General features: G+C 34.0%; 96 protein-coding genes, 10 tRNA genes, 5 pseudogenes and 1 riboswitch (2 of these 112 cut by a window edge). Of the genes and pseudogenes, 12 read left to right on the top strand and 99 right to left on the bottom strand.

Annotated features, from left to right (window positions below; genetic code table 11):
* Window positions 1–628 carry the 5' portion of a hypothetical protein gene (locus EB239_RS06115; RefSeq protein ID WP_164995796.1) on the bottom strand. Its footprint begins 140 nt before the window's first position, so only the first 628 of its 768 coding nucleotides appear in the window; its start codon is at window positions 626–628; the stop codon falls past the left edge of the window.
* Window positions 629–916: 288 nt separating this feature from the next.
* Here EB239_RS06115 and EB239_RS06110 point away from each other — a divergent pair.
* Window positions 917–2160 (top strand): annotated as a pseudogene (locus EB239_RS06110) (IS110 family transposase).
* Window positions 2161–2297: 137 nt separating this feature from the next.
* Here the strand turns inward: EB239_RS06110 and EB239_RS06105 are convergent.
* From EB239_RS06105 to dgt, 4 genes are all read right to left on the bottom strand, one after another.
* Window positions 2298–3395 carry an RNA-directed DNA polymerase gene (locus EB239_RS06105; protein WP_003871519.1) on the bottom strand — a complete coding sequence of 366 codons (1098 nt, stop codon included), beginning with the start codon at window positions 3393–3395 and terminating at the stop codon, window positions 2298–2300.
* Window positions 3396–3558: 163 nt separating this feature from the next.
* Window positions 3559–3864, bottom strand: a complete 306-nt coding sequence (locus EB239_RS06100) for a hypothetical protein (protein WP_003871520.1) — start codon at window positions 3862–3864, stop codon at window positions 3559–3561.
* Window positions 3864–4064: a hypothetical protein gene (locus tag EB239_RS14935; protein ID WP_003871521.1), complete on the bottom strand. Its 201-nt coding sequence runs from the start codon at window positions 4062–4064 to the stop codon at window positions 3864–3866. Before EB239_RS14935 ends, EB239_RS06100 begins: the two co-directional genes overlap by 1 nt.
* Window positions 4065–4165: 101 nt before the next feature.
* Window positions 4166–4825: a dGTP triphosphohydrolase gene (gene dgt / locus EB239_RS06095; RefSeq protein WP_451919113.1), complete on the bottom strand. Its 660-nt coding sequence runs from the start codon at window positions 4823–4825 to the stop codon at window positions 4166–4168.
* A 232-nt stretch (window positions 4826–5057) separates the two neighbouring features.
* Between dgt and EB239_RS06090 the strand changes: the two genes are divergently transcribed.
* Window positions 5058–6335, top strand: coding sequence for a transposase (locus EB239_RS06090; protein WP_129545109.1), 1278 nt, complete (start codon window positions 5058–5060; stop codon window positions 6333–6335).
* A gap of 532 nt (window positions 6336–6867) precedes the next feature.
* On the opposite strand, the gene EB239_RS06085 is transcribed toward EB239_RS06090, so the two are convergent.
* From EB239_RS06085 to EB239_RS05980, 23 genes are all read right to left on the bottom strand, one after another.
* Complete coding sequence (locus EB239_RS06085; protein ID WP_003871374.1) at window positions 6868–8025, bottom strand: S1C family serine protease; 1158 nt, start codon at window positions 8023–8025, stop codon at window positions 6868–6870.
* Window positions 8026–8041: 16 nt separating this feature from the next.
* Complete coding sequence (locus EB239_RS06080; RefSeq protein WP_003871373.1) at window positions 8042–9088, bottom strand: FxLYD domain-containing protein; 1047 nt, start codon at window positions 9086–9088, stop codon at window positions 8042–8044.
* Window positions 9089–9098: 10 nt separating this feature from the next.
* On the bottom strand, window positions 9099–10172 hold the full coding sequence (locus EB239_RS06075; protein WP_003871372.1) for a mannose-1-phosphate guanylyltransferase/mannose-6-phosphate isomerase: 1074 nt from the start codon (window positions 10170–10172) through the stop codon (window positions 9099–9101).
* Window positions 10173–10405: 233 nt separating this feature from the next.
* Window positions 10406–11776, bottom strand: a complete 1371-nt coding sequence (locus EB239_RS06070) for a sugar transferase (RefSeq protein WP_003871371.1) — start codon at window positions 11774–11776, stop codon at window positions 10406–10408.
* A 21-nt stretch (window positions 11777–11797) separates the two neighbouring features.
* Window positions 11798–12349, bottom strand: a complete 552-nt coding sequence (gene rfbC, locus EB239_RS06065; protein ID WP_003871370.1) for a dTDP-4-dehydrorhamnose 3,5-epimerase — start codon at window positions 12347–12349, stop codon at window positions 11798–11800.
* Between the two features lies 1 nt (window position 12350).
* Window positions 12351–13247: a dTDP-4-dehydrorhamnose reductase gene (rfbD, locus tag EB239_RS06060; RefSeq protein WP_003871369.1), complete on the bottom strand. Its 897-nt coding sequence runs from the start codon at window positions 13245–13247 to the stop codon at window positions 12351–12353.
* A 19-nt stretch (window positions 13248–13266) separates the two neighbouring features.
* Entirely contained in the window at window positions 13267–14184 is a 918-nt protein-coding gene (rfbA, locus tag EB239_RS06055) for a glucose-1-phosphate thymidylyltransferase RfbA (RefSeq protein WP_003871368.1), read from the bottom strand.
* Window positions 14185–14196: 12 nt separating this feature from the next.
* Complete coding sequence (gene rfbB / locus EB239_RS06050) at window positions 14197–15246, bottom strand: dTDP-glucose 4,6-dehydratase (RefSeq protein ID WP_003871367.1); 1050 nt, start codon at window positions 15244–15246, stop codon at window positions 14197–14199.
* Between the two features lie 938 nt (window positions 15247–16184).
* Entirely contained in the window at window positions 16185–16436 is a 252-nt protein-coding gene (locus EB239_RS06045) for a glycosyltransferase family protein (RefSeq protein ID WP_003871365.1), read from the bottom strand.
* Window positions 16399–16515: a hypothetical protein gene (locus EB239_RS15220; RefSeq protein WP_404815211.1), complete on the bottom strand. Its 117-nt coding sequence runs from the start codon at window positions 16513–16515 to the stop codon at window positions 16399–16401. Before EB239_RS15220 ends, EB239_RS06045 begins: the two co-directional genes overlap by 38 nt.
* 282 nt (window positions 16516–16797) lie before the next feature.
* On the bottom strand, window positions 16798–17841 hold the full coding sequence (locus EB239_RS06035) for an IS30 family transposase (RefSeq protein ID WP_003869295.1): 1044 nt from the start codon (window positions 17839–17841) through the stop codon (window positions 16798–16800).
* A gap of 707 nt (window positions 17842–18548) precedes the next feature.
* The gene (locus EB239_RS06030; protein WP_003871352.1) at window positions 18549–19607 is read right to left on the bottom strand and encodes a glycosyltransferase; all 1059 of its coding nucleotides are present in this window, start codon (window positions 19605–19607) and stop codon (window positions 18549–18551) included.
* Window positions 19608–19804: 197 nt separating this feature from the next.
* Complete coding sequence (locus EB239_RS06025) at window positions 19805–20722, bottom strand: glycosyltransferase family 2 protein (RefSeq protein WP_003871351.1); 918 nt, start codon at window positions 20720–20722, stop codon at window positions 19805–19807.
* Window positions 20719–21855, bottom strand: a complete 1137-nt coding sequence (locus EB239_RS06020; RefSeq protein WP_003871350.1) for a glycosyltransferase family 4 protein — start codon at window positions 21853–21855, stop codon at window positions 20719–20721. The genes EB239_RS06025 and EB239_RS06020 overlap by 4 nt, the downstream gene beginning before the upstream one ends.
* Window positions 21824–23251, bottom strand: coding sequence for an O-antigen ligase family protein (locus EB239_RS06015; RefSeq protein ID WP_318261449.1), 1428 nt, complete (start codon window positions 23249–23251; stop codon window positions 21824–21826). The genes EB239_RS06020 and EB239_RS06015 overlap by 32 nt, the downstream gene beginning before the upstream one ends.
* 96 nt (window positions 23252–23347) lie before the next feature.
* The gene (locus EB239_RS06010; protein WP_003871348.1) at window positions 23348–24415 is read right to left on the bottom strand and encodes an Rpn family recombination-promoting nuclease/putative transposase; all 1068 of its coding nucleotides are present in this window, start codon (window positions 24413–24415) and stop codon (window positions 23348–23350) included.
* Window positions 24416–24744: 329 nt separating this feature from the next.
* Window positions 24745–26439: an ATP-binding protein gene (locus EB239_RS06005; RefSeq protein ID WP_003871347.1), complete on the bottom strand. Its 1695-nt coding sequence runs from the start codon at window positions 26437–26439 to the stop codon at window positions 24745–24747.
* A gap of 25 nt (window positions 26440–26464) precedes the next feature.
* Window positions 26465–28165 (bottom strand): ATP-binding protein, encoded by a 1701-nt coding sequence (locus EB239_RS06000; protein ID WP_129545108.1) that lies wholly within the window; start codon window positions 28163–28165, stop codon window positions 26465–26467.
* Between the two features lie 25 nt (window positions 28166–28190).
* Window positions 28191–29885: an ATP-binding protein gene (locus tag EB239_RS05995; protein ID WP_003871346.1), complete on the bottom strand. Its 1695-nt coding sequence runs from the start codon at window positions 29883–29885 to the stop codon at window positions 28191–28193.
* A 521-nt stretch (window positions 29886–30406) separates the two neighbouring features.
* On the bottom strand, window positions 30407–31690 hold the full coding sequence (locus EB239_RS05990) for an IS110 family RNA-guided transposase (protein WP_003869362.1): 1284 nt from the start codon (window positions 31688–31690) through the stop codon (window positions 30407–30409).
* Between the two features lie 417 nt (window positions 31691–32107).
* The gene (locus EB239_RS14610; RefSeq protein ID WP_003870603.1) at window positions 32108–32263 is read right to left on the bottom strand and encodes a hypothetical protein; all 156 of its coding nucleotides are present in this window, start codon (window positions 32261–32263) and stop codon (window positions 32108–32110) included.
* 78 nt (window positions 32264–32341) lie between these two features.
* Window positions 32342–32872: a GNAT family N-acetyltransferase gene (locus tag EB239_RS05985; RefSeq protein ID WP_003870602.1), complete on the bottom strand. Its 531-nt coding sequence runs from the start codon at window positions 32870–32872 to the stop codon at window positions 32342–32344.
* Between the two features lie 159 nt (window positions 32873–33031).
* Window positions 33032–35518, bottom strand: coding sequence for an O-antigen ligase family protein (locus EB239_RS05980; protein ID WP_003870601.1), 2487 nt, complete (start codon window positions 35516–35518; stop codon window positions 33032–33034).
* A 197-nt stretch (window positions 35519–35715) separates the two neighbouring features.
* Here EB239_RS05980 and EB239_RS05975 point away from each other — a divergent pair, with 197 nt between their 5' ends.
* The 5 genes from EB239_RS05975 to EB239_RS05955 all read left to right on the top strand — a co-directional run bounded on the left by EB239_RS05975 (window position 35716) and on the right by EB239_RS05955 (window position 40965).
* Window positions 35716–36726: an ABC transporter substrate-binding protein gene (locus tag EB239_RS05975; RefSeq protein ID WP_003870600.1), complete on the top strand. Its 1011-nt coding sequence runs from the start codon at window positions 35716–35718 to the stop codon at window positions 36724–36726.
* Between the two features lie 89 nt (window positions 36727–36815).
* Window positions 36816–37562 (top strand): ABC transporter ATP-binding protein, encoded by a 747-nt coding sequence (locus tag EB239_RS05970; RefSeq protein WP_003870599.1) that lies wholly within the window; start codon window positions 36816–36818, stop codon window positions 37560–37562.
* On the top strand, window positions 37555–38367 hold the full coding sequence (locus EB239_RS05965) for an ABC transporter permease (RefSeq protein WP_003870598.1): 813 nt from the start codon (window positions 37555–37557) through the stop codon (window positions 38365–38367). The genes EB239_RS05970 and EB239_RS05965 overlap by 8 nt, the downstream gene beginning before the upstream one ends.
* Before the next feature lie 71 nt (window positions 38368–38438).
* A complete protein-coding gene (locus EB239_RS05960; RefSeq protein ID WP_003870597.1) occupies window positions 38439–40070 on the top strand; it encodes an NAD+ synthase in 1632 nt (543 codons plus the stop codon).
* A gap of 31 nt (window positions 40071–40101) precedes the next feature.
* Window positions 40102–40965: a DMT family transporter gene (locus EB239_RS05955; protein WP_003870596.1), complete on the top strand. Its 864-nt coding sequence runs from the start codon at window positions 40102–40104 to the stop codon at window positions 40963–40965.
* Between the two features lie 49 nt (window positions 40966–41014).
* On the opposite strand, the gene EB239_RS05950 is transcribed toward EB239_RS05955, so the two are convergent.
* The 23 genes and pseudogenes from EB239_RS05950 to EB239_RS15210 form a co-directional block, all read right to left on the bottom strand.
* Entirely contained in the window at window positions 41015–41428 is a 414-nt protein-coding gene (locus EB239_RS05950) for a F0F1 ATP synthase subunit epsilon (protein ID WP_003870595.1), read from the bottom strand.
* A 10-nt stretch (window positions 41429–41438) separates the two neighbouring features.
* A complete protein-coding gene (gene atpD, locus EB239_RS05945) occupies window positions 41439–42824 on the bottom strand; it encodes a F0F1 ATP synthase subunit beta (RefSeq protein ID WP_003870594.1) in 1386 nt (461 codons plus the stop codon).
* A 14-nt stretch (window positions 42825–42838) separates the two neighbouring features.
* Window positions 42839–43720, bottom strand: coding sequence for an ATP synthase F1 subunit gamma (atpG, locus tag EB239_RS05940; protein WP_003870593.1), 882 nt, complete (start codon window positions 43718–43720; stop codon window positions 42839–42841).
* The gene (atpA, locus tag EB239_RS05935; protein ID WP_003870592.1) at window positions 43720–45240 is read right to left on the bottom strand and encodes a F0F1 ATP synthase subunit alpha; all 1521 of its coding nucleotides are present in this window, start codon (window positions 45238–45240) and stop codon (window positions 43720–43722) included. Before atpA ends, atpG begins: the two co-directional genes overlap by 1 nt.
* Before the next feature lie 25 nt (window positions 45241–45265).
* Window positions 45266–45799, bottom strand: a complete 534-nt coding sequence (gene atpH / locus EB239_RS05930; RefSeq protein ID WP_003870591.1) for an ATP synthase F1 subunit delta — start codon at window positions 45797–45799, stop codon at window positions 45266–45268.
* Window positions 45787–46296, bottom strand: coding sequence for a F0F1 ATP synthase subunit B (atpF, locus tag EB239_RS05925; protein ID WP_003870590.1), 510 nt, complete (start codon window positions 46294–46296; stop codon window positions 45787–45789). Before atpF ends, atpH begins: the two co-directional genes overlap by 13 nt.
* A 19-nt stretch (window positions 46297–46315) precedes the next feature.
* Window positions 46316–46537, bottom strand: a complete 222-nt coding sequence (gene atpE, locus EB239_RS05920) for an ATP synthase F0 subunit C (protein WP_003870589.1) — start codon at window positions 46535–46537, stop codon at window positions 46316–46318.
* A 69-nt stretch (window positions 46538–46606) separates the two neighbouring features.
* Window positions 46607–47260: a F0F1 ATP synthase subunit A gene (locus EB239_RS05915; RefSeq protein ID WP_003870588.1), complete on the bottom strand. Its 654-nt coding sequence runs from the start codon at window positions 47258–47260 to the stop codon at window positions 46607–46609.
* A 115-nt stretch (window positions 47261–47375) separates the two neighbouring features.
* A complete protein-coding gene (locus EB239_RS05910) occupies window positions 47376–47738 on the bottom strand; it encodes a DUF2294 domain-containing protein (RefSeq protein WP_003870587.1) in 363 nt (120 codons plus the stop codon).
* A 171-nt stretch (window positions 47739–47909) separates the two neighbouring features.
* Entirely contained in the window at window positions 47910–48494 is a 585-nt protein-coding gene (gene yihA / locus EB239_RS05905) for a ribosome biogenesis GTP-binding protein YihA/YsxC (protein WP_003870586.1), read from the bottom strand.
* The gene (gene lon, locus EB239_RS05900) at window positions 48484–50820 is read right to left on the bottom strand and encodes an endopeptidase La (RefSeq protein WP_003870585.1); all 2337 of its coding nucleotides are present in this window, start codon (window positions 50818–50820) and stop codon (window positions 48484–48486) included. Before lon ends, yihA begins: the two co-directional genes overlap by 11 nt.
* Before the next feature lie 99 nt (window positions 50821–50919).
* A complete protein-coding gene (clpX, locus tag EB239_RS05895) occupies window positions 50920–52194 on the bottom strand; it encodes an ATP-dependent Clp protease ATP-binding subunit ClpX (protein ID WP_003870584.1) in 1275 nt (424 codons plus the stop codon).
* Between the two features lie 21 nt (window positions 52195–52215).
* A complete protein-coding gene (gene clpP / locus EB239_RS05890) occupies window positions 52216–52803 on the bottom strand; it encodes an ATP-dependent Clp endopeptidase proteolytic subunit ClpP (protein WP_003870583.1) in 588 nt (195 codons plus the stop codon).
* A gap of 5 nt (window positions 52804–52808) precedes the next feature.
* Window positions 52809–54107: a trigger factor gene (gene tig / locus EB239_RS05885; protein WP_003870582.1), complete on the bottom strand. Its 1299-nt coding sequence runs from the start codon at window positions 54105–54107 to the stop codon at window positions 52809–52811.
* Between the two features lie 172 nt (window positions 54108–54279).
* Window positions 54280–54364 (bottom strand) — tRNA-Leu (locus EB239_RS05880).
* Window positions 54365–54448: 84 nt separating this feature from the next.
* Complete coding sequence (locus EB239_RS15215; protein WP_129545107.1) at window positions 54449–54577, bottom strand: diguanylate cyclase domain-containing protein; 129 nt, start codon at window positions 54575–54577, stop codon at window positions 54449–54451.
* A 3-nt stretch (window positions 54578–54580) separates the two neighbouring features.
* Entirely contained in the window at window positions 54581–55759 is a 1179-nt protein-coding gene (gene cytX, locus EB239_RS05870) for a putative hydroxymethylpyrimidine transporter CytX (RefSeq protein ID WP_003870581.1), read from the bottom strand.
* A gap of 28 nt (window positions 55760–55787) precedes the next feature.
* Window positions 55788–56273: an energy coupling factor transporter S component ThiW gene (gene thiW / locus EB239_RS05865; protein WP_003870580.1), complete on the bottom strand. Its 486-nt coding sequence runs from the start codon at window positions 56271–56273 to the stop codon at window positions 55788–55790.
* Window positions 56266–57060 carry a hydroxyethylthiazole kinase gene (gene thiM, locus EB239_RS05860; RefSeq protein WP_003870579.1) on the bottom strand — a complete coding sequence of 265 codons (795 nt, stop codon included), beginning with the start codon at window positions 57058–57060 and terminating at the stop codon, window positions 56266–56268. The genes thiW and thiM overlap by 8 nt, the downstream gene beginning before the upstream one ends.
* A complete protein-coding gene (gene thiE / locus EB239_RS05855) occupies window positions 57057–57698 on the bottom strand; it encodes a thiamine phosphate synthase (RefSeq protein WP_003870578.1) in 642 nt (213 codons plus the stop codon). The genes thiM and thiE overlap by 4 nt, the downstream gene beginning before the upstream one ends.
* Before the next feature lie 3 nt (window positions 57699–57701).
* Window positions 57702–58496 carry a bifunctional hydroxymethylpyrimidine kinase/phosphomethylpyrimidine kinase gene (gene thiD / locus EB239_RS05850; RefSeq protein ID WP_003870577.1) on the bottom strand — a complete coding sequence of 265 codons (795 nt, stop codon included), beginning with the start codon at window positions 58494–58496 and terminating at the stop codon, window positions 57702–57704.
* A gap of 57 nt (window positions 58497–58553) precedes the next feature.
* Window positions 58554–58656, bottom strand: a riboswitch (TPP riboswitch).
* 384 nt (window positions 58657–59040) lie between these two features.
* Entirely contained in the window at window positions 59041–60240 is a 1200-nt protein-coding gene (locus EB239_RS05845) for an iron-containing alcohol dehydrogenase (protein WP_003868162.1), read from the bottom strand.
* A gap of 399 nt (window positions 60241–60639) precedes the next feature.
* Window positions 60640–60696: pseudogene (locus tag EB239_RS15210) on the bottom strand (hypothetical protein); the annotation flags it as partial.
* Window positions 60697–61142: 446 nt separating this feature from the next.
* On the opposite strand from EB239_RS15210, the gene hydE reads away from it, so the two are divergent.
* Window positions 61143–62180, top strand: coding sequence for a [FeFe] hydrogenase H-cluster radical SAM maturase HydE (gene hydE, locus EB239_RS05840; RefSeq protein ID WP_003870576.1), 1038 nt, complete (start codon window positions 61143–61145; stop codon window positions 62178–62180).
* A 22-nt stretch (window positions 62181–62202) separates the two neighbouring features.
* On the opposite strand, the gene EB239_RS05835 is transcribed toward hydE, so the two are convergent.
* The 11 genes from EB239_RS05835 to EB239_RS05785 form a co-directional block, all read right to left on the bottom strand.
* Window positions 62203–62931: a GltB/FmdC/FwdC-like GXGXG domain-containing protein gene (locus EB239_RS05835; RefSeq protein WP_003870575.1), complete on the bottom strand. Its 729-nt coding sequence runs from the start codon at window positions 62929–62931 to the stop codon at window positions 62203–62205.
* Entirely contained in the window at window positions 62928–64196 is a 1269-nt protein-coding gene (locus EB239_RS05830; protein WP_003870574.1) for an NAD(P)/FAD-dependent oxidoreductase, read from the bottom strand. Before EB239_RS05830 ends, EB239_RS05835 begins: the two co-directional genes overlap by 4 nt.
* A complete protein-coding gene (locus tag EB239_RS05825; protein ID WP_003870573.1) occupies window positions 64193–64642 on the bottom strand; it encodes a 4Fe-4S dicluster domain-containing protein in 450 nt (149 codons plus the stop codon). Before EB239_RS05825 ends, EB239_RS05830 begins: the two co-directional genes overlap by 4 nt.
* A gap of 11 nt (window positions 64643–64653) precedes the next feature.
* Window positions 64654–66159 carry a glutamate synthase-related protein gene (locus tag EB239_RS05820; protein WP_003870572.1) on the bottom strand — a complete coding sequence of 502 codons (1506 nt, stop codon included), beginning with the start codon at window positions 66157–66159 and terminating at the stop codon, window positions 64654–64656.
* Window positions 66156–67280: a class II glutamine amidotransferase gene (locus EB239_RS05815; RefSeq protein ID WP_003870571.1), complete on the bottom strand. Its 1125-nt coding sequence runs from the start codon at window positions 67278–67280 to the stop codon at window positions 66156–66158. The genes EB239_RS05820 and EB239_RS05815 overlap by 4 nt, the downstream gene beginning before the upstream one ends.
* A 365-nt stretch (window positions 67281–67645) precedes the next feature.
* Complete coding sequence (locus tag EB239_RS05810) at window positions 67646–68356, bottom strand: type 1 glutamine amidotransferase (protein ID WP_003870570.1); 711 nt, start codon at window positions 68354–68356, stop codon at window positions 67646–67648.
* Window positions 68357–68413: 57 nt separating this feature from the next.
* On the bottom strand, window positions 68414–68752 hold the full coding sequence (locus EB239_RS05805) for a P-II family nitrogen regulator (protein WP_003870569.1): 339 nt from the start codon (window positions 68750–68752) through the stop codon (window positions 68414–68416).
* A 98-nt stretch (window positions 68753–68850) separates the two neighbouring features.
* Window positions 68851–70191, bottom strand: coding sequence for an ammonium transporter (locus EB239_RS05800; RefSeq protein ID WP_003870568.1), 1341 nt, complete (start codon window positions 70189–70191; stop codon window positions 68851–68853).
* A gap of 149 nt (window positions 70192–70340) precedes the next feature.
* Window positions 70341–72440, bottom strand: a complete 2100-nt coding sequence (locus EB239_RS05795; protein ID WP_003870567.1) for a glutamine synthetase III family protein — start codon at window positions 72438–72440, stop codon at window positions 70341–70343.
* Between the two features lie 415 nt (window positions 72441–72855).
* Complete coding sequence (locus tag EB239_RS05790) at window positions 72856–75165, bottom strand: bifunctional diguanylate cyclase/phosphodiesterase (RefSeq protein ID WP_003870566.1); 2310 nt, start codon at window positions 75163–75165, stop codon at window positions 72856–72858.
* 35 nt (window positions 75166–75200) lie between these two features.
* Complete coding sequence (locus tag EB239_RS05785) at window positions 75201–76754, bottom strand: flagellar assembly protein A (protein WP_129545106.1); 1554 nt, start codon at window positions 76752–76754, stop codon at window positions 75201–75203.
* 396 nt (window positions 76755–77150) lie between these two features.
* On the opposite strand from EB239_RS05785, the gene EB239_RS05780 reads away from it, so the two are divergent.
* Window positions 77151–78332 carry an ISL3 family transposase gene (locus EB239_RS05780; RefSeq protein WP_003870476.1) on the top strand — a complete coding sequence of 394 codons (1182 nt, stop codon included), beginning with the start codon at window positions 77151–77153 and terminating at the stop codon, window positions 78330–78332.
* A 555-nt stretch (window positions 78333–78887) separates the two neighbouring features.
* Here EB239_RS05780 and EB239_RS05775 read toward each other — a convergent pair.
* From EB239_RS05775 to rph, 12 genes are all read right to left on the bottom strand, one after another.
* Window positions 78888–78963, bottom strand: a tRNA-Lys gene (locus tag EB239_RS05775).
* Window positions 78964–79001: 38 nt separating this feature from the next.
* A tRNA-Arg gene (locus EB239_RS05770) sits at window positions 79002–79078 on the bottom strand.
* A gap of 14 nt (window positions 79079–79092) precedes the next feature.
* Window positions 79093–79168 (bottom strand) — tRNA-Gly (locus tag EB239_RS05765).
* Window positions 79169–79175: 7 nt separating this feature from the next.
* A tRNA-Leu gene (locus tag EB239_RS05760) sits at window positions 79176–79262 on the bottom strand.
* Window positions 79263–79295: 33 nt separating this feature from the next.
* Window positions 79296–79371: transfer RNA gene (locus tag EB239_RS05755), tRNA-Lys, on the bottom strand.
* 7 nt (window positions 79372–79378) lie between these two features.
* Window positions 79379–79453: transfer RNA gene (locus EB239_RS05750), tRNA-Gln, on the bottom strand.
* A 3-nt stretch (window positions 79454–79456) separates the two neighbouring features.
* Window positions 79457–79533, bottom strand: a tRNA-His gene (locus tag EB239_RS05745).
* A gap of 11 nt (window positions 79534–79544) precedes the next feature.
* Window positions 79545–79621 (bottom strand) — tRNA-Arg (locus EB239_RS05740).
* A 4-nt stretch (window positions 79622–79625) separates the two neighbouring features.
* A tRNA-Gly gene (locus EB239_RS05735) sits at window positions 79626–79699 on the bottom strand.
* A 177-nt stretch (window positions 79700–79876) separates the two neighbouring features.
* Window positions 79877–80377, bottom strand: a complete 501-nt coding sequence (locus EB239_RS05730; RefSeq protein ID WP_003870473.1) for a metallophosphoesterase — start codon at window positions 80375–80377, stop codon at window positions 79877–79879.
* Entirely contained in the window at window positions 80378–80974 is a 597-nt protein-coding gene (locus EB239_RS05725) for an XTP/dITP diphosphatase (protein ID WP_003870474.1), read from the bottom strand.
* Window positions 80934–81719 carry a ribonuclease PH gene (gene rph / locus EB239_RS05720; protein WP_003870475.1) on the bottom strand — a complete coding sequence of 262 codons (786 nt, stop codon included), beginning with the start codon at window positions 81717–81719 and terminating at the stop codon, window positions 80934–80936. The genes EB239_RS05725 and rph overlap by 41 nt, the downstream gene beginning before the upstream one ends.
* Before the next feature lie 289 nt (window positions 81720–82008).
* On the opposite strand from rph, the gene EB239_RS05715 reads away from it, so the two are divergent.
* The gene (locus tag EB239_RS05715) at window positions 82009–83190 is read left to right on the top strand and encodes an ISL3 family transposase (RefSeq protein WP_003870476.1); all 1182 of its coding nucleotides are present in this window, start codon (window positions 82009–82011) and stop codon (window positions 83188–83190) included.
* Between the two features lie 468 nt (window positions 83191–83658).
* On the opposite strand, the gene EB239_RS05710 is transcribed toward EB239_RS05715, so the two are convergent.
* Window positions 83659–85428, bottom strand: a complete 1770-nt coding sequence (locus tag EB239_RS05710) for an N-acetylmuramoyl-L-alanine amidase (RefSeq protein WP_003870478.1) — start codon at window positions 85426–85428, stop codon at window positions 83659–83661.
* Window positions 85429–85607: 179 nt separating this feature from the next.
* Here EB239_RS05710 and EB239_RS14605 point away from each other — a divergent pair, with 179 nt between their 5' ends.
* The gene (locus EB239_RS14605; protein ID WP_003870479.1) at window positions 85608–85784 is read left to right on the top strand and encodes a hypothetical protein; all 177 of its coding nucleotides are present in this window, start codon (window positions 85608–85610) and stop codon (window positions 85782–85784) included.
* Window positions 85785–85854: 70 nt separating this feature from the next.
* Here EB239_RS14605 and EB239_RS05705 read toward each other — a convergent pair.
* A pseudogene (locus EB239_RS05705) lies at window positions 85855–86622 on the bottom strand (group II intron maturase-specific domain-containing protein); the annotation flags it as partial.
* 267 nt (window positions 86623–86889) lie between these two features.
* Here EB239_RS05705 and EB239_RS05700 point away from each other — a divergent pair.
* Window positions 86890–88133: pseudogene (locus EB239_RS05700) on the top strand (IS110 family transposase).
* Between the two features lie 140 nt (window positions 88134–88273).
* On the opposite strand, the pseudogene EB239_RS05695 reads toward EB239_RS05700, so the two are convergent.
* From EB239_RS05695 to purF, 23 genes and pseudogenes are all read right to left on the bottom strand, one after another.
* Window positions 88274–88930: pseudogene (locus tag EB239_RS05695) on the bottom strand (reverse transcriptase domain-containing protein); the annotation flags it as partial.
* A gap of 741 nt (window positions 88931–89671) precedes the next feature.
* The gene (gene gatB / locus EB239_RS05685) at window positions 89672–91099 is read right to left on the bottom strand and encodes an Asp-tRNA(Asn)/Glu-tRNA(Gln) amidotransferase subunit GatB (RefSeq protein WP_003870484.1); all 1428 of its coding nucleotides are present in this window, start codon (window positions 91097–91099) and stop codon (window positions 89672–89674) included.
* A complete protein-coding gene (gene gatA / locus EB239_RS05680; protein ID WP_003870485.1) occupies window positions 91099–92565 on the bottom strand; it encodes an Asp-tRNA(Asn)/Glu-tRNA(Gln) amidotransferase subunit GatA in 1467 nt (488 codons plus the stop codon). The genes gatB and gatA overlap by 1 nt, the downstream gene beginning before the upstream one ends.
* 12 nt (window positions 92566–92577) lie before the next feature.
* Window positions 92578–92865 carry an Asp-tRNA(Asn)/Glu-tRNA(Gln) amidotransferase subunit GatC gene (gene gatC, locus EB239_RS05675; protein ID WP_003868770.1) on the bottom strand — a complete coding sequence of 96 codons (288 nt, stop codon included), beginning with the start codon at window positions 92863–92865 and terminating at the stop codon, window positions 92578–92580.
* Window positions 92866–92939: 74 nt separating this feature from the next.
* The gene (ligA, locus tag EB239_RS05670) at window positions 92940–94928 is read right to left on the bottom strand and encodes an NAD-dependent DNA ligase LigA (RefSeq protein WP_003870486.1); all 1989 of its coding nucleotides are present in this window, start codon (window positions 94926–94928) and stop codon (window positions 92940–92942) included.
* A 17-nt stretch (window positions 94929–94945) separates the two neighbouring features.
* Window positions 94946–97081, bottom strand: coding sequence for a DNA helicase PcrA (pcrA, locus tag EB239_RS05665; RefSeq protein ID WP_003870487.1), 2136 nt, complete (start codon window positions 97079–97081; stop codon window positions 94946–94948).
* Window positions 97082–97118: 37 nt separating this feature from the next.
* Window positions 97119–97421: a YerC/YecD family TrpR-related protein gene (locus EB239_RS05660; RefSeq protein ID WP_003870488.1), complete on the bottom strand. Its 303-nt coding sequence runs from the start codon at window positions 97419–97421 to the stop codon at window positions 97119–97121.
* Window positions 97422–97725: 304 nt separating this feature from the next.
* Window positions 97726–98043: a PTS lactose/cellobiose transporter subunit IIA gene (locus tag EB239_RS05655; RefSeq protein ID WP_003870489.1), complete on the bottom strand. Its 318-nt coding sequence runs from the start codon at window positions 98041–98043 to the stop codon at window positions 97726–97728.
* 21 nt (window positions 98044–98064) lie between these two features.
* Complete coding sequence (locus EB239_RS05650) at window positions 98065–99381, bottom strand: PTS sugar transporter subunit IIC (RefSeq protein WP_003870490.1); 1317 nt, start codon at window positions 99379–99381, stop codon at window positions 98065–98067.
* 12 nt (window positions 99382–99393) lie between these two features.
* Window positions 99394–99720, bottom strand: a complete 327-nt coding sequence (locus tag EB239_RS05645) for a PTS sugar transporter subunit IIB (protein WP_003870491.1) — start codon at window positions 99718–99720, stop codon at window positions 99394–99396.
* A 22-nt stretch (window positions 99721–99742) separates the two neighbouring features.
* The gene (locus EB239_RS05640) at window positions 99743–99988 is read right to left on the bottom strand and encodes a hypothetical protein (RefSeq protein WP_003870492.1); all 246 of its coding nucleotides are present in this window, start codon (window positions 99986–99988) and stop codon (window positions 99743–99745) included.
* Window positions 99989–100001: 13 nt separating this feature from the next.
* Entirely contained in the window at window positions 100002–102083 is a 2082-nt protein-coding gene (locus tag EB239_RS05635; protein ID WP_042835517.1) for a BglG family transcription antiterminator, read from the bottom strand.
* Between the two features lie 528 nt (window positions 102084–102611).
* A complete protein-coding gene (gene hydG, locus EB239_RS05630) occupies window positions 102612–104012 on the bottom strand; it encodes a [FeFe] hydrogenase H-cluster radical SAM maturase HydG (protein WP_003870494.1) in 1401 nt (466 codons plus the stop codon).
* 72 nt (window positions 104013–104084) lie between these two features.
* Window positions 104085–105641, bottom strand: coding sequence for a stage V sporulation protein B (spoVB, locus tag EB239_RS05625; protein ID WP_003870495.1), 1557 nt, complete (start codon window positions 105639–105641; stop codon window positions 104085–104087).
* 474 nt (window positions 105642–106115) lie between these two features.
* The gene (locus EB239_RS05620) at window positions 106116–107471 is read right to left on the bottom strand and encodes an IS1380-like element ISTps2 family transposase (RefSeq protein WP_003870496.1); all 1356 of its coding nucleotides are present in this window, start codon (window positions 107469–107471) and stop codon (window positions 106116–106118) included.
* Between the two features lie 324 nt (window positions 107472–107795).
* Window positions 107796–108968, bottom strand: coding sequence for a M20 metallopeptidase family protein (locus EB239_RS05615; protein ID WP_003870497.1), 1173 nt, complete (start codon window positions 108966–108968; stop codon window positions 107796–107798).
* Window positions 108969–108987: 19 nt separating this feature from the next.
* Window positions 108988–109782 (bottom strand): glutamate racemase, encoded by a 795-nt coding sequence (gene murI / locus EB239_RS05610; protein WP_003870498.1) that lies wholly within the window; start codon window positions 109780–109782, stop codon window positions 108988–108990.
* Between the two features lie 68 nt (window positions 109783–109850).
* Window positions 109851–110450, bottom strand: a complete 600-nt coding sequence (locus EB239_RS05605) for a class I SAM-dependent methyltransferase (protein ID WP_003870499.1) — start codon at window positions 110448–110450, stop codon at window positions 109851–109853.
* Between the two features lie 83 nt (window positions 110451–110533).
* Window positions 110534–111793, bottom strand: a complete 1260-nt coding sequence (gene purD / locus EB239_RS05600) for a phosphoribosylamine--glycine ligase (RefSeq protein ID WP_003870500.1) — start codon at window positions 111791–111793, stop codon at window positions 110534–110536.
* Between the two features lie 12 nt (window positions 111794–111805).
* Window positions 111806–113332 (bottom strand): bifunctional phosphoribosylaminoimidazolecarboxamide formyltransferase/IMP cyclohydrolase, encoded by a 1527-nt coding sequence (purH, locus tag EB239_RS05595; protein ID WP_003870501.1) that lies wholly within the window; start codon window positions 113330–113332, stop codon window positions 111806–111808.
* Between the two features lie 35 nt (window positions 113333–113367).
* Window positions 113368–113982 (bottom strand): phosphoribosylglycinamide formyltransferase, encoded by a 615-nt coding sequence (gene purN / locus EB239_RS05590; protein WP_003870502.1) that lies wholly within the window; start codon window positions 113980–113982, stop codon window positions 113368–113370.
* Window positions 113979–114989 (bottom strand): phosphoribosylformylglycinamidine cyclo-ligase, encoded by a 1011-nt coding sequence (gene purM, locus EB239_RS05585; RefSeq protein WP_003870503.1) that lies wholly within the window; start codon window positions 114987–114989, stop codon window positions 113979–113981. The genes purN and purM overlap by 4 nt, the downstream gene beginning before the upstream one ends.
* 17 nt (window positions 114990–115006) lie before the next feature.
* Window positions 115007–115343, bottom strand: the end of a protein-coding gene (gene purF / locus EB239_RS05580; RefSeq protein WP_003870504.1) for an amidophosphoribosyltransferase. It continues 1061 nt past the right edge of the window; 337 of the gene's 1398 nt are visible here — the last part of the coding sequence; the start codon falls outside the window, past its right edge; it ends in the stop codon at window positions 115007–115009.

Raw genomic sequence — 115343 nt, 5'->3', positions numbered from 1 at the left:
TATTCAGATTATCTAAATCTTCTTTACTCATTATTTCTGTGTTAAATAAGTATCTCGCATTTTCTATCCCACGTTTAGTTTTAAAAAAGTCTGAGGCGTAATTTATATTTTTATTACTATCTTTTTTGATAATCGCACTGACAAATTTATTTAGTGCAATATCTTTTTTAATTTCCAGTCTTTTGAATCCAAAAAATTGATAATATAGTTTTAATCCCTCTAAAGCGATAATTGGAATATCACTTTTCATCATCTGAACTATTAATTCTCTTTTTACGTCATCATCATTCTCAGATAATACTTTATAACTTAATATTTTCTTTTGTAGATAAATATTTTTTAGGTAAAAATTTCTTTTTTCTTCTGTTGTAGTTAAACCAAGCTTTTTGTGATAATCTAACCAATCTATTACAAAATAATTAACATACCAACTGCGATTTTTTGGCAAGTTATCATATATATTAATGTCAAATTTAATATATTTAATAAAATACTTAAGTAAAGTAGAAATTATATAATCATCGGAAATACTGGTGTCCAATAAATTTCTAATAAAGCTTTTAACTTCATCGTCATGACTAAAATATTTAGCTAAATAGAAACATATACCATCAAAATCAACCAACATTTTATCGTAATTGTTTATTAACCCTCCATGCTTAACAAAGCACAACCATAGATGAAAATAAATTTTCAAGTTGCAAGAAACTAGTTTTTTGGTAAACTAAAATTAACAGGGTCAAAGGTTGATTTAATGCTGATGGATTAATACCTCGTGAATTAACCTAACTTGATTACCTTTGAGCACAACCAATTGTCGCCCCATATTAAGGCAATATGGGAACAGCACGGGTGTTAAGTTTCTTATTTTTCTCAGGTAATCAACCCTGTAATAAATTTAACAGGAGTGAAGAAAATGCAGGATTTACTAGAAGTTTGCTGTGGACTAGATGTTCACAAAGAAACAATAGTGGCTTGTTTGCTTAAAGGTTCTGTCAATGATGAAAAGCCGGAAAAAACGATAAGAACATTTTCCACTTTATTAAAAGACCTTGAAGAATTAAAAACATGGCTTGAAACAGAAAACTGTCATCATGTTGCCATGGAGAGTACAGGGATATACTGGCAACCCGTATATAACGTACTCGAAAGTGCTTTTGATGGTAACATATCAATCATAGTAGCTAATGCAAAACATATGAAGAATGTACCCGGTAAAAAAACTGATATGAAAGATGCAGAATGGATTGCTACTTTATTAAGAGCTGGTCTTTTAAGTGGAAGCTTTATTCCTCCGCAAGAAATTCGAGAATTACGCAACCTTACGAGATATCGCAAAAGCATAATTGAAGAGATATCTTCTCAAAAAAATCGTATAGAGAAGCATTTACAAAGCTGTGGATTTAAGCTTTCAAATTTTTTGACAGATATATTTGGCGTATCAGGTAGAGCGATAATAGACCATATAGCAGAGCATGGAAGTATAACAGCTAAAGAAGTTGAAAATTATGTAAGAGGGAGAGCACGCAGTAAAATAGAAGACATAAAGCTATCAATTAATGGTAGAATGAATAAGCATCAAAGAGAATTTTTAAAGCTTTTACTCAATCATTTAGATGAAACGTATAAACATCTTTATGAGATAGAAGAGAGTATTAATGCTGAGATTGAAAAATACAAGAGACAGATTGAACAGCTAGATGGAATACCTGGCATAGATGTAACGGCAGCTGCTGCAATAATTGCTGAAATAGGTACAGATATGGATAAATTCAAGACTGCAGAGCACATTTGCTCATGGGCAGGATTAAGTCCCGGTAATAATGAAAGTGCGGGAAAAAAAAGTCCACTCGAGTAACAAAAGGAAACACTTATATAAAGAGGATACTGTGTGAAGTAGCATGGAGTATAACCCGCATAAGGGATTCATATCTTGCCACATGGTATTGGAAAGTAAAGCAGCGCCGTGGTACAAAAAAAGCGGTAGTAGCACTTGCCAGGAAAATATTAGTTATCATTTATACTATGCTTAAAAATAACACTGACTATGATGAAAGAATTTTCGATGAAGTGCGAAAGAAACAGGAAATAATTCGCGTTAAACGGATTATTAACGAAGCTCGCAAGTTGGGTTTAGAAGTAACAGTGTCCCAAATTTAAGTAGTATAATTAGATAACTTTACAAAAATTCCCAGCTGATGCTTTTAAAGCATTGGTTTAATATTTATTACCTTTTTTCTGGCTGGATGTTTAAGCCTATGCAGTTGTCAATGTTCAAAATTCTCCTTTTAGATAGTCTATTTTCGTGTTAACATATCTTTTATTTGCTCGTCTTTATCAATTTTATAGAGGCTAAATTTTATTATAGTCTTATCAAACTCCTGTTTATCAATTGTGTCCTTTAATAATTTTACCAATTTCTTGTTATGTTTCGATTTTAACCTACCATTCTCACGAAAATAATTATTTATAAGTGACAATTCGTCAAATTGACTTTTTATGTAATTGTTTATCTCACTTTTCTCAATGTTTTTTATATTTAATTTATCATATTGTGGTATTAATCCCAAATCACTTACTAATAATTCTATATACCTCAAATATTCCTCTACTGTTTTTCGGTCTTTTGCAAATATTCTAATATCATCTACATATCTAACATATTTCACATTACTTTCTGAATCTAATTTATCTTTTAAATGAGCATCTAGATTAATTAAATAAATTTCCCCTAATAAACCAGAGCCTAAAGGCCCCTGAGGAATACCATGATGTATCTTTAAATCAGTTCTATCACTATCATTGGACCATTCTCTAAGTTGTCTATTTAAAATATTCAACATCTCAATCCAATCATTATTATTATCTTCTTTCTTTTTTAATATCTCCATCAATAGAAAATGGTCAATTGTATCATAGTAGGAAGCAATATCAAATTCTCCAACATAACTATGTCCATCATTTAAATATTGTTTAATCTTTTTTCTAAAAGCACTCCAAGATTTGCTCCATTGTCTATAAAAAAACTTACTACTATCTAAATCTTTAACTAATAAATTACCAAAAGTGGTATTATTATAAAAAATAGAAATATCATCATAGAATTTTTTAGCAATTATGTTTATAATAGCCTGATAAACTAATAAATCAATAAAATTTATAACAGTAATTTTCCTTAAAAGTCCAGACTTTTTGGGTAAATATATTTTACTAGCTTTATAAGGTTCATAAATATTCTGCTTAATTAGTTCTATTAGAGTTTCTATATTAGTATTTAAATCTAAACCAAAATTTTTTAAATCATCAAAATATAGCTCTTTGTAATAATCCTTTTTTGTAGTATATAACCTATAAAAAGCTAATTCTAAATTTTTCTTTGTCAAAAATTCACACATAATATCCCTCTAAGTAATTGTTTAACTAAGATTATTACCTGTATTAACATTTAGTATTATATATTTGAATATAGTCATTTTTAGATATATTGTCTAATTTTTTTAAATGCCGTAGATACTCCTTTATTTTTTATTATTACACTTTTTTAGTTAATAATCAATTTTATATATTAGTTATTGAAGTAACATCAGGTAAATAAAGTCTTCTATACTCATCTATGGCATAAATATCCGTCATACCAGCTATATGCTCTGCAATCGTTCTAATAAATACGATATCATTTTGCAAATAACTAATAGTTTCTTTGTCAAAAGTACTCCTCGTTATCTTACGGTCTCCACTCAAATAATTATACTTTTCAAAAACATAATCTGGCAACCTATCTGGATTTAGATAATATGCTTCAAATAATTTTTCTATATACATTTTGCCCTTTTTATCCATTCTGTTTATTTCAAAAGAATACATTAAACAGTTAATATCTTTTTAATGATCTCGTATTGTTTTTTCATTTCTTCAGAAAAATCCACTATCCAATAAAATAGTTTGTCATTCTCAGGATTGAAACTCATTTTTTCTAAATTTACTGCTGTTGCATTTATTACATCTTGAATTAACCTATTTATCATATCCCTTATTAGACCACTTCTTATTTGTTGTGCATTCATATCAACTTTTGTTTGAGTATTTTCTCTAGCTTGGTTAAATATTTTTATTTCGTTTAAATCCTTATCATCTATTGAAATTATACCGGCTCTAAATGCATCTTCTAAATATGAGTAATTTGAGCTATTTCATCTGCAATAGCAACAACTTGTCCTTCAAGAAAAGTTGGTACATCCAAATCAGTATTTAGTTCATCTAAATCTAATTTAGGATCATATATCCTAGATCCATTAAAATATAGATTTGTGTGTTTTAAAATGCCTTCTCGCGTATAGTTTGTTAAATTCAAACCTCTAAAATCATTATAAGATTTTTCAAAAGAATCTACCACTTTTAAACTATTATAATTATGTTTAAATCCACCGCACTTCTGCGTAATCATTTTATCTCCACTCAAAATTTCATTTAATATTCGCTCTCCAATATGTCCAAATGGAGTATGACCTAAATCATGTCCCAATGCTATTGCTTCTACTAAATCTTCATTTAACGAAAAAACTCTTGCAATACTTCTGGCAATTTGCGATACTTCTAGAGTATGGCTCAATCTTGTTCTGTAATGATCTCCTTTAGCTGATAGAAAAACTTGTGTCTTACTTCTTAATCTTCTAAATGCTCTTGAATGTATTATTCTATCTCGATCATGTTGAAAGCACGTCCTGTTATCATTTTCGTTTATAATATTTTCACTATACCTTCTTCTAATATTTTTGTTTAAATTTTTCACAGCATAAGAAGCTAAAGTATCATCGATTTTTTTCATTAAATCTATGCCCTTTTTATACCATTTGTTAGACATATATATCTTTCACCTCTTTAATATCTTAAAATAGACTTGTGCAAAATTCAAAAGCCTTCATTTAAGCCATTCCACAGACATGCTTTTTTTCTATCACTCTTGAATTTTTTATCTTTTATGTAGGATTTCCCCTCCCATTTGTCGAATTATTATATATACCGCATGAAAATATTTTTTAAGGAGGGGGAAATCCTACATGTACCAGCTTCAATTACTTTTAAATATACCTGAACTCTTTACCTCTCAGTCTAAAATTGATTTCTATTCTTCTATGTTTGAAAATCTTGACCTGTCTTTAATACCTGAATTCCCTTCCTCTAGTCCTGGCCGTAAGGGTTATTCTCATCATGCACTTTTTAGAGCTTTTATTGTCATGAAAGCTGAAAGATTCGGCACAATTTCTGATCTTTTAGATTATCTCCGCAATAATCTTATCATTGCTCATCTTTGTGGCTTCGACATTTCTAAACCTCTTCCTTCTTATTGGACTTTTCGCCGTTTTATTAATGACTTCTCTCATGATTATTTGACCTCTATTTTTCAAAATCAGGTCAATATCCTCAAAAATATGGGTATTATCTCCGGTGAGTTTATTTCCATGGACTCTACCCCTATTAAAGCTAACACTAAGTTAAATAACCCTAAGTCTTTTTCTAAAAATAAATTCTCTAAAGATAATCAGCCTAAGTCTGATAAGGATTGTAAATTAGGCGTTTATTCTGCTTCTAATGATTCTTCTAATAAACGTTATAAGTTTTATTGGGGCTATAAAAATCATATTATTGTTGATGCTATCTCTGGATTGCCTATCGCTGAAACTACTACTCCTGCTGATGTCCCCGATTTTGAAGTTGCTTTGTCTTTACTTGAAAAGACTAATAAGTGGTTTAACCTTAAGTATGTTAATTTTATTGCCGATAAGGGGTATGATGTTAAGAGAGTTTATAATTTTGTTAGAGATACTCTCCATGGTCATTGTTTTATTCCTCTTAACAAGCGTAATTCTAAAAATCCTCCACTGACTGATGATGGTTATATGGTTTGTGAAGCAGGTATTAAAATGCTCAAAGACGGCAAGCAGTATTTTGATGGTTTTATTAAGCAAAAATTTGTTTGCAAGTTCTGTAATTCTAAAGATGACTCTGCCTGCCCTATAAAGCATCCTAAATATTTTAATGGCAAAAAGCATAGAGGCTGTACTAAGTATGCTATTATATCTTCTGATTATAGGTCTTCTATTAATAGAGACTCCCTATATTTTAAGGCTGTCTATAGACTAAGAGTAGAATCAGAAAGATATAATTCTCGATTTAAAGCTCTAGATTTTGAAAAGGCTTATGTTAGAAATATTAATTCTGTCAGCAACCTTAATACTTTTGGCCATATTACTTTGCTTACTGTCGCTATTGTAGCTATTAAACTGGGTAAATTTGATGAGTTTAAGTCTCTTAGTGCTCTGATGCAATCGGCTTAACTTTTGCTGAATTTAGTTCATGCCACTTTTTAACATTTGACTTCTACAGGATATTTATGCCCTTTTTTAGCTCCTCTTTTTGTCTTTTCTTTTCCCTTATCCCTTACTTTATGTTTGATTGTCAGTCTTGATTACTATATATTGTATGTTATACATATTCTGGCTTTTGGTCGTAACTATTTTAATTAATTTTGCACATCCCTATCTTAAAATCAAAACCTTTAAAAAGTGAAAATATATTTTTATCCATCTATATTCTACCATTTTATTTTTCAAAAAACAACACAAATATTGAAAATATTTCGACATATATCGACAAAAATAAAAACAGGAATAATCCTGTTTGCTAAAATTGCCTTTAAAGCCTTACAAATACTCACCCTTTTTCTCTTTCGATTCCTTCAATACTTCTTTTCCTTCCATACTTTACTCTTCAAATAAATTAAAAGTACCCTTTATATTTGAAATACTAGAATTAGCTTATAACTACATACTATCTAAATTAAACTGCCATCACTTCTTGTACAAGTTCTTAAATCTTCTTAAACTCTCCTTTTAAAATTTTTAACTGATCATTTTCATAACCCACTTCATATGTACACAAATATTGACTTACTCGTTCAGTACCTTCTGTTGTAATTTCTAAAGCCTCTATGGTTACAATAACTTCTACACGGTTATTATATTTCTCATTAGCCATAATATCTAGAATACTGACATATTTTGTTCTAAGGTAACCATCCCGAAAATTCTGATAAGAAATTCTACTTTGCCAGTCACTACCTAAAAGTGCATAAGCACTAACATAATCATGAGAATTGATACATTCATAAAAATACTCAATTAAAACTATCGCTTCGTCTTTAATACTTTGCCCCTCATTAAATTGATCTTGAACACTAACAGCATACTCATTTGGTTGAGATTTTGATGGATTCTTCGACCAATTTTCAACAAGAGGTAATACTTGACCTATGGGTATCGAAAATCCTACACTCCCTTCACTGGCACCAGCTGAATTTATACCTAAAACTTCTCCTGTATTTTGATCTATTAAGGGGCCTCCGCTACTTCCATGAGCAATAGGAGCAGATATTTGATACACATCTTTGTACTCATAAGGAGGAATCGTGAAAGTCCTTCCCACACCACTTATTATCCCTGTTGTAACTGTATTCTGTAATCCCAATGGACTTCCTAAAGCAATTACAGGGTCACCAACTTCCGCTTTCCTAGAAGAAATTTTAACGGGAGTCTTTCCTGCTAGTCCAGGCACACGTATTAATGCCACATCCACGTCTCTCCCTCTACCTATTACTGTACCGATATATTCATGACCATCATAGGTTTTTACTTTCACTTCACCAGCATCTCCAACCACGTGAGCATTTGTTATAACGTCACCATTAGTGTTATACAAAAAACCAGAGCCTGAAACCACATCCCCTCCATTATCTACTTCAATATACATAACTTTTTCCTGATTCTCAGCTATTATAGCTTTTATATTATTCCCTTTACTGTTTTCTACCTGCGGATTTTCGTCAATAAGAGAACCTAATCTGGAGCTTCCTGTAATTACTTGTTGATGAAACTGTTTATTAATAAAAAAGAAAGCAATAAGTCCAATGTCCACTACTATAATTGTGAGAGCTAGGTAAAAAATCAGAGAATTCTTAGAGCGAGTCATATCTACTACCCCTTTTTCAGTTGAGATACCATGTTACTCGAGTTACTGTAACATGCGCTGCATTGAAAATTCCATAATGCATATTAGAAAAACTACCTCTTTGCAAAGGCATCAGATAACTCGGATATACATAAGCACTTCCATAACCAACAACATTGCCATCAGCGTCATATATATTGTAATAAACCTCCACCGCATATATAGGTCTTTTGGCCACATTTTCAATTTCTCCTTCTATGATTAAATCTCCATATTCGTTGGTATAACCTTTGATACTCAATACCCGAACAGCATTAGTTCTATTTATAGCTTCTTCTTGTGCCGCAGCAATCAAAGCTTCCTCCATCCTCTGAGCTTCTGCTTTTTCAAAAGCAGTTTTTTGTTCTATTATAGTTTTTTTAAATGAAATAAGCTTATCATTAGAGCTATCATATTGCAAAGCTTTTTCTATCACTTCTAAAGCCTTATTGTACTGCTTATCTTTTAACATTTCATTAGCAGTGGAATAAGCTATATTAACTATTTTTTCACGTATTAATTTATCAACCTTCTTTGCTTCTGGATTGTCTATATAGGCTAATCTAGATAATGCATCAGCTAATTCATCAATCGTATTTTTATCAGCAACAAGGTAATAAATTTGCTTTACTTCTATCTCTCCTTTATATTTATTAACAAGCTTTCGAAGCATATCAAAATATTCGCCATTTCGATTTTCAAGTTCTTTCTCAACGGTAGAAACAGTTTCCAATGCTTTATCAAATTCTTTATCATCTGCATCCTTTTTAGCTGTTTCTAGCTTTTGATACAATGTCTTCCCAAAATTTATTAAAGTCAAGTCTTGTTGCAATACCTTATGGTTAGGACGCAAAGCTAAACCTGATTTGACAAGATTTAAAGCAGCATCAAAATTCCCTTCTAAAGCCATTTCTTCCGCTTTTATTCTCATTTCCTCTACCCTTTTATCGATCCCTATTTCATAAAAAACATAAACTACTAATGCAAAAACAATTATTACAGCAAAACTAAAAGGGATAAGCCAATACTTATTTTGGTTTTCCATAAATCCCCTCCTACAAATACTCACTCTTTTTCTCTTTCAACTCCTTCAATATCTCTTTCACATTCTGTGCCTTATCTTTTGAACAAATTAAAAGTGCATCTTCTGTATCTACAATTATTACATCTTCTATACCCAATGTCGCAATGAGCCTTTCATTACCGGTTATTATGCATTTCTTTGTATCTACACTTACTACATTGCCTTTTATGACATTGCCATTATCATCTTTTTCATAGAGCCTTTCAATAGATGTCCAGCTTCCCACATCATCCCAGCCAAAATCTCCTGGCACGACATAGACATTTTTAGCTTTTTCCATTACGCCGTAATCTATTGATATGCTTTCAAGTTTTGAGTATTCATCGTATAACGCTTTTTCTACATCATCTGCATCAAAATTTTTCCTTATATTCTCCAATGCTTTATGTAATTCAGGCATGTATTTTTGTATAGCGTTTAATATTGATGATGTCTTCCATATAAACATACCGCTATTCCAAAGATAATCTCCACTTTCCACATATTTTACTGCTGTATCATAATCAGGTTTTTCTACAAATCTTTCCACTTTATGCACAGGATTTTTATTTATTATTTCTCTCGTTACTTTCCTGAATTTTATATAACCATATCCTGTTTCAGGACGCGTAGGTTTTATACCTATTGTCACAAGATTATCCCCTGCTTTTGCTTTTTCTATTGCTGTTTTTAATATCTCAATATATGTTTCTTCGTCTTTTATAACATGGTCAGATGGTACAACAACCATTATAGACTCTTTATCAAGCCTTTCTGTGTGCAGTGCTGCAAGGCCTATACAAGCTGCAGTATTTTTAGCCATAGGTTCTATCAAAATATTTTCTGTTGGTAAATCAGGAATTTGATCACTAATTATTCCCGCATAATCGATATTAGTAACAACAAAAATATTTTCTACAGGCATGATTCTCTTTAGTCTCTCCACAGTTTGTTGAATCATTGTTTTATCTCCATAAAGATTCAAAAACTGCTTTGGCATTTTCATCCTGCTTTTAGGCCAAAACCTTTCACCTTTGCCACCCGCCATAATAACACCTGTTATCATTTGCATCATCCTTCTTAGTTAATTTGTTCAACTAAGCTTACTCAATATACAAGCAAAAGTTTTTAATTAATACTTTCCATCAACCACGAATAAAATTTAATGAAAAAGCAAAATATAAATAAAAAATAAGGAATGTGAGTATATGTTTAACGAAAAATTTTATAAAGGTCTTTTAAATGGTCTATTATACAGTACCATATTGTGGATTCTTATTTTTATTCTCATTAAATTTGTTAATACGCACCATCTCTTTTAAGTACCGCGGGAATAGTCTTAAAGAGAATATTTATATCAAGCCATAAGTTCCAATTGGATATATACTGCATGTCCATTTCTAATCTGCCTTCAAAATCTACCTCATTCCGCCCACTTATTTGCCATAAGCCTGTAATTCCTGGTGGGACTCTCCATAAGAACCTTGCATAATGCTTGGTATCATTCAATTCTCTTACAAGATAAGGTCTGGGACCTACCAAGCTCATATCACCTTTTAGCACATTAAATAATTGCGGCAACTCGTCTAGACTTGTTTTTCTTAAAAATTTACCTATTTTTGTTACTCTTGGATCGTTTTTAAGTTTATGATGTACCAAATATTCCTCTCTAATTTCAGGATTCTCATCTAACCACTTTAATAAAATCTCTTCGGCATTTATGACCATTGTCCTAAACTTGTACGCTTTAAACAACTTTCCATTTAATCCTATTCTATCTTGAACAAAAAATACCGGCCCAGGAGAAGTTAGTTTTATTAAAAGCGATATTACAACAAACAATGGTGATAGAATGATTAAAGCAATAAGTGACAGTGTGAAATCCAAAAGTCTTTTCATATGCCCTTCAAATCCACTTATAAATACATCTTTCAACTTCAAAATTGGCATATCATTAATAATCTCTATTTCCATAGGATAATTCGGAAGATTTATACTGTTGTTGATAGAATATATACTTATGTACTTATCCAGACTAATATTTATAACTTCTTCTACATTTTCTACCTTAGAAACTATAAATATCATCTCAACGTTATATTTATCAACAATTTCACTAAAATCTTTTATACTCCCTAATCTATTCAAATCGTTACCATTTATATCATTAGACAAATATCCCACTATATTTATTCCATATTCACGTGTTTTAAGTTTATCCATTAGCTCTTTTGGTATCTTTGTATAATCGCCTATTACTAATGCATTGCTCAAATCCAATCCTTTTTTGTATCTCCTTTTTTGCAAATACGCTAAGAGTACCTTAAATGTAATCTGCAAAGTTAATCCTATAATAAATATGTATATAAGCGTTAATCTTGAAAAATCCGTCATCTTGGTAAAATAAGATATCAGTAAATATATAAATACAGAATAAACAAGACCATCTATTACTATACCTATTTGATTAAATAAAGGCTTATGTTTTTTATCATATAATCCTTTAAAATACAAAATCAGAAAATCAAGAGTAAGCAAAATAACAAAAGTAGTAATATACCAAAACTGTGACAACATTTTTAAGTTGTCAAATCTAATATATAGAGCAAGTGCAAAAGCTAAAATGAATGCGCTAATATCAAGCGCAATACTCCATCTTCTATACCACATTATTCCACCCCTTCAATAATATTAAAACGCTAAATCTCTTAACCTTGGCCATTTTTTATCTTTTTCTGATAAAATTATTTCTTCAATGCCATCTAAAGGCCATTGTATATTTATATCAGGGTCATTCCATATTATCCCGCCCTCATCGTCAGGATAATAAAAATCGGTACATTTATAGAAAAACTCTGCTTCATCAGACAAAACTAAAAAACCATGGGCAAACCCCTCTGGAATATAAAACTGCCTTTTGTTTTTGTCAGACAAAATAACCCCTACCCATTTACCATAAGTTTTGGAGTCTTTTCTTAAATCAACCGCTACATCAAAAACCTCTCCCTTTAAAACTCTCACCAGTTTACCTTGCGGATGTTTCTTCTGAAAATGCAATCCCCTTAAAACACCTTTTTTGGATTTTGATTGATTATCCTGGACAAACACCGCATCAATTCCTGCGGCTTTAAAATCTCTGTAATTGTACGATTCCATAAAATACCCTCTATTATCTTCAAAAATTCCCGTCTCTATTATGTACAATCCTTCTATTTCTGTCTCTATGAACTTAAACTTTCCCATATCAGCCCTCCTGTCCTGTATTTTTTAAATCCTCAATAAAAGCTTTTAATGCATCTTCCCAGTTTCTCATTTCATCCCCAATAGTACATCTTAACATCATATTATCCAGAGAGGAATAAAAAGGTCTTTTGGCAGGCCTATCTATTTTATCAGAAGTAATAGGAACTACAGTGCAATTTATTCCCGCATATTCTACAATTTTGCAGGCAAAATCATACCAACTGCATTCGCCTTTTCCTGTACAATGATATATTCCATATTCTTCCGTAAGTACCAGTTTCAAAATGTGATGGGCTAAATCTTCCGCATTTGTTGGATTCCCTTTCTGATCATTCACAACTTCTAAATATCCCTTCTCCTTTGCTGCTTTCAGAATAGTGTACACAAAATTTTTTCCGTATTTCCCATAGAGCCATGCTGTTCTTACTATAAAGTACCTATCACAAAACTCTCTTACATACTGTTCCCCAAGAAGTTTCGTTTTTCCATATACATTTATCGGTTGTGGAATATCATATTCCCTAAAAGGAATATCTCCCGTTCCATTAAAAACATAATCTGTAGATACATGTAATAATCTCGCTCCAATCTTTTGAGCTGCTATTGCCAGATTCCTTGGTCCTATAGCATTTACTTTGAAGGCAGTATCAATATCACTCTCACATTTATCTACATTAGTATAAGCTGCACAATTTATTATAACATCTGGTCTATACTCATCTACGAATCTTAAAACACTCTTTAAATCAGTAATATCCAGTTCATCATGAGATGTATACTTTATTACAGCCTCTTTATATATGGGGTCTATTTCTCCAATCTCACTTCTGCCTTTTTCTATAATTGAGCGAAGTTGCAAAGCTAATTGCCCTCTAGCCCCTGTAATAAGTAGCCTCATTCTGCCAAATCAACTCCTTTTAATAAAAGATCTCACTTGTAGCCGCTACTTCTTTGATTGCATCATTTTCCTCTTCATTTATTAACTTTAAAAGATATTTCCCATATTCAACTTTTTTTAAAGGTTCAGCAAGTTTTAATAGCTGTTCCTTATCTATAAAGCCTTTTCTATAGGCAATTTCTTCAATGCAGGCAATATACAGTCCCTGTCTCGTTTGAATCGCTTCAACAAAATTAGCAGCATTTAAAAGCCCACTCGGCGTACCAGTATCAAACCATGCCATCCCTCTGCCCAATAATTCAACTTTGAGTTTTCCTCTTTTTAGATATTCATTATTAACTGAGGTAATCTCAAGTTCTCCTCTTGCAGAGGGTTTAATACTTTTGGCTATTTCAATCACTTCATTATCATAAAAATAAAGCCCAGGTACAGCATAATTGGACTTGGGATGTTTTGGTTTTTCTTCAATTGATATAACATTAAAGTTTTCATCAAATTCTACAACACCATAATCACTCGGGTTGCTCACATAATAGCCAAATATAGTAGCTCCTTCTTTTCTGCTCGCTGCTCTTTCAAGTCTTTCAGTAAATCCATAGCCGTAAAAAATGTTATCACCCAATATAAGAGCAACGTTGTCTTTGCCAATAAAATCTTCTCCAATGATAAAGGCCTCAGCAATCCCACGAGGTGCCTCCTGTACAGCATATTCAAAGCGTAATCCTAACTGGCTTCCATCTTCCAGAAGCTCTTTAAAGGTGTTTATGTCCCTTGGAGTGGATATAATCAGTATTTCTCTAATTCCTGCAAGCATAAGAACAGACAAAGGATAATATATCATTGGCTTATCATAGATAGGCAAAATTTGCTTTGATATGGCTTTTGTTATAGGATAAAGCCTCGTACCTGACCCACCTGCTAGAATTATACCTTTCATTTGCATTTCCTCCTATCTATTGGAATACATTCTTTCGTAATATTTTTGATACTCTCCAGATGTAACATTTTTAAGCCATTCTCTGTTTTGAAGATACCATTCTATCGTTTTTTTAATGCCGTCCTCAAATTTAGTTTCAGGATACCATCCCAACTCTTCCTTAATTTTTGTCGCATCAATAGCATATCTTCTATCATGTCCCTTTCTATCTGCTACATATGTAATCAAGCTTTCATCTACAGTTGGATCTACATTGTCGTGAATATATGATACAATTAACTTCACTATCTCTATATTTGTCTTTTCATTATTGCCACCAATATTATATACTTCTCCTACTCTTCCTTTATGAAGAACTAGATCTATTGCTTTACAGTGATCCTCTACATAAAGCCAGTCTCTTATATTAAGCCCATCTCCATAAACAGGAAGAGGTTTTTTATTTAAACAATTATTTATCATTAATGGTATCAGTTTTTCCGGAAATTGATATGGTCCATAGTTATTTGAACATCTCGTTATATTTATAGGCATTTTATATGTATCATAGTAGGCTTTGACTATTAAATCAGCCGCTGCTTTACTCGATGAATATGGACTATGAGGGTCAAGTGGTGTATTTTCTGTAAAATAGCCTGTCTCACCTAAAGAACCATAAACTTCATCTGTCGATACCTGTAAAAACTTTTTCCCCTCTTTAAAACTATCTCCCTCTTCCCATGCCTTTTTGGCTGCATTAAGCAAAGTCACTGTTCCAAGTACATTAGTTTTTACAAATATTTCAGGGTCCATAATGCTTCTGTCTACATGAGATTCTGCTGCAAAATTGACTACATAATCAATATCCTGTGAAAATATCTCTTCTACAAGCTCTTTATCACATATATCTCCCTTGATAAAAGTATAGTTAGGATTATCTTCTACATCTTTCAAATTCTCCAGATTTCCTGCATATGTAAGTTTATCAAGGTTTATAATTTTGTAATCTTTGTACTTTGAAAGCATATACTTGATAAAATTACTTCCTATAAATCCTGCCCCACCTGTAACTAATATTTTCACATTTATTCATCCTTTCACATTTGTTTTTTCCAAAAATTAAATACTAATTTCTGATTACTTGGACTCAAAAAATTAAAGCTTCGCAACTCCTATTATCTCGCAAAATTTCTTTATAAAAACTTACTTGGCGGTACATATCCTAATGACTATATAGACTCTGACAAGAAACTCATCAAGCTTTTCAAAAAACAAACCATAATTAATATAAACTGATATAATTCTAAGCTCTATTCTCCAATAATCTAGAATAGTTTTAATATACCATATTTTTATAGCAATAGAAGAAATTTTTGGTTATACTGAAATAACAAACTTTCCCTTACCTTAATGGTAAAATTTTCATGTGATACTATTGATATAGACATCTTAATAAGAAATTTTATTATGTTATGCGTTTTAGTCCAATTTGCTTGAAAGACTACCAAATTTCAATATTATTACTTTTAAACTCTATTTTTATTTTTATTCATTTTCAAATAAACGATATAACAATTAGGATTAGAAAGTCTATAAGTCTTAATTGTTTGAATTTTATGGAATTCTAATAAAAAATTTGCATCTCCTAGTTATAAGTATACATTTTAATCACGATTTTTTAATTTCAGTTCCTTATTATACTCCCATAACTTCATAATAGTAATATACTCATAAATTGCGGACAAAATATAGCCATATACAACCCAATTTTCCCATCCAAAAAACCTAATTTCAGAAAGTACCTATTAATGAATACGACAATTGGTCTTAAGGGTAATTTCATTCTAATAAAAGATTTATCTTTGTAAAGTTTTATGTTAAAAAATCCCTTATGTTTATAGGTATTATTTTTTTCTAATAACATTTTGGCTTCTAATGTTGTATATTTATTAATTTTTTCAATATACCTTTCCACATTCATAAAAGTATTGTGTATTATATCATTTTTCAATTTTCCCACTTTATCGCTGGTTTATAATTAGTTTTTCATGTACTAAGTTACCCTCATCAAAATACCCAAGTCCATTTTTAAAAAGTCTTGGATATGGTATATCGGGATAAAATCCTCCATATTTTACCCATTTCCCAAACATTATATTTCTCCTAGGAATAAAAAAAGCATCATACTTCTCAGAAAAATTATAGATCATAAATTTAATTTCATTCGCCAGTTTCTCAGTTATTATATGATCTAATCCATTTATATCTTGCATTTTTTATGCCTACATTCCACTGTTTTGCATAACCTAGCCATTTGTTTTCTATTACTCGAGCACCTAATTCTTTCGCAATCTTAACCGTATTATCATTACTACCACCATCAACTACTATAATTTCATCAGCAACAAGTTTATGAGAGTTTATGAAACTAATTATATTTTATAAATTGCAATATTAAATGCAACACCTAATGAAAATCATGTAGATATAGGATTTGGAACAAATCATATATAACCTTAAGCCCATCTTAGTTAACAAATTGAGCGAAGGTCGTGATTTGTCAAGGGTTAAAGTCAGGCGAAGCCTGCCCCTTGACAAATCACGAACGAGCTCTAAACTTTATAAGGGATGGGCTTAACAGATTTTTGCCAGCTCTTCATAAAAGTATTCCTTAGGCGTTTTGTAATTTAACAATTTTCGTGGAAGGTTATTAAGCCAGTTTTCTACTCTCTTTATCGTATCTATAGATAAATCTTTAATACTTTTACCTTTAGGGATGAAACGTCGTATAAGACCGTTATGTCGTTCATTTGTAGCTCTTTCCCAAGATGAATATGGATGTGTATAATATACTTCTACGCCATATTCTAAAAGAGCACTTTCTAAATCACTAAACTCTGTACCATTATCAGATGTTATTGTTTTAAATACTTTGTTTAAATTGTCACCAAACATATCTTTTAATTTTGATAATGCATCTTTAACAGATTTATTGTCTTTTGCATCTAATAAGAATATTATTTCATGGCGAGTCTTACGCTCTATTAATGTTAAAAGGACCTTGTCATTAGATTTCTTGCCAATTAACGTATCTATTTCCCAATGCCCAAAAACTTCACGGCTTTCAACTTCTTTAGGCCTAAAATCAATACTTTTACCCATAATACGTTTATTTTTACGATTTTGTTTCTTCCTTGGTTTTAAACGTAGTTTTAAAGGTAAATCAATGTTTTTAACTTTTAATAATCCTCTATCTATATAGTTGTACAGTGTTTTAGTACAAACAATGGTTTTATTATTCCAGCTTGGGTCTTTTTTACAATAGCCTACAACTGCATCTGGTGACCATTTTTCATTTAATATTTTATTTTCAGCATATTTCAAGAAATCTTCTGCTTTAGCTACTTTAAATTTAGCTCCGCAATTTGAACGATTTTTTTCGTAGATAGCTTGACCGGTTTCAGGAAAATAGCTTGTATAAGAAGATAAATCACTTCTAAGTTGTGTAGTAGTTCCACGTTTAATTTCACGGCTTATAGTGCTTGGAGATCGATTAAGTTTTTTAGCAATATACCGAATACTTCTTCCTTCTTTGAGTAATGCATAGATCTCTCCTCGTTCATAGCTACTTAAGTGTTTAAAAGAACGATTTTTTGTGGTATCATTATTATGAACCATAGTGAAAATCCTCCTTGTATGATGTTTAGTTGACACCTATATCATACACGATTTTCACTATGGTTTCTATTTTTTTATCTGTTGCATTTAATTATACAACTAACCAACTAATTATATTTTTTTCTTCGTTCATTGCTATAGTCACAACACTTATACCGCTTTTGTATTCATTCATAATTCGGGCCTCCCATATTTAGTTAGTTATGTCAGATAAACCCCTCATTTTATTAGATATCAAACCTTAATCACTCCTGTAAGACGCATTAAACCTCTTGAAATAGATGTCGATGAATGTCCTGTGTGGTGCTCCTACCGACTATTTGCACAGCTTTGGTAAAGATACTGAAGACTATCAGAAATTACAGTATAAGATCTACAATCATCAATGGGTGCAAAGATTATCTTGGAAACAATGTTACATATAAGGATTATTTGATGTGACTACAACTTTTTTGAAAACTATCAGAAACTGCTCTGACTGATAATGCCTTTCTCCAAGTAATAGATGGCCCATTTCTTTACATAACATAAAACCTATAAAGCTTTCTTTTTATTTAGTTTTTATAACCAAACTTTTTAAAAGGACAGTTAAATTCTTATACACGTAGCACGAGTATTTTCAGCAATCTCAGTAGTAAAAGAACCTCATGTTTCGGTAAAACAGTAAAGTGTATAAACATTATTCTAATTTTGTTATCTCTATTCTACTATCCCGTAATTAAATAATTATATATCGATATTAATTTATCGACAGATTTTTTCCATGTATAATTTGATAAGATAAATCGCTGTAACTCATTAGGATTATAATTATAGTCATTTATTGCATTTATAATAGCTGTCTCAATGCTCTTTATGCTACTTGATTTACAATAATATGCATAATCACCAAAATATTCTCTTACTGGAGCGCAATCACCTACTACTATTTTTTTACCAAATATGCCAGCTTCCAAATTACTTAATCCGGGAGTCTCAATTTTACTTGGTAAAACATGTAACTCACAATTATAATACGCCGACTTTAAAATAGTAGAATCATGTTCAATAAATTTTATCCATAAAATTTTATCTGTGTTTTTTTCAATTAAAGTCATAATCTCTCGTTTATAATGGATATTTGAAGTTCTAATATCTCCAATCAAAACTAATTTTCTTTTTATTTTGTTATATATATTTAAATAAGCTCTAATTAAATTTAAAGAATTCTTTCTTTCATCAAGATAACCTACACACAATAAATAACCTCTATCAATATTATATTTTTTTATAAAAACATCTTCATCCTCTTTTTTGATATTACAAAAATTCTCATCCACTGCATTATAAACAACATGAATCTTTTTTGAATCAGCATTGAATAATTTTAAAAGTTGTTTCTTTTCTGATATACTATTGGTGATTATTGCATCTGCATGTAATAAAATCTTTCGTTTATATGAGAAATAATTAGGTATAAAACATAGCTTTGATAATTTCTTTGCAAAATAATATTTTAATAGATTTGGTACAAAATATGTAGGTAAAATAACTAACTTTAAATTTGGATATTTATTTTTCAATAATGGAATTAATTCAGCATACCAGTTTGAAAAACCATTAAAATGCAAAATGTCAATATCGTTTAAAAGATTTTGATTATAAAAATCTAAAAAGTCAACTTCAATCTTATTATATTCAAGATATTCTTTAAATTTTTTTAATTGAATTTCTAACCCCCCATAAGCTATTGAAAATGGCTTAGGACTTATAAATCTTACTTTCATTTGAAACTCCTTTCCTTTAATGCTTTAAATAATCTTTAAAATTCAATCATTTCTTTTCTTATAACTTTTAATAATCTATGTCTATTTGGACTTAAAAGATTAAAACTTTTTAGCTAAAAAACAAAGCGAATACACTCATTTATGTACTTTTCTCCATTGTAATTTACAATAATAATTCAGCTTTGAAATTATCTATATCAATCACTTCCTTTTGTCCAATAATTTGGATTCATACTTAATTTCTTTTTTAAAAACAATGGAATACTTTTATGTTTCAGCCCTAATCTATAACCTATAAATCTGCTTCCGTTTTCTGCAATGGCATACGGTATCCAAAAAAAATGTTTCTTTTCAATTAAATATTTTAGCTCATTTATTAAAAATCTGACACCTTCACTTTCAGCAGTTGCATATTTTAATATAAAATCATTTTCTATTAATGAAACGCCTATATCAAAATTCCGTTGAAATTGTTTTTTTAAGCCATAATTATGAGAATGCAATACTTCAGCAGTTGAAACATAAGCTATCTTGTATCCTCTTAAAATCAATTTTGAAGCTAGTATCATATCTTCATTTAATATCGTATTGTGGGGAAACTTTCCAACCTCATAAAATTCTTTTTTCTTAATTGCAGAACATACATTTGTGAAAAAAAATGTTTTAATACCCGTTGTTTTTATATCATCTTTTGATTTAATTTTATCCTCTGGTGGATAATTAAACAGTCTTGAAAACTTTTCTGTTGGAATTGCCTCATCTCTAGGGACCTGCCTACCATATGAAGCCGCAATCATAGGATCTTCCAGTGGTTTAATTAGGTTTTCTAAAAAATGTTCATTTGTTGGTAACGCGTCTTGTGTTAGAAATACTAATATATCTCCAACTGTATGTTCAACAGCTAAATTTCTTGTACCACCATGATTAAAGTCTTTTCTTTTAATTTCTATAACATTTGCTCCTGCTTTTCTAGCAATTTCGCGTGTATTATCATCAGATTCAGAATCTATTACTATAACTTCCAGCGGTTTTATTGTTTGATTCCATAATTTTTCTAATAATAGATTGATAACATTTTCGCAATTTAGCACAGGAATAATAACCGATATTTTCATTTCTTCTCACCTATTTCTTTTATCACTTTATAAATTTCTTTTGCTGTTTTTCTCCATGAAAAATTTTGAGCTTGTTTTAATCCTTTTTCGATCATTTCCTTCCGTAAATTTTCATTCGACAGCACTAAATCAATAGCTCTAGCTATTTCTTCTACATCAAAAGGTTTAACCATAATACCAGCATCGCCTACAACCTCTGGTAATGACGAAGTACTTGATGTTATTACTGGACATCCACAAGCCATAGCCTCTAAAGGTGGTAACCCAAAACCTTCGTACAAAGATGGATAAACCAAACATTTTGCAGCAGAGTACATATATGGTAAATCTTCTTGAGGAACATAATTAATAAACAAAACTCTGTCTGCCAAATTTAATTCTTTTGTCAATTTTTTTAAATAATTTCTATACTCGTCTTTGCCACCAGCAATGATTAATTTGATATTTTTATCTAATGTTAAAGTAATAGCTTTAATTAAATTATCGTAATTCTTATGAGGATAAGATGCACCAACAGCTAATATATAATCTTCTATCTTATATTTTCCATAAATATAACTTCTTGCATTATTTCTTGGAAAAAACAAATTCTTATCATATCCATTATATATCCTTGCAATTTTTTCCTCTTGCACGTTGAAATATTTTATTATATCACTTTTAGTACAGTCCGAAATAGTTATTATTTTTTTTGCTCTTCCAATTATTTGAGGTAATATAAATTTAAAATAATTTGTCTGCAATATTCTCTGTAAAGAATCCTTATAATTAAAATGAATTGGCAATAAATCATGAATAGTTATTACTTGGTTTTTATAAATCAACGGTCCATGATGAGTAGTAGAGTAAAGCAAATCAACTTTTTCTTCTTTTAGATCTTTTAACAACGAAGTATTTGTCCATATAAACCTATTAATTGCAGCTTGCTTGCCATATTTAGGCTGTGTCATTTCGGGTATTTTTTTTATTTTTATATTACCTTGCTCTGCAAAGTATTGTGGCACAGAAGTATAGATAACTAGCTCATCATTTTTATCAATAATTTGGCATAAATGATTTATCACGTTTAAAGTATATATTCCCAAGCCTGATGGCCTGTCATCAAGAATCGAAGCGTTTATGGCTATTCTCATTTGAAACCTCCACAACTTTTGGTATAGTAAAAATAAATCCTAATATAATCCAAAAATAAAGAAAAATTAAATCGGGTATTGATATTGTAAATGCAAATATTGCATTTAATAAAGAAAACAATAAGCCAATCATTATAAATTTTTCATCATTCCTAGCAACTTTAATATACTTCATCAAAATCTTTATCGCAATAATAATTATCATTGAAAATGAAATAAACCCCAGTATACCGGTATTCGATAATATTGTTGTTATCAAATCATATGTTCTATTTGAACCATATCCCACCCCAAAAACAGGATAATTAATGAATAAATTTAAACCATTTAAAAAACCTTGTAACCTTTCTTGCCCAGAAAGAGTATTAAACTTGTCAACTGTTAGTGAGGCAAGTGCATTAATTACATTAGCTAATCCAAATACAAATATATATATATTTAATGAAATAATACTCAGCCCTGTAATAATACCAACTGTTCTAATTATGTAATAAAGACTTTGTTGATATTTTCTTCCTCCTCTTATACTATGCAGAAAATTATATATAGTATAGATTGAAATAAAAAATAGTAAACCAATATAACCGGTAGAACTCGTAGTTAAAATAATTTCTGCAATAGTTAAATACAATAAAACAGTAACCATTTTTTTGCTAATTATGTTATTTTTACTTATTCTTACACTTAAAATTATTGGAATCATCATAAGCAAAAAAAACGCATACATAGAAGGTTCAGTTGCTATAGAACTAATTCTTTTTATATTTCCAACCATTTGGTTAAAGCCTTGGCTATATCCAATATTATTATTGAATAGCCAATACGGAAAATGTAACTTTAAGAGATAACACATTAATTGATATATACCATATACCAGCGCAAAAAAACAAGAATATAGTAATATTTTTATTAATTTCTTCACTTCGGATAAATTCCTCAACCCTAATACTATTAATATTGTTACAGTTAAATTTGTTAATAAATATAGCAATTGTGTAATATTCGTCCTGCTAAAGGAAAGTAATACGTCATATCCTTTTGGATTATGGACAGTTATATTTTTATCACTTAAAAACAACGGCATGAGAATACTGGACGCTGATACAACAAAGAAATTAATTAACAACATAATTATCATTTTTTGTTCCTTTACTATCGTAAATTTTTTCCCTCTAAGAATATTAATTATTTCATGTATAATCCACAATATTGCAAAAAAATAACCCGGTTGCACACCAAAATTTAAATTTTTAAAATTAATAACTGATGCCGCTTGAAAAGGCGAAAAAAATACCAACAATCCTAACAAATATGATGGATATGAAAAAAATACAAAAAAACCCATCGGTATTAAAATATATCCTAATGGTGTTATAATCACTTTACCTTCTACCACCTTACAATTATACTAAATTATGATTTCGTACAATTAGTTTCTCTTTCTCGCTTTTTCTCCCTTAGGTAAGAGAAAATAATTCAAACTCATCTCAATTTATATATATTTCTTCAACTCTTCTAATTTCTCTATCTTTAAAATGTCTTTTGCTAACTGAAGTAAAGTTTTATCATCCAATTTTGCAATACCTTCCAAATATTCTGCTGGAATATCTGTGAATTTTTCCTTGAGTTGCTCAAACACTACCATGCGTATTCCTTCTATTTTGCCTTCCATTCTCCCTTCCATTTTTCCTATTTTTAAGCCTTCCAACTTCCCTTTTTTAAGTCCTTCTTTTAATCCTTCTCTTCTCGTTTTCCTAAACTCTTCTCTTAAGCTTCGTTCTAAATTTGAAATCATCTCTTCCACCCCCTCACTTTGTACTAAAATTTCTTTTATCTCTTTTTCTTTATCCTCTGGTAAAAATCTCGATACAACTGAGAAAAGCCAATTTCTAAGTATTATGAATTCTTCTTCCGATATGTCCTTTAAAACATCTGCTAATTTCCCCAATTTTTCTGTCAGCTCTTCCTTGTCTATTTTTCTATCCAATAGAAATATACTGCTTATCAAATTTGACAGCTGTAAAAGTTCTTCTTCATTATATCTGTTTACGTCAATTAGAATATACTTGAAATCTATTATATTTTCGCCAAACAATTGGTATGAGTCTATCGTTTCCTTAAAGCTTAAAAAAGCAGTCCATTTATTGATTCCATTATACAATACAATTGGAATAATAGCCGGTAATTTAAAATCTTTTCTTTTTTGTTCTTTCAACGGTATATCTCTAAGGATTTCTCTCCAAACTTCAATTATATATAGAAGCAATCTGTAAGGCATTTGAAAATCGACTTTTGATTGCAATTCCATCAATATATAAAAGAAAACATCTTTATCTTTCAATTTCGCTCGATAAATCAGATCAGCTTCTTTATTTTTAAAATCCTGCAATATAAAAGATTTGTTTATGCGCATTACACTGGATTCATCTATTTCATTTACCCAATCCTTTTTGACAAAACTTCTTAAAAGCTGTATGAATACTTTTTTATGAGAAAGTAGGTATTTATAGCCTTTATCATGTTGATTGTTTAAAGTTTTTTTATTTTCACCATTCCCCATTATACTTCACCTATTATTATATCATTTTAAAGATTAAAAAAGCCAATGCTTCGCCTTGCGGGCGCAAGTGCTTAAAAAGCACCGCCTCCGCTTCTGTATCTATATTACCACCAATAGAACTTATGGGCGCCGAAACAGCCTCATAAGTCCTATCGGATCATGTCAAAATTTAGCGTGAACAATAATATATATTCGACGTAAATTTACATTTTCCTTCTTTTCCAAAGGAATTTTTTATAATTTTATAGAATGATATTCCATGAAAAGATTATAATAAACCTTTGAAGTCTGATATTATTCCTTCCTGATGCTGGATAACTTTCTTCTCATTACTCTTCAAATATTTTGTAATCTCCTTTTCCTATAAATACCACTAATGCTTTCTTTAAATTTTGTTTATCTTTAAATTGCATACTTTCACGGTATCTCTTTAATTGTTCTTTCCCTTTTTCTATTATCTCCCCAATATATTTTTCGTCACTTTTCTTTACATACTTTAGCTCTATCAACCATTCGTATTTTACATCTGGCATTCTTATGTCTTTTTCTAAATAAATATCTATATAACCTCCCTCTGTTTCTTTCTCACTTATAGGCTTGTATATGTTACTCATTGTCAAGTATGAAAAGAGTATTATTTTTATATATTTTTCATCAAATTTTATTGTATCTCTATTGGATAATACTTTTAGAACTTTTTCACTTATAAATTTTATAAAGTTCTTTATTTTTCCTTCAAATGCCATTTCCCATATGGCTTTTGCTATTTCCAGCATTTCATATTTTATGTTGTTTTCTTCCTTTAATTTTCTACCGAAGTACTCCCAATACATTGTTTTTATTACGTAATTAGGTATGCCAAGTTCTAAGATATTGTACCTGTAATCTTTTATTGTTAATAAGCCCATATAAAATAGAAGAGAAATAAAGTATTCTTCGTCGTACATTCTGTCAAATGAAAATTTTGTTACTATCTCCGCTACTATCCTTTCCTCTTTTATGATCCTCTCTAACAATGCCTTGTTCTCTTCATTCATTGTAAGCCTGTTTAACCTACCATAGTCTGTCTTTACATTGTCATCTATTAGATACTCTGGATATCCTCCTGTGTTTTTGTATTGTGCTAAAAAGTATAGTACCATGTCTGGATTGTATACCCTTGTCTTGGCATTTTTGTTGAATTTATAGCCATCGTATAATTCCCTTAAGTTATTTATTAAATTCTCTTTTTCCTCTATCCCTACTTCTTCTAGTATCTTCACCACTTCTTCTTCTGTAAATCCCAGCATCTCATTTAAGCTTAAATCCATTGTGACATTTAATGCTATGTTAAATCCACTCGTTAAGTCATCCAGCATTATCGGGGATATCCCTGTTATGAATATCCTGTCTATTACACTCTCTGTCCCTATCTTCAATGTCTCATAAAAGTCTCTTACAAAACCTGATGCCCTCACTATCTCTCTGTAAAATTCACTCTCACCCATCGCTATTATGTCATTGGCAAAATGGTCATATTCGTCTATTATTAGGTATATCTTTTTACCTACTTTTTTTACTTCATTTATTATCGTGATTATAACCGCATTTATATCAGTTATTTGGTCAATTTTCTTCCTTATTTCTTCCGTATTTTCTAATATACCCTCGTATCTGCCTAATAAAGCATTTATTGAATTTTTCACACTTAACAAAAAGGACTCTTTTAGTTGGTCTTTGTTTTCTGTGTTTAGGCCTGAAAAATTCAGTTTGAGTATCATATAACTGTTCTTTAGCTTTGTTGGATTCTTCCCTATATATAAGTCGCCAAATAGTTTCTCAAAGTCTTTCTCATTGTTTATGTCATAGTAGTTCTCTAATGTGGAAAGAAAGAGACTTTTCCCAAACCTCCTCGGCCTTATGAAAAACAGGTATTTGCTATTTAAGTTCTCTATCTTCTCTATATACATCGTTTTGTCTACATACAGGTATCCTTCTTCTCTCATCGCTCTGAAATTGGACATCCCATAGGGTATTTTCTTCATCTTTACCACCTCTTTCTTTTCTTTTTTACACTTCAATTACTTGGTATTCGTCCTTGCCTATGAATATGATTAGCGCCTGCTTTACATCTTTTCTCTCTTTTAGCCCTTTACTTTCTCTATACCTCTTAAGCTGCTTTATTCCTTCTTCTTTTATCTTGTCTACCTTGTCTTTCTCACTCTTCTTTACATACTTTAGCTCTATCAACCACTCGTATTTTATATCTGGTATCCTTATGTCCCTCTCCAAGTATATGTCTATATACCCTCCTTCTGTCTCCCTCTCACTTATTGGCCTATAGGCTTTACTGTTTACAAGATACGTAATTAATATCACTTTGATATATTTTTCATCAAAGTTTATTATATCCCTGTTCGAAAGCACCTTTAGCACATTCTGGCTTATATACTCTATATATGGTTTTATTCTCCCTTCATACGCCATCTCTTCTATGGTCTTCCTTAACTCATTTAGGTCAAGATTAATTTTGTATTCTTTCTTTAAATTCGTTTCTATATATTCCCACATTATTGTCTTGATTACATAATTGGGTATTTTTAAAAATAATCTCGTTTTTTCTTGCCTCTCTATCGTTAGTAACCCCATATAGAATAACAACGATATAAAGTATTCTTCGTCGTACATCCTGTCAAATGAAAATTTTGTTACTATCTCCGCTACTATCCCTTCCTCTTTTATGATTCTCTCTAATAATGCCCTGTTCTCTTCATTCATTGTAAGCCTGTTTAGTCTGCCATAGTCTGTCTTTACATTGTCGTCTATTAAATTTCTAGGCGGTTTTTTGTATCTTACTATGCTGTCAAGATAATACAATACCATGTCGGGATTGTATATCCTCTTCTCCGCTTCTGCACTAAATAAATAACCATCATATAATTCTTTTAATTCTTCTGATGATTTTTCTCTTTCTTTTTCCTCTATCCCTACTTCTTCTAGTATCTTCACCACTTCTTCTTCTGTAAATCCCAGCATCTCATTTAAGCTTAAATCCATTGTGACATTTAATGCTATGTTAAATCCACTCGTTAAGTCATCCAGCATTATCGGGGATATCCCTGTTATGAATATCCTGTCTATTACACTCTCTGTCCCTATCTTCAATGTCTCATAAAAGTCTCTTACAAAACCTGATGCCCTCACTATCTCTCTGTAAAATTCACTCTCACCCATCGCTATTATGTCATTGGCAAAATGGTCATATTCGTCTATTATTAGGTATATCTTTTTACCTACTTTTTTTACTTCATTTATTATCGTGATTATAACCGCATTTATATCAGTTATTTGGTCAATTTTCTTCCTTATTTCTTCCGTATTTTCTAATATACCCTCGTATCTGCCTAATAAAGCATTTATTGAATTTTTCACACTTAACAAAAAGGACTCTTTTAGTTGGTCTTTGTTTTCTGTGTTTAGGCCTGAAAAATTCAGTTTGAGTATCATATAACTGTTCTTTAGCTTTGTTGGATTCTTCCCTATATATAAGTCGCCAAATAGTTTCTCAAAGTCTTTCTCATTGTTTATGTCATAGTAGTTCTCTAATGTGGAAAGAAAGAGACTTTTCCCAAACCTCCTCGGCCTTATGAAAAACAGGTATTTGCTATTTAAGTTCTCTATCTTCTCTATATACATCGTTTTATCTACATACAGATATCCTTCTTCTCTCATCGCTCTGAAATTGGACATCCCATAGGGTATTTTCTTCATCTTTACCACCTCTTTCTTTTCTTTTTTACACTTCAATTACTTGGTATTCGTCCTTGCCTATGAATATGATTAGCGCCTGCTTTACATCTTTTCTCTCTTTTAGCCCTTTACTTTCTCTATACCTCTTAAGCTGCTTTATTCCTTCTTCTTTTATCTTGTCTACCTTGTCTTTCTCACTCTTCTTTACATATTTTAGCTCTATCAACCACTCGTATTTTATATCTGGTATCCTTATGTCCCTCTCCAAGTATATGTCTATATACCCTCCTTCTGTCTCCCTCTCACTTATTGGCCTATAGGCTTTACTGTTTACAAGATACGTAATTAATATCACTTTGATATATTTTTCATCAAAGTTTATTATGTCCCTGTTCGAAAGCACCTTTAGCACGTTCTGGCTTATATACTCTATATACGGTTTTATTCTCCCTTCATACGCCATCTCTTCTATGGTCTTCCTTAACTCATTTAGGTCAAGATTAATTTTGTATTCTTTCTTTAAATTCGTTTCTATATATTCCCACATTATTGTCTTGATTACGTAATTGGGTATTTTTAAAAATAATCTCGTTTTTTCTTGCCTCTCTATCGTGAGTAATCCCATATAGAATAGCAGTGATACAAAGTATTCTTCGTCGTACATCCTGTCAAATGAAAATTTTGTTACTATCTCCGCTACTATCCCTTCCTCTTTTATGATCCTCTCTAGCAATGCCTTGTTCTCTTCATTCATTGTAAGCCTGTTTAGTCTGCCATAGTCTGTCTTTACATTGTCGTCTATTAAATACTCTGGATATCCTCCTGTGTTTTTGTATTGTGCTAAAAAGTATAGTACCATGTCTGGATTGTATACCCTTGTCTTGGCATTTTTGTTGAATTTATAGCCATCGTATAATTCCCTTAAGTTATTTATTAAATTCTCTTTTTCCTCTATCCCTACTTCTTCTAGTATCTTCACCACTTCTTCTTCTGTAAATCCCAACATCTCATTTAAGCTTAAATCCATTGTGACATTTAATGCTATGTTAAATCCACTTGTTAAGTCGTCCAACATTATTGGAGATATCCCTGTTATGAATATCCTGTCTATTACGCTTTTTGTCCCTATCTTCAATGTCTCATAAAAGTCTCTTACAAAACCTGATGCCCTCACTATCTCTCTATAAAATTCACTGTCCCCCATCGCTATTATGTCATTGGCAAAATGGTCATATTCGTCTATTATTAGGTATATCTTTTTACCTACTTTCTCTACTTCCTCAATTAGCTGGTTTATTATTGATTTTATATCCGGCTTCTCTTTGATATGCTCTTTTATTTCGTTTATCTCTTTAAATATGCTGTGGTATTTGTTTAAAAAGCTGCTTATTGAATCAATTAGGTTTTGTTTAAAGGATTTTTCTAATCTTTCTCTATCGCCTGTATCTAATCCCGAAAAGTCAAGCTCTAATACCATATAACTGTTCTTTAGCTTTGTTGGGTTCTTCCCTATATATAAGTCACCAAACAGTTTCTCAAAATCTTTCTCATTGTTTATGTCATAGTAGTTCTCCAATGTGGAAAGAAAAAGACTTTTCCCAAACCTCCTCGGCCTTATGAAAAACAGGTATTTGCTATTTAAGTTCTCTATCTTCTCTATATACATCGTTTTGTCTACATACAGGTATCCTTCTTCTCTCATCGCTCTGAAATTGGACATCCCATAGGGTATTTTCTTCATCTCTACACCCTCCCTCTATTATCTTTTATTTTCTCTTAATATCTTAGTTTTTCTTTAATTTTCTCATCACAACAAGAGCATCTCATGGCTTATATTATCATTTCTTACTTATCTAACCATTAAATAGGTAAGTTTAATAAACCTCATATCCTATTTCCATATTATGGCGGGATAGCTCCACTTATCTCATGGGGTTTACCCTCCCATGTCTTACTGGATCTTAGTCCTTAATTCCTTCGTTCTACCTGCCATGAGGTGGATGTCATTTCTGCTCCATTGCAGGGTCTTTGCCCGTATGGTGATTATTCTTGTATGACAATTCCCGCTCTTGTTGTCAATATACCATCTTGACTAGTTGTTTTTGTTTTATTCCTTACTTTACCTTTTAGGTCACGTCGTTCACACTTTCGTTTTCCCTAAAAATTAATTCTTCTTAAGGGTCAGCTTTTTAGATGTGAGTAATTTAAAGCTGAAGAGAAGATGATTAACCCTTAATTGATTTGATAGTATGTTAGCACTTTTTATGCAGCTTCCTGTAAGGCTGGCCTCTTTATGTCCTTCATCATCTTGATTGGGTCATATTTTACTCCTTTTTTTAATATGACATAAAATACCCTTATCAGTTTGTTGCACAATACTATTAGTGATTGCTTCTTTTTTAGCGGGTTTTGCGCTCTGGTAGTGTAATATTTGTGTAGTTCACGAAACTCTTCGTTTTTTGCAACCAAGGCCATTACTGCATTAAATAGTACTCTCCTCAATCGCTTCCTCCCTCTTTTACTTATTGTCGTTTCTCCTTTATGTTTACCAGAGCTATTCTCTACTAGGTTTAATCCTCCTAGTTTTTGTATCTGTTTTGGATGTTCATATTTCTCAATATCTCCTACTTCTGCAATAAAACCTGCTACTGTATTTACTCCTATCCCTTTGATTTCTAGTAGTTCTTTAACCCCTGGTATCTCAACTATTAATTCTTCTATCTTCTTCTCTATTTCTTCAATTTGTTTTTTGAGAAATTCGTATTGTTCAATGAGAGTCTTTATCTCGTATTCCGCCATCTTTATGCCCTGCTTCTTCCCTATGCTCTCCTTAGCAGTTTCTATCAGCTTTATAGCCCTTTTTTCTCCTACCCCTCTTTGTACTTCTTTCTTCCATATCGATATTATTTCTTCAGCACTCTTTTTTGCTATCTTCTCAGGCGTTGGAAATTCTCTTAATGTGATAAGTGCTGCTTTCCCTTCCCAGTCTGAAAATACGGTGTTAAACTCCGGAAAGTATATGTCCATCCATCTTGTTATTTGATTTTTTGTCATCCCTATTTGTTTGTTCAACCTGTCTTTTATGTCCATCGCTACCCTTAATTCTGCATATACTCCTTCAGGTATTGTCGGCTCTACATATCTCCCATCTTTTACTAGCATTGCTATTGTTTTTGGGTCTTTTTTATCGCTTTTTGTGGGAGAATTGTCATCTAATTCTTTGCTCCTCTTTACATGAAATGGATTAACCAATACTACCTTTATGTTATTGTCTTTAAGGTATTGGGCAAAACATAGCCAATATTGCCCTGTCGGTTCTATCCCTACTATTAGTTTGTTTTTCTTATGTCTCTCCATCAACTCTTTTGCCCATCTAAAAAATTTTGTCATACCTTCTCTATTGTTTTCAAATCTTAGGTATTTCCCATATTCTACTCCTCTGTAGTCAAATGCTCTGGCATAATGGCTTTCTTTTGCTATGTCTACTCCCGCAATTAATGTGTCTTCTGTTACTTGCAAAATCTTTTCATTTTGTGTATACTTCATTTTAGGTACCTCCTGTTTATTTTGATAATTCGAGGTAAGTTCTAGAACTTACACTCTGTATTTTATCAGGAGGTACTTATTTTTTCAAAGTTCATTCTTCCTTATTTTTTATTCATTACAGGAATGCTCCTACCTTTCTTTTTTAATACTTTTTTGCATTTTTTGTATTCCTTTATGCATGAGATTCTTCGGCTTCACCTCAGAATGACAGAAGACAAAGATTCTTCGGAGACCATTCACTTCGGCTTAAGGCTTCGTTTCACTTCGGCTCAGGATTTACTGCTACACTTTACAAAAAAAGACACACTTTATAGTGTATCTCGATGTCTACAAATTTACTACTGCTCTCTTTAAAAGCTGTCTATCCAGCTTTACTTCCTGTGATTTTTGGTTTAATTCGGTAATCTTTTTATCATTCTAATCTAGTGTTTTCTCTAACTTCATCTTTATTTTTGTAATAGCTTCATCAAATCTTTCTTCAAATCCATCCAATCTTTTTTCAAAGTTGTCAAACCTTTTTTCAAAACTATTAAATTTGTCAACAATAAAATTCACAAAATCTTCATTTGTCATTTCATGGCCCCCATATAAAAACCATTTACTAGCTTCATCATACCATTCTTATTACAAGTAATCAAGGTTAAATCATGTTTATGTGTGTAAAATACCATCTTTAATTTTATTAAACATATCCTTTGTCATTTTTAACAGGAATACTTCCTTGTTTGAAGGGTCATGTTCAAATCCAAATGATAATAACATTTTTTGCGCCCTTTTATTGCTTAGAAGGACCGGGTCGATCATTATTTCTCCACCAAACTCATTAAAATAGTAGTCCAAAAGTAAAAATAGTGCTTCTTTTGCATAACCTTTTCCTCTGTGTATTCTTTCAATTTTAATATTCAGTTCTGCCGTTTTAGTTGAATCGTCAAATCGATGGAAACTTACTTCACCTACAGGTTCATCTTTATTGTTAAAAATTAGACAATAGAAATTATGTCCATCCGTAGGATCAACCATTTTTTGAAACCAAGATGATACTTTCTCCTCTGGTAAGAAAAAAGGTCCACCAACTTCACCTGTTGTATCCACATCGGACCATAATTTATTTATATAAGCAGTTTCCTCGTATTTAGGAGGTCTTATATAAATATTTTTCCCTTTTTTAGTAATTCTTTTCATTATTCTTCCTCCAGCTAAAAGATATCATAATATTAAGACTATTTATATAGTTCGATGACTGGCATCTCAAATATAGATGCCCTTTTCAAAAGCCTTTATTGATTTTATCATACCATTCCTTTTATGGTAAATCAAGATAAAAAAAAGAGAGATACACTTTTAATGTATCTCTTGAAGCGTCTTTTGGGATTCTTCTATTATCTGTTTGGTCATTTCAGTCATAGGCTTTGGCTCTAATGATTTGGAATTTGCTTTGTCAAACATTTTTTGTACATCTACCGCTTTTTGCAAAAATTCTTTTGCCTTTTCTTTATCTCCATTGTTTAAATAATACATACCAACTTTGTTATAAGCATCAGCTAATTGCTGGTAATTTTCTGGCCTCAATGGTTGTACTTCCACTGCTTTTAATACATATTTAAGGCCAAGGTCAATTTGTCCATGAGCAAGATAGAAAGCTCCCAGTTGGGCATTAAGTTGAGAATTAAAAGGCTCTAATTGCACGGCTTTTTCTTCCTCAAACATCGCTTTTTGAAGCTTTGCAGCATCCTTTAACTGGTCACCAAGGGCGGTGAGAATTTGCCCGTATGTCATTCTGTATTTTGCGTTCCACGGGTCATAGGATACTGCTTTTTCATAATTTTGTTCCGCCAAAATAAGATTTTGTTGTCTCAAAAAGTTATCCCCTTTTACGGCATAACTTAACGCTACTGACATAGAAGTAGACATAAACATTACAACAAAGGCTACAACTATCGCTAAATAGTTTAAGTAAATTTTTTTGTTTTTTACTTTAACTTTTAGTATGTCCAAAGAATTTATTACACCAATTAACGCCCAAAGTGCAATAGATACTGCAGAAAGCGACAGGTCAAAATCCATTGCAGCATGAGCGTAAAGACTTACTATTGCTGTTATAACAGCAGAAATTAATATTCTGTCTTTTTCCTCCAAATATCCCTTATACACTCTGTACATACCCCTAAATAGTGACAAAAGCAAAAACATTATAGCGATAGCTCCAATAATACCCGTATCTAAAAGTACCTGCATGAAATAGTTATGAGTCTGAGTAGTCCAATACAGGTAAGATTGGTATTTGAAATATAGTGATGCCCATGCACCGCCACCTGCTCCAAATATAGGATAATCTTTGAAAATTTTAAATCCATCTTTATAAAATTGCATCCTCTGTGAACTACTGCGGCTGGTAAAGTCTATATCTTGCACGCGGGATGCAATATCCTCCGGCAAGTATTTATATTTTAACATTATGTTTTGTACTTCATAAGGAGCATTTTTAGGATATATTTGCGCCTTTGTAAAAGTTACTGATGTATTTTGGAAGTTATTCACAAATGTTATGGCAAGCCTTTTTGTGTCTTTTAAAGTAGAAAATTCTATTGTTTTTTCTCCTATGAAATTGTCTTTGTCGTAGAATTCTGCAATTTTAGTCTCCTGGTCATTTCCATTTCTGCTGTTTATTATTATGCCGTAAGCCCAATCCTTATTTAAGGGATTTTTGGCTACAACATCGTATTTTAACACATAAACTCTATCAGGTTCTGCACTCACAAATCTCGTGACGCTTTTTATGCTGTCAGGCTCCTCTACATCATGTTTCAAAGTCAAAGGAACTTGAGTTGTAAAAACTATGTATCCAGCTGCTAACACAAAGATTCCAATTGCAGCAGCAACAGTTATTCCAGCTTTCACATTTATTTTATTTACAATACTCACAATAAAGCTTATTGCGTATGTAACAATTAGTGAAGCAAAAACCCCAGTCAAATACCATTTGATTAAATTGAGAGCTGCCCCGCTGGCAACTGCCGAATTAAACTTTACTATAGGGAGTGCTGAAGCAATTAAAACCCCTACAAAATACATAAAAGGTTCTATTCTTTTACCCCTTGGCATCAAAAGCATAAGGATAAAGCCAAGAAAAGGAAGCATAAGCCATGCGCCGCGAGACAAGGTAAATACATAAGCGTAAAACTGTGTATAAGCGGTTACGCCGTATATTGACTTTAAATATTTATTGTCAGTGTAAGAAATTAAAGCTAAATTGACAAGGAAGAAAGCCATCAAAAATGAAGCTGTTGTATTTGGGTACTGAAAAGTAGAGTTTATCCTGCCTCCTACCCATGAACCGTTGTAATGGATGAGATTAACTGAAGATCCCAGCCCCACAACCGCTACTACAAAAGAGCTTAAAACTAACACATTTAACAGTATAAAAATTTTTTTGTTATCTCTTACAGTCCTACTAACTATGAAATATATAAACAAATAATCAAAATATCTCAAAACTTCCCCTATGCTCGCCCTTATATTTACTGCAAAAAAACTAGAGATTATATACGCCCCTACAAGAGATAAAGCAGCATAGTCTAAGGTAGTACTTATTATGGGTTCTTTTTGCACAATTTTAAAAATAGCCCATATAATAAATACCGCAGAAGTCAATGCAATTGTTGGAAACATTTCTTTTTCAAAGTACATGCCTCTAAAAAAAGGTGGATAAAATACGAGAACTAAAAGCAATATATAAAATATTGTGTCTATGCTTACAAAACTTCTGTATGCCTTTTTTGTTTGTTTTTTTAATGTCTTGCCCTTTTTTACAGCTACTTTTTGCGCCATTTTCAATCCCCTTTTCTTGTAGCATTTTAATCCATTAAGACCACAGTATATACATATTCGACAAAAATTTCACTTTTCCTTCTTTTTATCAAACTATCAATTACAAATTTAAAATCACAAAAACGCACAATTTGCCTCAATCACACATTTTAATTGAAAGAATATAATAAAGTGAAAATAGAAAAAGGAGGATGGGTATGAGGCTTAAGTACTTAATTGTATTCCTGTTAGTATTAGCCCTTACAGTTTCTTTATTTGCAGGGTGTACAAATAAAAGTCAAAAACTTACAAAAATTAATTTTGTAGAGACAGTTCATTCTATTTTTTATGCACCCTATTACGTATCTGTAAGCCAAGGCTTTTTTAAAGAACAGGGACTGGAACTCGTCATTACAACTGCTCAAGGGTCAGATAAAGCAGCAACGGCTGTTTTATCTGGCACAGCAGACATAGGACTTCAAGGGCCTGAAACTACTGTATACGTACTTAAAGAAGGTAGAGATGATTATCTTGTAAATTTTGGGCAATTGACAAGAAAAGATGGATCTTTCCTTTTGGGGAAAAAGCCTGAACCGGACTTTAAATGGGAAAATTTAAGAGGTAAAAAGGTTATAGGTGGAAGGCCTGGCGGAATGCCTCAAATGACACTGGAATACATTTTAAAAGAACACGGCATAAACCCAAAGACAGATTTAACCCTTATCACCAATCTTCAATTTACAGCTGCAGCGGGAGCTTTTATGTCTTCCGATGCTGATTACGTGGCGTTATTTGAACCTACAGCTTCCCTAGTTGAAAAACAAAAAGGTGGATACATTGTAGCATCAGTTGGCGCTTCCAGTCATGAAGTCCCTTATACGACTTTTAATGCAAGAAAAAGCTACATTGAAAAACATCCCGATATAATACAGCGTTTTGTGAATGCAGTGTATAAAGGAATGCTGTGGGTGGAATCTCATTCTCCTAAAGAAGTAGCGGAAGCAATTAAGCCTTTCTTCCCAGATGCTGATGTAGACCTTATGGCAACAGCAATTGAAAGGTACAAAAATCAAAACACCTGGGGCACTACTCTAAAAATGAAAGTTGAGGACTTTGATTTTCTACAAAATATACTTTTAGATGCAGGTGTAATAAAAGAAAAGGTGGACTCACATCTTCTAATCAACAACACTTTCGCTGAAAAAGGTGAAAAAATGATCAAAAAGTAAAGTTTTAAATTGTGTTCAATATGTCCCTCCCATATTGAGCACAATTCCCCTTTTATTAACTGACTTTTCACATAGAAGGGAGTGCTTTTATGAATAAAATAATGGTAAGCCTCAAAGATGTATCCTTTAATTATCACACTTTAGACGGTGAAACAGAAGCTTTAAAAAATATTTCTTTTGATGTGTATGAAGGAGAATTTATAGGGATTATAGGCCCTTCTGGTTGTGGCAAATCTACTCTTCTTTCTATTATTTCTGGTCTTTTAAAGCCTTCTTACGGAAGTGTAGAGGTAAATGGAAAAATAGGCTATATGCTCCAAAAAGACCACCTTTTTGAATGGCGAAATATATGGCAAAATGCGCTACTTGGACTTGAAATACAAAAAAGTCTAACAGAAGAGTCTAAAAAATACGTAGAAGGTTTGCTTGTAAAATACGGCCTCGGCGAGTTTAAAAACCATTATCCTAATCAATTGTCAGGTGGGATGCGACAAAGAGCCGCTCTCATAAGGACATTGGCTTTAAAACCAGACATACTTTTACTAGATGAGGCCTTTTCTGCTTTAGACTACCAAACAAGACTTGCTATATCCGATGAAGTGTATAAAATTCTTAAATATGAGCAAAAAACTGCGGTCATAGTAACTCACGATATCTCAGAGGCAATTTCTATGTGTGACAGAATTGTAGTACTATCAAACAGACCAGCCTACGTAAAAAAGATTTATGACATTGTCTTAACCTGCGAAGATCGATCTCCCATAGGCTGCAGAAAAGCTCCTGAGTTTAGAGAATATTTTAATTCTATTTGGAAGGAGTTGGATGTCCATGTATGAAGCAGCAACCCCTTATATTTCAAAAGAGCACAGGGAATTTCTAAAAAAAGTAAAGAGAAAAAATGTATTAATACGAGTTACTCAATTTGCGCTATTAATCGTCTTTTTCGCTACATGGGAAATTGTCGCAAGGTATAAAATTGTAGACCCTTTTTTGGTCAGCCAGCCTTCAAGAATGTTAAAAACTATGATAGCCTTAAGCCAGAATGGTTCTCTTTTTATGCACATATGGGTAACTTTGAGTGAAACGATAATAGGTTTTACTCTTGGCACAGTAATTGGCATGATAATCGCTATACTTCTGTGGTGGTCAGACTTTTTGTCAAAAGTAGCAGAACCTTATTTGGTTGTACTTAATAGCCTACCTAAAATTGCACTGGGTCCTATATTTATAGTTTGGATGGGAAATGGAGAAGCTCCAATAATTACAATGGCTCTCGCTATTTCATTGATAGTAACTATAATCAGCTTGCAAACGGGTTTTAAAGAAGTAGACGAAGAAAAAATAAAACTTTTAAAGACTTTTGGTGCCACGAAAATGCAAATACTTACAAAATGTATTCTTCCCGCCAGTGTCCCAACGATTATTTCCGCCATAAAAATAAACATCGGACTTTCCTGGGTGGGAGTAATTACAGGAGAATTCTTAGTTTCTAAAGCAGGTTTGGGATATTTGATTGTCTACGGCGGTCAAATTTTTAAGTTGGATTTGGTAATGACAAGTGTCCTGATACTCTCAATACTTTCTGCCTTGATGTACATTTTTATAGTGTATCTTGAAAAAAAGCTGATAAGGTGGAGATAGAAAACAGTGTTTTTTGTCTTTTTATGTGCTAAAATATGTATTGTAGTACTATAAATGCGGGGTGAAAACTAATGAAAATTGCATTAGCACAAATAAATCCAGTTGTAGGAGATATAAAAGGAAACTTTGAAAAGATAGTAGAGTTTATAAATACAGCAAAATACCAAAAAGCTGACCTTGTGGTGTTCCCTGAACTAGCTACTGTAGGTTATCCTCCTAAAGACTTTTTGTTTATGCAAGATTTTTTAGAGGCCAATGAAAAATATATAAATGAAATAGTCTTGCCCGCTACTTATCAAATCGGAGTAATACTTGGTACTGTAAGGCAAGACACAGAAGGCAATCTTTATAATTCTGCTTTTTTTATTTATGACGGTAAAATAGTCGAGGTTTTTGATAAGACTTTACTTCCCAACTATGACGTATTTGATGAAAAAAGGTATTTCAAACCAGCACAAATAAGAAAGGTAGCTTCTTTTAAAGGGATAAAATTAGGAGTTAATATATGTGAAGACATATGGAAAGATTATGTTTTTGAGCCAAATGTAGATTATTCTGTTGATGTTTTAGAAGAACAATTTAAGCTAAAACCTGATATTTTTATAAATATTTCAGCATCTCCTTACTACTTGGGTAAGCAAAATATGAGAGTAGAAATGATAGAGAAAAAAATAAAAAAGTACGCAATTCCTTTTGTTTACGTGAATCAAGTTGGTGCAAATGATGAATTGATATTTGACGGTTCTAGCTTTGTAGTAAATGAAGAAGGCAAAAGAGTTGTGCAGCTTAAAGCTTTTGAGGAAGACATTAAAATTGTCGATATGGAAGAGCTTAAAAATTTTAAAGAGTTACCTGAGATAAAAGAGGATATATCATGGGTATACAATGCTCTCGTAGTTGGTGTAAGAGATTATTGTAAAAAATCAGGTTTTAAAAAGGCAGTAGTAGGCTTAAGCGGAGGAATAGATTCTGCAGTAGTTTGTGCCATTGCAGTAGAAGCTTTAGGAAAAGAAAATGTTCTTGCAGTTTCAATGCCTTCAAGATATTCCTCTGAAGGAAGTAAAACTGATGCAAGAATACTGGCTGAAAATTTGGGAGTTGAATTTAGAGTAATCCCAATAGAGCCTGTGTTCAAAAGTTATTTATCCGTTTTCAATGGGGATAACAGCGTTATAGGTGACCTGGCAGAAGAAAACATACAGGCAAGAATAAGAGGTAATTATTTAATGTTTATATCAAATAGGGAAGGGCACATTGTTTTAACTACCGGAAATAAATCAGAATTGGCAATGGGATATTGCACTCTTTACGGAGATATGAGCGGAAGCCTTGCACCAATTGCAGATGTACCTAAGACAATGGTATACGAGCTTGCGAGGTATATAAACAGAGAAAGAGAAATAATTCCAATTTCTATAATTGAAAAAGTTCCTTCTGCAGAATTAAGACCTAATCAAAAAGATGAAGACTCATTGCCTCCTTACAAGATTTTGGATGAAATATTAAAAATGTATATAGAGGAAAACAGGTCAGCAAAAGAAATAATAGAAAAAGGATATGATGAAAGATTAGTAAAAGATGTTATAAATAAAGTCAACAGAGTAGAGTACAAAAGAAAACAAGCAGCACCTGGACTCAAAGTCACCACCAAAGCCTTTGGAACAGGAAGACGTATGCCAATCGTTCACAACTTTAAACTATGATTTTTAAGTAACTTCTGAGGAGGAATTTAAGTTGTCCAAACAATTAAAAAGCGACATTGTGCTCACCGGAGTAACTATGGTGTGGGGGGCTACATTTATAATAGTCAAAAACGCTATACAGACACTTCCTGTGTACAATTTTCTTTTTATACGCTTTTTATTGGCTTTTTTGCTTCTGGCAATAATCTTCCATAAAAAGTTAAAAAACATTGACAATAAAACATTGGCTGCTGCTTCAGTAATTGGGACAATGCTTTTTTTAGGTTATGCCTTTCAGACAATGGGACTTAAATACACTACAGCATCTAAATCAGGATTTATAACAGGGTTTAGCGTAGTGTTAGTGCCAATTTTAGAAGCAGTGCTTCTTAAAAGAAAGCCTTCAAAGCCTGCAATTTTAGGAATTGTCCTCGCTTTTATAGGACTTATACTGCTCACTACAAATATTGACTTATCTATTAACATAGGTGACTTTTTGACACTTTTGTGTGCCTTTGCTTTTGGAATGCAGATTGTTTTGATAGCAAAATACGCTTCTACTTTAGATACTTATTTACTTGCTACTATTCAAATCGGAGTAGTTGCTGTTTTAAGCGGAATTGTGAGTTTAATATTTGAAAAGCCTTTTATACCCACTTCTCTTGATGTATGGTCAGCTATAATAATAACAGGGGTATTCGCAACTGCTTTTGCATATGTTGCCCAAAACACGATGCAAGCCTACACTACTGCCACTCATACAGCTTTGATATTCGCACTGGAGCCAGTTTTCGCTGCAATAGCTGCTTTTTTAATTGCCGGAGAAGTGATGTCTTTTAGAGCAATAATAGGCGGAATTTTTATGTTTGCAGGTATAGTGCTTTCCGAACTGCCTGAAAAGGAAGTGAGTAAATAATAAAAAACTTCCTACTGCTTTTAAAAATCATCAGTAGGAAGTTTTATTTTTACATTTTTTGATATTTGCTAGCAATTTGCAATCTCATCAAAGCCCTCTTTAAGGCTGCTTCTGCCAAAAGATGTTCCTGTTTGCTTCTTTTTTGCCTAAGTTTTTCTTCTGCTCTTTCTTTGGCTGCTTGAGCACGAGCTATATCAATTTCTTCGGGCCATTCTACTGCACTGGACAAGATTGTCACACTGTCTCTTTTGACTTCCATAAAGCCGCCGGAAATAAATGCCTCTCTCCACTGTCCGTCTTTTTTTATCTGTAAAGTACCTGTACCTACGGCTGCTGTCAGAGGGATGTGGCCTTTTAAAATACCTATTTGACCTGTGGTTATGGTCACTATTATTTCTTCCACATCCCCTTCGTAAAATTTTCTATGAGGAGTTAAAACCTCGAGGTGAAAATTTTTATCCATTCTTTTCACCTCATTTCATTTTTTCAGCTTTCTCGTAGACTTCATCTATGTTTCCTACCATGTAGAAAGCAGCCTCTGGGATATCGTCCATTTCTCCCTCTACAATTTTCTTAAATCCTCTTATCGTCTCTTTCAGCGGCACATATTTGCCAGGTGTTCCAGTAAAAGTTTCTGCTACAAAGAAAGGCTGTGATAAAAACCTCTGTATCTTCCTTGCTCTGTAAACTATGAGTTTATCTTCCTCTGTAAGCTCTTCCATACCCAATATAGCAATTATATCCTGCAGTTCTTTATACCTCTGCAAAATCTCTTGCACTTTTCTCGCAACATAATAGTGTTCTTCTCCTACTATATGAGGTTCCAATATACGTGAAGTAGAATCTAAAGGGTCTACTGCAGGATAAATTCCCATTTCTGCAATACTTCTTGACAAAACTGTTGTAGCATCTAAGTGGGTAAAAGTTGTAGCTGGTGCTGGGTCAGTTAAGTCATCAGCAGGTACGTAAACAGCCTGAACTGAGGTAATAGACCCTTTCTTTGTAGAAGTAATCCTTTCTTGTAAAAGGCCTAAGTCTGTAGCCAATGTAGGTTGATATCCAACGGCAGAGGGCATTCTTCCTAAAAGAGCTGAAACTTCTGAACCAGCTTGGACAAACCTGAATATATTGTCTATGAATAAAAGAACGTCTTGGTGCTCTTCATCTCTAAAATATTCTGCCATTGTAAGCCCTGCAAGACCTACTCTCATTCTGGCTCCCGGCGGCTCATTCATTTGTCCAAATACAAAAGCAGTTTTGTCTATAACCCCTGATTCATGCATTTCATGCCACAATTCGTTTCCTTCACGAGACCTTTCACCAACACCGGTGAAAATTGAGTAACCACCATGCTCTATGGCAACGTTGCGTATTAGCTCCATTATTAAGACAGTTTTGCCAACACCTGCACCACCAAAGAGCCCTATTTTACCGCCTTTTGGATAAGGAGTAAGTAAGTCTATTACTTTAATACCCGTCTCCAAAATTTCAGTAGCAGGGCTTTGTTCTTCAAAAGGCGGTGCTTTTCTGTGAATTGACATGTACTTCACATCTTTGACTTCTCCTAACTCATCTATAGGCTGCCCCAATACATTAAACATTCTGCCTAAAGTCCCTTTTCCAACAGGAACCATTATAGGGCTGCCTGTATCTATACATTCCATACCTCTTTTTAAGCCATCTGTTGAAGCCATCGCAACACACCTTACTACATTGTCGCCTATGTGTTGTGACACTTCAACAACTAATTCTCTGTCTTCCATAGGTATTTTTATGGCGTTGTTTATAGGAGGAAGTTCCCCTTCAAATCTTATATCAACAACAGGACCAATGACCTGTGTAATATACCCCTTCTTCAATTTATCATCTCCTTTTATACAGATGCCCCTGCGACTATTTCTGATATTTCTTGAGTAATAGAAGCCTGCCTGAGTTTATTATACTCTAAAGTAAGTCTGTTTATCATTTTATCGGCATTTGACGTTGCTCCATCCATTGCAATCATCCTTGCAAAATGCTCTGAAGCAAAAGCTTGAACAAGTATACTGTATATGAGACCTTTGAGATACTCAGGAACAAGCACATCAAAAACTTCTGAAGCAGAAGGCTCGTATATCATGTCACTGTCAATTACTACTTCATTCTTTTCAGCTTCTTCTCCTTCATTGGCTAACGCCATAAAGTTGTCAATGTCTAAAGGTAAAAGTCTTAAAACCCTTACCTTTTGTACAAGTCCTTGCATTTCAGTATAAACAATAGATAGTTCATCTGTCAGCCCTCTATTGTAAGCATTTAATATGACATCGCTAATTTCTCCTGCTATGGCTGTAGTTGGATTTTGAGCGGTATATAAAAATTCAATATCTACATTATAACCTTTTTTGATAAAATAACGTCTTCCAACCTCTCCTATCACCATTAAATTTACATTTTCTTTGCCAATAAGTTCTTCAGCCTTTTTTATAACATTGTGATTGTAAGCGCCGCAAAGGCCTTTGTCACCAGTTACAACTATTAAAGATTTTTTCTTCTCACTTTTATCATCTTTTTTCTCAAGATATCGTGAAGTAACTTCTCCAGTGTGAAGTAATATATCTTTCATAGCTACTTGAATTTTATGATAATAAGGTCTCACATTGTCTAACATGACCTTTGCTTTTTGAAATTTTGAAGCCGATATTAAATACATCGCTCTTGTAATTTTGCGAGTTTCTCTTACACTTTTAATCCGCAACGCTATATCTCGCTTTCCCATTAATTATCACCCTTTGCGGCGTACTTTTCCTTATACTCTACAATTGCAGCTTTTAATTTTTCTTCTGTTTCTTGAGTTAAATCTTTTGTCTCTCTTATAGATTGCTTTATTTCCGGATAATTTGAATCTAAAAATTCTAAGAGCCCTTTTACAAAAGGTCTCACCTGCTCTACTTCAATATCAGTAACATATCGATTCATCACTGTGTATATAGCTATTACTTGGTCTTCAACAGGCATAGGTTGATATTGAGGCTGTTTGGTAATTTCAACAATCCTTTCTCCTTGTCTTAAAACTTCAAGTGTTGCTTTATCCAAATCCGAACCAAATCTAGCAAAAACTTGTAGCTCTCTATACTGGGAAAGTTCCAATCTTAATCGGCCAGCTACTTTTTTCATGGCCTTTATTTGTGCGGCACCGCCAACACGGGATACAGATAGACCCACATTTATAGCTGGTCTTATTCCTGAATAGAAAAGCTCTGACTCAAGGTATATTTGTCCATCTGTGATTGAAATTACATTTGTAGGAATGTATGCAGATATATCTCCCGCCAATGTCTCAACAATTGGGAGTGCCGTCAACGAACCTCCCCCGTATTCATCTGCAAGCCTTGCAGAACGTTCAAGAAGTCTTGAATGAAGGTAAAATACATCACCAGGGTATGCTTCTCTTCCAGGTGGTCTTCTCAAAAGCAAAGATATAGTTCTATAAGCAATAGCATGCTTTGAAAGATCATCATAAACTACAAGTACATCTTTGCCTTGATACATAAAATGTTCTCCCATAGCGCAACCTGCATACGGAGCAATATACTGAAGTGCAGCTGAATCACTGGCAGTTGATGCGACAACTGTTGTATATTCCATAGCCCCATACTTTTCTAACATGTTTACAATTCCTGCAACAGTTGAAGCCTTTTGTCCTATAGCTACATATATACAATATACTCCTTTGTCTTTTTGATTTATTATAGTATCTATAGCAATAGCAGTTTTACCTGTTTGCCTATCTCCAATTATTAATTCTCTCTGCCCTCTTCCTATAGGAATCATAGAATCTATAGCTAAAATACCTGTCTGTAAAGGTGTATCCACAGATTTCCTTCTTACTATTGGTGGAGCTGGGTATTCAATTGGACGTTTTGTTTCATAATTTATAGGTCCTTTACCATCTATAGGTTCTCCTAAAGGATTTACAACTCTTCCCAACATTTCTTTTCCAACAGGCACTTCCATGATTCTGCCTGTTCTTTTTACTATATCCCCTTCTTTAACTTTTTCGGGGTCTCCAAGGACAACAACACCCACGGTATCTTCTTCAAGATTTAAGACCATTCCTACAACTCCACTTTCAAACTCCACCATTTCTCCGTAAATAGCATTGTCAAGGCCATAAATCTTCGCTATTCCATCACCTGATTGGATGACGTGTCCAATTTCCTGAGTTTCAAGGTTAAAATCGAAATTTTTTATTTTTTCTTCTATAACTGAGCTTATTTCTTCAGGTCTTATGCTCATACTTTTTCACCTTCTTAAATTCATTTTACACAGCTTGTTGCATATTTTTTAGAAGTGCAGTAAGTCTTGCTTTGACTGAACCATCGATTATTGTATTCCCAATAATAAGTTTTAAACCGCCTAATATGCTTTTATCTACTATTGGTTCGATATTGATATGTTTTTCTAACTTTTTCTCTAATTTTTCTTGAAGCTTTTGCAATACTTCTTCTTTTAGTGGATATGCAGAAACGACTTTTACATCTGTAATATTAAAATACTCTTTGTATAGCTTTTTAAACTCCTTTCCAATGTCTTCAATTAGATCTTCTCTATGTTTTGATATTATTATTTTGATAAAATTGATAACTTCTTTATCGGTATCCTTTAAAATCTGCTCCACAAATTCTATTTTCTTTGTTTTATCAATACTTTTATTCTTAAAAATCCGCTTTACTTTATCCACTTGAAGAATTTCAATTGCTTTATTTAACTCCTCATAATACTCTTTCACTTTATTTTGCTGCTTCGCAACATCAAAAAAGGCATAAGCGTATCTCTTCGCAATTATTTGTGCCATGATGCCCCCGCCTCCTCGATAACCTCATTGATGAGGTCTTCGTCAGCAACAGGTAGCTTTTTCTCCAGCACACGGGAAGCGGCATCTATGACTAATTGCGATATCTCTGTCCTTAAATCATGCATAGCTTTGATTTTCTCTAACATTGCCTCTTCTTTTGCCTTTTCTATTATATTTTCTGCCTCTTTATTGGCATTTTCTATAATTTTGTTTGCTTTGTCTTCTGCTGCCTTTTGTGCCTTCTCAATAATAGCTTTTCCTTCATTATCAGCATTTTTTAGTATTTCTTCGTACTTAGCTTTTAAATTATGAGCTTCTTGCCTTTCTCTATTTGCTTCTTCTAAGGAGGATTTAATTTTGTTTTCTCTATTTTCAAGAAATTGTGTAACAGGTTTGAATAGAAGCCATTTCAAAATAAAATAAAGAACTAGTAAATTAATTATTGTAAAGATGAAAGTCGATATATTAAAAATGCCCAATTTTTTCCCTTCTTTCATCAGGAAATTTGTCTCAAACTTATGGCTTTAATATTATTATCAGGAATGCCACCAACAAACCGTAAATAGCTGTTGCCTCTGCAAGCGCGCCTCCCAATAAAAGAAGCTGCATAATCCTTCCACCTGCTTCTGGCTGTCTTGATACAGCTTCAACTGCCTTTCCTGTCGCAAGACCTATACCAATACCTGCACCTATCCCTGTTAATGCAGCAATAGCTGCTCCTATAGCTAATAAATCCATTTAAATCCTCTCCTTTTCTTTTTTATTTTTATTAAAATTTTTTAATCATTTCATTATTTTTATTATACATTATTCTATAGCTTCTTCAATATATAACATGGTCAAAAACACAAATACCAACATCTGTAATAATCCATCAAAAAGGTCAAAATATAAACTAAATACTGCAGGAACTACTATTGGCACAGCCCTTTCAATAAGTTCCATTATCGTAACTGCTGCAAATATGTTGCCAAAAAGTCGGGCTGCCAGCGACAAAGGTCTTGTAAATAAATCCAAAACATTGATAAAAAGGTTTATAGGAGACTTAAAAAAGTGCTTTACGTACCCTTTAAGCCCTCTTGCTCTTATGGAAGCTATAATAACAGTAGTAATCGACATAATGGCAAGGGCTGAAGTTGTACTAATATCTTTAGTAGGAGGTGTTAAGCCAAAAATGCTTATAGTGTTGGCTAAAATCAAAAAAGCTGCTACAGTTCCTAAATAAGGAGCGTAATCTCTCCAATGCTCTCCTAAAGCACCTTCCACAAATTTATTAAATTCCTCCACCATAAGCTCTACAACATTTTGTGCACCCTCAGGAACTAGTTTCCATCCCTTAGTAACAACAGCAGCACCCAAAATTAGTACAGCCATTATAATCCATTCTACTACTATTGTTTCTGTAATAGGAATACCTCCAAATAGCGGTATGGTAAATACCACTGAAGACCCTATCTCCAATTACCTCACCTCCTCTTATATACCCCCAACATGTATAATTATATACTTATTAAGAAAGATTTTCAATTTAGTATATTTACTTTGTTGTTAAAAATAAGCAATTTGTTACAGTTTTTTACCTACTTCGCAACTCTTCTTCTAGATTTTTGTCTAACACAAATAGATAGACGTATTCTCCTTTTTGAGGATTCATATCCTTATAGATACTTATAACATTACAACCTGTAAGGCGCATTATCATCTCCTTAAACTTGGGTTTTAATATTTCATCCAACAACTCCCTTAATTGTTTTACCAGCCTTTTACCCTCTTCAGTAGATATAATTTGCATCTCCTCATGGCTCAAAGATTTACTAAGCCTTACAATAATCATATCCTCGCAAATTCGGGTTTTTGCTGCCTCTGCACCTCTTCCAATTGCTTCTTTTGTGAGTTTTATCATTTCTTCGTTTATTTTACTTTCTAATACCCCTTTCATTATTTTCTCCCTCCGCACAAATAAAAACAAAAATTTTTATCAATAGTTAATAAAAATTATACCCCTTATAATGTTCTAACACAACAATTTTAATGCTGCTAAATTTTTTATTTCATCAAAAATAATCAAAAATTTAACGATTTTCTCGTGTTTTTTTACAAAATTAAAAATTTATTTTTTTGTCCACTCCTCAAAAATTGATAATACTTGGGATACTCCCATTTTCTTTAAAGAAGAAAAAACTATAATTCTTTCGCTATCAATGTTAAAAGTTTTACAAATGCCTTCTACCGCATTTACTATCTCTGATTTATTGACCTTATCAGCTTTTGTTAATACCACTGTAAAAGGTAACTCTTTATGTCTAAACCAATTTACCATTAAAAAATCGTCTTCTGTAGGAGTTCGACGTATATCTATTAAAAGCAAAGCATGCCGCAGATTCTTAGAAGTATTTAGAAAAGTCTCTATGTTATGTGCCCACTGTTTCTTCATTTCTTTTGAAACTTTTGCATATCCATATCCCGGCAAGTCTACTAAATAAAAGCCATTATTTATCAAATAAAAATTTATGCCCCTAGTTTTTCCAGGTTTAGAACTTGTCTTTGCGAGATTTTTTCTGTTTAATACAGTATTTATCAAAGTGGATTTGCCCACGTTTGACCTTCCTACGATTACTATCTGAGGAAAATTATCTTTAGGATACTGCTCTTCATTAAAGGCAGTACGAACCAGCTCTACAGTTTTAATTTTCATAAATGCCCTCCTTAGACAAGGCATAGTCAAGAACTTCATCAATTTTTTCAACAAATTTAAATTCTAATTTTTTCTTTACGCTTTGAGGAATTTCATCCAAATCTCTTTTATTTTCCAAAGGAAGTATAACCTTGCGTATCCCTGCTCTGTGAGCTGCTAAAACTTTTTCCTTTACTCCTCCTATAGGTAAAACTTTGCCGGTTAAAGTTATTTCTCCTGTCATAGCTACATCTTTTTTTACAGGAACTTTTTTAAGTGCAGACACCATAGCAGTAACCATAGTTATTCCCGCTGAAGGACCATCTTTTGGAATTGCACCTTCAGGCACATGTATATGTATATCGACATTTTTGTAAAAATCTTTATCTATATTCAGTTTCTCGGCATTCGCCCTTATATAGCTAAAACCAGCTTGTGCAGATTCCTTCATCACATCCCCTAATTGCCCTGTGAGATTGAGCTTGCCACTTCCTGGCATTATAGAAGCTTCTACAGTTAAAATTTCTCCTCCTACCCTTGTCCATGCAAGTCCAAAAACTATCCCTACTTCGTCTTTTTGATCTGCTTTATCAGGGCGGTAAATAGGCTTGCCTAAATAAGACTGTAGATTTCTTTTTCCCACTTTTACTACTTGTGCGTTTTCTTCAACTATCTTCTTTATAGCCTTCCTCACAATTTGAGATAAATTCTTTTCTAAGCCTCTTACTCCTGCTTCGCGAGTATATTCTGAAATTATTCCGTAAATAGCAGATTCTTGGATTATTATTTTGTTATCTGACACCCCATGTTCTTTTAAAATCTTAGGTATTAAATAATCTTTTGCAATGTGAAGTTTTTCTTCTTCAGTATATCCAGAAACATATATAACTTCCATTCTATCTAAAAGAGGTGCCGGTATGGTATCTACCGTATTAGCCGTTGTTATAAACAATACCTTTGAAAGGTCAAAAGGTAAATCAAGATAATGGTCTCTAAAAGTGGAGTTTTGTTCTGGGTCAAGAACTTCAAGCATTGCAGAAGCAGGGTCTCCTCTAAAATCTGAGCTCATTTTATCTATTTCATCCAGTAAAAACACAGGATTTTTTGAACCGGCTATTTTTATGGAATTTATAATACCTCCTGGTATAGCTCCGACGTAGGTACGCCTATGTCCCCTTATTTCTGCTTCATCTCTCACTCCACCAAGGGATAATCTGACAAATTTTCTGTTCATAGCCCGCGCTATAGACCTGCCTAATGAAGTCTTACCAACACCTGGAGGACCTACAAGGCATAAAATAGGACTTTTAATTTTGTTGTAAAAACTTCTAACTGCTAAAAACTCTATTATCCTCTCTTTTACTTTCTTTAAGCCGTAATGGTCCTCATCCAATATTTTTTGTGCTCTTTTTAAATCTAAAATATCTTCTGTTTCGTAATTCCATGGCAAATCCAAAATCCAATCCAAATAAGTTCGCACTACAGAAGCTTCTGCAGAACCAGGCGCCATTTTAGAAAGGCGTTTTAATTCTTCTTTCGCCTTTTTTCTAACCTCTTCGGGTAAATCTTTTTCATTTATTTTCTTTTCATACTCCTCAATCTCTTGGTCAATCTCATCTGTCTCTCCTAATTCAGCTTTTATAGCTTTTAACTGTTCTCTTAAATAATATTCCTTCTGTAATTTGTCAATTTGACTTCTAACTTTGGCATTTATCTCTCTTTCAATGTTTAGTATTTCTAATTCCTTCATTAAAAACCCTAAAAGAGTTTCTAACCTTTTATTTACATCAAAACACTCCAAAAGCTGCTGACTTTGATTTGTATTTAAAGATATGTGAGCCGCAATCATATCTGCAAGTCTTCCAGGCTCTTCTATGCTTATAACACTGTATAAACTATCTATAGGCAGTCTCGAAGTCAAATTTACATATTCTTCAAAAGCAGAAATAACACTTCTCATTAAAGCTTCAAGCTCTGGTGTCTTTTCAATTTCTTTTTGCTCTTCTTTTTCTATAACTTCTACCTCAAAAAATTCATCATCTCTTGTCACTTGCTGAATTTCAGCACGACTTATCCCTTCTACCAAAACTCTTATAAGTTCTCCTGGCAGTTTTAACATTTGTTTGACTTTTGTAATAGTGCCAACTTTGTAGACGTCGTCAATAGAAGGGTCTTCTATCTCAGCTTCTTTTTGCGTTGTAACAAATATCAACTGATTTTTCATAAAAGCTTCTTCCAAAGCCCTAATTGACTTTTCTCTTCCTATGTCAAAATGAAGCACCATGTATGGAAAAATAGTTAATCCTCTTAAAGGAATCATTGGCAATATATACTTTTTTTCTGTCATATCTTCACCCTCTTTTATGCAATATAATCCAAGCCCCCTTCCCATTCACTATTTTAGTATGTGAAGGAGAAGGGGGATTGATGTAAAAATTTTATTTTTTTACGAAACAGACTCCGTCTTTTTTATTTTCTTTTTGGCTTTTTGAGCATCTGAGTAAACCAATGTTGGCGGAGCCTTCTTTAGTACCGTCTCCTCTGTAATTATACACTTTTCTATGTTGTCACTGGATGGTATTTCGTACATCACATCCAACATAATTTCCTCTAAGATTGCCCTCAGTCCTCTTGCGCCGGTCTTTCTCTCCAAAGCCATATCTGCAATGAGCCCTAAAGCTTTCTTATCAAATTCAAGCTTTACACCATCTAATTCAAACAATTTTTCGTATTGTTTTGTCAGCGCATTTTTGGGCTCTGTCAAAATCCTTACTAAGTCATCCTTACTCAATGGGTCTAATGTAACTACTATTGGCACCCTTCCTATAAACTCGGGTATCATACCGAATTTAAGAAGGTCCTGTGGCATTATATGACTTAAAATTTCGCTTAAGTCTTTTTCTTTTCTGCTCTGTACTTCTGCGCCAAATCCTAAGCTCTTTTTCCCTATTCGGGATTCTATTATTTTTTCTATGCCTTCAAAAGCGCCACCACATATAAACAATATATTAGTTGTGTCAATTTGTATAAACTCTTGATGAGGATGTTTTCTTCCACCTTGTGGCGGCACATTTGCAATGGTCCCTTCTAAAATTTTTAACAAAGCCTGTTGTACGCCTTCTCCTGAGACGTCACGAGTAATAGAAGGATTTTCTGACTTTCTCGCTATTTTATCTATTTCGTCAATGTAAATTATACCTTTTTCAGCTTTTTCTATGTCATAATCTGCTGCTTGTATGAGTTTTAAAAGTATATTCTCTACGTCTTCACCGACATATCCAGCCTCAGTTAGAGAAGTTGCATCAGCTATTGCAAAAGGAACATTTAGAAGTTTTGCCAGTGTCTGAGCCAATAAGGTTTTCCCAGAACCTGTGGGACCTAAAAGTAAAATATTGCTCTTTTGAAGTTCTACATCGTCTGGCTTTATCCTGCTGTTAATTCTCTTGTAGTGATTGTAAACAGCAACAGCTAAAGCTTTTTTAGCTTTTTCCTGTCCAATTACATATTGGTCAAGAAATTCTTTTATTTCCTTTGGCTTCGGAAGTTCTCCAATTCCCATATCCATATCTTCTTCAAATTCTTCATTTATGATTTCTTGGCAAAGTTCAATGCATTCATCACAAATATACACGCCAGGCCCTGCAACTAGTCTCTTTACCTGGTCCTGTGTCTTTCCGCAAAAAGAACACTTTAATTGCTTTTGATTATCGTATTTAGCCATAATTTCACCTCTTCTGGGGCATCACTTTTTGTTCCTGATAAGCACTTCGTCGATAATGCCGTAAGCTTTTGCCTCCTCCGCGTCCATGAAAAAGTCTCTTTCAGTATCAGCTTTTATCTTTTCAATAGGTTGCCCCGTATTTTCTGCTAATATTTTATCCAGCTTATCTCTTAATTTCAAAATCCTTTCTGCATGAATTTTTATGTCTGTAGCTTGGCCTTGCATTCCTCCTAAAGGTTGATGAATCATTATTTCACTGTTAGGAAGTGCAAACCTCTTTCCTTTTGCACCTGCTGCTAGTAAAAATGCAGCCATAGACGCAGCCATTCCAACGCACAAAGTCACTACATCTGGCTTTATATACTGCATGGTATCGTAAATTGCAAATCCTGCAGTTATTGAACCGCCTGGACTGTTTATATAAAGCCAAATGTCTTTGTCGGGGTCCTCAGCTTCCAAGAACAAAAGCTGAGCAATAACTAAACTTGCTGTAGTATCATTTATTTCTTCTCCTAAAAATACAATTCTGTCTTTCAAAAGGCGAGAAAATATATCGTAAGAACGTTCGCCTCTATTTGTCTGCTCTACAACAATAGGTACAAGACTCATAATAATCACTCCTCTTTACTTATTATTTTACACTCACTAAAAATAAAGTCAATCGTCTTATAATACGCTATATCTTCTTTTATGCCGTTTATCTGGCTTTCAGTCAAGCTTTTCTTGAATTCTTCCAGATTTATTCTGTAACTCTCTGCCATTTCCTTTAATCTGTTTTCTAATTCTTCCTCTGTAACTTGAATATTTTCCACTTTGGCAATTTTGTCTATGACAAGTTGAGTTTTTACTCTATTTAAAGCTCCATCCCACATCTCTTTTCTTAAATTTTCTAAGGTCTTCCCTGTAATTGATAAATAGCTATTTAAATCCAAACCTTGATATCTCAAATTATAATCTAAATCCCTCAAAGAAATATCTATTTGCCTTTCCACCATAACATCTGGTATATCAACTTTTGCATTTTCCACAACTTTCATTACTGCTTTTTCTTTCATCTCATTTTCTGCATCTAATCTATTTTTCTCTTCTAATTTCTTTCTTATGTCGGCTTTTAACTCTTCTAATGTCTCAAACTCACTTACATCTTTCGCAAACTCATCATCCAATTCAGGCAATTCCTTTTTATTTAAAGCCTTAAGAGTGACTTTAAAAACAGCCGATTTGCCTCTTAATTCTTCTACCCTATAATCTTCAGGGAAAGTTACACTTACATCAAAAGTGTCATTTACATTATGGCCTATTATTTGGTCTTCAAAGCCAGGAATAAAAGTATTGCTACCTAATTCTAATTCATAATTTTCCGCCTTGCCGCCTTCAAAAGGCTTGCCATCTATAAAGCCTTCAAAGTCTATTACAGCAATATCTCCACTTTCTGCTGCTCTTCCTTCAATAGGTATAATTCTCGCATTTTGCTGCCTTAATTTTTCTAATTCGTATTCTACATCCCCATCGTACACATCATACTCTATTTTTTCAATTTCTATGCCTTTATATTCACCTAACTCTACCTCAGGCATGACAGGTACAGTTGCTTCTAAAATCAAGTCTTTTCCTTTGCCGATTTGTAAAATGTTAATATCCGGATAATCTACTGGCTCTAAATCAAACGTTTTAAGAGCTTCCTTGTACACTTCGTCAAAAACATACTCTACAGCATCTTCGTAAAGGACACCTTCACCATAATATCTTTCTACAATAGCTCTTGGCGCTTTCCCTCTTCTAAAACCCGGTACATTAAATTTTGAAGCATTCTTTTTAAAAGCAAAATTTAAACCCTCTTCAAACTTTTCACTTGGTATTGTAAGTTCAATCGTCGCAATACTTTTCTCTAATTTTTTAAGACTCGCACCCATTAAGTAAATCCTCCTATTCTCTTTCTTTCGTATAAAGTCTTCTAAACTTATAATATTATAACATAAAAAAACGGTGAATCAAACTCAAGTTGTCATAATTTTATGCAAAAAAAATAATGCCTACTGCATTATTTTCCTGTCAAATATATATTTTTCTCCCTTAAATTTTTATTGGTGCGGGCAAAGGGACTTGAACCCCCACGGGTAACCCCACCAGATCCTAAGTCTGGCGCGTCTGCCAGTTCCGCCATGCCCGCATATTAAAATGGTGCGCCATTAGGGACTCGAACCCCAGCCCCGCTGATTAAGAGTTTACGCAAGACCATTTTATCAAAGTTTTTTTAATATGTCAAGAATGCTTCTAAGCCTTGATAAATAAGGATTTTATCTCCCACAGCATGCCCAAAACGGTTATTTACGTTTTTGAAGTAATCTAAGTCAAACTCGTTCAAGAGTTTTTGCAATTTCATCAATCATAAAATTTTCTCTTTTCTTTTAAAAAAAGTTTGTGTTACAGTATAAATTACAGCAGTCAAAAATATTGTTGTTATGGTGGGAGTTAGATACCATTTTAATAATGAAGTACCGTTATATACCATGTAATTATACGTAATAATTCCAATGATAGATGATACAACTGCAGGAATATTAAGGTACCCACTTTCTTCATATTTTAATATAAAGAAGCCTACAAAAACTACTGTGTATACTGGAATAAATACACTACCGATAGCATATAAAAAGTTTTGATATTTATCAATTGGGAATAAATATGCTGCTATGATACCTATCAGCGAATAAATTATTAATAGCTCTTTTTTACTGAGCCTTGTTTTAATAACTGCCATTGTAGATATCGCAGCAGAGTATACATCCATAAAAGTAGTCGTCACTGTTGATAAAAGTATTATTAGCAATGGTACAAACCCAGTTTTTATTGATGCAAAATATGAAATTATATCTTTTCCTTCCGTTTTCAATGAAACAAAAAGACCTATAAAATACATAAAACAGCTTGCAATAAAATAACCTAAAAATGTATATATAAAGCTAGATTTTCTATTTTCACTGTTGATCGTATAATCTCCTACTAAAGGCAGCCATGATACAGGCATAGCAACGGCAAGTTCGATTGCATCTACAAAACTTATATTACCTGTTGGTGTTAAAATTTTCCCGCCCTTTAAAAATACTACAACACCAATAGTCAATATAAACAACAATATTACTGCAATGTTATTTACCCAGTATGCTTCACTTTCAAAAAATAGTGACCATAATAAAACAGATGTGCCTACAAAAAGTATTCCTACACCAACAGACATACCAATGGCACCATTAAAAGCTTTTGCTGATTGTATAATCATGACTGCTGTCCATCCAATCAATTGTAGAATGTTTAGTGCTCCTAAAAAAATTGTACCTTTATTGCCCAAAACAACTTTTGTTGATTTTATTGCTGGCAACTTAAGGATGTATGACATAAGCCCCCCAAGCGAGAAAAATAATGTACCAATGATATGGCCTATTAAAATAGCCAACAAGCCTTTAGTTAAACCTAGAGGTGCAAATAGCGAACCTGTATAGATTTCAGCAATTGAGATTGCTGCACCTGCCCATATTAGAAAAAGGGTAAAATTTTTAATTTTCATGATTCACACCCGCCTTTCTAAAGTAAGTTTATGAGATAAATTTCTTATATTTTACTAAAACCAATACCACTACATATCCTATAACCGAGCCTATTGTACTGGAAAGCGAAAATGGAATGACAAACATAAAAGCCGCACCGGAACTTCCAAGTATATACTTAGCTATAGGATAAGAAAGCAAAGCCCCTATAATGCCTGTACCTATAACTTCTCCTATAGAGGCAAAATAAAATTTACGTGTAAATCTATAAAGATATCCAGCAATGAACGCACCAACCATTCCTCCTGGAAATGCCAAAAGCGATCCAACACCAAGGATGTTCCTCAAAAGTCCTATAATAAAAGCTACTTCTAACGCTCCCCAAGGGCCCAAAAAAACTGCTGAAATAACATTAATAGCATGTTGAACAGGTGTAACTTTGGCAGCACCTACACTAAACCATACATATTGAGAAGCAAAGGTGCCTATAGCAATAATAAGTGCCATAAAAGCCATACGATGTATTTTATTCATACTCCACCTTCTTATCTTTTTCTATTATCTCCGGCGTGAGATTATATATCTCATCAAAAAATGTCACTTTAAAACTGCCGGGCCCTTTGACATTGCTGCTTTGAGCGGCTCTTTCACCTGCTATTCCAAAAGCTACAAAAGCTTCTACTGTAGCTGCAAAATAATCTTCACATACTCCGCAGAAGCTCGCTACTACAGAGGTAAGCATACAACCTGTGCCAGTAACAGTGCCCATCATAGGATGCCCATTTTTTACATACGCAATTCTTTTTCCATCAGTAATTATGTCAGTAACACCTGACACTGCTACTACAACGTTGTACGCGTTTGCTAAATCTTTTGCAGCTTCAGAAATATCATCTGCTCCGCTTTGAGATTCTACACCGCGTATCTTCCCACCTTTGCCTGCAAGTATTGAAATCTCAGCACTATTCCCTTTTATCACAGAAATTTTTACCTCTTCTAATATCTTTTTTGAGCTTTGTGTCCTAAGCTTCGTAGCTCCCGCTCCAACAGGGTCTAATATAACTGGTACTTTAAGTCTATTTGCAGCCTTTCCTGCCTTTATCATCGCTTCTACTTGTTCATTTGTAAGAGTGCCTATATTTAAAACTAAAGCATCTGCTGCACTTACCATTTCTTCTACTTCTTCCAAGGCATGTGCCATGACTGGCAATGCTCCTATAGCCAGTGTTATATTAGCACAATCATTGACAGTAACTATATTTGTAATATGGTGAACTAAAGGTTTTTTCTCTCTTAAAATTTTCAACAATTCTTTTTTCATTTCAAATTCCTCCTATCGTTTATCGCTTTTGCTATAACCTCCAAAAGTTTTCTTGTATTGTTTTCTATATCCCCATAAAACACAGCTGAAACTGAAGATATCCCGTCTACTCCCGACTTTAACATGACTTCATAAGCATTATCTTTTGTTATACCTCCTATTGCAACTACGGGAATAGTGACTGCCTCTTTTATCTTTTTCAGCCCTTCTATTCCAATAGCTTCCGCCTCCGGCTTTGTAGGAGTCTTAAACACCGCTCCCACTCCTAAATAATCCGCTCCATCTCTTTGTGCTTTTAAAGCTTCTTCCACTGTCCTCGCTGATACCCCTACTATTTTATCATGACCTATTACTTTTCTTACAACATCTGCCGGCAAATCCTCCTGTCCAACGTGAACTCCATCTGCATCTACTGCCAAAGCTATATCCACTCTGTCGTTAATAATGAGAGGGATTCTATTTCTTTTTGTCACTTCTTTAACTTTGAGAGCAATTTCATAAAATTCCCTACTTGATATGTCTTTTTCTCTCAGTTGAATTACTGTTGCACCGCCTTTTATTGCTAATTCTACTGCGTCAGCAATATCCATATCCTTTATGTAAGACCTATCCGTTATAGCATAAAGGGTTAAGTCCATATCTCACACCTTCCTTATTTCTATATTCCAAAAATGGTTAGTGGGACCTACTCCATGCCCTATGGCCAACGAATGTTTTATAGCCCCTGTAATGTATGACTTCGCTCTTTTTATTGACTCAACTAAATCATAGCCTAAAGCGATATTGGCAGCTATAGCTGAGGAAAATGTGCAGCCTGTACCATGCGTGTTTTTAGTATCGATTCTCTCTGATGTAATTTCATAAAACTCTTTTCCATCGAAAAATACATCTAAAGCATCTCCTGTAAGATGTCCACCTTTTACCACCACTGTTTTTGCACCAAAATCTAAAATTCTTTTAGCTGCCTCTTTCATGTCATACACACTTTTGATTTCCCTTCCAATTAGCTCTCCTGCCTCCATAAGATTTGGCGTAACTACAAGGCTTAAAGGAATCAGTTCCTCTTTCAAAGCCTCCACTGCTTCCGGCTTCAATAAATAGCTTCCACTTTTTGAAATCATAACAGGGTCCAACACAATATTTTTTACATTGTAATCTTTTAACCCTTTTGCAACCATTTTAATTATGTCTTCATTAGACACCATACCTATCTTCACTGCATCTGGATATAAATCCTCAAAAATTGTCTTCATCTGCAAATACACCATATCAGGACTTATATCCTCAATTCCCAAAACCCCCATTGTATTTTGCGCTGTTATTGAAGTAATGACACTCATGCCGTATACTCCATGGGCTGAAAAAGTCTTTAAATCTGCCTGTATACCTGCTCCTCCCCCAGAGTCAGAGCCGGCAATAGTAAGGGCTAATTTCATAAAAACACCTCCAAATAATAAAATAAGCCCACCTGTGAGGTGAGCATTTTTACAAATGTTTTAAAAAGCATGCTTCCCTACGCAGGCATTACCCTGACAGGTTCAAAGGGTCGGGAACGAATCCCCTCTCAGCCACTTTTTGGCTCCCCTAGCACTTGTCATATTTAGTTTTAAGTAAATTGCTTAAACTAATTATACCACAAACGCAAAAGAATTCAACAATTATTTTGAAAATGATATCAATATTTAATGAGTTAAGTTATAAATTCCCCTTTTTCTGATAAAATTTAAGTGTTAACAAAAAAACATAAAATTACTGCCCTTAGCTCATTTTTGTAAGCTAAGGGCTCTCCTCAATTTCTCAGTCTTCATTTCTTATTTATCAAAAAGATATCCTATTTGAACTTGTTGTGCTATTGTTTGTCCTTCGCTGTCTGCAAAGATTAAAATTTCTTTGCCTTCAACATGGTTAAAATAATAACTATACTGTTCTTGTTCATTGCCTATTGTCTATCTGCTTGCTGTGAAATTTTTAAATTAAATTTTAGAAAGATTCTTCATAAATCTTGGCAATAACAGCTTCAGTTGCTTCCACTGGTGCATTAGAAAGCAATCCGTCCAGAGAAGGCGTAGTTTTAGCAAGCCTTACCAGAGTCGGAATATCCTCTTTTGTGAATCCAAAGTCCGAAAGTTTTTGGGTGCATCCTACCTTAAAGAGCCATTCTTCAACCTTTTTAGCTACATATTCTGCTTCAGCAGGCAGACCTTTTAGCCCAGGCACTATAGGACTATATACTTCAGCCAGAACTTCTGCAACAGATGGATAAATAGCCTTTACCACCGCAGGCAGTATAGCACCAAGTCCAAGACCATGAGCTATCTCGGGTTTTACTGCACTCAGAGGATGCTCTAGCGCATGGGTAAGGTGCAAAAGGCCATTGTCAAAAGAAATACCAGCTAAAGCAGAAGCGTAAAGCAAATAGTATCTGGCCACAAGGTTTTCAGGGTCATTTACAGCAGCGGGTAGGTAACGAACTATCAGCCTCACTGTTTCTTTTGCCATTAGGACGCTGTAAGGTGACGCTACAAGAGTGGTAGCAGCTTCGGTAACGTGGTTTAAAGCATCTATAGTAACCGCTATTGTCTGTTTTTTGTCAAGCTTTGTCATAAGGGAAGGGTCATCTATGGCATACATAGGATACAGGCAATCATAAGCAATTGCAGGCTTATAATTTTTTTCTGGGATTGTAGCCACCGCAAATCTGTCTACTTCGGTACCAGTACCATGAGTAAGGTTTATAGCTATAATAGGAGCAGCTTTTTCAGGTATGAATTTCTGTTCATAAAGTTCTCTTGCATTTTTATCAGTGTATTCCAGCAGTACAGCCACACTTTTCGCGGTATCTATAGGGCTGCCACCGCCAATGCCGATAACAGCTTTTGCCCCGGTTTCCCGGCCGATTTTGGCCGCCTCATCGATCATGTCAACAGTAGGATTGGGCCCAACTTTGTCATAAAGTGAATATTTGAATCCGAGTGTCTCAAGAGCCGGTTTTACCACATCCCAGGCCCCACTGGCTTTATAGGAACCTTTACCGGTTACAAGAATGACATTGTTGATACCTTTGTTTTTAAGAACTTCTAGAATATCTTTTATCTTTTTTATACTACCTATTCCAAAATAAGTCGTGTTTTTGCAGCGAAGTTCAAAAACCTTATTTGGATTTATTTTTGTTTCCCACACTTTAATTACCTCCTATTGTTAAATTTATAACAATCTCTGTATACAATTATAGCACTATCTTAGAAAATGGTCAACTCCAAGTTATAACATCTATTCTTATCTATTGCCTTTATTGCCCCATTTATAAATCCTTATAGTATAGTAAGTAACTATATTTACTTATTCTTTCTTTAAAGAAGTATGAAAGGATTCTATACATGCATTATCATAAGGACATCCTTTACTGCTAAATGAATGTTAATAATCGGCGTATACTAATAATATTAAAAGTCATGGGCTTGAAATTATCAAGCTTCCCTGACTTTTAACATATTTTTGTCTCACGTTTGCTAGTCTACAATTACAGTAGCTGTACCAGTGGATTTATGTCAATATGGTAGACACAAAAACTCGAAATTTTTATGCAGATTTTTTAATCAAATCCTCAAATTGTTGCGGAGTCATATACCCTATACTGCTATGTAGTCTTTTTCTATTATACCAAGCTTCAACTCTACTATAGTGTTTTTGAACTCTTCACTATATTTTCTTTGACCTCTTGGCATTTTGTGACACTTTCTCTCTTTATATTTTTATTTTAACCTGTTCGAGTTAAAGTATCTACAATAATATAATAACACCATATCACAACATTAAAGTAATGTGAATGGATATATTGACGATAACAAATATATTTTAAAAACATCTTTTCTTTTAGAGCATTAAATGTTAAACTCATATCGTAAAGGTTTCTCCTTCTATCAATGTTTTTAGCTTTAACAACTAATATTAGAGAAATACGGTACTTTCACGCATATTTTAAAAAATTACTCATTTTTATTTAGCCACAAAAAACTTTGCTATCTTTTTAATAATTTTATTTGCCAATTTGAAGTTTAAATTTATTGAGGTAGGTGAACTTTTTGTTAGAACTAATAAAAAAAGCTGAAGAAACACACACTCTCTCAAAGAATGAAATAGTTGAGCTTTTAAAGGACGATCAATATAACGATGAATTATTTAAAGCCGCAGATAGAGTAAGAAAAAAATATGTGGGAGATGAAGTGCATTTAAGAGGACTTATTGAATTTTCTAATATATGTAAGCAAAATTGCTTATATTGTGGTCTAAGAAGAGATAACAAAAATATAAAACGTTATAGATTAAAGCCAGAACAGATAATTAATTTTGCCAAAAATGCCCGCAATTTAGGATATAGAACTGTAGTATTGCAGTCTGGCGAAGATGATTTTTTCAATGTTGAAAGGATGACTAAAATCATAAAATCCATAAAACAACTCGATATTGCAATAACTCTAAGTATAGGCGAAAAAACAAGAGAAGAATATAAGGCATATAAAGAAGCTGGAGCAGATAGATATTTGTTAAGAATAGAAACAACGGATAAAGAACTTTATGAAAAACTCGATCCTAATATGAGTCATGAAAATAGAAAAAGGTGTCTTAAAGATTTAAAAGAATTAGGTTACGAAGTTGGAACTGGATGTCTCATAGGACTTCCTGGACAAACTATAGAATCCATTGCAGATGACATTCTATTTTTTAAAGAAATTGATGCTGATATGATAGGGGTTGGTCCATTTATCCCGAATCCCGATACACCATTAAAAAATGAAAAGGGAGGCACATTTGAACTCAGTTTAAAAGTTATGGCCATAACAAGGCTTTTGATGCCTGATATTAATATTCCGGCAACTACAGCAATGGAAACCCTAAATGTTAATGGAAGGTTGATAGCACTTCGTAGTGGAGCAAATGTTGTAATGCCAAATGTTACAGAAGGGGAATACAGAAAATTGTACGCATTATATCCAGGCAAAATCTGTATAAATGACACTCCCGCCCATTGCTTTAGCTGTATTACTGGTAAAATAAATAGCATAGGCAGACCAATTGCAAAAGATTATGGCTATAGGAAAAAGGTCATGTCAAAAAAGTAAGGGACGGGGTCTTCCCCGTCTTTTATGCATACATATTTCCATAGGGTCTTTTGCCTATCGGATGCAATTTGACAAAAGAATGATTCATAATCTTTTGAAAATCATAATCAAAATATTGACAAAAATTTTCAACATACTTTTGGATAAACGCGTAATCTTTGTCATCTATCTTTTCTTTAATAACTTCTTTTCCAAGTTTATAGTCTTCTACATCTCCTCTCAAATATATAACTCCTCCATGCATACCTGTACCACAATATTCTCCAACTATATTTTCATCATTTTTCAAGTTTAGCACAATCATACATCCACCTGCCATATATTCACCAAAGAAATCTCCTGCACTTCCTCCAATAACTATTACGGGAACTTTATCTTTGTATTCTTTCATGTGTATGCCAACTCTATAACCAACACTATCTTTTATATAGATAGATCCACCCCTCATTCCGTAACCAACGACATCACCTGCATGTCCATGTATAATAATATTCCCATCGTTCATTGTATTTCCTATTGCATCCTGTCCATTACCAAAAACTTCTATTGTAAGGCCGTCCATAAAAGCCGCCATGTCATTGCCAGGTGTACCTTCGATATTTATTTTTGTAGTCCCAGATAAATTATCTCCTATATATCGCTGACCATTGACATTTTTTAAATTAATTATGTCTTCACCTGAACGAACTAACTCTTTAATTATTTCATTAAGGTCTCTATAATAAATTCCTGACGCATTTATGGTTTTCATCGTACCACCTCCAGGTCAAGCATTTTTGCCTTTCTTAATTCTTTTGGCAAATATATAAATCCAAAATCATCATTTAAAAGATATTTCTTAAATGGAGTTATATCCGTTTCATTTTTTATAAACCCAGTAAATAATCCAGCCCTATCAATATCATTAATTAATATAAATCCTACTAACCTATTTTCTTTTACCACAAATTTTTTATAAGACCTCCTGTTATGATCAATTTTAGAGATAATCTCAAATTCCTCCTGTTGTGGATTTGTTATACCAGCTGTTATCATATTTGTATTTTTATAACCTATTGAGTTCATAGGGAAAATCCCTTTAAAACTTTTATTTATGCCAATCATGCTAAGCCCTGCAATTTCCCCTTGCATGTATGCATTTGGCCATATTGGCACAACCCTATTTGACTCAACAAGCATATCATAACCTTCGGCTACATCTCCTGCTGCATACACATCTTCAACGCTTGTTTTCATAGTGTTATCTACTAAAATACCACGGTTTATAGAAATTGATGTGTTTTTTACAACATCAACGTTTGGCACAACGCCTATCGCGATAATAAGATTGTCGGCTTCTAATTCCTGCCCATTTTTGAGCAAAACCCCTTTAACATATTCATCTCCTATGATTTTATCCACTGTTGTTCCCGTAATTATTTTTATGCCGTCATTCTGAAGACTTTGAGATACCAAAGATGCTCCTTCTGTATCAAGAATTGTACTTAAAATTCTATCGGCAAGTTCAACTATTGTTACATCTACCCCTAAATGGTGAAGACCTTCTGCTGCTTTGAAACCGATGAGACCACCCCCTACAATTACAGCTTTTGAACCCGGCTTGGCAGCTTCCTTTAATTTTTTAGCATCGTCCATTTTAATAAAAGTATGAACATTTTTTTTGTTTAATCCTTCTACTGGAGGTATTATAGGTTTCCCGCCCGTTGCAATGAGAAGTTTGTCAAAACTTATGCTATCCCCGTTTTCAAGATACACTTCTTTTTTTCTTTCATCAATAGAAACAACTTTAATACCAAATATAGTTTCTACTTTATTTTTGCGATAAAAATCTTTCTCTCTATATATCATTTTGTTCTCAGACACTAAATTCCCAAGATAATAAGATATAAGGGGCCTTGAATACACGTGATATGTTTCATCCGAAATAACAACTATTTCAGAACTTGTATCATATTTTCTTATTGCCTCTACTGCACCTACCATCGCAACAGAATTACCAATTATTACTATTCTCATGCAGAAATGCCTCCTTCACTATAGACAAGTGCCTCATTAGGACAATTCTTGACACAAGCCGGCTCTCCCGCTTCAGCACATAAGTCACATTTTGATGCAACCTTATTATTTACATCTCTTATAATTGCACCAAACTCACACACAAGCACGCAAGTCCAGCATCCAACACATTTATCTGTATCACAAATTACAACACCAGTTGACGGATCCTTTTGCATCGCTCCTGTAATACATGATTTAACACATGGAGCGTCATTGCAATGCCGACACTGGAGTGAAAAAGATACGGGTTTATTTTCTTCTATGACAATTCGTGGTGTCGGCCTCTGGGTTTCCAACTTAAATGCTTTTAAAACATCTTTATACTTTGAATGAGATGTAATACAGTATACTTCACATAATCTACATCCAACACACACTTCTTCTTTCACATAAACCTTTTTCACAAATATACCTCCTATTCGCCGGCAGCAAGAATGCCAAGTATATCAAGTTCCTTTTGTGTCATTCCTATGCCACGAAGCATTAACCTATTGCCTTTAAGACTTTCAATATCATTTATACCCATTCCACCAAGCATCTCTTTTATTTCATGACTCCATGCTTGAACAAGGTTAACAAGACGTTTATATCCGATTTCTGGGTTTAATCTTTTAACAAGGTTAGGATCTTGAGTAGCAATTCCCCAATTGCATTTACCAGTATGGCATTTTTGGCACATATGACATCCCAAAGCAATCAAAGCAGCTGTTGCAATGTAAACAGCATCTGCACCAAGAGCTATTGCTTTGACTATGTCTGCACTGTTTCTAATACTACCCGCTGCAACTAAAGATATTGTATGTCTTATACCTTCAGAACGGAGTCTTGCATCTACAGCAGCTATTGCAAATTCAATTGGAATTCCTACGTTATCCCTTATTCTCTTTGGAGCAGCCCCTGTACCGCCTCTAAATCCGTCTATTGCTATATAATCTGCTCCAGCTCTTGCTATTCCCGAAGCTATTGCCGCCACATTATTGACTGCTGCAATTTTAACACCAACAGGTTTTTGATAATCGGTAGCTTCCTTCAATGAATATATTAATTGCGCAAGGTCTTCAATTGAATAGATATCGTGATGCGGTGCAGGAGATATAGCATCACTTCCAGCTGGTATCATCCTTGTTGCCGAGATGTCCTCACTCACCTTTTCACCGGGTAGATGACCACCTATCCCAGGCTTTGCACCCTGACCAATTTTTATTTCAATAGCCGCCGCAGTATTAAGGTATTCTCTATCAACACCAAAACGTCCTGATGCTACCTGTACAATTGTGTTTTTGCCATATTTCCGGAAGTCCTTATGAAGCCCCCCTTCACCAGTATTATAAAGTATCCCAAGCTCTTCAGCAGCTCTTGCCAAAGCTGCGTGAGCATTGTAACTTATTGAACCATAAGACATTGCTGAAAACATTATTGGTGTCTCAAGTTTGAGTTGTGGAGGCATTTTTGTTTTAACATTAAGGTTTTCGTCTATTTCTATCTTGTCAGGCTTCCTACCTATATATACCCTTAACTCCATAGGTTCTCTTAGCGGGTCTATAGAGGGGTTTGTAACTTGGCTTGCATTTATAACCATTTTATCCCAATATACAGGATAAGGCCTATCATTTCCCATGGATGACAGAAGAACTCCACCTGTTTCTGCCTGTCTGTATATATCTCTTATAGCATCGTAAGTCCAATTGGCATGTTCTTTAAATGTTTGAGGATGTTTAATAATTGTAAGAGCTTGTGTTGGACACAATACGACACATCTTTGACAATTTACACAATTCATATCATTTGAAATCATTTTATCTAGATGTTCATCATAACTGTGAACTTCAAATGAACACTGTCTCATACAAACCTTACAGTTAATGCATTTATCGTAATCTCTGAGTACTTTAAATTCTGGAGTAAGGTAGCTTAAACTCATGCAGTAACCTCCTTTGTAGAATACATTTCTTTTTCGTTGTCACGTATGAGCTCAGCTATAACAGGTTCTCCACCTCTAGGAATCCATACGCTTTCAGGATTTTTGCATACTTGCCTTATTGCTGACTCTTCGCTGGCTACATATATCATATCGCCTTTTTTTGCAGCAGTAAGTGGCCTTAGTTTAATCCTATCGTTTATTGCCACAAAGCCATCTTCATATGCTATTATCATTGAAAATGGACCATTTAGGAGTGCTCTCCCATAAATTATTTTCAGGTTAGTGTATAAAATTTTTTCTTTTGGTGACATCCTTTCAACCTGCTTCCACAAAGGCGATGCAACTACTTTGCATGCAAGTTCTATTGGTAAACCATGTCTTCTTAATAGAAGATCGAAAATGTATGCCGCAACTTCTGTATCAGTTTGCAAGGTGCAAATATATCCAAACTCTTCTAAATATTTACGATTAGTATCGTACGAAGAAAGCTCGCCATTGTGAACAACAGAGATATTTAACAGATTAAAAGGATGTGCACCACCCCACCATCCTGGTGTATTCGTTGGAAATCTACCGTGAGCCAACCACATATATCCTTTGTAAGATTCCAATTTATAAAAATTTGCAACATCTTCTGGGTAACCTACTGCTTTAAATACTCCCATATTTTTCCCGCTAGAAAAAACATATGCGCCTGGTATGTTACTGTTTATATTAAATACAAATTTAATTGTAAATTCATTTTCATCCAGTTCTGATAATTTCAATTTCTCTGGCCTTGGTATAGCAAAATATCTGTAAATTAATGGTGCATTTTTAATATGTGCCGTTTTTCGTGTGGGTATTTTTTCTTCTAAAGCGACTATATAATTTGCTTTTAAAATATTCTCTGTTTCCTGTTTAGCTATCAAATCATCATAAAACATATGAAATGCAAAGTAATCTTTAAAATCAGGATAAATGCCATATGCAGCAAAACCACCTCCAAGACCATTTGATCTATCATGCATTGTCGCGATGGAATCTGCTATAGATTGCCCCGAAAATAGACGACCAGTGCGATCAATTATGCCACTTATAGCACATCCCGAAGGTATTCTTACATAACCTTCCTTCAACATTTTATAACCCCCTTAAAAAATTTTTATATGCAATATTTTTTTTGAAAGTTGCATCAAGCGAAAATGTTTACTGTTTAAAATTGTCCTCAAATTGTGGCAAAATGCTTATCACTCCTAAATTACGAGTGTTATGTTAATTATAATATATTTTATTAATTTTGCAATATGTTAATATGAAAAATTCATAAATTATTTTTAGGTTAATTCTTCACTTAAATGTAGTGGGCAAAAAAAAAAACAGTTAGATACTTTAACATCATAGGTAACTTATATGTAGAATGACAACACCCCCACTTTCTACGCATAAAAAGTGGGGGTGCTTTTTTATATCTGCAATGCTCTTTCTATTGTTCTCGTTCTTCTCCCTAAACATCCAAAAGTCGGCAAAAATTCGCCCAAAAACGGGAAAAAACTTCCTGATTCTTTTCCCACAGCCTTTTTGTCTCCTCTTTAAGTTGAGCCACTGCTCCTGGTCCAGCAAACTCTATAAGTTCTTCTTGATAAATCTCAGTCCAATAACTAACGATTATAGGTGTAACTTCTGGGTGAAATTGTAAAGCCCAGGCACAATCCTGATAAGCAAAAGCCTGGTTAGTACAAGTATCACCTTCTGCAAGGAGAAGAGCCCCTTCAGGCAGTTCAAAAGTATCTCCATGCCATTGAAAAGCCCAAAACTCTTCTGGCAAATCCTGAAAAAGAAAGGCCTTTTCCCCTGCTTCTGTCAAATGTATTTTATACCACCCAATTTCTTTTACCGGGTTAGGTTTAACTGTTGCTCCCAACGCCCTGGCAATAAGCTGTCCTCCCAAACATATTCCTAATACTGGTATTCGTCTTTCTATCGCATCGCGTATAAGTTCTTGTACTTGATAAAGATATGGGTACTTTTCTTCTTCGTATGCTCCCATTGGACCTCCCAATATTATCACAGCATTATAGTCAGCCACCGTTTTAGGTAAAATAGCTCCAGGTTGATTCATTACGCGAATATCTAACTTCCATCCTTTCTTCGAAAAAATTTCAGCTATAAGACCTGGTCCTTCCTGAGTTACATGTTGGATGATTAAAACTTGCATTATCTCATCTCCTTTGCTAAACAATTATGATTATTCAGATTCAATCAATTTTTCTATTTAAAGTGCTTCTTCACCTCGTTCGCCAGTACGAACTCGTATCACATCTTCTAAATTCACCACAAAAATTTTACCATCTCCAATTTCTCCAGTCCGTGCAACTTCTGATATCAGCTTTACTAACTTTTCCGCCTGATGATCAGTTACTGCAATTTCAATCTTAACCTTAGGCAATAAATTGATAAAATATTCATTACCACGGTAAACCTCGGTCCAGCCTTTTTGATTTCCACAACCCATTACTGGATAAACAGTCATACCGTGAATATCAAATTTACTTAACTGGTCTTTAATAATCTCTAATTTTTCCGGCCGTATAATTGCTTCTATTTTCTTCAAAGCAAATCACTCCTTTTAAACTTTTCAAAATATATTCGATATTAATTTCTACTGTTTAATATTATTTTCTAAACAATGTTGTATAGATAATTGTGTTTTTAATTATTATCATAATAGCTAAAATAATTATATTTAAGTTCTATATTATTATAAGCTCCTTCACCGTGTTGAGATATGTCTAAACCTGATTCCTCCTCTTCCTCACTTACTCTTAAGTCCATAAACAGACTTATGAATTTAAGTACGGCATATGTCATTATGCTTGCGAAAGCATATACCGCAATAACACTTATAATTTGTATTATAAATTGGTGTACATTTCCATATATTAATCCATTAGCACCTGCTGGGTTTACTACCTTTGTAGCAAATATACCTGTTGCTATAGCCCCCCACGTACCACCAATACCATGTATGCCAAATGCATCAAGCGAATCATCATATTTAAATTTATGCTTTAAGTAATTAACTGAGAAATAACACAATATTCCTGCGATAACACCAATTATAATTGCTGATACCACAGTTACATAACCTGCAGCGGGTGTTATTGCAACAAGTCCTGCCACAGCTCCACTTGCCGCACCAAAAAGTGTTGGTTTGCCATTTACTTTCCATTCAACTATAACCCAACCGAGCGCAGCCGCTGCAGCCGCCGTATTTGTCACTACAAATGCATTAACAGCTATTCCATTTACTGCTAATGCACTTCCTGCATTAAAGCCAAACCATCCAAACCATAAAATTGCTGTACCCATAATAACCATAGGTATATTATGGGGAATTATATTAACATTTTTACGCTTTCCAATTAAAATTGCCGCTATAAGGCCTGAAATACCTGAACTGATATGAACAACCGTACCACCCGCAAAATCCAGTGCACCAAGATTTTTAAGCCATCCTCCGTTGCCCCATACCCAATGTGCAATAGGATCATACACAAGTGTTGTCCACAATAGAGTAAATAATAAAAACGAACCAAATCTCATTCTTTCAGCAAAAGCGCCTGTTATAAGAGCAGGTGTAATTATTGCAAACATCAACTGGTAAATCATAAATGCCATAAAAGGAATTGTTGCAGAATATGCGTCATAAGGTTCAAATCCTACATTTTTCAACCCTAACCATTGTAAATTTCCTATTATATGTCCTACATCGCTTCCGAACGATAACGAAAAACCAAATAATATCCATTGGATTGATACTATTGCGATAATTATAAAGCTTTGCATCATGGTACTTATTACATTTTTACTACTAACCATGCCACCGTAAAAGAATGCAAGTCCTGGAGTCATAATCATAACAAGCGCAGCAGAAAATAGCACAAAAGCAGTATCACCTGTATTGATTTTACCTGTAGAAGCAAAAACTAACTTTGGTATAATTAAAAACATAAACATAAGAGAGAATAACAAATAAATCTTCTTCACCATTTTGTATAAACCTCCTCTAAATTTTTCTGTTTTAAGCCAACATAGAAAATGGCGCTTTTGCCTTAGGCTTTAGCCTGTTGCAAAAGCGCCATTGCTTTTGTACTTTAAAATATTAATTTTTATGTCCAATTAGATGACACTGTAAAAAGTTAAATGTTAAATAACATGTCGGCATATGTTGGTAGTGGCCACAATTCTGCATCTACGATTGTTTCCAGTTTATCGCCAATTTCTCTTAAAATACCCATTTTTGTAAATATTACATCTCTGTAATAACAAGCCTTGCTATAAGAATCACTATTCATATTTGAAGCTTCATTAACTGCATTTTCAAGTTCAGATATGTTTTTCTTAAATTCACTCATTAGCGAAGAAACTTCTTCTAACAATTCGGTTTGTGCACTTATATCAACATTTAGACCTGTTGCTCTTACAGAATTTATTGATTCTGCGATTTTTGTGGCAAAATTTATTACAGCTGGGAGTATTTGCCGTTTTGCTATATCCAACATTGTCAGAGCTTCAATATTAATTGTTTTTATATAATTTTCAAGAGAAATCTCATATCGCGATTCAAGCTCAACTTTGCTTAAAACACCGTGTTTTTCCATGAGTTTGACATTCTTCTCTTTAATTAAAGCAGGAATAGCTTCAACTGTTGATCGAATATTTGGAAGTCCTCTTTTTTCTGCCTCTTTTACCCATTCTTCTGAATAACCATTCCCATTAAATATAATTCTTTTGTGCTTCTTTACAATTTCCTTAAGCAACAGTTGCACTTCTTCATCAAAATTTGTGGCCTTTTCCAACCTATCTGCAATCTGGGATAGACTTTCAGCAACAATGGTGTTTAATATAAAATTAGCAGTTGCAATTGATGAAGAAGAACCAACCATTCTAAATTCAAATTTATTTCCTGTAAATGCGAATGGAGATGTTCTGTTTCTATCTGTTGAATCCTTTGGTAGTGCAGGAAGAGTTGATACACCTACTTTTAGTACTCCTCCTTGTTTTGAAGTTGTTGCACCACCATTTTCGATTTGTTCAAGAATATCCGTAAGCTGTTCGCCAAGGAAGACTGATACAATTGCGGGCGGTGCCTCATTAGCACCAAGACGATGGTCATTTCCTGGTGTTGCAGCGGCTACTCTGACCAAATCAGCGTATTCATCGATAGCTTTGATTACAGCACACAGGAAAACTAAAAATTGTGCATTTTCGTGGGGTGTATGTCCCGGATCTAAGAGATTTTGACCATCATCGGTGCTCATTGACCAATTAATGTGTTTACCGGAACCATTGACTCCTGCAAAAGGTTTTTCATGCAAAAGGCATACAAGTCCATGCCTTAAAGCAATTTTTTTCATTAGCTCCATTGTTAATTGATTATGATCTGATGCAATATTAGCTGTATTGTATACTGTAGCGAGTTCATGCTGAGCAGGAGCAACTTCATTATGCTTAGTTTTAGCAGGAATTCCTAATTTCCACAATTCTTCATCTAGATCTTTCATAAATGCTGATATTCTTTCTTTGATAGAAGCAAAATAATGATCTTCCATTTCTTGACCTTTTGGTGATTTAGCACCAAATAGAGTTCTTCCTGTAAGTATAAGATCTTTACGCTTATCATACATCTTTTTGTCAATTAAGAAATATTCCTGTTCAGGTCCTACGGTTGTAATAACCTTTTTTGCTGTAGTATTACCAAATAATCTTAATACTCGAAGAGCTTGTTTTGATAAAGCTTCCATAGAACGCAGTAAGGGTATTTTTAAATCTAGCGCTTCGCCTGTATACGAACAGAAAGCGGTGGGGATATATAGCGTATTATCTTTTATAAAAGCGGGCGATGTACAATCCCATGCTGTATATCCTCTTGCTTCAAAGGTAGCCCTTAAACCACCTGATGGAAACGAAGAAGCATCAGGCTCGCCTTTAATTAATTCTTTTCCAGAAAATTCAGTTATTACCCTACCATCTTGAGTAGGAGAAATGAAAGAATCCCGCTTTTCAGCAGTAATTCCAGTTAATGGCTGGAACCAATGAGTAAAATGAGTTGCTCCTTTCTCAATTGCCCAATCTTTCATTGCATTTGCTACAACTTCAGCAACTGCTGGTTCTAATGGAATTCCCTCATCGATTGTTTTTCTTAAAGCTTTGTATGTTGCCTTTGGAAGGCGTTCTCTCATGACAGAATCGTTAAAAACATTTGAACCAAAAATGTCGCTTAGAGTGTTTTGTGCCATAGTAATTTCCTCCTCTTAAATTTTTATAAATTAACATAATAAATTGATAATTAATTAAAATACAAATATTAAAAACAAAACAAAGGCGCCACCTCTAAAATACAGGATGAAACGCCTTTGTTTCATTCACACACTATTAAATTTTCATGTTGATTTTATAATAGCACATTTTTATTTTGATTTCAAGTACTTTTTTATCAAAGATAGTGTCAAGATACTGTAGGATAATTTTTATAAACAACTCCTGAAATATCTTAAATCATGGCTTTCACCGTGTGCTTGTTTCTATTGGTTTTTTATATTATATTTTCATATTTTATTGCCTTAAAAATTTTACTAAACACTCTTAATTTTGCCATCAGCTTTAATCCTTTTCTACTCCATCCCATCTTCTCTTGACTTGTAATATGTCCTTTTATATTCTATTTCTCCAAGCATTAAAGATGAAGTAATTGGATTCTTTCTGAACCATTCGAATGGCCTCATCCGGAGGCAACGGTTTGCTGAAATAATAACCTTGAACTTTGTCGCACCCGCTCTCTATAAGACAATCAAGCTGTTCTTTTGTTTCCACACCTTCGGCAGTTACGCCGAGTTTCATCCTGTGCCCCAAGAAAATAATCGCATCGACAATAGCCTTATTTACCTCTACCTTTATCTCGCTCACAAATGACCTGTCAATTTTCAAACCATCAACCGTAAATTTTTGGAGGTATTTGAAAGAACTATTTTCCGTTCCGAAATCATCTATTATTATTTTGACCCCTACCTCTTTCAAGCGATAAAGGTTTCTAACCACCGTTTCCATTGCTTCTATAAGGATGGTTTCAGTAATCTCCAGTTCCAAATATCTCGGTTCAAGTTCAATCTCGTTTAGTATATCAAACACAACTTTTGCAAAATCAGGCTGCTGCAGCTGATGCACTGAAACATTCACCGAAACATTAAAGCCAGAATACCCCATATTAAGCCATTCTTTCATTTGCCTGCAGGCTGCCCTTAACACCCATTCACCTATAGATATTATTTGTCGTGTCTCTTCAGCAATCGGAATAAAATGAATGGGACTGATCAGTCCTTTTTTAGGATGCTGCCACCTCAACAGTGCCTCCATACTCGTCACTTTACCAGTCCTTATATCAACAAGAGGCTGATAGCACAAAAAGAACTGACCTTTTTCCAAAGCCAACCTTAAATCTCTTCTTATTGTGCTGGCAACTTCGACTTCTTTTCTCGTAATGCTGTCAAAATATTGAAAACCATTTTTTCCATCTCTTTTAGCCCTGTACATTGCTATATCTGCATTTTTGACTATAACTCTTTCATTTTTTCCATGGTCAGGATATATGGCAATACCTATGCTAATAGTGACATGCAATTCATGATTATTGAACTTTATCGGTTGGTTGAAAAGTTCCAATATTCTGTTTGCAACCTTATTCGTATCGTCCATATTAATTATGTCAGGTAACAAAATGACAAACTCATCACCGCCCACTCTGGATACCGTATCTGATTCACGCAGACACGCCTTCAGTTTCTTGGCAATCTTTTTCAATAGCCTGTCACCTATATGATGTCCCAGGGAGTCGTTGATTGTTTTGAAATTATCAAGGTCGACAAAAAACACTGCAAGTTTCTTCCCATTCCTTTTTGCATCTGCCATGGCAATTTTGAGCCTATCCATAAAAATCTCCCGGCGAGGGAGGCCAGTTAAAGGATCATAGAATGCCATGTATTTTAACTTGCTTTCCATCTGTTTCCGCTCAGTAATATCCGTGTGTGACCCTGCCATTCTTATGGCTCTGCCATCTTCATCCCACAATGCCTTTCCCCTGCTTAGAATCCAAATATATCTACCGTCTTTTGTTTTGATCCTGTATTCGCATAAATAAAATGGTGTCTTTTTCTCAAGATGATTACGTAGATTATTAATGACGGTTTTAACATCTCTGGGATGGATGAATTTAGTCCATGTTTCACGGTAGTTGCTTATTACTTCTTTATCAAAGCCAATGATATCCTTCCACCTCTCGGATATGTATGCCGTATCCGTTATCAAATCCCAGTCCCATAGTCCATCGCTTGCTCCTTCAACTACCAATCTGTAGCGTTCTTCACTTCTTTTCAATTCTTCCTGCTGCCTTTGTATTTCAATTAAGTTCTGCCTCAACTCTTCTTCCCGGGCCATAAGTTCTTCATTCATTGCAGAGAGCTCTTCCTGTTGAGCCATCAATTCCTCGTTTAAAGCAACAAGGTTATTATTTGCTTCTTCAAGTCTCCTTTCAGCATTCTTTAGGTCTGTAATGTCTATACCAGTTGAAACAACATACCTGTTTCCTTCATCATCCCAAATAATACTGTTATGCCACATAATATAAATTTGTCTGCCATCCTTCAAAGCCATCGGATTTTCACATTTGTAATGAATACCTTTATATCCAATGTCGTCCAAATTTTCTTTTATACGACTTATCGTGTCCCTGGGAATTATTGAACTTACATCTATCCTCTCTGTTTGTTCTTCGACCGCTATACCAATTACAGCCTGGGTATATCTGTTGAACCAAACTACTCTACCATCCAATGCCCAGACTACTATAAGCATCTGCTCGTTTTCAAAAATTCTGCTTAAAAATTCTTCTCTCTTCTGAAGATAAGCAATTGATTTCTTTGATTCTTCAATAAAACTCTTATTTTTCTTCTGACTAGGTAACTTCTCCATTCGCCATTAATTTCTCCTTTCTGGACAACTATTCTTTAAATAATGTCTTCAACGACTTTTTCATCTTTGTCTAAATATAATTTTATTTTTTCACCATTTTTTAATTTGTAGCCTATTTTATCAAAGTATAATTCGACTCCTTCATAGCCGTAAAGGATTTTTACTATTGAATTTTTACTTCCCTTTAATAATACGTAACTGCCGACGCCGTGCGATCCGGCTTCTTTTACAAAGATATTTTTGTCAAATTCGATCGTGCTCATTTTAACCTTACCATTAATGGAAACTGAACCATTTGTAGAAATTTTTGTATTATAACAACCTGCTTCTGAGGTTATAATTACGTCCTTCATAGCATAAATTTTGCTGTCATGAACCCATTTTGCAAGTATACGCCCCTTGTTTTCATGTTCCTCGGCTAAAATCCTTGATATGAAGAGGATTTTTTCATAAATTTCTTTTAATGAATTTAAATGTTTTATAAGACCAATAATATCGTAATCCAAAATGTTGTTGAGCGTTTTAACGAGACTCTTTAAATGCTCCAGAAGATTTTGAAGTACATTTGAACTGCGTATCATACTTATTTCTCTTGATGATGTTTTTAACTCTTCTTTTAAGGTTTCGATTAATTTGATTTTCTCGCTTAAATGTCTGGAATTATTCATAACCGTTGGTAGTTCTTTAATATGGACAAAAATTGCCGATAATTTCTCAACAATAAGATTTACGGCGTGAAGTTCTATTTTATCAAAAATGTTTCCTGGTAAAAAACCGGCATGTAACTGGCTATCAACAATTCCGCCATGGATAATAATATTTTGCCCTCCCTGAACTACTGATTCGTAAACTGAACCAAGTATCTGAACATTTCCTGAAGCAATTATTTGATTACCTTTTTCAACATTTCCGTTTATTATAATGTCACCATCGAATGTTACAGACCTTGAATTCTTCGTGATACTTCCTTCGTAAATTAACATGGGAATAGAATTAAAAAAATATACAAATTTATCATTTTCGTCTTTTTTATGTACAACCGGCCTTATGTCAGCTATCGCAACTATCTTATCTTCATCTTCTTTAAAAACTATGGAATCGCTGAGAATTTTTACTTCAACATCTCTTACAGGCGGTGCATGTATAATTCTACCTCTTACGCTAATTCCATTTTCACCTTTTATGGGTTTATGTAGTTTTCCGATAACATCACCTTTTCTTGCAAAGGGTATACTTGCCATCTTAAATATATCTTCTTCAGAGAATGTTTCGGTATAAAGAATTCTCGGTTTATCGGTTTTTATAATAAATTCCAGATAACCATCCCTGCCACTTTTATATGGTATTCCTCTTGCTATTACTGCTTCTTTTTTATTTTGGGTATATACGCTAATTAACGCACTTTTATCTACACTCACTATAATTCCATTCTTACGAAGATCGCTTTCCAGTATATTTAAAAATTCATGAATATCTACATCACCCCAGGAAGAAAAAAGGGTTTTTTTTAAGGTTACAATCATTTCATCATCCGAAATTTCTACAATAACACCCATTTTCTTCAAAATATCACTTAATTCTATTTTCATAAAAACACCCCCGCGTGTTAGGCACCCCAATGAATATTAATGGATACTTTATATTCAAAGATATCTTCTACCTCCTTGTAAGCTCCAAGCGACTATTATCTATTAACTCCAAAACTTATTATTCTAAAATTGCCATCTTCCGTTGTCCTTATTGTGGTAAAACTCGAAAAATCAAAGCTTGCAGGGAACGTGGATATCCACTTTTCTCGCCCTTATTATCTTGATAAATGTTTAAAAACAAATTGAATGGGGGTCAAACAATATTGGGCTTTGTTTTGTGGTTCTATAATAAATGTTGGGGTGTAGGGGAGAAAAGAATAAAAATAGAGCACTTATTCTGAATGCCTGCTATAATAGAAGTGGAAAAAACAATCTAAAAAGGAGGCATCAGAATAAGTGCAAGGTAATTATATCACAAATTTCCTAGAATCTGAAGAGATAATTTGGGAAGGTGTTATAGAAAATGACAACAGAATAGAACTGCATATTAAGATGAAACAGAAACCACATATTTGTCCAAGATGTAGGGAAATAACATCTAAGATTCATGATTATAGAGTACAAAGGATAAAAGATGTACCGCTATTCGGGAAACCAACAGTGATAGTACTAAAAAAGAGGAGATACGTTTGTCGCCACTGTGGCAAGAAGTTCTATGAACATATAGACTTTCTGCCGCGCTATCATAGAATGACCAACAGATTATCTATTTACATACTACAACAACTAAAAAAACAACAAAGCATGAAAGATATATCTGAAGTTACAGGAGTATCAATTACGACTGTGATGAGACTTTTAGACACAATAGGAGTAGAACCTGATTATAAAACATTACCGGAAGTTATCAGTATAGACGAATTCAAAGGGAACTCTGGAGGCAGGAAATATCATTGCATTATTGTAGACCCAAAAGAAAGAAAAATATTAGATATTTTAAAAGACAGAAAACAAGAGAATTTAAGTGAATATTTCAAAAGATTTAAAGACAGGAATAAAGTAAAGTGGGTTATTATAGACATGTGGAGGCCTTTTTCAGATACAGTAAAAACATATTTCAAAGGAGCTAAAATAGCAATAGACAAATTTCATTTTACAAGGTACATATATTGGGCGATAGAAAATGTAAGAAAGAGAATACAAAAAGAGCTACCAGACAATAAAAGAAAATATTTCAAAAGAAGCCGTAAGCTACTTCTTGCAAAATATGATACTTTAACAACAGAACAAAAAGAAGAATTGGAAGTAATGTTCTGGTACAGTGACGACTTAAGGATAGCATACCTTTTAAAAGAAGAATTTAATGATAAAGTATTAAAATGCAAAAATTCAAAGGAGGCAAAAATAGAATTAAAAAGATGGATACAGTTAGCTAAAGAAAGCAAAATTGATGAATTTAAAAGATGTGTGCAAGTATTTAACCGTTGGTTTGAAGAAATAACAAATGCCTTTGATATACCTTACACTAATTCTGTAACAGAAGGTTACAATAATAAAATTAAAGTACTAAAAAGGCTTGCATATGGCTATAGAAATTTTTATCGATTCAGGAAAAGGATATTATATTGCAATGCTTGATGCAATGCTATTTTTAGTGATAAAGGATATTCAAGGATATTATAGAGCTTTGATGAAAAGACATAGATAAATATCCACCCATACTTCTAGCTATATCTTTTATCATAACTAACATAATTTAACAAATATTTCTTGTTATAAAATTTATAGGTGGGCATTCAGAAAAAAATACCCACCCCAACTATTGACAAAGAACCAAAAAAAAAAAAATCAGAAAATTGTTTAACCAATTCCACCTCATTGGGTTCTTTGTCAAGAGCTGGGGTAGGTATTTTCTAAATGCCCCCTTTATGTTACCTTTAGATAAGTTCTTCAAATTTAGTACTTGTATATTGTGACCTCAAATCGCTATGAAGTATAAGCTCTTTTTGAGGTTTCTGAGCATCATAAGCATTATAGTAAGCTCTGTATCCACAGTTTTAGACAAGGAAAAGTTCTAAGCCGAAAGAATAGCAGAAAAAATTAGTGGACCCCAACATAAGGAGAAAATCCTTAATTTCGCATACAAAAAAGGTATCGACATTTTATCGATACCCTTAAACTTCGCATAAATACTGGTGCGCCATCAGGGACTCGAACCCCGGACCCGCTGATTAAGAGTCAGCTGCTCTACCAACTGAGCTAATGGCGCACGTAGAACCGTTGTTATATATTTGGCTTTTTCTTCTCTGGTGCGCCCTGTAGGATTTGAACCCACGACCTCCAGGTTCGAAGCCTGTCACTCTATCCAACTGAGCTAAGGGCGCATACATAATTAAAATGGAGCGGACAACGAGACTCGAACTCGCGACCCTCACCTTGGCAAGGTGATGCTCTACCAACTGAGCTATGTCCGCATCTATATGGTGCGGGAGAAGGGACTTGAACCCATATGCCACTTTAGGCACTAGAACCTGAATCTAGCGCGTCTGCCAATTCCGCCACTCCCGCACAAATTCAGGCCCTCACTTTTCTCTTTAAAACTGGTGACCCATCCGCGACTCGAACGCGGGACACCCTGCTTAAAAGGCAGGTGCTCTACCTCCTGAGCTAATGGGTCACATAATTGGCTGGGATGGCAGGATTCGAACCTACGAATGCCAGAGTCAAAGTCTGGTGCCTTACCACTTGGCTACATCCCAGCATGGGGTGGATAGTGGGACTTGAACCCACGACCTCCAGAGCCACAATCTGGCGCTCTAACCAACTGAACTATATCCACCACACAATAAATGGTGCGCCTGGAGAGATTCGAACTCCCGACACACGGCTTAGAAGGCCGTTGCTCTATCCAACTGAGCTACAGGCGCATATTGGAGCGGGTGATGGGAATCGAACCCACGTAACCAGCTTGGAAGGCTGGGGCTCTACCATTGAGCTACACCCGCATGTGTTAACTTACTTGAGATTTCAGAAGAATTTTCCTTGCTTGTTTCTTAATCCGTCTGACATTTTTAGATTATATCAGATGCCTTTATCTTTGTCAACACCTCGTTTTAAAAATTTTTTTTGGATTAAATTGTATAGAAAACATAAGAGGGGGTAATTCCCCACTCTTACGTTTTCTATGCTTCTTTTAGCACTGAGACTTCTTCTAAATTCACTAATCTTGGGAATATACCAGTCTTATCAATTGTCACTAATGCTATAGTTTTTTTTGCACCTTCTCTTGGCAAAGAAGGACTGCCTGGATTTAAAAGTAAAATATCTTCATGTTTTGAAATCATAGGAATATGAGTATGGCCAAAAAATACAGCATTTACTCCCAATTCTCTTCCTCTATCTAAAATCGTTTGATACTCGTATTTAACATAATATCTGTGTCCATGAGTTAACAAGATTTTTTGGCCTTCTGTTTCAATTACTTTCTCCAATTCATCTTTTGTAGGGAAATCACAATTCCCTTTAACATACTCTAATGGAATCCCAAACTCTTGAGATAATTGAATAGCATCTGAAGCATTATCTCCTAAATGAATAAGATAATCTATTCCTTTAAGCTCCCGCAATTTTTTCCTAACCAGCGCAAATATACCATGTGTGTCGCTAATAACTGCTAAAACCATTTATTTTTCCTCCAGACGTTTTAAAATATAATTTTTTAACTTCATAAGAGCATCAGCTCTATGACTTATCTTATTTTTTTCTTCCATAGTAAGTTCTGCCAAACTCTTTCCTAAATTATCGACATAAAAAACTGGGTCATATCCAAAACCATTTTTCCCTCGAGGATGATCTAAAATGTGCCCTTCTAATTTGCCTTCTAATAAAGTTTCTTTTTCCCTTTCTACCACTGCTATTACTGTCTTAAAATAAGCTTTTCTTTTTTCGTAAGGAACACCCTCTAATAGTTTTAATAATTTTTTGTTGTTATCTTCATAGGTAGCATTTTCACCAGCAAATCTTGCTGAATATACTCCAGGTTGTCCATTTAAATGCTCCACAAACAATCCTGTATCGTCAGCTATAACAATTCCATCAACCTTTTCTTTTAAAAAGCGAGCCTTGATAAGAGCATTTTCTTCAATCGTATTTCCTGTCTCTTCTATGTCTTCTTTTATACCCAAGTCTGCCATAGAATAAATTTCAACAGGATAGCCTTTAAAAAAATTTTTTATTTCTTCAGTTTTGTGAGGATTGTGGGTTGCTATTATTATTTTCAACTGAATCAACTCCTATTTTATCTACAATATCTGAAAGAACTTCTTTTTGAATTTTGATAATCTGTTCAATCCCATATTCTGCAAGGCTTAAAAGGTCTGTCAAATTCTGCTTTGTAAATGGTCCACCTTCACCTGTTCCCTGTATTTCTACAATTTCTCCTTTGTCTGTCATAACTACATTCATATCTACTAATGCATTCGAATCTTCTTGAAAGGATAAATCTAAAAGCTCATTTCCCTCCACAATTCCTACACTTACAGCCGCAACAAAACCTTTCAAAGGAATCTTAGGGATGTCACCTTTTTCTACCAATTTGTTAAGTGCATCTGCCAATGCTATAAATGAGCCTGTAATAGAAGCTGTTCTTGTACCCCCATCTGCTTGTATAACATCGCAATCTATCCATATAGTCTTTTCTCCTAACACATCCAAATCCACTACAGACCTTAAAGAACGGCCTATAAGCCGCTGTATTTCCATAGTCCTTCCACTAGGTCTTCCTTTAGTTACTTCTCTTGGATTCCTTGTTTCAGTTGCTCTTGGCAACATACCATACTCACTGGTTATCCAACCCTTACCTGTACCTTTTTGAAATGGAGGTACCTTATCCTCAATGGAGGCAGTGCAAATGACTTTTGTGTTTCCCATCTCAATTAGCACTGAACCTTCAGCAAACTTATTAAAATTTCTCGTAATTTTTATAGGTCTCAGTTCATTAAATTCTCTTCCATCAATCCTGTTCATTTCTTCAACCCTTTCATTTAATAAAAATAGTTTAAAGTTAATTTATTCTGCTTTATTGTTTTTATCGCTCAATATTATTTTAAAACCTTTATTAATATTTTACAAGAACATAAAGACAAAAAAATCTGGTTTAAAAATCCAGATTTTTTTGTTGACAAAGTTAAAAAATATTGGTTCTATAATAAATGTTGGGGTGTAGGGGAGAAAAGAATAAAAATAGAGCACTTATTCTGAATGCCTGCTATAATAGAAGTGGAAAAAACAATCTAAAAAGGAGGCATCAGAATAAGTGCAAGGTAATTATATCACAAATTTCCTAGAATCTGAAGAGATAATTTGGGAAGGTGTTATAGAAAATGACAACAGAATAGAACTGCATATTAAGATGAAACAGAAACCACATATTTGTCCAAGATGTAGGGAAATAACATCTAAGATTCATGATTATAGAGTACAAAGGATAAAAGATGTACCGCTATTCGGGAAACCAACAGTGATAGTACTAAAAAAGAGGAGATACGTTTGTCGCCACTGTGGCAAGAAGTTCTATGAACATATAGACTTTCTGCCGCGCTATCATAGAATGACCAACAGATTATCTATTTACATACTACAACAACTAAAAAAACAACAAAGCATGAAAGATATATCTGAAGTTACAGGAGTATCAATTACGACTGTGATGAGACTTTTAGACACAATAGGAGTAGAACCTGATTATAAAACATTACCGGAAGTTATCAGTATAGACGAATTCAAAGGGAACTCTGGAGGCAGGAAATATCATTGCATTATTGTAGACCCAAAAGAAAGAAAAATATTAGATATTTTAAAAGACAGAAAACAAGAGAATTTAAGTGAATATTTCAAAAGATTTAAAGACAGGAATAAAGTAAAGTGGGTTATTATAGACATGTGGAGGCCTTTTTCAGATACAGTAAAAACATATTTCAAAGGAGCTAAAATAGCAATAGACAAATTTCATTTTACAAGGTACATATATTGGGCGATAGAAAATGTAAGAAAGAGAATACAAAAAGAGCTACCAGACAATAAAAGAAAATATTTCAAAAGAAGCCGTAAGCTACTTCTTGCAAAATATGATACTTTAACAACAGAACAAAAAGAAGAATTGGAAGTAATGTTCTGGTACAGTGACGACTTAAGGATAGCATACCTTTTAAAAGAAGAATTTAATGATAAAGTATTAAAATGCAAAAATTCAAAGGAGGCAAAAATAGAATTAAAAAGATGGATACAGTTAGCTAAAGAAAGCAAAATTGATGAATTTAAAAGATGTGTGCAAGTATTTAACCGTTGGTTTGAAGAAATAACAAATGCCTTTGATATACCTTACACTAATTCTGTAACAGAAGGTTACAATAATAAAATTAAAGTACTAAAAAGGCTTGCATATGGCTATAGAAATTTTTATCGATTCAGGAAAAGGATATTATATTGCAATGCTTGATGCAATGCTATTTTTAGTGATAAAGGATATTCAAGGATATTATAGAGCTTTGATGAAAAGACATAGATAAATATCCACCCATACTTCTAGCTATATCTTTTATCATAACTAACATAATTTAACAAATATTTCTTGTTATAAAATTTATAGGTGGGCATTCAGAAAAAAATACCCACCCCAACTATTGACAAAGAACCAAAATATTCAAAGGAGATATTTTGCATCGTCGCTCCGATGTTCCAAAGCGACAAAACTAAAAGCTCGACCTTCAGGCTCCGGCAGGGTACCGGGCACAATCGGCATCCATGCCTTAAGGTGCCCGCCTCCGCCATCCATGGCTTCGGCCCTGCCTCCACCCTCGGTCTTGCTAAGTTTTGTTACCGCTTTGTAACAAGTCGCTCCTTATGCAAAATATCTCCTTTACGAAAATTTGTCTACAGTCTGACCTGGTTTAAAAAAACAGATAAATTATGGATTGCTATTTGTATTATTTGTATCATATACAGAATTAGAAACAGTTGCAGAGATAGATCCCTCTTTTAATTTTTTAAAATATTCTACAATGCCATTATATATTCCTTGAGCTACTTTCCATTGGAAGGCATCGTCCTGAAGCAAAGCTGCATCATCAGGATTGGTTATAAAAGCTGTTTCGATAAGTATTGCCGGCATTTTTGTTTTGTTTAACACTGACAAATTAGGCCCTTCTTTAAGCCCTCTGTCTACAGTGTTTATCTCTTTCATTAAGTTGTCATGGATGATTTGAGCAAAAGTCTTGTTGTCTCTTGTGTCTCCCTTGTATCCATTTGGATAATACCATATTTCTGTGCCTTTAGGAGTTGGAGTCCCAAAAGCATTGGTGTGTATACTTATAAATACGTCAGCTCCCGCATTGTTCGCTTCTTGTGACCTAGTAACAAGGTCTATAAATACATCAGAATCTCTAGACATCGTAGTTCTAAATCCACCTTTTGTGAGAAGGCTATTTAGCTTAAGAGCAATCCCTAAAACTACATCAGATTCTCTTAAACCACCTACTCCTATCGCACCAGGATCACTTCCACCATGGCCAGGATCTATGTAAATAAGAGGCATTTCATTCGGCTGAGACTTCAAGACCAACATTATAATGTTTTTATCGAGTATTTTTACAGAATAATCCGCTTTCCCAGTAGTATCTGCCACCACTCTCACTGTATCGTTGTTATACTGTGAATACCTTATAGCCGTTATAACATTTCCTTGCACTGGTATCTGACCAGCTTTACTTCCATCTGGCATTTTAAGAATAGCATCTGATATGTCAACAACTATCTTATTATCTCCAACTTTTTGAGTATTAAACTGCTCCGCATCGCAATTGATTATAACTTTATCATAATCACCTTCTTTTGCAAAACTTATTCCTGTTACATAGCTTGTACCAATATCAAATGAAATAGTTAAATTGGTACTATCCTGCGATTTGGTAATATTGTAAGGAACTACATCTGTTAAATATATCACTGCCCGTACTTTAGGGACAGGTTGTGTTTGGTTCTGTGCAATTACTGCATTTACAAGACTTTTCTTATTAATTGGTATATCTATTCTTCCTTTGTCCCATATGGCATTTTCTATGTCCACATAAATTCTAATATTCCCTGGATCTTCTATAACTCCTTGACTATACTTTATGGGACTATCCGCTGTGATATTTACGGAAAATACGCCGTTATTATAACTTGTAGTAAAGCTAGTTATATTTGCAATTTTAGGTGGAGAGGCGGCATTTATTTGGTAATTTTTTTGGTCCCATTCTACTTTGTAGCCAAAAGTTTCAAACAAAAACCTAAAAGGAATATATGTATATCCTTCGTTGCCAATTCCTATTATTCGCGCAGGAGCTACTAACTTAACTTCTTTACCATCAACTAAGGCAACGTCACTTCCAATAGTCAGTCTAACAGTTTTATCTTTTGTTATAGTAACAGATTTAGTTTTGTCATCCCACTCTACTTTAGCTCCGAATCCTTTTTCCGAGATTACTCTCACAGGAATTAATGTACTGTCTTTTAAAATCAAAGGCGGGGTCTTTCCAGTGTCGAAATTTTGGCCAGCTACTTTAATTGTGATATCTGGAACATTGTAATAAAAAGGCTTTCCATCTACTAAAATAGTGTTCTTATATGCAAAAGCTATACTATATGAGGCTAAAATTGCTACAACCATTGCAACAAATAATGCTATTTTTTTCACTAAAAGCCCCCCTTTTTGTGAAAAAATTCGACTTTAAATATATCATAATACATTAATATTACAAAATGATTACAAACTCATTACAATTTCTTAACTTTATTAGTAATTACATATATTGTATCGGTTAAATGGATTAGTTTTTTGAGTTTTAGGAAAAATAAAAAAGGGAGGTGGTACCTGTGACTAATATAAATTGCACAGCCGATTGTATTTATCAAAAAGAAGGAAAATGCACTTTATCTGACCTCTCACAAATGATAAAGAACAATAGTTTTGTTGATGATAACTACAATAAAGACAATTTAAATAGTGAAAACATGAAAATAAATTGTGCTTATTATGTTCCAATCGAGTAGGAGCTGAATAATTATTTTATTCAGCGTCCTCTCACACCACCGTACGTACCGTTCGGTATACGGCGGTTCATTAGGAATTGTGTACAATTAGATATCTTTGGGATAAACTCTTATAACCTATGCTTTCAAAGTATTTATTTGTAAGAGTCTTATTTAGGATTGGGCTATTGGATATTCTCCAGTAGCCTTTCCTTGTATTGGCGTATTCCCAGGCTTTTTGTTCTTCTACTCCTAGTTTTACTAAGTTATCATGCTTCGTTTTTATCTTCTTCCATTGTTTCCATATACATGCCCTTAGTCTTCGCCTTATCCATTCGTCAAGGGTTTTCATTATGCTTTTCGCGTCTGCTAATCCAAAATAGTTGACCCATCCTGTTGTTATTTGATTTAGTCTTTTTATTCTGTTTTCCATGCTTATTCCCTTGTTCCGATTGGTTATTTCTCTTACTTTTTCCTTAAACCTTTTGATGGATTTTTCATGGATTCTTATTCTTACTTCGTTTTCTTTTGTATAGAATGAAAATCCAAGAAATTTTCTTCTCCATGGTCTATCTACAGCACTTTTTGCTTCGTTGACTTTTAGTTTTAATTTGCTTTCTATGAATTTCTTTATGCTCTTCATTACTCTGTCTCCTGCAGACCTGCTTTTTACATATATGTTGCAGTCATCTGCATATCGGCAGAATTTATGCCCTCGTTTCTCAAGTTCTTTGTCTAGTTCGTCCAACATTATGTTTGCTAATAGGGGACTTAATGGCCCTCCTTGGGGTGTCCCTTCTTCTGTTGATACTTTGATTCCGTTTATCATTACTCCTGATTCTAGGTATCTTCGTATTAACCCTCCATGCTTAACAAAGCACAACCATAGATGAAAATAAATTTTCAAGTTGCAAGAAACTAGTTTTTTGGTAAACTAAAATTAACAGGGTCAAAGGTTGATTTAATGCTGATGGATTAATACCTCGTGAATTAACCTAACTTGATTACCTTTGAGCACAACCAATTGTCGCCCCATATTAAGGCAATATGGGAACAGCACGGGTGTTAAGTTTCTTATTTTTCTCAGGTAATCAACCCTGTAATAAATTTAACAGGAGTGAAGAAAATGCAGGATTTACTAGAAGTTTGCTGTGGACTAGATGTTCACAAAGAAACAATAGTGGCTTGTTTGCTTAAAGGTTCTGTCAATGATGAAAAGCCGGAAAAAACGATAAGAACATTTTCCACTTTATTAAAAGACCTTGAAGAATTAAAAACATGGCTTGAAACAGAAAACTGTCATCATGTTGCCATGGAGAGTACAGGGATATACTGGCAACCCGTATATAACGTACTCGAAAGTGCTTTTGATGGTAACATATCAATCATAGTAGCTAATGCAAAACATATGAAGAATGTACCCGGTAAAAAAACTGATATGAAAGATGCAGAATGGATTGCTACTTTATTAAGAGCTGGTCTTTTAAGTGGAAGCTTTATTCCTCCGCAAGAAATTCGAGAATTACGCAACCTTACGAGATATCGCAAAAGCATAATTGAAGAGATATCTTCTCAAAAAAATCGTATAGAGAAGCATTTACAAAGCTGTGGATTTAAGCTTTCAAATTTTTTGACAGATATATTTGGCGTATCAGGTAGAGCGATAATAGACCATATAGCAGAGCATGGAAGTATAACAGCTAAAGAAGTTGAAAATTATGTAAGAGGGAGAGCACGCAGTAAAATAGAAGACATAAAGCTATCAATTAATGGTAGAATGAATAAGCATCAAAGAGAATTTTTAAAGCTTTTACTCAATCATTTAGATGAAACGTATAAACATCTTTATGAGATAGAAGAGAGTATTAATGCTGAGATTGAAAAATACAAGAGACAGATTGAACAGCTAGATGGAATACCTGGCATAGATGTAACGGCAGCTGCTGCAATAATTGCTGAAATAGGTACAGATATGGATAAATTCAAGACTGCAGAGCACATTTGCTCATGGGCAGGATTAAGTCCCGGTAATAATGAAAGTGCGGGAAAAAAAAGTCCACTCGAGTAACAAAAGGAAACACTTATATAAAGAGGATACTGTGTGAAGTAGCATGGAGTATAACCCGCATAAGGGATTCATATCTTGCCACATGGTATTGGAAAGTAAAGCAGCGCCGTGGTACAAAAAAAGCGGTAGTAGCACTTGCCAGGAAAATATTAGTTATCATTTATACTATGCTTAAAAATAACACTGACTATGATGAAAGAATTTTCGATGAAGTGCGAAAGAAACAGGAAATAATTCGCGTTAAACGGATTATTAACGAAGCTCGCAAGTTGGGTTTAGAAGTAACAGTGTCCCAAATTTAAGTAGTATAATTAGATAACTTTACAAAAATTCCCAGCTGATGCTTTTAAAGCATTGGTTTAATATTTATTACCTTTTTTCTGGCTGGATGTTTAAGCCTATGCAGTTGTCAATGTTCAAAATTCTCCTTTTAGATAGTCTATTTTCGTGTTAACTTTAGTACCCTTTTATCTCCTATCCGCTTTTCTAGTTTGGACATTATTATGTCGTGGTTTACTCTGTCAAAGAACTTTTCTAAGTCCATATCTACAACCCATGTGTATCCTTCATTTATGTATGCTTCTGCGGCTTTTATTGCGTCTTTTGCACTGCGTCCTGGTCTGAATCCATAACTGCTATCAGAAAATGTATGGTTGTAGACTTTATTTAGTATTTGGGCTATTGCTTGTTGTATTAGTCTGTCTAGTACTGTAGGTATTCCTAGTAGTCTTACTCCTCCATCTGGTTTGGGAATTTCTACTCTTCGCACTGGTTGTGGTTTGTATTTCCCCTCCAGCAGTTGTTGTTTTATGGTTGCCCAGTTTTCTTTGAGATACGGTAGAAGTTCATCTACTTCCATCCCATCGACTCCATGGCTTCCTTTATTTGCAACAACGCGCTTGTATGCTGCTTCCATGTTCCCTCGTTCTACTATCATTTCAAGCATCTTGCCGGTATATCTTTGTACCTCGTTTCTTCCATCTTCCGACGCCGATGATATACTATGCACTTCCGTTGTCTTTTGAAATTCCATTTCTCTATTCAACGGATAGCCTCTTTGTTGAGTTGTCTGCAGTCTCTGCATATCTTTCGAGTCCATAAGATTTCCAAAACCTCCTAACGTTCGGTCCTTCCTTATCTATTCATGTCTAGATAAGTACTATGACCTCTGCTGACTTCTCAAGGTTCAGCCATACATCACTGCATGGGTTGTCACTTCAGATTTTACTTCCATGACTTATCCTTGAGACCTCCCCGGGTAAGAACGATAACTTTCATCTCATCTATCTGCCAGATTTACTGTATGGGATTCGGGTAGTGTTGGACTTCGTTTTGTTACGCAAACTCATCCATCCCAATTCAGCCTCTTATCTGGTTCTTGTTCATCAGACCGAGATTTTGCCTTAAGCTTCCTTCAGATTCCACCTCACGATGGACACCCTTGCTCTTGGCTAGTGGTTCCCACTACCAAGCCCACAGCGGACTTTCACCGCCTAGTTATCGCCCATGCCGGGCGCACATAAAAAATAGCCTACACTTTGTGTAGGCTACAGACTGTAGACAAACTTTCGTAAAGGAGATATTTTGCATAAGGAGCGACTTGTTACAAAGCGTCAACAAAACTTAACAAGACCGAGGGTGGAGGCAGGGCCGTAGCCACGGATGGCGAAGGCGGGCACCTTAAGGCATGGATGCCGATTGTGCCCGGTACCCTGCCGGAGCCCGAAGGACGAGCTTTAGTTTTGTCGCTTTGAAACATCGGAGCGACGATGCAAAATATCTCCTTTGAATATTTTTTAACTTTGTCAACAAACTGTAGCCTACACTTTGTGTAGGCTACTTATTTCGACAATTCTTCTTTTAAGATTTGATTAGTAAGCTGAGGATTTGCTTTTCCTTTTGTCGCCTTCATAACTTGCCCTACTAAAAAGCCCATTGCTTTCTCTTTGCCGTTTTTGTAATCCTCTACTGATTTAGGATTTTCTGCTATGACTTTTTTGATAATTTCTCTTAATTCATTCTCATTAGCTATCTGTTTCAATCCTTTTTCTTCTACTATTACCTCTGGCTCTTTCCCTGTACCAAACATCTCTTCAAAAACAGTTTTAGCAATGGATCCGCTTATCACACCGTTATCAATTAATTTAAGCAACTTTACTAACATTTGCGGTGTTACTGGTACTTCGTCTATTTCTTTTCCTGTCTCATTCATGAGGCGAGAAAATTCTCCCATAAGCCAATTGCTTACAGTCTTTGGAGAATCATATTCGAGAACGCACTTTTCAAAAAAGTCGGCCATTTTCTTTGAAGAAGTTATAATTTTAGCATCATATTCAGGCAAACCGTACTCAGCAATAAATCTTTCTCTCTTGTGGTGTGGCATTTCAGGCAAAGACTTTCTAATCTCTTCTTTCCACTCATCTGTTACAATTATTGGAACTAAATCTGGTTCAGGGAAATACCTGTAGTCATGAGCTTCTTCTTTTGTCCTCATAGGCTCAGTAATTCCTTTTGACTCATTCCATCTTCTTGTCTCTTGTACTATTGTTCCGCCTTCTTCTAAGACTTTTATCTGTCTTTTTATTTCATATTCCAACGCCTTTTGAACGGCTTTAAAAGAGTTTAAATTTTTAAGCTCTATTTTTGTCCCTAATTCAGTACTTCCCACAGGCCTCACAGACACATTTGTATCAACTCTTAAAGAACCTTCCTGCATTTTGCAGTCAGAAACTTCGGTATACTCTAAAATGCTCTTTAATTTTGTTAAGTATTGATAAGCTTCTTCGGGTGTAGACATATCTGGTTCAGAAACTATTTCAATGAGAGGCACTCCTGCACGGTTGTAATCTACTAAAGAACCATCTGTATTTTCATGTAGCAACTTTCCAGCATCTTCTTCAATGTGTATCCTCTTTATTCCTATTTTCTTTGTCTGCCCATCTACTTCAATTTCTACATACCCGTTGCTGCACAAGGGAAGGTCATATTGAGAAATTTGATAAGCTTTGGGTAAGTCAGGATAAAAGTAGTTTTTTCTGTCCATCTTGCTGAAGTTTGCAATTGTGCAGTTTAAAGCAAGTCCCGCTCTTACAGCATATTCTACAACTTTTTTATTTAAAACTGGTAAAGTGCCGGGAAGTCCAAGACATACCGGACATACGTGGGTATTAGGTTCACCGCCAAATTTGGTAGTACAGCTACAAAAGATTTTGCTCTCTGTCAAAAGTTCGGCATGGACCTCTAAGCCAATCACTGCTTCGTACTTCATTATCTTGCACCTCCTATGGCCTGTGGTTTAGCATTAAATTTGTTAGCTTGTTCAAAGGCATAAGCGACATTTAATATTTTCCCTTCGTCAAAATGTCTGCCAATTATCTGAAGTCCAACAGGTAAGCCATCTGAAAGACCACAAGGTATGGATATGCCAGGGAGCCCCGCTATGTTAACCGATACAGTGTATATATCCGCTAAATACATGGCTAACGGGTCGTTTGCCCTTTCTCCAATTTTAAAAGCTACAGTAGGACTTGTTGGACCTATTATTACATCGCATTTTTCAAAAGCTTTTTCAAAGTCATTTTTAATGAGAGTTCTGACCTTTAATGCTTTTTTGTAATAAGCATCATAATAGCCAGAGCTTAAAGCATAAGTCCCTAGCATTATCCTTCTCTTTACTTCTTTGCCAAATCCTTCGCTTCTCGTAACCATGTACATGTCAATCAAATCTTCATATTTTTCTGCAATATGGCCGTATCTTATGCCATCATACCTTGCAAGGTTGGAACTAGCCTCTGCCGAAGCGATTATATAATAAGCTGGAAGAGCATATTCTACATAAGGAATAGATATATCTATGATTTCTGCTCCTAAATCCTGTAAAACTTTTATGGATTCTTGTACAGTTTCTTTTACCCCTTCTTCTATTCCCTCGCCAAAAAATTCTTTAGCCACTCCTATCCTCAAACCTTTAATATCTTCTTTGAGATAAAAAGTGTAATCAGGCTTGTCTATTTTTAAAGAGGTGGAGTCTTTTGGGTCATGCCCTATAATTGTATTTAATACAATAGCACAGTCTGTAACATCTTTTGTAAAGGGCCCAATCTGGTCAAGGGAAGAGGCAAAAGCTACAAGGCCATATCTTGACACCAATCCATAAGTAGGTTTCATCCCTACTACACCGCATAAAGAAGCTGGTTGTCTTATAGAACCACCTGTATCTGAACCCAAAGCAAAAGCCGCCTCGTCTGCCGCTATAGCTGCTGCAGAACCACCAGAAGACCCTCCTGGAACACGGGATAAGTCCCAAGGATTTTTTGTAGTTTTAAAAGCGGAATTTTCTGTAGAAGACCCCATTGCAAATTCGTCTAAATTGGATTTTCCTAAAATTATCACTCCTTCTTCTAGTAATTTTTCCACTACTGTAGCATTATAGGGAGGAATATAGTTTTCTAGCATCTTAGAAGAACAAGTGGTTTTTATTCCCTCAGTAGAAATGTTGTCCTTTATTATGACAGGAATGCCTGTAAGGGCCGTGTCCTCTCCCTTTTTGATTTTCTCATCTGCCTCTTTTGCTTTTTGCAAGGCAAAATCCTCTGTAATTGTGACAAGAGCATCTATTTTAGGTTCTACTTCTTTTATTCTTTCAAGATAGGATTTTGTCACTTCCAAAGCGCTGACTTCTCTCTTTTTGAGAAGTTCTCTAAGTTCGTGAATTGTCAAACTATATAATTCCATTTATGTACCTCCTCATTCTATAATCTTTGGCACTTTAAAACAGCCGTTCTCTTTATAAGGTGCATTCATCAATATTTTGTCTCTGTCCATTGAAGGCTTTACTTCGTCTTCTCTAAATACATTATGGATCGGCACTATATGAGCTGTAGGCTCTACATTTTCAGTGTCCAATTCGTTTAATTTGTTTACATAGTCGATAATTTTGCTCAGTTGCACTGTAAACTCTTCTATTTCCTCTTGCGAAAATTTGAGACGGGCCAGTTTAGCCACATGCTCAACTTCGCTCCTGCTAATAGCCATGTTACCACACCTTTCCTTTATTATTCACATCTTATAGTTTACCACAAAAACATATTTTTTGAAGGATAGAGTTTTTAAATATTTTCACCTTTTAGCATTTCTTCAAATTGTTTTTCATCAATTATCTTTATTCCTAATTCTTGGGCTTTTTTAAGTTTAGAACCAGGATCTTTACCTACTAATATATAATCTGTTTTTTTACTTACTGAATTTGTAACTTTTCCACCTCTTTCTTCAATCATTCTGGTAGCTTCTTCTCTCGTGTAATTTTCCAACGCTCCTGTCAAAACAAAAGTTTTCCCTTCAAATATGTTGCTTACTTTTCCTTTTGAAAGTTTTTTCATGTTTACTCCAGCATTTTTAAGTTTTTCAATTATCTCTACATTTTGTTTTTCTGCAAAAAAGGAAACTATGCTTCTTGCCATCTTAGGTCCTATGTCAGGCAAATGTGTAAAGTCTTCAAATTTTGCCTTCATGATATTGTCCATTGTCTTAAAATGCTCAGCAATCACTTGGGCAGCTTTACTGCCTATTAAGTTTATACCCAAGCCAAAGAGCAATCTATCTAAATCCCTTGTTTTGCTTTCTTCAATAGCATTTAATAAATTTTTAACAGATTTGTCTCCCATTCTTTCTAATTGTATTAAATCTTCGTATTTAAGATAATACAAATCTGCTATGTTGTGAATTAGACCTTTTGACAAAAGCTGATTTATTATAGCTGGCCCCAATCCTTCTATATCCATTGCATCTTTTGAAGCAAAGTGGATAATGCCTCTTAGAAGCTGTGCAGGACAATTTAGACCTGTGCAACGCCTTATAGCCTCCCCCGGAAGCCTCACAGCTAAAGCACCGCATTCAGGGCATCTATCTGGCATTACAAACTCTCTTTCTTGTCCAGTCCTCTCTTCTTTTACCACTTCTACTACTTCAGGAATGATTTCTCCCGCTTTTTGAACTATTACTGTATCTCCTATCCTTATGTCTTTCTCTTTTATGTAGTCCTCATTGTGAAGGGTCGCTCGGCTTACAACAGAACCTGAGATAGGCACTGGCTCCAATATAGCTGTAGGAGTCAAAGCTCCAGTCCTTCCTACTTGAACTATTATGTCCAAAACTTTTGTTTTTTTCCTCTCTGCAGGATATTTAAAAGCAATAGCCCACCTGGGGTCTTTTGCAGTCTGTCCTAAAATTTCTCTCTTTTCAAGGTCATTTACTTTTACAACTGCTCCATCAATGTCGTAAGGCAGCTTATCTCGTAAGTTTCTTATCTCTTCTATTTCTTTTATTACTTCATCTATATTGCTACATTTTTTATGAATTGGTATTACTTTAAATCCTTGTTCTTTCAAAAATTCTAATGTCTCTATGTGAGTTTTAAATTTTCTACCTTCAATCTTCTGAAGGTTAAAAATAAAAATGTCTAAATCTCTTTTCGCCGTCACTTTAGGATCTAATTGCCTTAAAGAACCTGCTGCAGCATTTCTGGGATTTGCAAAAAGGCTTTCCCCTAATTTTTCTCTCTCCTCATTTAATTTTTCAAAAGAAGTGCGGGGCATGAAGACCTCTCCTCTTACAACAAGGCTCACATCATCCTTAAGCCTTAAAGGAATTGACTTTATAGTCTTTAAATTTTGTGTGACATTTTCTCCTACGATCCCGTCTCCTCTTGTAGAACCTACAGTAAATATGCCATTTTCATAAATTAGTTCCACAGATAAGCCGTCAATTTTTAATTCTACTACGTACTCCACATCTCCCACTGCCTCTCTTACTCTTCTGTCAAAGTCTCTAAGTTCTCCCTCAGAAAAAGCATTAGCCAAACTTAACATTGGAACTACATGCGTAAAAGGCTCAAATTCTTTTAAAGGCTCCCCACCTACTCTTTGGGATGGAGAGTCTGGAGTTTTAAACTCTGGATATTTTTCTTCTAATTCTATAAGTTCTCTCATCAGCATGTCGTACTCATAGTCTGAAATCTCTGGTTGGTCCAAAACATAATATCTGTAATTGTGATAGTTTATTTTTTCTCTTAATTCTTTTACCCTTTCTTTTGGATCCATAATTCGACCTCCACAACTTAAGAAATAGCTTTAATAGGAGCAAATTTTAAGTCTAACTTTTTTATGCCCACATTTGGAAAGGCAACTGTAATCTCTTCTCCTTCTACTTTTACTACAGTACCTATTCCCCATATTTTATGCTCTACTTTATCTCCTAAATTATATTGAGCCTTTTCATAAGTTTTCCTTTCTACATAGCTAGATACAGGCCTATACTCTTCTCTTGGCTTTGATAACTCATGGTATCTTACCAAAAACCTCTCAGGTATTTCGCTTATAAAGCGAGAATAGGAGCTGTACTGAGATTTGCCGTATAAATTTCTCCTTCTCGCATAGGTCAAATAAAGTTTTTCTTTAGACCTCGTAATGCCAACATAACAAAGCCGTCTCTCCTCTTCTAATTCATATTCATCTGTAAATGACTTAAAAGAAGGAAATATTCCTTCCTCCATGCCCACCATAAAGACTATAGGAAACTCTAATCCTTTTGCAGAATGTAAAGTCATGAGAACAACGCTTTCTCCAATCTCTCCAGCCAAGTCAATATCAGAAACCAATGTTATGCCGGACAAAAATGCTTCTAAAGATTTGTCCTCTGAAGACTCTTCAAATTCATAAGCCGCATTTAAAAACTCATTTAGGTTTTCTATTCTTCCCTCTGCTTGCTCTGATTCTTCTTTTTCTAACTCCTCTATATATCCAGTCTCTTCTAAAATGTAATTTATTACTTCACTGACAGTCATTGTATCTTTTTTATCAATTAATTCTAAAATAAACTCCTTAAATTCTAAAAGGCTATTTTTAGCCCTTTGGCTTACTTTTGCATCATCTATTGCAAAAAAAAGACTGGTGTCTTTCTCCAAAGCTGTAGCCTCTAATGCTTCAATGGTTGCAGCTCCAATACCTCTTTTAGGAACGTTTATTATCCTTTTAAAAGATATGTCATCATAAGGATTTACAAGTATACGCAAATAGGCAATTATGTCTTTTATTTCTTTTCTGTCGTAAAACCTTAAAGCTCCGACCACTTTGTAAGGAATTCGCACCCTCATTAAGGCTTCCTCAAAAGCACGGGACTGGGCATTTGTCCTGTATAAAATAGCAAAATCCCTAAAACTTCTATTTTCTCTTTCTTTTAAGTTGATTATTTCCTGTATCACAAATTCCGCCTCTTCCCTCTCATTCTCTAATTCACAGAGAATTATCCTTTCTCCTTCTTCATTATTTGTCCATAAAGTCTTTTTCTTCCTTCTTATATTATTATCTATGACATAATTGGCTGCTTCCAATATTGTTTTGGTAGAACGATAGTTTTGCTCTAATTTTATAACTTTAGCCTCAGGATAATCCTTCTCAAAGTTTAATATGTTTTTTACATCTGCCCCTCTCCAACCATATATGCTTTGGTCATCATCACCAACTACACATAAGTTTCTGTATTTCTGGGCTAACATATTCACAAAATGGTATTGAGGCATATTTGTGTCTTGATATTCATCTACCATTATGTATTTAAATTTTCTCTGGTAAAAGTCTAAAACTTCGGGACTTTCCTTAAAAAGTTCAATAGTTTTTATAATTATGTCATCAAAATCAAGGGCATTGTTTTTCTTTAACTTTTTTTGATATAATTTGTATATTTCACTTATTTTCTTACTTCTATACTCATTTCCAAAAACATAAATATACTCTTCTGGAGTTACCATTTTATCCTTTGCAGAAGAAATAGCATTTAAGACAGTTTTCACAGGATACTGTTTTTCACTTAAATTTAGCTCTTTAAGGCATTCCTGTATTAAAGCCTTTTGGTCAGTAGTATCAAATATGACGAAATTTCTGTCATAGCCTATTTTGTCAATATCTCGCCTTAAAATTCTCACACAGGCAGAATGGAAAGTAGATACCCATAGGTCACCTATATAACCTAATAAATCTTCTACTCTTGTTTTCATTTCTTCTGCCGCTTTATTTGTAAAAGTGATAGCCAGTATGTTAGAAGGGGATACTTTTTTTTCTTTTATAAGATAAGCAATTCTATGAGTTAGGACGCGAGTCTTGCCGCTTCCAGCTCCCGCTAATATCAAAAGAGGTCCTTCTGTAGTCATAACTGCCTCTCTTTGTTTGTCGTTGAGGTTACCTAATATGTTGTTCATTTTTTTCACTCCAATTTAGTCTTAAAAAAGCCCGGTTTTAATCCCGGGATTCTGTTTCTAATCTATCTAATATAATTTTATATCCATTTGCTCCATAATTCAATGCCCTATTTACTCTGCTTATGGTAGCAGTACTTGCTCCTGTCTTTTCTGCAATTTCTATGTAAGTCTTCTTTTGGCAAAGCATTTTTGCAACTTCCAATCTCTGCGCTAATGCCTTTATTTCATTTATTGTAGCAATATCTTCAAAAAACCTGTAACATTCCTCTATGTTTTTAAGTTTTAAAATGGCCTCAAATAACTGGTCTACCAGTTCATCCTTAATTTTGGATTCGTACATAACCAATCCCTCTTTCAAAAATAATTTAATTGTTTACAAATATATTGTACTTAATACACAGATAAATTTCAATACTTTAAAGTGATTTTTTATAACGTATACAAAATCAAGATGTAAGTGATATTGTAGACAAAAGGGCGGTATTTCCAATATCAGATAGTGAATTTCATGGTTTTGCTTTGCCACCCCTTAAGAAGGCAAAGTAAAAGGATTGTTTAGAATAGCAAGAGTAGATGACAAAAATGAAAAATGATGGTATAATTATAAAAAATACTACCCGGATTTCCGGGTAGTAAGTAGCTGCTTATTTTTGTCTTTTTTCTAATTGATTGACTCTTTTATAGAGTTCAATCATTCTTTTTATTAAGTTTTTTTCAGCAAGAGCTGTCATAAGCTGGTCTTGAGCATGAATTACTAGGAAATTAGGAGCTTCACTTTGCTCTCCTTGTGTCAGCATATTTTGGTATTTATGCCCTTCATAAAACTCTTCATCTGCTTTTTCAAGATGCTTCTCAGCTTCTTCAAAATCTCCTCTTTCGGCTGCATCCAATGCTTCATAAGCTTCCGCTCTTGCATTTCCTCCATGCAATACTAAGTTGTATATTATTTGTTCTAAGTCCATTAGTTTCACTCCCATCACAAATTATTCTTGGTCTTTTACTTCTTTTTCGTTCTTTAAAAGTTGAGCTTCATACATTTTAAAGAAGGGATAGTATATAATCGCTGTTACAATTAAATTTACCAGCTGCAACAAAGCTCCTTGCCAATGGCCACCGGAAGATAAAAATCCGCTTATAAAAACTGGAACTGTAAAAGGCAATTGTATTAAAGGTCTGGGTACTAAATTTACAGCAAAGGCAAAGTAATTTATTGTTACAACAGCTGCTGGAGCTAATATAAACGGAATAATTAGTATTGGATTTAACACAATAGGAGCACCAAAAATCAATGGTTCGTTTATATTAAATATTGCAGGTATAAGCTCAGCTCTTCCAATTGTTCTAAGTTGTGCAGAAGCAGAGAGTAAAAACATTATTGTCAAAGGCCATGTAGTACCTGAACCGCCTAAGTGGGTAAACACATGGAAGAAAGGTTCAGTTACAATACCTGGTAAAGGCAATCCTTTTGCTGCAGCCTCTGCATTTGCAGCCAATTGAGCCATCCAGAAAGGATAAGCAATTGAGGAAACAACATTCATACCGTGAATTCCTAATGACCACAAAAGCATCATGAGTATTATTTCAGCTAAAGCTGCAGGATAACTATTTGATGCAGCAACAAGGGGCTTAAATAAGTCAAGCACCAATTGTGGCAATGTTATATGGAAGTTTGCCCATACAATCCATTCTACAATCCACGCTGACACTATCATTACAAACATAGGAACTAATGCTAAGAAGCTTCTTACCACATAAGGTGGTACACCTTCAGGCATTTTTATTACCAAACCACTTTTGTTAAATAATCTCACAACTATTGCTGTAATTATGCCTATTATTATTGCTACAAACAAGCCTTGACCGCCGAGGTAATTTAGTACATCTCCAAAAGTAGCTTTTGTCACATCTGTTGCAGGAAAGCTTGTTATAAAAAATGCCAACATTGAAATAATTCCTGTCATCGTCTCGTCGAGGTCCCATCGTGTAGCAAGGCTATAAGCTGTACCAAAGGCTACCATCATAGCCATTATCCCAAAAGTAAGTTGGAAAGGTATCATGATTTGAGCTGCAATAGGTTTTACTGCTTTTGCCCATGCATGTATAGGTGCCCAATTAATTCCCTCTGGTGGATTTGCTATAATTAAGAAAAGGGCACCAGTCAAAATCACAGGCAAAGCAAAGCTTGAAAATGCGTCTCTAATTGACTGCAAATACACATTTTGTGCTATACGAGCAAGAACTGGCATTAAAGATTCTTCCATCCACTTCATAAACCAATTATTTGAAAGCCTATCGTTCATTTTATTCCCTCCTTAAACTTCTTTTCCACTTTTTTTAGCAAGCTCAATTATTTGATTTAATATTTTTTTGCCATCCATCATAGCAAAGGCCTGCATGTCGACTATATCAACAGGGATATTGTATTTAGAAGCGATTGATTCAATTTCTTTTTTGAGATGTCTTACTTGTGGTTCTAATAATGCTACATCGTATTCCTCTGCCTTCTTTTTAAACTCTCCTGTACCGCCGGCATCTACTACAACATCCAATCCTTGCTTTTTAGCTTCATCTGTTACTTTTTTAGCAAGTGCACTGGAAGTTGCTCCCCAGCTGCAGAGTATTACTCCTCTTATTGCCATTTTTAACACCTCCTTTCAAAGATTATTTCATTTTTTTCTTTTTAAGCTTTTTATGTTGTTTTTGTAGGTTGCTATCATAAAGTTGTATCATTTTTATGACATAAGTCTGTATTGCAAACACTATTAACATAAAGGCACTTCCAAAAGCCATTATTTTTAAGCCATTAAGGAAGCTATCATGAAACATGGCATAAAATCCTGTAGAAAACCATACTACCCCCAAAAGCAAATAAAATATTTTTCTTTGAACTCTCGATATGCTAAACATTTTTGATCATCTCCTAAGTAATTATCCTTTTTATTTCTTCATAAAATTTTTTCAATAACACTTCTTTTATTTTTTCTTTGACCTCCTTTTGGGACTGTGCTTCGTTAAGAGTATTCACTAAATCTTCTCTTTCAATTAAAGACATACTTAAATCTCCCAAAACTTCAATTCCTTCTCTATCACCTTCTAGTGCTACCATTAAAAAAGCTGTCCTTATCTTTTCATAATCTCCTACAAGATTTTTCATTTTTACTTCCTCTATAACTTTTCCTACAACTACTAATGGAAAATCTATATTTTCAATTGTGCAATGGTATATAACAAATCCTTTGTTTGGTAATACTATTTTACCTAAGCTTTCTCTTTTTAAAAGTCTTTCTTTTATTTGCTCCTTTTGATTTTCATTAATTAAATTTTCATCTATCAAATTCTTAAGAATATATTCTATTATTTGAGAAGAATTTTCACCTTTTGCAGTCATGTAAGTTATGTTGTCGCATAGCTCCAAAATTCTCTTACCATAATTGGCTATGTGTAAAGCCTCTTTTTTAAAATTGCCTTCTTCTTCTTTTTTTATTCCATATTCCATAATAAAGTCTGTATTTAATGCCTTCTTTAGCTTTTCTACATCTTCCTTTAAAAGCAAGGGATTTACTACAACGACTTTTTTGTCTTTTATGTCAAGAGGTATTGTAGAAACAATTAAGTCTATATCATCTCTTACTTTTAAATCTTTTAGTTTTATGCTGGAGGTAACATCTACTATGTTTATTTGTGGAAACATCTGAAGTTTTGACATCAGCATCCTTGATGTTCCAATACCACTAGCACATACAACCATTATGTTGTACCTTTTTGCAGCCTCTTTTTTCCTCTCTAAAGCTGCACCAAAATGCATAGCAATATATCCAACTTCATCTTCTGGAATATCCATGTTTAATTTTTTTCGCAAAACATCGCAAACTCTATTACTTTTTTCAAAAAGCAAAGGATATTTTGTTTTTATATCCTCCAACAAAGGGTTTCTTATATCAAGTCCCATCTCCAATCTGTACACCGCGGGAACTAAATGACTCTTTAAGCCATCTTCCAAAAACTCATCTTCTGAAAAACTGACATCAAAAATTTTTTCTGCTTCCTTTATCATGTCCCGGGCAATAATCTCTATGTCTTTGTCATTGTAATTTTGAGTAGTTGACCTGTACTTTGCACCTATAAGGTGTATTGTCACATAACCAATCTCATCTTCAGGTATAGGTATATTCAATTCTTCTTGTAAATATTTAGCTAACTTTTTAGCAAATTTGTATTCGTTAGTCTTTTTTAGTTCCTGTAAATTGTCTTCCCCCATTTCAATAGTTTCACCATTTTGAAGCCTTTTTATAGCCAAGGCAAGGTGAACGACAAGGCCTAAATAGGAACTTTCTACAATTTCATAGTCAATTTGTGATTTTAATTTTAAAATTGCCTTTTCTATTTTCAAGACAGTATCGTAGTCAATTAAGTTTAAAAGCCTCAAATCTATGTTTTTTTCAATATTGTTTTTTGCGAGATATCCTGTTTTTAAGAAATCAATCAAATCTGCAGTATCAAAATTCTCATACAAAAAGTTAGCTATAGCTTTTCTAAAAGAGTTTTCGCTTCCCGATATATAAACGCCATAACCCGGCTTTGTTATTAAAGTTAATCCCTGTTTTTCAATCCACTTTTCCAACTCTTTAAGGTCATAACTTATTGTAGAAGTGGTAACGCCAAATTTTTTGCTGAAATACTCTAATTTAGCAGGCTCATTTAGCTGCAAAAGCTCTGACAATATCATTTTTCTTCTCTCTTCTGTTTCAAACTCTGAACGATATCCTACTATATCCAGCTTTAGCTTCTCAATATCAGCAACATTGCCTTCTATAACCAACCCATCAGTTTTATTTACAATTTTTGAGTTGTAATTTTTAACAAATTCATTTATAGAAGCAATTTCTCTGTATACTGTCCTTTTGCTTATATCAAATTCTTTCATAATGTCTTCCATTCTTGTATTTGAAGAGGACAGTATTTTTCTTAAAATTTGCAGCTGGCGCCCACTTAGCTTATTCATTTTACATCATCACTTTTCTGTGACATTAATTTAATAATAGTATCTCTTTTTACGTCTATATTATACACCTAATCGCTAAATTAACAAGGAAAAGATGTAAATCATCTGACATTAGCATTGTGTCATATTTTTAATTGTAAAAATATATAAAATAAGACCTCGTGAAAGCGAGGTCTCAAACTGTAGACAAACCTTTATATAACATGTTGGCATTTTGCATAAGTGTAGCGACTTGATAGCCCGGCACTCAACCGAAAATGTTAAAAAAGGAGAATAAGAGAAAAGACCAGCCCGTTCAGTTGAGTGCCGGGAAACTTAGCGAGGCTGAGAGGCGAAAGCGGGGCCGTAGCCTTGTGATGGCGGAGGCGGGCACTAAGTCAAGGATGACGAATGTGCCCGGAGCCCCGCTTGAGCCCGAGGACGAGCGCTAGTTTAGTCTGCGATATCACCGGAGCAAACTATGCAAAATGCCAACAGCGATAATATTTTGTCAACAAGCTAAAGCCTCCTTTTCACGAGGTTTTAAGTTTAAAAGAAAAGGTCTCTTTCTCCATTTTCTATTCTTTTTAGTCTTCTCTTTGTCTCTTCCCTTACAGTTATTGATGGAATTTTCTCTAAATTTACCGCTATTGCTTTTTCTCCAATTTCCTTTGTTTTTTCATCCCCGTAATCAATCAAAAACTCTTTGAAGGTTAGTATCGCATTAGGTAGACAGAAGTTGTGTATTTGCCCTGATTTCGCAAAGGTCATAAACCTGTCTCCTGTACGTCCCATTCTGTAGCAAGCAGTACAATAACTTGGAAGATACCCTTGTTCACACAAAGTCCTTAAAATTTCATTAGGGCTTCTTTTATCTTCTACCTCAAATTGTGGCTTTGAACCACCTTTTTTGGATATCTCTTCATGATATCCACCTACTCCTGTACAAGAACCGGCACTAATCTGAGAAATGCCAATGCTTATTACTTCTTCTCTAAATTTAGGCTTTTCTCTTGTAGACAAAATCATTCCAGTATAGGGCACTGCCATTCTTATGACTGCTACTAATTTTTTAAAGTCTTTATCTGATACAATATATGGAAATTTATCTATGGAAGTGTTAAGAGCTGGTCTAAGTCGCGGTACTGAAATAGTATGTGGCCCAACTCCAAATTTCTCCTCTAAATGGTTCGCATGATAAAGCATTGCAACAGTTTCGTATTTGTAATCATAAAGCCCATACAAAACCCCTAATCCTACGTCGTCAATACCTGCCTCCATAGCCCTGTCCATAGCAGTCAAATGATAGTCGTAATCGTATTTTGGTCCCTGTGGATGCATGTATTCATAAGTGGGCCTATGGTAAGTTTCTTGGAATAAAATATAAGTCCCTATTCCTACTTTTTTAAGTTTTTTGTAATTTTCTACAGTAGTCGCCGCTATATTGACATTTACTCTTCTAATACTTCCGTTTTTAAGTTTTGTATCGTATATCGTCTTTATTACATCGATAATATAATCTATAGGGCAATTTACAGGGTCTTCTCCAGCTTCAACCGCTAATCTCTTATGTCCCATCTCTTCCAAAATCTCAACTTCTCTTCTCACTTCTTCCATTGTAAGCTTTTTTCTTTCCTGCTCATTAGAATGTCTGTAACCACAATATCTACAGTTGTTTACACAGTAGTTACTTACATAAAGGGGAGCAAATATTACAATCCTATTTCCATATATTTCTTCTTTTATATACCTTGCTACTTTAAACATCTCATTGAGCAAATCCTCATCTTCTACATTTAAAAGTACCGCTGCTTCTTCAGGAGTAATGCCTTTTAGTTTTTTAGCTTTCTCTATAATTTCTAATGCATCTTTACTTGTCGCTTTTTTAGCCTTTTCCAAATCCTGTCTTATCTTTTCATCATCAATAAAATCCGCTTTTTCTTTTATCATACTTTATCTCCTCCCTCGCCCTCAGGAAAATCCCCTTGGGCTTAGTTTTATTTTTATTATATACTATAATTGTTAATTTTTCAACAAAATTATTTTTCTTAAATCCTCAATATAAGGTAGTTTCAACGCAGAGCAAAGCAGTAAATAGGCAGGAATTCCTATAAAAATTGATAAAAAAATATTTATCCACATATTAACATTAATTGTCAACAATTTACTGTGGATAATTATAACAATTATTCCCATAATTGTTGATGCTGTTATCGGTTTTATAAGCCAATTTAAATAGTCTATTCTTAATCCTGTCATTTTTATGAGTTCAAACATATTTAGCATTAAAATAAGAGCATCGGCAAATATAAAGCTGTATATATATCCAAAAAGTCTAAGTTGTGGCATGGCGGTTAAGTAATACATACCTATAATACAGACTCCCAACCATATAATAGAATTTTTTAAAACCACATTTTGCTTTCCTAATCCATGGAGAATACTCGCTACTACTGCTTCTAAAAAGGCGAAAATACTTCCCATTGAAATCACTCTCACAAAAGCCCCTACTCCTGGTGAAGAGGGATACAAAAGCTGAGAGATTTGATCAGGAAGAGCTAAAAATAAAATTATAGCAGGAAAAGCTACTAAAGTAGTATAGCCAATTGCTTGGTTAATCCTAAGTCTTACTGTATCCCACTTTTTTAGAGCAGCTGCTTCAGAAACTGCAGGAAGTACAGTAGTGGAAAGACTTGAAGTTATAACTGCTGGCATGTAAGCAAGAGGTACTGCCATACCCAACATTTTGCCAAATTCAGACATCGCTTCACTGTGAGTGAGACCTGAGACAACAAGTCTTGAAGGAATTATTAAAGATTCCGCTAAATCCAACACATTTACAATTAATTTTGAAAAAGTTATAGGTATGGAAGTAATCACTATCGTTTTTACTATAGAAAAAGCATCCCATTCTTTTCCATCATAAGGTATTTCTTTGTTTATAATTTTTACTTCCCTTTTGTAAAAAAGTATGTACATAAGAAAACTGACAATTTCACCTGCAGATATGCCAAATATAGCTATCGCTACTAAATATTCAAGTGTAGCTCCTGTAAAAAGCTGTATTAAATATAAAGTTGTTGATACCCGTACTATCTGTTCAACAATTTCTGAAACTGAAGCAGGTATCATATTTATGACTCCTTGAAAAAAACCCTTAAACACTGATGAAGAAGCAACAATGATAAGCACCGGTGCAAAAATGAGAATTGATAAAAGTGCTCTCGGTTCGTGAAGTAACTTTTCAGCTACGTACTTAGCATTAAAAAATAGCAACGAAGAAATGATAAAAGCAATTATCAATACTATCAAAAAAGTAATTTTTAAAATTTTAAACATATTTTTTTTGTTTCCTTTTGCTCTTTCTTCTGAAATAAAGCGAGAAGTGACAGCCATCGTACCAGAGGTTAAAAAAGTTATTGAAACAAAATATATAGGAAGAACTAATTGATAAATACCCGTACCTTCCGGGCCTAACATATTTGATAAAATTATTCTAAAGATAAATCCAATGCCTCTGTCTATAATATTGGCAATAGTTAATATAAAAGCACCGCGAATAAAAGACCTATTGTGCATAAACAACACCTCACAATAGTTTATTCGCAGTGCTTTTTATATATGAAAAAAACCGGCAGTATGCCGGCAGTAAAGGGGGATTAGGGGGAGAAATTTTTAAGTACATAAAATTGAGGGGGGTTAAGATTTACACATTCCTAAGGCTTCCTCTCACCTATTGGCAGAGGTGATAAACTCACATTACCTCTCTTCCGACAAATATTATGCATCATTTGATGAAAAATGTCAAGATTTGATTTAAACTTGAATTCGGCAAGTAGCAAGCAAATTAAAAATTCAATTTCCATGAATGTAAAAAACGGTGTTTTGTTATAAGTTTTGCACTTTGATAACTGAATATTTACATTGAAAAAATAAAAGCTATATCGTTTTTTACAGTTAATTTACTCTTTTAAGGTATAGCAAAGCTAACCGTCTACTTGATATGGCGGTTTCTATCATTTGGTATATTTTTTGGTATATTCTATGTGTTTACTATGTTAAGCAAAATACCATTAGCGCTTTTCGTATATACGTTATCACAGTCTTAAGAAACGGATTATTAGGGTAACGTATATGCCTATAACGTCCTTTCCCAACAAGATTACCAGGTACATTATATAATATCCGCCTTATTGTGGTTATCTCATGATGCCTCATAAACTCTGGCAAGATAGTCCTTTTGAACCAATTATGGAGATTGTAAGCGATCATTTTGATAAGCAAAAATATTTCGTTGCAAAATTTGTTTCTTTGACTGTTTTTTGAAAAAGCAAATCCTTCTTTTAGTTCATCTATTTTGTTTTCAATGTCGCAGCGTTGGTTGTATTCATGAAATATCTCTTCAGGTGTCATGTACTCAATATTTGTTACTATAGCTTGATATTCATATTTGAATTCGTCTATATCCATACAAATCTGCCCTGTTTTGGGCTGTGGCAGTTTTTTGCGTATAATCACAATTCTGCGTACTTTATCCCATTTAGGCATTTTTGCATATATTTCATTTACACTAAAGGTCTTATCTATTTCAGTCCAAGGATAAAGGTGTTCTCTTTGATTGACGTAGTCTATAAAGCATCTGATCCATGCCTGATTTTTAGCTTTCATTACATATTCATAACCTTTAGATTCAAAATACAGTATATTACCGTAATCAAATGCTCCACGGTCAACGCGTACTCGCTTAATTATCCAATTTTCAGGAAGCTGTTCTTCGCAAGATTTTACAAAATCTAAGAAACCATGATTTGTGTGATGTTTACCTTCTTCAAGAGTAACATTAACAAGTTCATCAGTATTAGCAATAATGCCGATTTTCTCTTTGAAAGATGGTCGACCATGGTACCTTGGATTATAACCTACTGAAGCACCTTCCTGCTCTCCAAATATAGTACAAACTGTATCGTCAAAATTCATAATGACTTCACGTTTCGTTCCTTTAGATTGCAAGGAAAGCAAAGTCTTGTTAATAAGTCTTAATTCTTCAAGAGAACTTTCAGGCATGGCTTTAATTAAGTCTCTGCATACTTTTTCGCTGGGAACTTTATGTCCTTTAATTTCTGTGTATGCATTATCATATCTTAGTTGGTCCATGTGAAGAAAGCGAGTATTCCCTTGAATTACAGAATCAATCATAAAGTCAATAACCTCGGCTGGTTGAAAAACAGCATTTGGTGCTTTTTTAAAGGATAATATGCTTGAAAGAATTTTATTAAAGCCGATTTTTTCTTTAAATGCTTGGATATAGGTGAAAGTTACATTGTTTGATACTGTAAAATTGTCAAAAGTTGCTGGCAAAATATATTTTGAAAACCCCTTTTCTTTTGTAAGATTAAGTGTTAAACTCATACTATGGAGATTCTCCTTTCTGTTAATGTTTTTGTTTAACACTTAAATTTTATCAGAAAAAGGGGAATCTCCATATATTTTTTGTAAAAAATTTTTCACTTAATTTAGTCCTCAAATAGCTCTATTTGGGCATTTCGTAAATTCACTTGCCGAATCCAAGTTAAATATTTTTTTACATGAAATTTTTCCTGCAGTTTTGTAAAATTATTAATCACTGCAAATAAATAAAACTGCAGTAAACCTTTTTCGTAAGTTTTAAAAGAATATTTATAAATAAATCCCCGTCATTTTTTCCAAATATTTTTTAATCCTTCAAAAAATTTTTTAACCATTTGAGTTTAAATATTTTAAAACTGTAGAGACGTGTACAGCAAGGCCAATTTTAATACACTCCTCATCGATATTAAATTGGTTGTTATGTATAGGTTTATCTATTCCTTTTTCTTTATTGCCACACCCTAATTTATAAAAACTGCCAGGGACCTTTTGCAAGAAATAAGCGAAATCTTCTACTCCCATTGTTGGTGCCACTTCTATTACATTGCCTTCCCCTAGCAAAGGAAAAGCAGTTTCTTTTATGAGGTCTGTCATACCTTTGTGATTTACAAGGCAAGGATACCCTATCGTTCTTTTAAATTCTACTTCTCCTCCCATAGCTTTTGCTGTGTTATCGCAAATCTTCTCCACCATCTCAACTATCTCGTCTCTTTTTTCTTCTTCCATCATTCTTATAATTCCAGACATCCTCACTTTGTCCGCTATTATATTTCGTGCGTATCCTCCTTCAATAGCACCAATAGTTAGCACTATAGGACTTAGTGGGTTAGCTTTTCTACTAACGACTGTTTGGAGTATATTTACAATATTAGCAGCAATCACTATGGCATCCACCGATTTGTGAGGCTCAGCCCCATGACTACTTTTGCCTTTTACAATTATATCAATCATGTCAGAAGAAGCATAAGCCTTTCCATAGGTTATCCCTATTTGCCCCACTTGAAGTTCTGGGTCTACATGTAGTCCTATTATAGCATCAACTTTAGGATTTTCTAAAACTCCTTCTTCAATCATCGGAAGAGCTCCCCCCGTTGTTTCTTCCGCTGGTTGAAATATAAACTTAACATTTCCCTTTAACTTATCTCTCATATTTGCCAAAAGTTTAGCAGTACCAAGAAGTATAGCTGTATGAACATCATGCCCACAAGCATGCATTCTTCCTGGAATCTGCGATGCATATTCTACATCATTTTCTTCTTGAATTGGAAGAGCGTCCATATCTGCTCTTATAGCTATCGTCTTGCTTCCATTGCCTTTAAGGGTACCCACAACGCCAGTTTTAGCAATTCTCTTTACTTCAATCCCTAAATTTTTTAAATAATCATAAACAATTTCAGAAGTTTTTGTTTCTTCAAAACCTAATTCAGGGTACATGTGTATTTTTCGCCTTAATTCTATTACTTCTTTTTCTACTTTTTCAGCTTCTTTGAGAATATCCATCCTAAATCCCACCTGTTTTTTAATATTTTTCTATGTCTACATGCAAAACATTCTCAATTTTCTCGCCTAATAGCATTTCTGCCGTTTTGATAAAATTATCTTTATCTCCACTTACAAAAAATTCTGCCTTACCCCTGATTTGAGGATTTAATAAATCTTTCTTTAATAAATAATCTTTCACATCATAGGCTAATTTAATTGCAGGGTCTACTATTTTTACATTTTCCCCCATTATCTCTTCTATAACTGAAGCCATTAAAGGATAATGGGTACAACCTAAAACAAGAGTATCTATATCTTTTTCTTTCAATTCTTTTAAACACTTGTTAGCAGTTTCGTAGGCTATTGGCGAATTATATAGCCCTTTTTCAATAAGTGGGACAAACTCCGGACATGCCTTTTGGTAAACTTCAATATTTTTATCAATAATTTTTATATTCTTTTCATAGCTTTTGCTTTCAACAGTTCTTGTAGTTGCAATAGCACCTATTTTTTTATTTATAGTGTATAGGGCAGCGCTCTCTGCCCCTGCTTTTAAAACATCAAAAAGAACCACATCATATTCGCTTTTATTTATAACTGCACAAGTAGTATTACAAGCTATTACTACAGCTTTTACTTTTTGCTCTCTCATAAAATTTAAAATCTGTTTTGCAAATTTTTTTATCTCTTCTTCACTTCTATCGCCATAGGGAACTCTTTTTGTATCACCAAAGTAAATATAGTCTTCTCCTGGTAAAACCTCAACAAGTCTTTTTAGTACTGTAAGTCCTCCTACTCCAGAGTCAAAAACACCTATTGGTCTTGAGTCCATTTCACCACACCCTAATAAAAATTTAAGCCAATTAATTATTCACACCATGGTATTTATTATATCATAATTTATTTATTAGGTTGTAAGATGTATAAAGAAGCTTTTGAACTGACATCTACCATTTTTACTTCTTTAAAGTTTTCTTTTAGTTCTTTTTTAACTTCTTTTACAAAATTAAAATAATCTCCACCTTCCAACCATTCCACAAATGAAGTAAAAAAGTCTCTGTTTTGATTGTAGTCATGAAGAATTACATAATGCTTTGCGACCCTTGACATCTCTTTATATAATATTTCCCGCTCATTCTTTTTAATACCATGAGCCACATAAGAAGCTGTAACCACATCAAAAAAATTATCTTCGAAGGGAAACCCTTCACCTGGATTTATCTTATATGCCTTAATATCCGTGTTTTTCAGCCTTTTCATCGCTTGTGCTAACATACCTGCGGAAACTTCCACCCCAGAAACCTCAAAGCCAGCTTCCCTTAATACATAACACAATGCACCTGTACCACATCCGACATCTAAAAATTTTATGTAATTTCCTAAATCAATATGTTCTTTCAAAATAGCTAAAACTTTCCTATAATATTCCACTTGAGAATTAAAAAACCACCCATAAATTGGAGATATAATATCAAAAAGTTTTACATGGTCTTTGGGCATAATTTCTCCCCCATTTTTAAAAAATTAAGGCATATGTTAGTAGATATTATACCATAACTTTAAACTGATTAAAAACGCCAGGTTTACACCTGGCTTACCAAAGCAATATCTTTTCTATAGTACATCCCTTCAAATCTTATTTTTTTAATTTCTCTATAAACTTTTTCTCTCGCTTCTTCATATGAATCCCCTATTGAGGTAACAGCAAGCACTCTTCCTCCTGATGTGACAATTTTACCATCTTTTAATACTGTCCCTGCATGATATACAAATGCTTCTTTTACTTTTTCTAACCCTGTTATCTCAAAACCAGTCTGATATTCCCCTGGGTAACCGTTTGATACCGCAACGGCACATACAGCCTTTTTGTCTTCCCATTCAATTTGTATTTTATCAAGTTTTCCTTCTATGGTAGCTTCCATTATATCAATAAGGTCTGTTTTTAAAAGAGGCAGTACAACTTGTGTTTCAGGGTCTCCAAATCTTGCATTAAATTCTAAAACCTTAGGTCCTTCTTTTGTAAGCATTAAACCTGCGTATAACACTCCTTTATATACAATGCCTTCTTTTTGAAGTGCCTTTACCACTGGTTTTAAAATGCTTTCCATCACTTCTTTTAAAGTTTCTTCCTCAAGATAAGGATTTGGTGCAATGCTTCCCATACCTCCAGTGTTAGGACCTTTGTCTCCTTCATAGATCTTTTTATAATCCATAGCAGAAACCATAGGTAAAATATTTTCTCCGTCTGTAAATGCGAATACTGACGCTTCTTTTCCAAAAAGCATCTCTTCTATTATTACGATATCTCCTGATGCACCAAAAATCCTTTTTTTCATCATTAAATCAAGAGCTTCTTTTGCCTCTATAAAATCTTTTACAATAAACACTCCTTTACCCTGCGCCAGTCCATCTGCTTTCATCACAACAGGATACCATGTCTCTTTTAAAAACTTCAAAGCCTCCTGATATTTGTCAAAGGCTTTAAACCTTCCAGTAGGAATATTGTATTTAGAAAGAAGCTGTTTAGTAAAATATTTGCTTCCCTCAACAGCCGCAGCACCTTTATTAGGCCCAAAGATTTTAAGCCCTGCTTTCTCAAATTCATCCACAATACCTTGTACTAATGGCATCTCTGGTCCTACAACTGTTAAATCAATGTCATTTTTTATGGCAAATTCTTTAAGCTTTTCAATATCTCCAACTTTTATATCAACACATTCTGCTAAAAGCCCTATGCCAGCATTACCAGGAGCACAGTAGATTTTATCCACTTTAGGACTTTGTGAAAGTTTGTGAACAATTGCATGTTCTCTTCCTCCTCCCCCTATGACTAAAACCTTCATACAAATTCCTCCTCAATGTTTAAAGTGCCTTATGCCAGTGAATATCATTGATATACCGCCTTTGTCTGCAGCTTCAATTGATAAAGCATCGTTTTGTGAGCCGCCTGGTTGGATTATGGCAGTTATACCGCCTTTTACAGCTGCTTCCACAACATCTGGAAATGGGAAAAAGGCATCTGATGCAAGGATACTTCCCTTTGCTTTTTCGCCTGCTTGTTTGATTGCTTGTTCTGTCGGCCATATCCTGTTGACTTGTCCCACGCCAATACCTACTGTAGCTCCATCTTTTGCTAAAACAATCGCATTGGATTTTACGTGCTTTACTACCTTCCAGGCAAACCTTAAATCTTCCATCTCTTTTTGAGTAGGTGCTTTTTTAGTAACTACTTTCAAATTATTCTCATCTAAATCTATTTCATCTTTTTCTTGTACTAAAAGTCCGCCTTCTACTTTCTTTAAATCATATTCTTTTTCATATCCTTCTTTTAACCTCAATATCCTTAAGTTTTTCTTTTTCTTTAAAATCTCTAAGGCCTCTTCTTCAAAGTCTGGAGCAATTACTATTTCTAAGAATATTTTTATAAGTTCTTCAGCTGTTTTAACATCTACAGTTCTATTTAATGCTACAATTCCCCCAAAAATAGAAACAGGGTCACTCTCATAAGCTTTTAAGTAAGCATTGTATATATTATCTGCAATAGCTACTCCACAAGGATTTGTGTGCTTTACGGCAACTGCTGCAGGCTCTTTAAACTCTCTTAAGAGCTCTATTGCCGCATTTGCATCGTTTATATTGTTAAAAGAGAGCTCTTTGCCGTGCAACTGCTCACATTCTGCAATACCATAGGCTTTAATAGGATTTTTGTAAAAAGCCGCCTTTTGATGAGGATTTTCACCATATCTCATGTCTTGAGCTTTTTCATAGGAAAAGGCCATAACTTCGGGAAACTCTATGTTATTTTTTTGTATCAAATAGTTGTATATCAAAGAATCGTAAAGGGCTGTATGTCCAAAAGCTTTTGCTGCCAGATAAAATCTCGTCTCTTCTTTTGTATTGCCATATTGTTTTATTTCTTCAATGACTGTATCATAATCCTTTGGATCTACAAGAATAGTCACATATTTGTAGTTTTTAGCTGCAGCCCTTATCATTGAAGGACCGCCAATGTCTATATTTTCTATCGCTTCTTCTAAAGTCACATTTTCTCTTAGGATTGTCTCTTTAAAAGGATATAAATTTATGGCAACTATATCTATTGGTTCAATGCCATGTTCTTTTAAAGCTTTAATGTGCTCTTCATTGTCTCTTATTGCAAGAAGCCCTCCATGAATTTTAGGATGAAGCGTCTTTACTCTACCATCCATAATTTCAGGGAAACCTGTTATGTCTGATACCTTTACTACATTTACTCTATTTTCTTTAAGAAGATTATAAGTCCCTCCTGTTGATATTATTTCATATCCTAATTCATTAAGCTTTTTGGCAAATTCCACTATGCCTTCTTTTTTTGAAACGCTTATTAACGCTTTTTTGGCCATAGAATTGCCTCCTTTTTACAGTTTTATAATCCCTTTTAAAACTTTAATATTTTCACTTTTCTACCTTCGACTTTTAACTTCCCTTCTGTAAAAAGCTTAACTGCATAAGGTAAAACTTTGTGTTCTACTTCCAGCACTTTTTTAGCAATGGTCTCTGGCGTATCCTCTTCATCGATTTTCACAACTTCTTGAAAAATAATAGGTCCAGTATCAGCACCACTGTCCACAAAGTGAACGGTACAGCCGGTGTATTTTACTCCGTATTCATAGACCGCCTGATGTACCTTCATTCCATAAAATCCTTTGCCACAAAAGGCAGGAATAAGTGAGGGATGTATATTTATTATCCTGTTTTCAAATCTTTCTACAATTTCTCCACTGAGAATTGTCAAAAAACCTGCAAGAATTATTCCATCCGGATTCAATTTTTCAAGAAGCTTTAATAACTCTCTTTGAAAATTTTCTTTCAATTCTTTTTTGGGAAGGCAGTAAGTAGCAATTCCGTGTTTTTTTGCCCTTTCAAGAGCATAAGCTCCTTTTTTATCGCTAATGACGGCAATTATCCTGGCATTGATATATCCTGCTTCAATGGCATCAATTATTGACTGCAAATCAGTCCCGTTACCTGATGCCATCACCACAAGGTTCATAAAATTACACCGCCTTCCCCTTCTACTATCTCCCCTATTACATAAGCTTTTTCACCCATGCCATTTAATTTTTCTAAAGCCTTATCTACATCAGATGGGTCTACTATAACTACCATGCCAATCCCCATATTAAAAGTACGATACATTTCTCTTTCTTCAATATCTCCCAATCTTTGAATTAATTCAAAAATAGCTGGAATTTCCCAACTTCCTTTATTTATTTTTGCATCTATACTTTTTCTTAGTATTCTTGGAATATTATCAATAAAACCTCCCCCGGTAATATGAGCCATCCCTTTAATTTTTAACCCTTTTAAAGCCTCTATTGACTTGACATATATTTTTGTAGGAGTAAGGAGTGCATCTCCTAAATCCATCCCAAGCTCTGGTATAAAGTCTTTTACTGAAAAATTGTTTTTCTCAAAAAACACTTTCCTCACTAAAGAATAGCCATTGCTGTGAATTCCAGAAGAGGCAAGCCCAATTATGGCATCTCCTTCTTTTATTGATTTTGTATCAATCAGCTCTTCTTTTTCTGCAATTCCTACACAAAAGCCTGCTAAATCGTACTCTCCTTCTTTATAAAAACCTGGAAGTTCTGCTGTTTCTCCTCCTATCAAAGCACAACCGGCTATTTTACAACCCTCTGCTATTCCTTTGATTACTTCTACTGCAGTCTTACTTTTTAACTTTCCAGTAGCAAAATAGTCAAGAAAAAACAAAGGCTTAGCACCAGTTACAATAATGTCATTTACACACATAGCTACAAGGTCTATTCCTACAGTATCGTGTTTGTCCATCATAAAGGCTATTTTAAGTTTTGTCCCAACTCCATCAGTGCTTGACACGATTACAGGGTTTTTGTAATTTTTTATCTCAAAAAGAGCTGCAAATCCCCCAATGCCTTCCAAAACATTGTCTGTCAAAGTCTTTTTTGCAATAGGTTTTATCATTTCCACCAGTTTATTGCCTTCATCTATATTTACCCCAGCATCTTTATAATTCATAATCATACACCTACTTTTTATTTTTTCTCAAAAAGATACTTGCTTCCTTCTTTTGGAACATACATAGGATAGTTGCCATCAAAGCAACCTGTGCAAATAGATTTAAGTCCTACACTTTTTATAAGCCCTTCAATACTTAAAAACTGTAGGCTGTCAGCTCCTATTAATTTGCACATCTCTTCAACTGACATCCTTGCTCCTATCAATTCTTTTTTTGTCGGAGTATCAATTCCAAAGTAGCAGGAATATTTAACAGGAGGTGAACTTATCCTCACATGAACCTCTTTTGCTCCCCCATTTTTTAATAAACTCACCAATCTCTTCATAGTAGTACCTCTAACAATTGAATCATCT

It is taken from the genome of Thermoanaerobacter ethanolicus JW 200, from assembly GCF_003722315.1.
GTDB classification, from domain to species: Bacteria; Bacillota; Thermoanaerobacteria; order Thermoanaerobacterales; family Thermoanaerobacteraceae; genus Thermoanaerobacter; species Thermoanaerobacter ethanolicus.
Note: the sequence above shows the minus strand (reverse complement) of the source record. Positions and strands in the feature narration are given on the sequence as shown.

What these genes read in the sequence shown, in the direction of transcription:
- EB239_RS06105 (WP_003871519.1), bottom strand. Translation starts at nt 3,395, where the DNA reads ATGTGTGAATTTTTGACAAAGAAAAATTTAGAATTAGCTTTTTATAGG.
- EB239_RS06100 (WP_003871520.1), bottom strand. Translation starts at nt 3,864, where the DNA reads ATGTATTCTTTTGAAATAAACAGAATGGATAAAAAGGGCAAAATGTAT.
- EB239_RS14935 (WP_003871521.1), bottom strand. Translation starts at nt 4,064, where the DNA reads ATGAATGCACAACAAATAAGAAGTGGTCTAATAAGGGATATGATAAAT.
- dgt (WP_451919113.1), bottom strand. Translation starts at nt 4,825, where the DNA reads ATGAAAAAAATCGATGATACTTTAGCTTCTTATGCTGTGAAAAATTTA.
- EB239_RS06090 (WP_129545109.1), top strand. Translation starts at nt 5,058, where the DNA reads ATGTACCAGCTTCAATTACTTTTAAATATACCTGAACTCTTTACCTCT.
- EB239_RS06085 (WP_003871374.1), bottom strand. Translation starts at nt 8,025, where the DNA reads ATGACTCGCTCTAAGAATTCTCTGATTTTTTACCTAGCTCTCACAATT.
- EB239_RS06080 (WP_003871373.1), bottom strand. Translation starts at nt 9,088, where the DNA reads ATGGAAAACCAAAATAAGTATTGGCTTATCCCTTTTAGTTTTGCTGTA.
- EB239_RS06075 (WP_003871372.1), bottom strand. Translation starts at nt 10,172, where the DNA reads ATGATAACAGGTGTTATTATGGCGGGTGGCAAAGGTGAAAGGTTTTGG.
- EB239_RS06070 (WP_003871371.1), bottom strand. Translation starts at nt 11,776, where the DNA reads ATGTGGTATAGAAGATGGAGTATTGCGCTTGATATTAGCGCATTCATT.
- rfbC (WP_003871370.1), bottom strand. Translation starts at nt 12,349, where the DNA reads ATGGGAAAGTTTAAGTTCATAGAGACAGAAATAGAAGGATTGTACATA.
- rfbD (WP_003871369.1), bottom strand. Translation starts at nt 13,247, where the DNA reads ATGAGGCTACTTATTACAGGGGCTAGAGGGCAATTAGCTTTGCAACTT.
- rfbA (WP_003871368.1), bottom strand. Translation starts at nt 14,184, where the DNA reads ATGAAAGGTATAATTCTAGCAGGTGGGTCAGGTACGAGGCTTTATCCT.
- EB239_RS06045 (WP_003871365.1), bottom strand. Translation starts at nt 16,436, where the DNA reads ATGCAAGATATAAATGGATTAGATCATATAATAACTGAGAAACTGGCG.
- EB239_RS06035 (WP_003869295.1), bottom strand. Translation starts at nt 17,841, where the DNA reads ATGGTTCATAATAATGATACCACAAAAAATCGTTCTTTTAAACACTTA.
- EB239_RS06030 (WP_003871352.1), bottom strand. Translation starts at nt 19,607, where the DNA reads ATGAAAGTAAGATTTATAAGTCCTAAGCCATTTTCAATAGCTTATGGG.
- EB239_RS06025 (WP_003871351.1), bottom strand. Translation starts at nt 20,722, where the DNA reads ATGAAAATATCGGTTATTATTCCTGTGCTAAATTGCGAAAATGTTATC.
- EB239_RS06020 (WP_003871350.1), bottom strand. Translation starts at nt 21,855, where the DNA reads ATGAGAATAGCCATAAACGCTTCGATTCTTGATGACAGGCCATCAGGC.
- EB239_RS06010 (WP_003871348.1), bottom strand. Translation starts at nt 24,415, where the DNA reads ATGGGGAATGGTGAAAATAAAAAAACTTTAAACAATCAACATGATAAA.
- EB239_RS06005 (WP_003871347.1), bottom strand. Translation starts at nt 26,439, where the DNA reads ATGAAGAAAATACCCTATGGGATGTCCAATTTCAGAGCGATGAGAGAA.
- EB239_RS06000 (WP_129545108.1), bottom strand. Translation starts at nt 28,165, where the DNA reads ATGAAGAAAATACCCTATGGGATGTCCAATTTCAGAGCGATGAGAGAA.
- EB239_RS05995 (WP_003871346.1), bottom strand. Translation starts at nt 29,885, where the DNA reads ATGAAGAAAATACCCTATGGGATGTCCAATTTCAGAGCGATGAGAGAA.
- EB239_RS05990 (WP_003869362.1), bottom strand. Translation starts at nt 31,690, where the DNA reads ATGAAGTATACACAAAATGAAAAGATTTTGCAAGTAACAGAAGACACA.
- EB239_RS14610 (WP_003870603.1), bottom strand. Translation starts at nt 32,263, where the DNA reads ATGACAAATGAAGATTTTGTGAATTTTATTGTTGACAAATTTAATAGT.
- EB239_RS05985 (WP_003870602.1), bottom strand. Translation starts at nt 32,872, where the DNA reads ATGAAAAGAATTACTAAAAAAGGGAAAAATATTTATATAAGACCTCCT.
- EB239_RS05980 (WP_003870601.1), bottom strand. Translation starts at nt 35,518, where the DNA reads ATGGCGCAAAAAGTAGCTGTAAAAAAGGGCAAGACATTAAAAAAACAA.
- EB239_RS05975 (WP_003870600.1), top strand. Translation starts at nt 35,716, where the DNA reads ATGAGGCTTAAGTACTTAATTGTATTCCTGTTAGTATTAGCCCTTACA.
- EB239_RS05970 (WP_003870599.1), top strand. Translation starts at nt 36,816, where the DNA reads ATGAATAAAATAATGGTAAGCCTCAAAGATGTATCCTTTAATTATCAC.
- EB239_RS05965 (WP_003870598.1), top strand. Translation starts at nt 37,555, where the DNA reads ATGTATGAAGCAGCAACCCCTTATATTTCAAAAGAGCACAGGGAATTT.
- EB239_RS05960 (WP_003870597.1), top strand. Translation starts at nt 38,439, where the DNA reads ATGAAAATTGCATTAGCACAAATAAATCCAGTTGTAGGAGATATAAAA.
- EB239_RS05950 (WP_003870595.1), bottom strand. Translation starts at nt 41,428, where the DNA reads ATGGATAAAAATTTTCACCTCGAGGTTTTAACTCCTCATAGAAAATTT.
- atpG (WP_003870593.1), bottom strand. Translation starts at nt 43,720, where the DNA reads ATGGGAAAGCGAGATATAGCGTTGCGGATTAAAAGTGTAAGAGAAACT.
- atpA (WP_003870592.1), bottom strand. Translation starts at nt 45,240, where the DNA reads ATGAGCATAAGACCTGAAGAAATAAGCTCAGTTATAGAAGAAAAAATA.
- atpH (WP_003870591.1), bottom strand. Translation starts at nt 45,799, where the DNA reads ATGGCACAAATAATTGCGAAGAGATACGCTTATGCCTTTTTTGATGTT.
- atpF (WP_003870590.1), bottom strand. Translation starts at nt 46,296, where the DNA reads ATGAAAGAAGGGAAAAAATTGGGCATTTTTAATATATCGACTTTCATC.
- atpE (WP_003870589.1), bottom strand. Translation starts at nt 46,537, where the DNA reads ATGGATTTATTAGCTATAGGAGCAGCTATTGCTGCATTAACAGGGATA.
- EB239_RS05910 (WP_003870587.1), bottom strand. Translation starts at nt 47,738, where the DNA reads ATGAAAGGGGTATTAGAAAGTAAAATAAACGAAGAAATGATAAAACTC.
- yihA (WP_003870586.1), bottom strand. Translation starts at nt 48,494, where the DNA reads ATGAAAATTAAAACTGTAGAGCTGGTTCGTACTGCCTTTAATGAAGAG.
- lon (WP_003870585.1), bottom strand. Translation starts at nt 50,820, where the DNA reads ATGACAGAAAAAAAGTATATATTGCCAATGATTCCTTTAAGAGGATTA.
- clpX (WP_003870584.1), bottom strand. Translation starts at nt 52,194, where the DNA reads ATGGCTAAATACGATAATCAAAAGCAATTAAAGTGTTCTTTTTGCGGA.
- clpP (WP_003870583.1), bottom strand. Translation starts at nt 52,803, where the DNA reads ATGAGTCTTGTACCTATTGTTGTAGAGCAGACAAATAGAGGCGAACGT.
- tig (WP_003870582.1), bottom strand. Translation starts at nt 54,107, where the DNA reads ATGGGTGCGAGTCTTAAAAAATTAGAGAAAAGTATTGCGACGATTGAA.
- EB239_RS15215 (WP_129545107.1), bottom strand. Translation starts at nt 54,577, where the DNA reads ATGAAATTGCAAAAACTCTTGAACGAGTTTGACTTAGATTACTTCAAA.
- cytX (WP_003870581.1), bottom strand. Translation starts at nt 55,759, where the DNA reads ATGAAAATTAAAAATTTTACCCTTTTTCTAATATGGGCAGGTGCAGCA.
- thiW (WP_003870580.1), bottom strand. Translation starts at nt 56,273, where the DNA reads ATGAATAAAATACATCGTATGGCTTTTATGGCACTTATTATTGCTATA.
- thiM (WP_003870579.1), bottom strand. Translation starts at nt 57,060, where the DNA reads ATGAAAAAAGAATTGTTGAAAATTTTAAGAGAGAAAAAACCTTTAGTT.
- thiE (WP_003870578.1), bottom strand. Translation starts at nt 57,698, where the DNA reads ATGGACTTAACCCTTTATGCTATAACGGATAGGTCTTACATAAAGGAT.
- thiD (WP_003870577.1), bottom strand. Translation starts at nt 58,496, where the DNA reads ATGAAATTAGCCCTTACTATTGCCGGCTCTGACTCTGGGGGAGGAGCA.
- EB239_RS05835 (WP_003870575.1), bottom strand. Translation starts at nt 62,931, where the DNA reads ATGAAAACCATAAATGCGTCAGGAATTTATTATAGAGACCTTAATGAA.
- EB239_RS05830 (WP_003870574.1), bottom strand. Translation starts at nt 64,196, where the DNA reads ATGAGAATAGTAATAATTGGTAATTCTGTTGCGATGGTAGGTGCAGTA.
- EB239_RS05820 (WP_003870572.1), bottom strand. Translation starts at nt 66,159, where the DNA reads ATGAGTTTAAGCTACCTTACTCCAGAATTTAAAGTACTCAGAGATTAC.
- EB239_RS05815 (WP_003870571.1), bottom strand. Translation starts at nt 67,280, where the DNA reads ATGTTGAAGGAAGGTTATGTAAGAATACCTTCGGGATGTGCTATAAGT.
- EB239_RS05810 (WP_003870570.1), bottom strand. Translation starts at nt 68,356, where the DNA reads ATGCAAGTTTTAATCATCCAACATGTAACTCAGGAAGGACCAGGTCTT.
- EB239_RS05800 (WP_003870568.1), bottom strand. Translation starts at nt 70,191, where the DNA reads ATGGTGAAGAAGATTTATTTGTTATTCTCTCTTATGTTTATGTTTTTA.
- EB239_RS05795 (WP_003870567.1), bottom strand. Translation starts at nt 72,440, where the DNA reads ATGGCACAAAACACTCTAAGCGACATTTTTGGTTCAAATGTTTTTAAC.
- EB239_RS05790 (WP_003870566.1), bottom strand. Translation starts at nt 75,165, where the DNA reads ATGGAGAAGTTACCTAGTCAGAAGAAAAATAAGAGTTTTATTGAAGAA.
- EB239_RS05785 (WP_129545106.1), bottom strand. Translation starts at nt 76,754, where the DNA reads ATGAAAATAGAATTAAGTGATATTTTGAAGAAAATGGGTGTTATTGTA.
- EB239_RS05730 (WP_003870473.1), bottom strand. Translation starts at nt 80,377, where the DNA reads ATGGTTTTAGCAGTTATTAGCGACACACATGGTATATTTGCGCTGGTT.
- rph (WP_003870475.1), bottom strand. Translation starts at nt 81,719, where the DNA reads ATGAACAGGATTGATGGAAGAGAATTTAATGAACTGAGACCTATAAAA.
- gatB (WP_003870484.1), bottom strand. Translation starts at nt 91,099, where the DNA reads ATGAAGTACGAAGCAGTGATTGGCTTAGAGGTCCATGCCGAACTTTTG.
- gatA (WP_003870485.1), bottom strand. Translation starts at nt 92,565, where the DNA reads ATGGAATTATATAGTTTGACAATTCACGAACTTAGAGAACTTCTCAAA.
- gatC (WP_003868770.1), bottom strand. Translation starts at nt 92,865, where the DNA reads ATGGCTATTAGCAGGAGCGAAGTTGAGCATGTGGCTAAACTGGCCCGT.
- ligA (WP_003870486.1), bottom strand. Translation starts at nt 94,928, where the DNA reads ATGGATCCAAAAGAAAGGGTAAAAGAATTAAGAGAAAAAATAAACTAT.
- pcrA (WP_003870487.1), bottom strand. Translation starts at nt 97,081, where the DNA reads ATGAACAACATATTAGGTAACCTCAACGACAAACAAAGAGAGGCAGTT.
- EB239_RS05660 (WP_003870488.1), bottom strand. Translation starts at nt 97,421, where the DNA reads ATGTACGAATCCAAAATTAAGGATGAACTGGTAGACCAGTTATTTGAG.
- EB239_RS05655 (WP_003870489.1), bottom strand. Translation starts at nt 98,043, where the DNA reads ATGGACTTAGAACAAATAATATACAACTTAGTATTGCATGGAGGAAAT.
- EB239_RS05650 (WP_003870490.1), bottom strand. Translation starts at nt 99,381, where the DNA reads ATGAACGATAGGCTTTCAAATAATTGGTTTATGAAGTGGATGGAAGAA.
- EB239_RS05645 (WP_003870491.1), bottom strand. Translation starts at nt 99,720, where the DNA reads ATGGCAATAAGAGGAGTAATACTCTGCAGCTGGGGAGCAACTTCCAGT.
- EB239_RS05640 (WP_003870492.1), bottom strand. Translation starts at nt 99,988, where the DNA reads ATGTTTAGCATATCGAGAGTTCAAAGAAAAATATTTTATTTGCTTTTG.
- EB239_RS05635 (WP_042835517.1), bottom strand. Translation starts at nt 102,083, where the DNA reads ATGAATAAGCTAAGTGGGCGCCAGCTGCAAATTTTAAGAAAAATACTG.
- hydG (WP_003870494.1), bottom strand. Translation starts at nt 104,012, where the DNA reads ATGATAAAAGAAAAAGCGGATTTTATTGATGATGAAAAGATAAGACAG.
- spoVB (WP_003870495.1), bottom strand. Translation starts at nt 105,641, where the DNA reads ATGCACAATAGGTCTTTTATTCGCGGTGCTTTTATATTAACTATTGCC.
- EB239_RS05620 (WP_003870496.1), bottom strand. Translation starts at nt 107,471, where the DNA reads ATGAGTTTAACACTTAATCTTACAAAAGAAAAGGGGTTTTCAAAATAT.
- EB239_RS05615 (WP_003870497.1), bottom strand. Translation starts at nt 108,968, where the DNA reads ATGGATATTCTCAAAGAAGCTGAAAAAGTAGAAAAAGAAGTAATAGAA.
- murI (WP_003870498.1), bottom strand. Translation starts at nt 109,782, where the DNA reads ATGGACTCAAGACCAATAGGTGTTTTTGACTCTGGAGTAGGAGGACTT.
- EB239_RS05605 (WP_003870499.1), bottom strand. Translation starts at nt 110,450, where the DNA reads ATGCCCAAAGACCATGTAAAACTTTTTGATATTATATCTCCAATTTAT.
- purD (WP_003870500.1), bottom strand. Translation starts at nt 111,793, where the DNA reads ATGAAGGTTTTAGTCATAGGGGGAGGAGGAAGAGAACATGCAATTGTT.
- purH (WP_003870501.1), bottom strand. Translation starts at nt 113,332, where the DNA reads ATGGCCAAAAAAGCGTTAATAAGCGTTTCAAAAAAAGAAGGCATAGTG.
- purN (WP_003870502.1), bottom strand. Translation starts at nt 113,982, where the DNA reads ATGAACCTTGTGGTGATGGCATCAGGTAACGGGACTGATTTGCAGTCA.
- purM (WP_003870503.1), bottom strand. Translation starts at nt 114,989, where the DNA reads ATGAATTATAAAGATGCTGGGGTAAATATAGATGAAGGCAATAAACTG.